The organism is Streptomyces sp. NPDC048604, assembly GCF_043199435.1.
In the GTDB taxonomy this organism is placed as follows: domain Bacteria; phylum Actinomycetota; class Actinomycetes; order Streptomycetales; family Streptomycetaceae; genus Streptomyces.
This window is the reverse complement of sequence record NZ_JBICVX010000002.1, coordinates 285846-398729: the sequence shown is the minus strand read 5'-3', so window position 1 is coordinate 398729 and position 112884 is coordinate 285846. Positions and strand designations below refer to the sequence as shown.

Below are 112884 nucleotides of genomic sequence, written 5' to 3'. Positions count from 1 at the left end.
GGCCGGGACCCGGACGTGATCTTCCTGGCCGAGGCGTTCACCCGGCCCGCCATGATGAAGACCCTGGCCGCGATCGGCTTCCAGCAGTCGTACACGTACTTCACCTGGCGCAACACCAAGGACGAACTCACCGAGTACCTGACCGAGCTGTCCGGCGAGTCGGCCGACTGCATGCGGCCGAACCTGTTCGTGAACACCCCGGACATCCTGCACGCCTACCTCCAGCGCGGCGGCCGCCCCGCGTTCGAGGTGCGGGCGGTGCTCGCGGCGACGCTGTCGCCGACCTGGGGTGTGTACGCGGGCTACGAGCTGTGCGAGAACACCCCGCTGCGGGACGGCAGCGAGGAGTACCTGGACTCGGAGAAGTACGAACTGCGGCTCCGCGACTGGGAGTCGGCGGAGCGCTCGGGCGCCACGATCGCCCCGCTGATCACCGCGCTCAACCGGATCCGGCGGCGCAACCCGGCGCTGCGCCGGCTGCGCGGGCTGACGTTCCACGACACCGACAACGAGGCGGTGCTCGCGTACAGCCGGCGGGCCGGTTCGAACACGGTTCTGGTGGTCGCAAATCTCGACCCCCGCCACACCCAGGAGGCCACGGTCTCGTTGAACATGCCGGAACTCGGCCTGGACTGGCACGAGACCGTTCCGGTGCGCGACGAGCTCACCGGCGACACCTATCACTGGGGCAGGGCCAACTACGTGCGCCTCGAGCCCGGCGTCACGCCCGCGCACGTGCTCACCCTGCGACCGTCCCCGCAGACCGGAGGGTCACCCACATCATGATGATCAACGAACCCGTCCCCGACACCTTCGAGGACACCCCCGCCAAGGACCGCGATCCGGACTGGTTCAAGCGGGCGGTGTTCTACGAGGTGCTGGTCAGGTCCTTCCAGGACAGCAACGGCGACGGCGTCGGCGACCTCAAGGGCATCACCAACAAGCTGGACTACCTGCAATGGCTGGGCGTCGACTGCCTCTGGCTGCCGCCGTTCTTCAAGTCCCCCCTGCGGGACGGCGGGTACGACGTCGCGGACTACACGTCCGTGCTCCCGGAGTTCGGCGACCTCGCCGACTTCGTGGAGTTCGTCGACGCGGCGCACCAGCGCGGGATGCGCGTGATCATCGACTTCGTCATGAACCACACCAGCGACCAGCACCCGTGGTTCCAGGAGTCCCGCAACGATCCCGACGGCCCGTACGGCGACTACTACGTCTGGGCCGACGACGACAAGCAGTTCCAGGACGCCCGGATCATCTTCGTCGACACCGAGTCGTCCAACTGGACCTTCGACCCGGTCCGCAAGCAGTACTACTGGCACCGCTTCTTCTCGCACCAGCCGGACCTCAACTACGAGAACCCGGCCGTGCAGGAGGAGATCATCTCGGCGCTGCGGTTCTGGCTGGACCTGGGCATCGACGGCTTCCGCCTCGACGCGGTGCCGTACCTGTACCAGCAGGAGGGCACCAACTGCGAGAACCTCGCGGAGACCCACACGTTCCTCAAGCGGGTCCGCAAGGAGATCGACGCGCACTACCCGGACACGGTGCTGCTCGCCGAGGCGAACCAGTGGCCGGAGGACGTGGTCGACTACTTCGGCGACTTCCCCTCCGGCGGCGACGAGTGCCACATGGCGTTCCACTTCCCCGTGATGCCGCGGATCTTCATGGCCGTACGGCGCGAATCGCGCCATCCGGTCTCCGAGATCCTGGCCAAGACCCCGGAGATCCCGGCGGGCTGCCAGTGGGGCATCTTCCTGCGCAACCACGACGAGCTGACCCTCGAGATGGTCACCGACGAGGAACGCGACTACATGTACGCGGAGTACGCCAAGGACCCGCGGATGCGGGCCAACATCGGCATCCGCCGCCGGCTCGCCCCGCTCCTGGACAACGACCGCAAGCAGATGGAGCTGTTCACCGCGCTGCTGTTCGCGCTGCCGGGTTCGCCGGTGCTGTACTACGGCGACGAGATCGGCATGGGCGACAACATCTGGCTCGGCGACCGCGACGGGGTGCGCACCCCGATGCAGTGGACCCCGGACCGCAACGCGGGCTTCTCGTCCTGCGATCCGGGCCGGCTGTACCTGCCGACCATCATGGACCCGGTGTACGGCTACCAGGTCACCAACGTCGAGGCGTCGATGGCCTCGCCGTCCTCGCTGCTGCACTGGACGCGGCGGATGATCGAGATCCGCAAGCAGAACCCCGCGTTCGGCCTGGGCTCCTACACGGAACTGCCCTCGTCGAACCCGGCGGTGCTGGCGTTCCTGCGGGAGTACGGCGACGACCTGGTGATGTGCGTGAACAACTTCTCGCGGTTCGCGCAGCCGACGGAACTGGACCTGCGCCGGTTCAACGGCCTGCGCCCGGTGGAGCTGATCGGCGGGGTCACCTTCCCCGCGATCGGCGAGTGGCCGTACCTGCTGACCCTGACGGGCCACGGCTTCTACTGGTTCCGGCTGCGCAAGGACGGCACGCTGCGGGCCGGGTCGGGCGTGCCCTCCCCGGCCGTCTCGACCAAGCGCAACCAACAGAGCTGAACCCGCTGAACCCCGATAACTGACGTCACGTCAGAGACAGTCCGGGGCGGACCGGTTTCCGCCGCGCCGCCCTGGGCAGTCTGACCCCCATACACCGAATCGGGTCCATACGGGCCTTCTTGTCGGGCCCATACGGATCTTCCCCATCCGACACGTCCCGCACAGCCGGACAGCCGTAGCCGCAATCCGGGACACTCTGCGCGTTCACATACGAGCTGCGCCCGGGGAAAGGACGCGACGCAATGCCGGAGACCGCCTCCACCACCCGGGCCCCGGCCGCCCTTCTCCCGTCACTCGCGCCTCTGCTCCACGAATGGCTGCCCCGGCAGCGCTGGTTCGCGGGCAAGGGGCGTGCGGTGAACGGTTTCGCCCTCGACGCGGCGACGGAACTGCTGCCGCTGGACGGACCGGGACCGGGGCTGCTGCATCTGCTGATCCGGGTCGAGCAGCCCGGACTGCCCGCCGGAACGCCCGCGGACTGCTACCAGTTGCTCCTCGGCGTGCGCACCACCGTGCCGCCGCGGCTCGCGCCGACGCTGATCGGCCGGGCCCGCCGCGGCCCGCTCGCAGGCCGCGCCGTGTACGAGGGGCTGCGCGATCCGCGGCTCGCCGGGCTGCTGTACGAACGGCTGCGCACCCCAGGCACCCTGGGGCCGCTGCGGTTCGCCCGGACCGCGCCGCTGCCGCCGGCGCTCGCGCCGCGGATGCTGGACGCGGAACAGTCCAACTCCTCGCTGGTGTTCGGCGACTCGTACATCCTGAAGATCTTCCGGCGGGTCAGCTCCGGAGCCAACCCGGACCTGGAGCTGCCGCTGGCGCTGGCCGGCGCGGGCTGCGCCCGGGTGCCGGCGCCGGTGGCCTGGTTCGAGTCCGGCTCCGCCACGCTCGGGGTGCTGCAGCCCTATCTGCGGGACTCCCGGGACGGCTGGCGGCTCGCCCTGGACGCGCTCGCCGACGGCCGGGAGTTCACCGAGGAGGCGCACGCCCTCGGCCGTGCCACCGCCGAGGTGCACACCGCGCTGGCGACCGCGCTGCCGACCGAGCCGCTGCACCGCGCCCAGACCGAGCTGCTCGCCGAGGCGATGGCCGCCCGGCTCGACGCGGCCGTGCAGGCCGTGCCCGCGCTGCTGCCGTACAAGAAGGGCCTGCGGGAGGTCTTCGCCGACTACGGCCGGCACGCCCCCGCCGAGGCGGACGGCGCCGCCCGGCTCGCCCAGCGGGTCCACGGCGACCTGCACCTCGGACAGACCCTGCGCGGCTCCGACGGGGCCTGGTCGGTCATCGACTTCGAGGGCGAGCCCGCCAAGTCGCTGACCGAGCGCCGCCTTCCGCAGCCGCCGGTCCGCGACGTGGCGGGCATGCTCCGCTCCTTCGACTACGCCGCCCGCACCCACCGCCCGTGGAACGACGGCTGGGCGGCCCGCTGCCGCGCCGCGTACTGCGCGGGCTACGCCGAGGCGTCCGGCCTCGACCCGCGCGAGGACCCGGCGCTGCTGCGGGCGTACGAGACCGACAAGGCGGTGTACGAGGTCGTGTACGAGGCCCGGCACCGCCCCGACTGGCTGCCCGTGCCGATGGCGGCGATCCACCGTTTGGCGGCGGGTTCGTGACGCCGTCGCCCGCGCCCGCGTTCTCCCTTCCGCTCCCCCCGATCCGTTCCCAGGAGGCCACGAAGTGACCGCCCGACCGCCCGCGCGCAAGACGGCCCGGAAGACGACCGACCAGGAGATCCCGACCGTGAGGAAGGCGGACGAGAAGCGGGGGCCGAAGAAGCCGCCCGCGCCTCGGACGGAGAAGCCCGCCGACCCGCCCGCGACCGACGGCAGGGCCGACGCGGGGCGCGGACTGCGTCGCGCCCCCGCACTCGACCCGGGCGAGCGGGGCCGGCTGCTGGCCGGCGAGCACCACGACCCGCACGCGCTGCTCGGGGCGCACCCGGTGCGCGGCGGGGTGCTGTTCCGGGTGCTGCGGCCGTACGCCCGGCAGGTCACGCTGGTGACCAAGGGACGCCGGGTCGAGCTGCACGACGAGGGCGACGGCCTGTTCACCGGCGTGCTGCCGCTGTTGCGCAAGGTCCCCGCGTACGAGCTGCGGGTCCGCTACGACGGCGACGAGGTCGGGTTCGACGACCCGTACCGCTTCCTGCCCGCGCTCGGCGAGTTCGATCTGCACCTGATCGGCGAGGGCCGGCACGAGCAGCTGTGGACGGCGCTCGGCGCGCGCACGATGACCCACGAGGGCGTGGTCGGCACCCGCTTCACGGTCTGGGCGCCGAACGCCCGGGGAGTGCGGCTCGCCACCGACTTCACCTACTGGGACGGCACCGGGTTCCCGATGCGTTCGCTGGGTTCGACCGGCGTGTGGGAGCTGTTCGTGCCCGGGATCGGCGAGGGCACCCTGTACAAGTTCGACATCACCCGCCCCGACGGCAGCCACACCCTGCGCGCCGACCCGATGGCCCGGCGCACGGAGTGCCCGCCGAACACGGCCTCGGTGGTGACCGCCTCGCACCACGAGTGGAGCGACCAGGAGTGGATGGCGCGCCGCGGCGCCCGCCCGCACCACGAGGCCCCGCTCTCGGTGTACGAGGTCCATCTGCCGTCCTGGCGGCCCGGACTGACGTATCGCCAGCTGGCCGAGCAACTGCCCGCGTACGTGCGGGACCTCGGCTTCACGCACGTCGAGTTCATGCCGGTCTCCGAGCACCCCTTCGGCGGCTCCTGGGGCTACCAGGTGACCGGGTTCTACGCGCCGACCGCGCGCATGGGCACCCCGGACGACTTCAAGTTCCTCGTCGACGCGCTGCACCGGGCCGGGATCGGTGTCCTGATGGACTGGGTGCCGGCCCACTTCCCGCGCGACGACTGGGCGCTGGCCGAGTTCGACGGCCGTCCGCTGTACGAGCACGAGGACCCGCGCCGCTCGGCCCATCCCGACTGGGGCACGCTGGAGTTCGACTACGGCCGCACCGAGGTGCGGAACTTCCTCGTCGCCAACGCGGTGTACTGGTGCGAGGAGTTCCACATCGACGGACTGCGCGTGGACGCGGTCGCCTCGATGCTGTACCTCGACTACTCGCGCGAGTACGGCGAGTGGCTGCCCAACGAGCACGGGGGCCGGGAGAACCCGGACGCGGTGCGGTTCCTGCAGGAGATGAACGCCACCGTCTACCGGCGCTGCCCCGGCGTCGTCACCTTCGCCGAGGAGTCCACCGCCTGGGACGGCGTGACCCGGGCGACGGACCACGTCGGGCCGGGCGGCTTCGGCGGGCTCGGCTTCGGCATGAAGTGGAACATGGGCTGGATGCACGACTCCCTCGGCTACATGTCCAAGGACCCGGTGCACCGCAAGTACCACCACAACGAGATGACCTTCTCGATGGTGTACGCGTACAGCGAGAACTACATCCTGCCGATCTCGCACGACGAGGTCGTCCACGGCAAGCAGGCCCTGGTCTCGAAGATGCCCGGCGACTGGTGGCAGCAGCGCGCCAACCACCGCGCCTACCTGGGCTTCATGTGGGCCCACCCCGGCAAGCAACTCCTTTACATGGGACAGGAGTTCGCGCAGGGTTCGGAGTGGTCGGCGGACCACGGCCCGGACTGGTGGCTGCTCGACCCGGCGTACGGGGCGGAGCCCGACCACCGGGGCGTGCGGGACCTGGTCCGCGACCTGAACACGGTGTACGCGGCGACGCCGGCGCTCTGGGAGCGGGACACCGTCCCGGAGGGCTTCTCCTGGGTGGCCGGCGACGCGGCGGAGGACAACGTCTTCGCCTTCCTGCGGTACGACGCGGAGGGCTCGCCGCTGCTGGCCGTCTCCAACTTCTCGCCGGTGGTCCGGCACGACTACCGGCTCGGGGCGCCGGACCAGCCGGCGGCCTGGGCCGAGGTGCTGAACACGGACGCGGCGCGGTACGGCGGCGGGGACGTGGTGGGCACGGACCCGGTGAAGACCGAGTCCGTGCCCTGGCACGGCCGCCCGGCGAGCGTCCGGCTGACGCTGCCGCCGCTCGCGACGGTCTGGCTCAGGCCCGCGTAGGGCTCAGGCCCGCCTGATGACGCCGAGCCGCTGAGTGGCCCGGGTCAGCGCCACGTACAGGTCGTTGGTGCCGTGCGTGGCGCCGGCCCGGATCGCGTCCGGGTCGACGACGAGGACCGTGTCGAACTCCAGGCCCTTGGCCTGAAGGGGGTCGAGCAGCACGACGGGTCGCGTCAGGTCGGGGACGGGCCCGTGGGCGGCGTCCGGGAGGGCCGCGATCAGCTCTGCGTGCAGCTCGGGCGGCGCGATCACGGCGAGCCGACCCTCGCCGGGCAGCTCGGCGGCCACCGCGTCGGCGGCCTCCTTCACCGGGTCCTCCACCGCCCGGTCCCAGGGCGCCACGCCCGTGGAGCGGACCGAGCGCGGCGGCTCGAAGCCCGGGTCGGCCTCGCGCCGCACCTCGGCGGCGACGGCCATGATCTCGGCCGGGGTGCGGTAGTTGACGCCGAGCCGTACATGCTCCCAGCGGTCCTCGACGTACGGGCCGAGGATGTCCTGCCAGGAGCCCACGCCGGCCGGGTCGCCGGTCTGGGCGGGGTCGCCGACCAGGGTCATCGACCGGGTGGGGCTGCGGCGCATCAGCAGCCGCCACATCATCGCGGACAGCTCCTGCGCCTCGTCGACGATGATGTGCCCGAAGGCCCAGGTGCGGTCGACGGCGGCGCGTTCGGCGGCGCTGCGGTGGTCGGCCTCCTCGTGCCGTTCGGCGAAGCGCTCGGCGTCGATGATGTCGTGGGCGGAGAGCACCTCGGAGGCGTCCTTGTCGAGCTCCTCCTTGTCCTCGAACTCGTAGGTCCGGGAGGCGTACGAGACGTCGAGGACGCCCTGCGCGTACTGCACCGCCCGCAGCCGCTCGGCCTGTTCGGCGCGGCGGGCGGCGGAGTCGTCCTCGCCGAGGAGCTCGGCGGCCTCGTCGAGCAGCGGCACGTCGGCGGGGGTCCAGGGGCCGCCGGCCGGCCGCCGGATCACGTCGAGGTCCTGCTCGTCGTCCAGATGGACCGGCTCGGCGAGGTAGTCGGCGAGGAACTCCTGCGGGGTGAGCGGCGGCCAGAGCGTGTCGATCGCGGTGTGCACGTCGGGGTTGGCGGCGATGCCCTTGGCGAGCAGGGCCAGGTCGTCGGGGCCGAGGAAGTTGGGGCCGCCGTAGGGGTCGGCGCCGATCCGGTCGGCGAGCTGCTCGGCGAGCGCGTCGAGGATCCGGAACACGAAGTACGGGCGGGCGAGGTTGTGCGGCAGCAGCGTCTCGCGGGCCTTGTGGCGGGCTTCGAGGGCCATGTCCCAGTCGATGACCAGGTCGCCGTCCTCGTGCGGGACGACCAGGGGCTCGCCGCGCTCGGGGACCTGCTGGCGGTCGCGCAGGGCGCGGGCCAGGGCGTCGGCCATGGCGGCGGAACCCTTGACGGCGGCGGCGCGGGGGGTGTCCGTACCGGTGGCGCGGACGCCGGGGAACAGCTCGCCGGGGGTGGCGAGCAGCACGCCGGTCTCGCCGAGCGACGGCAGGACGTTGCCGATGTAGCCGAGGAAGGCGGGGTTGGGGCCGACGATGAGCACGGCGCGCTTGGCGAGCTGCTCGCGGTGGGCGTAGAGCAGGTACGCGGCGCGGTGCAGGGCGACGGCGGTCTTGCCGGTGCCGGGGCCGCCCTCGACGACGAGGACGCCGCGGTGCGGGGAGCGGATGATGTGGTCCTGCTCGGCCTGGATGGTCTGCACGATGTCGTGCATCCGGCCGGTGCGGGCGGCGTCCAGGGCGGCGAGCAGCACCTCGTCGGCGTCGCGGCTCTCGTGGCCGGTGCGGGTGGCGTCGGCGAGGTCCAGGACCTCGTCGTGCAGCGAGACGACCTCGCGGCCCTGGGTGGTGAGGTGCCTGCGGCGGCTGAGCCCCATGGGCTCGTACCCGGTCGCGAGATAGAACGGCCGGGCGACGTCGGCGCGCCAGTCGACGACGAGCGGGGTGCGCTGCTCGTCGTCCGCGCGCAGGCCGAGGCGGCCGATGTGGTGGTCGCGGCCGTCGCGGAAGACCAGCCGGCCGAAACAGAGCCCGGACTCACCGGCGTTGTACGCGGCGAGCAGCCCCGACTGCTCGGCGACCAGCACATCCCGCTCCCGGCGCGCCTGCATGGTCCCGCCGGGCACCGACCGGAGCGCCTCGGAGACGGCGCGTTCGGCCTGGTCGCGCAGGTCGTCGAGGCGTGCGTAGAGACCGGTGATGAATTGCTGTTCGTTCCGGAATTCCTCGGTTGACAATTCGACTCCCGCCGCGATACAGTGCGTTTACTGAATGGTGAGCATGCACATTTCCGTACACACGCAGAGCCACTCAATATAGCCCGCGAATTACCTCGACTGCAATTCTAGGTCGGGGTATTTTTGTGCGCCATGGGGAGTCGTTCAGCAGCCGTCGAGCTGCTCAGATCATGTGGCGCGGAGTCGATCGACCACCCGGGCGGCACACTGCTGGCCCACCTGGAGCGGGTCGAGTCCCGGCTGGCGTCCTGGGGCGCCCGGGAGTCGTTGCGGCTTGCGGGCCTCTGCCACGCCTTCTACGGCACGGACGGCTTCGCACAGGTCCTGCTGCCGCTGGAGCGGCGCGCGGTCCTGCGGGAGGCGATCGGCGAACAGGCCGAGGAGCTGGTCCACTTCTACGCTAGCTGCGACCGTGAGTTCTCGTACGCGGGCCTCGCCGATCCCTCGGGCCGGTTCCGCAACCGCTTCACCGGCGAGGAGTACGCGCCCTCCGCCCGGCAGCGCGCGGATTTCGCGGAACTCACGGCGGCCAACGAGCTGGACGTGCTCGCCATGAACGCGACGTTCCGGCAGAAGTACAGCGCTCCGCTGCAGCGGCTGTTCGACGGCTGGCACCTGCTGCTCAGCGAGCCGGCCGTCGCGTACACGCGCGCATTCCTGTCGGGCGGACCAGGGCCCGGCCGGCCCTGATCCGCCCGGCGGGCCCCGGTCCGTTCAATCCCACTGTTCGTCGGCGAGGGACTCGACCGGCTGCGGCTTGCCGATGAGGGCCAGGGCGCTGAAGAAGCCGATCTGGCCGATGGCGACCGTCAGGGTGGCCAGCGCCTTCTCGTCGTAGTGCCGCGCCGCCTCGGCGTAGACCTCGTCGGTCACCCGCTCCCGCCCGTGCGGGGCCGGCTGGAAGGTCGCCTCGGCCAGGGCCAGCGCCGCGCGCTCCGCGTCGGTGAAGTACGGGGCGTCCTGCCAGGAGGCGACCGCGGTGATGCGGGTCTCCGACTCGCCGGCCTTCCGCAGGAACGCCGTGTTGAGCATCGTCAGATAGGTGTTGTGGACGATCTGCCCGGCGCGCAGGTGGATCAGGTTGATCGTGGTGCGCGGCACGGACTGGTTGCCCGTGGCCCGGAAGAGCGCGGCGCTGACGTCCTTCAGCTCGGGAACGTAGCGGCCGGGGTCGGACATCCGGGAGATCGAGTGCGTGGTGGTCATGAGGGGCTCCTTCGCGGCTTCCTGTTCGGCGTCTTCACTGCACTGACGGATGCGGGAAGGAAGATGTGACCGGTCCGGAGGAATTGTTTTCCGCGGCCTTCCGCTCACCCCTCCAGGACGTCCCGCAGCTCCTCCAGGAGCTTGCGCTTCGGGCGCGCGCCGACGATCGACCGGACCGGCTCGCCGCCGCGGAAGACCATCAGGGTCGGGGTGGCCATCACGCCGTACTTCAGTGAGACGTCCGGGTTCCGGTCCACGTCGAGCTCGACGATCTTCAGGCGGTCCGCCTCCTCCTGCGCGACGGCCGCGAGCACCGGGGTGAGCTGGCGGCAGGGGCCGCACCAGTCCGCGGTGAACTTCACCAGGACCGGCCGGTCCGCGCCCAGCACCTCCGCCTCGAAGTCCCCGCTCGTCACCTCGGCCACGCCGTACGTCCGTGTCGTCATCGTTCAGCCTCCCAGTTCGCATGCGGGCTCCGGGCCGCCCGGCAACTCGGCCTCGGCCCGCAGCAGTTGTGCCGCCACCTGCTCCCGCGCCTCCTGGAGCCGGTCGATCATTCCGTCGAGCTCGGCGAGCTTGCGCCGGTACACGTCGATCGAGGCCGGGCAGGAGTCGCCCGCCGGATGCCCCGCCTGCAGGCACTCCACGAACGGCCGGGTCTCCTCCAGTTCGAACCCGAAGTCCTGCAGGGCCCGGATCTCCCGGAGCAGCCGCAGGTCCTCCTCGTCGTACTCGCGGTACCCGTTCTCCGTCCGCCGGGCGGGCAGAAGCCCCCGGGACTCGTAGTACCGCAGAGCCCGTGTGGTGGTTCCGGCCCGTTCGGCCAGCTCGCCGATGCGCATGCGTACGAACGTATGCCTTGACCCCGACGTCAAGGCAAGCGCTCCCGGCGCGCGGGCCCCACCGTGGTAGGCAGGGCTCATGAACCACGCCGAACTGCTGGACTTCCTGCGCAGCCACAAGCTCGCCGTCGAGGCGTCCGTCACTTCGGACGGCACACCGCAGGCGGCGGTCGTCGGCTACGCGGTCTCCGACGACCTGGAGCTCGTCTTCGACACGCTGGAGTCGTCGCGCAAGTTCCACAACCTGAGCACCGACCCCCGGATCGCGCTGGTCATCGGCTGGGGCGACACGACCCTCCAGCTGGAGGGCCTCGCCGACTTCCCGCTCGGCCCGGAACGGGACCGGCTGCAGGAGATGTACTTCGCCACCTACCCGGACGGCCGCGACCGCCTCGCCTGGCCGGGCATCACGTTCGTCCGCGTACGGCCGCGCTGGGTGCGGTACAGCGACTTCGCGCAGGAGCCGGCGGCGATCGAGGAGATGACGCTGTAGAGCCGCCCGGTCGGGCCGGGCCGTCGCGTCGGGCGCGGAAACCCGCTGGCCCGGCGGGCGGACGGGGCGCAGACTCGTCCGCATGACTGACACGGACCTCACGACCGGCATGGACGCGTTCCGCGAGGAGGCCGCCGCCTGGGCGGCCGGCGGGTCCGGCGAGGCGGCGCGGGAGCTGGCCGCGCGGCTGGGCGTGCGGACGGTGGTGCTGCTTGAGGGGCGCAGCGACGTCGCGGCGGTGGAGGCGCTGGCCGCGGGCCGGGGCCGGGACCTGGCGGCCGAGGGGGTGTGCGTCCTTGCGATGGGCGGGGCGATGAGCGTGGGCCGCTTCGCGCCGCTGCTCGGGCCGGCCGGACTGGGGCTCCGGCTCGCCGGGCTGTGCGACGAGGCGGAGCGCGGGTACTACGCCCGCGGCTGGGAGCGGGCGGGGGCGGCGGAGCAGGGGTACTTCGTCTGCTCCGCCGACCTGGAGGACGAGCTGATCCGCGCGCTGGGCGCGCCCGGCGTGGCGGAGCTGGTCCGCCGGGAGGGCGACCTGCGGGCCCTGCAGACGTTCCGGCGGCAGCCGGCCCAGCAGGGCCGGGCCCCGGAGCGGCAGCTGCGGCGCTTCCTCGGCACGAAGAAGGGCCGCAAGATCCGGTACGGCCGGGTGCTGGTCGAAGCCGCCCTTGACCAGGGCCGGGTCCCGGCCCCGCTGGACGCCCTGCTGGCCGCGCTCTGAGGACCTTGGAACCGGTGCTCTCCGACGACGAGTCGACCACGTCGGACGGTCCGCACGTGTGACTGCGGAGAAGAACGGCCCCGGTCGCTTCGCGCGACCGGGGCCGTCCCGTGCCCGGGGCCCGGACCCGGCTCAAGGCCCGGGACCCGGGAGCCGTCAGACGGCTGCCGGGGTCTTGCCCCCGCCGTCGCCGACACCTCCCTGGCCGGCGTCGGCGTCACCGACGCCGCCGTCGGCCCGCTGGTCCGGCAGTTCGCCGGCCGCCGGGACGGCGGCGTGGTCGTCGACGAGCGTCGTCTCGTCGAAGGGGACCTTGCCCGCCAGGACCTCGGTCACCCGTGCCCGGTCGATTTCCTTCGTCCACGTACCGACGAGCACCGTCGCGACCGCGTTGCCGGCGAAGTTCGTCAGCGCGCGGGCCTCGCTCATGAAGCGGTCGATGCCGACGATCAGGCCGACGCCGTCGACCAGTTCGGGGCGGTGCGACTGCAGGCCGCCGGCGAGCGTGGCCAGGCCCGCGCCGGTGACGCCGGCCGCGCCCTTGGAGGCGATGATCATGAAGACCAGCAGGGAGACCTGCTCGCCGAGCGACAGCGGGTCGCCCATCGCCTCGGCGACGAAGAGCGAGGCCATCGTCAGGTAGATCGCGGTGCCGTCGAGGTTGAAGGAGTAGCCGGTCGGCACGGTGATGCCGACGACCGGCTTGGAGACGCCCAGGTGCTCCATCTTCGCGATCAGCCGCGGCAGCGCCGACTCGGACGAGGAGGTGGACAGGATCAGCAGGAACTCCCGGCCCAGGTACTTCAGCAGGCTGAGGATGTTCATCCCGGCGACCAGCCGCAGCAGCGCGCCGAGCACCAGGAAGACGAAGACCGCGCAGGTGAGATAGAAGCCGATCATGATGACGGCGAGCGACTTGAGCGCGTCGAGACCGGTCGCGCCGACCACGGCGGCGATCGCGCCGAAGGCGCCGACCGGAGCCACCCACATGATCATGGCGAGAATGCGGAAGACCAGGCGCTGGATGTGCCCGATGCCGCGCAGGATCGGTTCGCCGGTGCGGCCCATGGCCTGCAGCGCGAAGCCGGCGAGCAGGGCGACGAGCAGGGTCTGCAGGACCTCGCCCTCGGTGAAGGCGGAGACGAGGGTGGTCGGGATGACGCCGAGCAGGAAGTCCGCGGTGGACTCGCTGGCGCCGGCGGCCTGCTGCGAGCCGGCCTCCGCGACCTCCTTGGTGAGGTGCAGTCCGGAGCCCGGCTCCAGGAGGTTGCCGACGAGCAGGCCGATCGCGAGGGCGACGGTGGACATCACCAGGAAGTAGCCGAGGGCGAGCCCGCCGACCGCGCCGACCTTGGCGGCCTTGCGGACCGAGCCGACGCCCAGCACGATCGTGCAGAAGATGATCGGCGAGATCATCATCTTGATCAGGTTCACGAACCCGGTGCCCAGCGGCTTGAGCTCGACGGCGACCCCCGGCGCCACGAAGCCGACGACGATGCCGAGCAGTACGGCGCCGATCACGGCGAGATAGAGATAGTGGGTGCGGTCCCGTCTTGCGGCCACGGGGTCCTCCTCTGCTGAAACGGCGTCCACGTCCCGGTGGATCCCCGCGACTATCCATCACCCTGTGACCCAGGTCACCGTTGCGTTCCTTTCGTTCACGCATTTCCCGCGCGGTTTCCGGCCAGGCACACTGAGGCGCATGCGCATACCCGTCCCCCGGCCCCGGAGCCTCGCCGGCCAGCTCTTCGCGATGCAGGTCGTGCTGGTCGCCGCGGTGGTCGCGGGCTGCGCGGTGTTCGCGTATCTGACCGACCGGGCGCAGGCCGAGGAGACGGCGCGCCGGCAGTCGACGGCGACGGCGTCCGCGGTCGCGAAGTCGCCGGCGGTCGTGGCGGCGGCGCGGTCCGAGGATCCGACGGGGCGGCTCCAGCCGTACACGGAGGCGCTGCGGAAGGACGCCGGGGTCACGTTCGTGGTGATCATGGCACCGGACGGGACGCGGTGGACGCACCCGGAGGCGACCGAGATCGGCCGCACGTACCTCGGCCACATCGAGCCGGCGGTCCACGGCCGGATCTTCTCGGAGACGCACCTGGGCGTGCTCGGACCGTCGGTCCGTACGGTCGCCCCGGTGTACGACGGCGGGCGGGTCGTCGCGCTGGTCAGCGCGGGCATCACCATCGAGAAGATCAGCGAGCAGGTACGGGAGCAGGTGACGGCGCTGCTCGGCATGGCCGGCGCGGCGCTGGTGCTCGGCGGCGCCGGCACGTACTGGATCAACGCGCGGCTGCGGCGGCACACGCACGGGATGAACGCGACCGAGCTGAGCCGGATGCACGACTACCACGAGGCCGCGCTGCACGCGGTGAGCGAGGGTCTGGTGATGCTGGACGGGCAGCGGCGGATCGCCCTGATCAACGACGGGGCCCGGGAACTGCTCGGGCTGACGGACGCGGACGTGGTCGGCCGGTCGGCCGCCGAACTGGGGCTGCCGTCCTCGCTGACCGGGGCGCTGCTGTCAGCCGGGCCGCGGGTGGACGAACTGCATCTGACGGCGGACCGGGTGCTGGTCGTCAACACCCGGCCGGTGGTGGGCGGCGAGCGCCGCGGGACCGTGGCGACGCTCCGGGACCGTACTGAACTCCAGGCGCTGTCGGGCGAGTTGGACTCCGAACGGGGCTTCACGCAGGCGCTGCGCTCGCAGGCGCACGAGGCGGCGAACCGGCTGCACACCGTGGTCTCGCTGATCGAACTGGGCCGCGCGGACGAGGCGGTGGAGTTCGCGACGGCGGAACTGGAGCTGGCGCAGGCGCTCACCGACCGGGTGGTCGACGCGGTCGCCGAGCCGGTGCTCGCGGCGTTGCTGCTCGGCAAGGCCGCGCAGGCGAACGAGTCGGGCGTGGAACTGGTGCTGACCGAGGACAGCCGGATCGACGACGGGCTGCTGCCCGGCACGCTGCCGGCGCGCGACCTGGTGACGATCCTGGGCAACCTGATCGACAACGCGGTGGAGGCGGCGAGCGCGGAGGCCCTGGCGTCCCCGGCCGCGCGGGCCCGCGTCACCGTCACCGCGGCGGCCCGCGACGGCGAGCTCCTGGTCCGCGTCGCCGACTCGGGCCCCGGCGTCCCGCCCGACCTCCAGGAGGCCGTCTTCGACCGCGGCTGGTCCACCCGCGGCCCGGGCCGCGGCCTGGGCCTGGCCCTGGTCCGCCAGACGGCCCACCGCCACCGCGGCACGCTCACCCTCACCCCGAACGAGGACGCCGGGGCGACGTTCACGGTCCGCATCCCGCTGGGCGTGGCGGCGGGCGCGGAGGCTTCCGCATGAGCGGGGCCGGGGACGTGATCCGGGTGCTGGTCGTCGAGGACGATCCGGTGGCCGCGGACGCGCATGCGCTGTACGCCGGGCGGGTGCCCGGGTTCGCCGTGGTCGGGGTCGCGCATTCGCGGGCCGCCGCCGTACGGGCGCTGGAGCGGACCGGCGTCGATCTGATCCTGCTCGACCTCTACCTCCCGGACGGGCACGGGCTGCAGCTGCTGCGGGCGCTGCGCGCCGCGGGGCACTCCGCGGACGTCATCGCCGTCACGTCCGCCCGCGACCTCGGGATCGTGCGGGAGGGCGTGTCGCTGGGCGTCGTCCAGTACGTGCTGAAGCCCTTCACCTTCGCCACCCTGCGCGACCGCCTCGCGCGGTACGCGGAGTTCCGCGCCGCAGCCGGCGAGGCGTCCGGGCAGGACGAGGTCGACCGGGCCCTCGCCACCCTCCGCACCCCGCAGCCCGCCGCCCTCCCCAAGGGCCTGAGCGCGCCGACCCTCGAAGCCGTCACGCGCAGCCTGCGCGCCGCGCCCGGCGGGCTGACCGCGGCCGAGGCCGGCGCCGCCGTCGGGATCTCCCGGATCACCGCCCGGCGCTACCTGGAGCACCTGGTCACGGAGGGCCGGGCCGCCCGGGCCCCGCAGTACGGCCAGATCGGCCGCCCCGAACTCCAGTACCGCTGGCTGACCGGCCCCCGGCCCTGACCCCGCGCACCGGTGCGGTTACCCACCGGTTCCCACGTTCCTACAGCTTATGACGTTGGGTGAAGGCACCGTAGCCACAGGTCACTCTCCGCGCCTACGGTGGCGGCGTGCAACCCTCTGTTCCACCCTCCCCGCCGTTCAACGCCCCCGCCGCGCGCCGGCTGCGCGAGGGCCTGGGCATGGCGCCGGGGCATGTCGCGTACGGCCTGCGGGCGCAGTACGGCATGCCCGTCACCCCCGAGACCGTCGTCGCCTGGGAGCGCGGGCAGCTCGCCCCCACCTCCCGTGAGCTGTCGGCCCTCGCCGGCGTGCTCTGGTGCGCCCCCGCCGACCTCCTCGCCGCCGCGACCACGCTCCGGGAACACCGGATGGCGCGCGCCATCCCGCTGGAGGACCTGGCGCGCCGGGTCGCCATGGAGCCGCATGTGTACCGGCGGATGGAGGAGTCCGGCCGCTGGCGCGGCAACGACCGCCAGACCGCGGCACTCGCCGAGACCCTGCAGCTCGACCCGCGCGCCCTGCTTACCGCCACCGGCCGTGACGAGGACCTGGGCCGGGTGCTGCGGGACGCGGCGACGACGCGCTGGCAGGCGTACGTGAAGCCTGCCTCCAAGCTGCTGCCGCTGCCCCGCCCGGCGCTGGAGGGCGCGCTGCAGCGGCTGCACAGCGAGTACCACGCCAGGATGGCCGCGACCAGCAGCTGGGGCGCGTCCGCCGGCAGCGGCGACGAGGGCCGGGCGTACCTGGAGGAGATCGTCGACCACTTCTGGGACGCGGTCGGCTGACCCGCCCGCTATTTCCTGCGGTCGAAGCTGAACAGCTGACCGCGCCGGCCCCGCGCGTCGTCCGCGCAGGCGGCGGTCTCCAGCCGTGACCAGGGCGCGCGCAGGTCGCCCGTAACCGTGACGCACAGCGCGGAGTCGCCGGGCCGGATCCGGTAGCCCTGGACCGGCGTGCCGTACGGTTCCAGGCGGAAGGTTTCCGTACGGCCCCGCTCGCCGCACTCCGAGTCGTGCAGCGGGGCGGCGGCCTTGACCGAGGCGCCGGGCACTCCGGAGCAGCCGGGGCCGAACTCGGGGTGGTGGGTGACCAGCCGCCAGTGGCCGCTGTCCGCGCCGGTGAGCGGCAGCAGCTCGTACCGGGGGACGTCCGCGCCGGCGCATTCGCGCTGGTACACCTGGCCGCTGCGGTCGCCCGCCCTCTCGCCGAGGCAGAGTCCGGACTCCAGCGAGCGGATCAGGACCTGCCCGGCGCCGGGCGTGACCGGCTGCCCCACCACGCGCTGCACGCCGTCCCGGACGAGGGTGACCACGCTGATGACGGCGAGCACGAGCGCCGTGACGGCGACGAGCCCGACGAGCAGCCGGGGTGCGCGGGAACGGCGGGCGGGGGTGAGGGGTGAGGATGCCGTGCGGTCCGCGGGTGCGGGGTCCGGCTGTGCGGGGCTGCTCGCCTCCGCCTCCGCCTCCGTCTCTGCCTCGTCCTCGGACGGGCCGGCGCCGGGCTCCCGGTCGCCGGTCTCGGCCGGTACCGACCGCGTTCCGCCCGCCGCCAGCTCCTTGCGCACCGTCAGCCACGCGTCCCGCTCCCCCGGCGGCGTCCCGCAGGCGCGGACGAAGGCGGTGAGCAGTTCCTCGCGGGGCAGTCCCGCCACACGGCCGAGCATGTTGGCCACCGTCGACCTCGGCAGCACGTCGCCGGCCGCCTCCGCCCGCACGGACAGTTCCCGGTACGTGAGGCCCGACCACTCCTTGAGCTCCTGGAGCAGCGCCAGGAACTCGCCCGGGGTCCGCGCCCCCTGTGGATCGGGAGCTCTCTCCCCCGCGCTCATGCGCCCCTCCCCCTTCATCGCCTGTTACCGCCGAGTTGGGACATGTCCCGGACAGGCGTAAGCCTTGTTGATCGAGCGGTGCGACTCAAGAGTAGGGAGTGGCCATTCCGGTCGGGGGGCCGGACCGCCGCCACAACGAGCGGCCCCGCTCGCCCACGGGGGAGACGAGCGGGGCCGCTTGGCGGCAACTGACGGCCGGCGGCCGGGTCAGAAGACGGACTCCGCCTCCGCCATCCGGTCGGCGGGCACGGTCTTCAGCTGGGTGACCGCCTCCGCGAGCGGCACCATCCGGACGTCCGTGCCACGCAGCGCCGTCATCCGCCCGAAGTCGCCGCGGTGCACCGCCTCGACCGCGTGCCAGCCGAACCGCGTGGCGAGCACCCTGTCGTACGCGGTGGGCGTGCCGCCGCGCTGGACATGGCCCAGGATGACCGGCCGGGCCTCCTTGCCGAGGCGCTTCTCCAGTTCGACGGCAAGCCGGTTGCCGATGCCCTGGAAGCGCTCGTGCCCGTACTTGTCGATCTTGCCCTTCTTGTAGTCCATGGTGCCGTCGGCCGGGTGCGCGCCCTCGGCGACGCAGATGACGGCGAACTTCTTGCCGCGCGAGAAGCGTTCCTCGACCATCTTGACCAGGTCCGCCGGGTCGAACGGCCGCTCCGGCAGGCAGATGCCGTGCGCGCCGCCCGCCATTCCGGACTCCAGGGCGATCCAGCCGGCGTGGCGGCCCATCACCTCCACGACCATGACCCGCTGGTGGGACTCGGCGGTGGTCTTGAGCCGGTCCATGGCCTCGGTGGCGACGGTGACGGCGGTGTCGAACCCGAAGGTGCGGTCGGTGGACGAGATGTCGTTGTCGATGGTCTTGGGGACGCCGACGACGGGCATGCCCGCGTCGGAGAGCATCCGGGCCGCGGTGAGCGTGCCCTCGCCGCCGATCGGGATGAGCGCGTCGAGCCCGTACGCGCGCTGCAGCTCCGCGCGGTTCTCGGCGGCCTCGCTGAGCCGGGCGCGCTCCATGCGGGCGGAGCCGAGGATGGTGCCGCCGCGGGCGAGGATGCCACTGACCGCGTTCAGGTCGAGCGGGCGGTAGTGGCCGTCCAGGAGGCCCTTGAAGCCGTCCTCGAAGCCGATGATCTCGTCGTCGTAGCCGGTGGTCGCCCGGTGCACGACCGAGCGGATCACGGCGTTCAGGCCCGGGCAGTCGCCGCCTGCGGTGAGAACTCCGATGCGCATCGTGCGTCGTCTCCTGCTCCGTCCGGGGCCTGACGGACCCGCGATCGTTCCGGGTGGACCGCTTCCGATTCTCACACGGTCGGACCCCGCGTCGCGTCTCCTACTACTCCGCGCCCCTATCCAGGGCCGAGGGTATTGTCAAGAGGGCATTGCCACCCTTACGTGTGTTTCTGGACGGACAGGAGACGACGGCGTGACGCGCAGCGTGTACGTGACCGGAATCGACCGGGGGGACGGCCGGCAGGTCGTCGAGCTGGGCGTCATGGAACTGCTGACCCGGCAGGTGGACCGGGTGGGGGTGTTCCGTCCGCTGGTGCACCACCGTCCCGACCGGCTCTTCGACCTGCTGCGCGCCCGCTACCGGCTGGCCCAGGACCCGGCGTCGGTGTACGGCATGGACTACCACGAGGCCGCCGCGCTCCAGGCCGAGCGGGGCACCGACGAGCTGGTGTCGACGCTGGTGGAGAAGTACCTGGCGGTGGCCCGGGAGTACGAGGTGGTGCTCGTCCTCGGCACCGACTTCGCCGCCACCCAGCTCCCCGACGAACTGGCCCTGAACGCCCGGCTCGCCAACGAGTTCGGCGCGTCGGTGATCCCGGTGGTCGGCGGCAAGGGGCAGCCGGCCGAGTCGGTGCGGGCCGAGGCGCGCAACGCCTTCCGCGCGTACGACGGACTGGGCTGCGACGTCCTGGCGATGGTGGTCAACCGGGTCGCCGCCGACGACCGCGAGCCGATCGCCGAGCGGCTGGCCGCCCGGCTGCCCGTGCCCTGCTACGTGCTGCCCGACGAGCCCGCCCTGTCCGCGCCGACGCTGGCGCAGATCCGGCACGCGCTCGGCGCGGAGACGGTGCTCGGCGACGACGCGGGCCTGGCCCGCGACGCCCTGGACTTCGTGTTCGGCGGCGCGATGCTGCCGAACTTCCTGCCCGCCCTGAAGCCCGGCTCACTGGTCGTCACACCCGGCGACCGGGCCGACCTGGTGGTCGGCGCGATGGCCGCGCACGCGGCCGGCACCCCGCCGATCGCGGGCGTGCTGCTGACCCTGGGCGAGCGGCCCAGCGACGAGATACTCACCCTGGCCGCCCGCCTCGCGCCCGGCACCCCGGTCCTCTCGGTGGCCGGCACCAGCTTCCCCACCGCGGCCGAACTCTTCTCCCTCGAAGGCAAGTTGAGCGCCGCGACGCCCCGCAAGGCGGAGACCGCGCTGGGCCTGTTCGAGCGGCACGTGCCCACCGCCGATCTGCTCAAGCGGCTCTCGGTGGCCCGCAGCGGCCGGGTCACGCCGATGATGTTCGAGCACGACCTCCTCGAGCAGGCGCGCGCCGACCGCCGCCGGGTGGTCCTGCCGGAGGGCACCGAGGAGCGGGTGCTGCGCGCCGCGGACGTGCTGATCCGCCGCGACGTCTGCGATCTCACGCTGCTCGGCGACGTGGAGATCATCCGGAAGCGGGCCGCGGACCTGGGCGTGGACCTGACCGTGCCGTCGGTGCAGCTGATCGACCCGCAGACCTCTGTGCTGCGCGACGCGTTCGCGGAGAAGTACGCGGCGCTGCGCGCCCACAAGGGCGTCACGGTGGAGCTGGCGTACGACGTGGTCTCCGACGTCAACTACTTCGGCACGCTGATGGTCGAGGAGGGGCTGGCCGACGGCATGGTGTCCGGCTCGGTGCACTCCACGGCCGCGACGATCCGGCCCGCCTTCGAGATCATCAAGACCAAGCCTGGGGGTCCCCCCTCCGGGGGAGCCTCGATCGTCTCCTCCGTGTTCTTCATGTGCCTGGCCGACAAGGTCCTGGTGTACGGCGACTGCGCGGTGAACCCTGACCCGAACGCGGAGCAGCTCGCGGACATCGCCGTGCAGTCGGCGGCCACCGCGGCCCGGTTCGGCGTCGAGCCGCGGATCGCGATGCTCTCGTACTCGACCGGCACCTCCGGCTCCGGCGCGGACGTCGACAAGGTGCGCGAGGCGACCCGGCTGGTGCGGGAGTCGCACCCGGAGCTGCGGATCGAGGGCCCGATCCAGTACGACGCGGCCGTCGAGCCGTCCGTCGCCGCCACCAAGCTGCCGGGGTCGGAGGTGGCCGGCCAGGCGACCGTGCTGATCTTCCCGGACCTCAACACCGGCAACAACACGTACAAGGCGGTGCAGCGTTCGGCCGGGGCCGTGGCCGTCGGACCGGTCCTGCAGGGTCTGCGCAAGCCGGTCAACGACCTGTCGCGCGGCGCGCTCGTCAGCGACATCGTCAACACCGTCGCGATCACCGCCATCCAGTCCCAGGGTCAGGAGCTCTCCGTATGACGCCCCCCACGCCGTCGCGCGTCCTCGTTCTCAACTCCGGCTCGTCGTCGGTGAAGTACCAGCTGCTCGACATGAAGGACGGCGCACGGCTCGCGGTCGGCCTGGTGGAGCGGATCGGGGAGGAGACCTCGCGCCTCGTGCACACGCCGCTGCCGGCCGGCGGGGGGATGAAGCGGGAGAAGACCGCCCCGATCGCCGATCACGCGGCGGCCCTGAAGGCGGTCGCCGAGGAGCTGTCGGCGGACGGCTTGGGCCTGGACTCCCCCGAACTGGCCGCGATCGGCCACCGGGTGGTGCACGGCGGGCTGCGGTTCACCGCGCCGACGGTGATCGACGAGGAGGTGCTGGCCGAGATCGAGCGGCTGGTGCCGGTGGCGCCACTGCACAACCCGGCCAACCTGCTCGGCATCCGCACGGCGACGGCGCTGCGGCCCGACCTGCCTCAGGTGGCGGTGTTCGACACGGCGTTCCACACGACGATGCCCGAGCACGCGGCGCGGTACGCGATCGACCTGGAGACGGCGGACGCGTACCGGATCCGCCGCTACGGCTTCCACGGCACCTCGCACGCGTACGTCTCGCGGGCCGCGGCGGCGCTGCTCGGGAAGGCGCCGGAGGAGGTGAACGTCATCGTGCTGCACCTGGGCAACGGGGCGTCGGCCTCGGCGGTGGCGGGCGGCCGCTGCGTGGACACCTCGATGGGTCTGACGCCCCTGGAGGGGCTGGTGATGGGCACCCGGTCCGGCGACGTGGACCCGGCGGTGACGTTCCATCTGGAGCGCGTGGCGGGGATGTCGACGGACGAGATCGACACCCTGCTCAACAAGAAGAGCGGTCTGGTCGGGCTCTGCGGCGACAACGACATGCGGGAGATCCGGCGGCGGATCGACGAGGGCGACGAGCGGGCGCGGCTGGCCTTCGAGGTCTACGTGCACCGGCTGAAGAAGTACATCGGGGCGTACTACGCGGTACTCGGCCGGGTGGACGCGGTCGTGTTCACGGCCGGAGTGGGTGAGAACGCGGCCCCGGTGCGGGAAGCTGCGATCGCGGGTCTGGAGGAGCTGGGCCTCGCGGTGGACGCCGAGCTGAACGCGGTGCGCTCGGACGAACCGCGGCTGATCTCGCCGGACTACGCGCGGGTGGCGGTGGCCGTGGTGCCGACGGACGAGGAGCTGGAGATCGCCCGACAGACCTACGCGCTGGTAGTCGACTGAGCGGACCCCCGCACCTTTGTGCATTCCACCAGACGGAATATTCCGCGATGAAACAAACCGATAGGATCCGCTCATGCGCCGTTCCAAAATCGTCTGTACGCTGGGCCCCGCCGTCGACTCCTACGAGCAGCTGAAAGCGCTGATCGAGGCCGGCATGAACGTGGCCCGATTCAACATGAGCCACGGGACCCAGGCAGAGCACCAGGAGCGGTACGACCGTCTCCGCAGGGCGGCCGCGGACACCGGCCGCGCCGTGGGTGTGCTCGCCGACCTCCAGGGCCCCAAGATCCGTCTGGAAACCTTCGCCGAGGGGCCGGTCGAACTGGTCCGCGGCGACGAGTTCACCATCACCACCGAGGACGTCCCGGGCGACAAGTCCGTCTGCGGCACCACGTACAAGGGGCTGCCGGGCGACGTCTCCAAGGGCGACCAGGTCCTGATCAACGACGGCAACGTCGAACTGCGGGTCGTCGAGGTCGAGGGCCCCCGGGTGAAGACCATCGTCGTCGAGGGCGGGGTCATCTCCGACCACAAGGGCATCAACCTGCCGGGTGCCGCGGTCAACGTCCCGGCCCTGTCCGAGAAGGACGTCGAGGACCTCCGCTTCGCGCTCCGCATGGGCTGCGACATGGTCGCCCTCTCCTTCGTCCGGGACGCCGAGGACGTCAAGGACGTCCACCAGGTGATGGACGACGAGGGCCGCCGGGTCCCGGTCATCGCCAAGGTGGAGAAGCCGCAGGCCGTCGAGAACATGGCGGACGTCGTCGCGGCCTTCGACGCGGTCATGGTGGCCCGCGGCGACCTCGCGGTCGAGTACCCGCTGGAGAAGGTCCCGATGGTGCAGAAGCGCCTCGTGGAGATGTGCCGCCGCAACGCCAAGCCGGTCATCGTCGCCACCCAGATGATGGAGTCGATGATCACCAACTCCCGCCCGACCCGCGCCGAGGCGAGCGACGTCGCCAACGCGATCCTGGACGGCGCTGACGCGGTCATGCTCTCCGCCGAGTCCTCGGTGGGCGCGTATCCGATCGAGACCGTGAAGACGATGTCGAAGATCGTCGCCGCGGCCGAGGAGGAGCTGCTCTCCAAGGGCCTGCAGCCGCTGGTCCCGGGCAAGAAGCCGCGTACCCAGGGCGGCTCCGTCGCCCGCGCGGCCTGCGAGATCGCGGACTTCCTCGACGGCAAGGCGCTGATCGCCTTCACCAAGTCCGGCGACACCGCCCGCCGGCTCTCCCGCTATCGCACCGTCCAGCCGATCCTGGCCTTCACCACGGACGAGACCACCCGCAACCAGCTCACCCTGAGCTGGGGCGTGGAGTCCTTCCTCGCGCCGTTCGTGGAGACCACCGACGCCATGGTCGAACTCGTCGACGCCGCGCTGCTGAAGCTCCAGCGGTACAACGAGGGCGACACCATGGTCATCACCGCCGGTTCGCCCCCCGGCGTCCCCGGCACCACCAACATGGTCCGGGTGCACCACCTGGGCGGCGGTCAGCGCGACTGACCCGCGCGTGACATGACGAGGGCCCCCGTCCGGATCGGACGGGGGCCCTCGTTCTGTGCGGCTCCCGGAAGGGTCTGTACGGGGGTCAGCTCGGCTCGATCGTGTTGCGCAGACCGGGCACCTTGAGCGTGCCGCCGAACTGGCCGGCCTGGATGACCTCCACGTTCGTGAAGAACGCGAACGGGACGTCGAGCGGCGGTGGGGTCTTCGGGTTGAACGTGACCGGGATCAGACCGAAGAGGTTGCCCTTCAGCTGCTCCGTGTACATGGTCACGGTGCCGTTGCTCATGGTCGACGTCGAGCCCTTGTCGGAGCGGACGTGACCCGTCAGGCCGTCGGAGTGGACGGTCTTCTGGTGCAGGTCCTTGATGTCCACGCCGTTGCTGGCGGTGAACTTCAGGACCTTCTTGATCTTGCCGCTGCCGGTCTTCACCTCGACGATGCCGTGGTACTTCAGGCCCTTGAGCGTGAGCAGGCTGCTCTCGAGGATCCACGGCTCGTCCGGCAGGAGCGCCATGCCCTCCTCGAGCTCCGCCGCCGCGAGCGCCTTCGGGTCGGGCGTCGGGCAGGGGAACCGGGGCTTGGCGTCGTCCGGTATGTCCGTGTCCTTCTTGGCGTCCAGGCCCTTGGCGTCCTCGCCGAGCTCCTCGACGGTCGCGCCGGCCTTGTCGGCGGCCTCCCGGATGGCGTCCTTGGTGCGGTCGCCCGTCCCGTCCAGGGTCGGCTTGGCGGTCGGCTGCGCCGTGGGCTTCGCGGTCGGCTCGGCGGTCGGCGGCGTGGTCGGCTGCGTGGTGGGCCCGGTGGACGCGGTCGGCGTCGGCGTGGCCGTGGGCTCGTCGGGCCCGTCGAAGAAGTCCTTGATCTTCTCGCCGACGCCCAGCGGGTCCAGCGGGTTGACCGTCTTCGTCGGGGTCGGCGTGGGCGTGGGCGTGGCGGACGGCTTGGCGGCGTCCGTGGTGGACTTCTGCGCGGTGTCGGCGCTCGCGGACGGGCTGGCGCCCGGCGTGGGCTCCTTGGTCTCGCCGTCCGTGCCCGCGGTGCCGTCCGTGCCGCCGTCCTCGCCGGGCGAGGCGCTCGCGTCCGGCTTCGGCGACTCGGTCGCCTCGGGGCTCTTGGACTCCTCGGGCTCGACCGGCTCGTCCGAGCGGGTCACGCAGGGACCGGGCGCGAAGGGGATGTCCTTCTCGTCGGCGAGCGCCAGCTTGGGCGTGAGGCCCATGCCCACGAGGACCGCGGTCGGCATGGCCGCCAGGGCCATCGCCTTGCCCGCGGGCACCTGGAGCTTGGTCAGCAGCGACTTGCGCGGTGCCGCGTGACGCGGCCCCCTTCTTGCCAGAGTGGCGTCGCCCCCAGCCGTCTCCGACTGTGTTTCGTCACCCCGCACTGTTCCTCCCGCCGTTGGCGTCGATCGTGGTCTCGGTCGCGTGCTCGTTCGGGGCCTGCTCCTGGCCTTCGCGCTGCTCGGGCAGCGCCAGCGGCTTGATCATGGTGACCTCGGCCACCGGGGCCGGCTCCGCCGCCGGCTCGGGCGCGGTGTCCGCGTCCCTGCCCGCCGCGTCGACCGGGGCGCCGGGGGCCCAGGCGGCGGAGAGACCGCCGCCGATCAGCGCGCAGATCAGTCCGAGGCCGAAGCCGCCGAGGTTGGCGACCGGGATGGACACGAGCGCCAGCACGATGGCGGCGATGCCCGCGAAGACGCGGACCACTGACTGGAACCACATCGTCAGGCCGAGGGTGACCAGCAGCACGCCGATGATCAGCGAGCCGGCGCCGGCCGTGGTGGCCATGGCGATCGTCATGTTGCCGAGCCGCATGTCCGCGTACGGCAGGTAGGCGATCGGCAGACCGCCGATCATGGTGAACAGCCCGCCCCAGAACGGCCGGTTGCCCCGCCACGCCTGAAAGCGCAGCCGCCAGTAGGTGAATCCGCGGGAACCAATGGACTCGGCGCTCATGGAAAACAGCTCCCTGGAAGCGGTGTTGCTGAGAAGTTCGAGTGGTGCCGCACTGCGGCGGCTGATCCGGAACGGGCGGGGCCGTCTGCACGACCCCGCCCACCGGCCGAGTACTACTACTCGGTGAAGCACTCCTTGGTGCCCTTGTGCAGCTTCAGGCTGAGGTCCGGGAGGCGGAAGGTGCCGGCGGTGGTCGCCCACGCCTTCTGCTCCACGTTGTCCAGCTTGGCCGTCTTGGCACGCTGCGAGAAGCCGTACGGGTTGGCCTGGGTGCCCGGCTGAATGCCCGGGTCCTTCAGGGAGCCCGCGGCCACGCCGATGTCGATGTTGCCGAACTCGGCGTCCGCCTTCAGCGACGAGACGTCCAGGTAGATGTCCTTGGCGTAGACCCGCTTGTTCGGGTCCTTCGCGCCCTCGGTACCGGCGCGCAGCTCGAGGCTGACGTTGCCGATGAACGGGACGTTCGGGGTCACCACGGACTGGCACATGTTGGTGATCCAGGCCTCGGAGAAGCCCGAGACACCGACCGGCTCCGCGAACGGCTTGCCCTCGAGGGTCTTGCCGCTGGCGATGCTGCCGTACTGGACGAAGTCGTTGCCGACGAGGCTGTCGGCCTTAACCTTGAACTCCTGGCCGGAGATGCTGAAGGACGCGGCGAGCGCGCCCTGAGCCAGGCCGACGCCGATCGCGGCCGTCGCGGCCACGCTCGGCACCATGACGACGGCGAACCGCTTCCATCTGGTCCCGCCACGAACCTGGGACTTCATGAGAATTCCTCCTTCTCGGACGTACATCTCCGGATGGGCCCAGGGCCCGTCCTGGGATGGGAGAAGTGCTACGTCCTCGGGAAGGAGAGCGCCGTAACTTCAGGCGCGACGCGCGTCCGAATCACCGGCGATCACCCCCGAGCGACAACCACTGGCCACGCCTTGCGCGCAACCGCTGGACAGGCCCTGCCGGCAAGAGCAGGAACCCCCCTGTCCACGACCCACGGCGCCGCCGTCGGTCCACTCGGTGGGGACCCTCTCCGCGATCCCGGTTGGGTGCCGGGCTGGTGTGGAGAGGACCGAGCGTGGCCGATCGTGGTCCATTCCGGCCCGGGGCACAAGAGGGTTCGTTACTCGCTAGTAACGGCTGGATAACCACGCCACGACAGCACGCCGTCGGGCGGGTACACAGGGTGCCGTCAAGTCGCCCGACAAAGGAGAGGAACTCCGGAACAATCCGGACAGAAATCAGGGTTCGATTTACTACGAGTAACAGCGGCCGCGATTACCAAGTTTTGGTAAAGCGCGGCCGTGTCACATCGCTCTGTCGCCAAATCGACGGGGGCGAAGGGTCAGAACAGGACCCGGGCGAGCGCCTGTCGGGCCGCCGTCACCCGCGGATCGTCGGCGCCGATGACCTCGAAGAGTTCGAGCAGCCGCAGCCGGGCCGCGTCCCGGTCCTCGCCGGCGGTGACGCGCACGGCGTCCACCAGGCGCCCGAAGGCGTCCTGCACATGGCCGCCCACCAGATCGAGGTCGGCGGCGGCGATCTGCGCCGTCACGTCCTTGGGGTTGTCCGCGGCGTTCTTGCGCACCTGCTGGGGGTCCAGCCCCTGGACGCGGGCGAGCAGTTCGGCCTGCGCGAGGCCCAGCTTGGCCTCCGGGTTGCCCGGGTCGTCGGCCAGCACGTTCCGGTACGCCTGGATCGCGCCGCCCAGGTCGCCCGAGTCCAGCGCGGAGACGGCGGCCGAGAGCAGCGCGTCGTACGGACCGGCCGGAACCTCGGCGACATCGCCCTCGCCGGCCTCCCCGTCCACGACGAGCCCGGTCAGACCGAAGCGCTCCTCGCCGACCTGGATCAGCTGGTCGAGGGTGGCGCGGATCTGCGCCTCGGGCGCGGCGCCCTGGAAGAGCGGCAGCGCCTGACCGGCGACCACCGCGAAAACGGCCGGAATCCCCTGGATCCCGAACTGCTGCATCAGCATCTGGTTGGCGTCGACGTCCACCTTGGCGAGGACGAAGCGCCCGTTGTATGCGATCGCGAGGCGCTCGAGCAGGGGGCCGAGCTGCTTGCAGGGCTCGCACCACTCGGCCCAGAAGTCGATGACGACCGGGACCTCGGAGGAGCGCTGCAGGACGTCGCGCTCGAAGCCCGCCTCGTCGACGTCGATCACCAGGGCGGAGGGGGCGACGGCTCCGCCGCCGCCGCTGCGCGCCGACTCGGCCCGCGCCTGCTCCGCCTTGACCTTGGCCTCGCCGGCCGCCTTCACCGCGGCGAGGTCGACGACGCCGTTCATGGACATGTTCCTAGGCTGCATGGGTACATCCTCCCCCTTCCGCGCGCGTAACCGGAAAGCCATGGCCATTCAGTTGTCGTGCTGTACATGCGTGCGCACCGGGTCCCCACCCGGTGCTGTGGTTGTCGCGGGGGCCGCTCAGCCCTTTCGCTACGGGTCGTAGCGTAATGCCACGGCGGGGGGTACGGGAAGGAGCGGGGGGTGAACCGCCTCACACTCCACGACCGGGGCCGGTCAACCTACTGGCGGGTATGGTCGCCTGCATGTGTCGCCGCACCACCTCCCGCAGCCGTACCGGACGCCCTCGCTCCGCCGAGGCCGATCTGGCGATCCTGGACGCGACACGGGCGGCGCTGGTCGAGCTGGGCTGGTCCAAGCTCACGATGGGCGACGTGGCGACGCGGGCCGGCGTCGCCAAGACCACCCTGTACCGGCGCTGGGCCAACAAGAACGAACTCGTCGTCGACGCCGTCGCCGTCCTCTTCGATGAACTCGAACTGCCCGACCTGGGTTCCCTGCAGGCCGACATCGAGAACGTGGTCGTCCAGTTCGCCGCCCTCCTGGAGCGGCCGGAGACCAAGACCGCGCTGATGGCGGTGGTCGCCGAGTCCACCCGCGACGAACCGCTGCGCGAACGCATCCGCACCTCGATCGTCGACCGCCAGAAGCGGCTGGTCCTGGAGGGCCGCCAGCGCGCCCAGGAACGCGGCGAACTGCCCGTCGACCGCGAGCCGGCGGCGGTCGCGGCCACCGACGCGCTGATCTTCGACGTGGTGGCGGGCGCGGTGGTGCACCGGGCGCTGGTGAGCGCGGAACCGGTGGACGGGGACTGGGTGAAGCGGCTCTCGGCCCTGCTGCTGGGCGGGCTGAGCGCGGCGGCGGAGCGGTAGGAGACGGAGCGACGAAAGGGAGGGGCGGTACGGGCATCAGGCCCGTACCGCCCCTCCTTCGCTGCGCAGGCTCTAGAAGCCCGGGGGCTCGGTGTAGACGCCCCACTCGTCCCGCAGCGCGTCGCAGATCTCGCCGAGCGTGGCCTCGGCGCGGACCGCGTCCAGCATCGGGCCGATCATGTTGGAGCCGTCCCGCGCGGCCGCGAGCATCGCGTCGAGCGAGGCGCGCACCTCGGCGTCGTCGCGGCGACCCTTGCGCTCGCCGAGGACGCGGACCTGCTCCCACTCGACCTCGTGGCTGACCCGCAGGATCTCCAGGTCGCCGGTGACCGAGCCGTGGTGCACGTTGACGCCGACGACCCGCTTCTCGCCCTTCTCCAGGGCCTGCTGGTAGCGGAAGGCGGACTCGGCGATCTCGCCGGTGAACCAGCCGTCCTCGATGCCCCGCAGGATGCCGGAGGTGATCGGACCGATCGGGTGCTGCCCGTCCGGGTGGGCGCGCCGTCCGCGCTCCTTGATCTGCTCGAAGATCTTCTCGGCGTCGGCCTCGATCCGGTCGGTGAGCTGCTCGACGTACCACGAACCGCCCAGCGGGTCCGCGACGTTGGCGACGCCGGTCTCCTCCATCAGCACCTGCTGGGTGCGCAGCGCGATCTCGGCGGCCTGCGCGCTGGGGAGCGCGAGGGTCTCGTCGAGGGCGTTGGTGTGGAGGGAGTTGGTGCCGCCGAGGACGGCGGACAGGGCCTCCACGGCGGTCCGCACGACGTTGTTGTACGGCTGCTGGGCGGTGAGCGAGACGCCGGCGGTCTGGGTGTGGAAGCGCAGCCACTGGGCCTTGTCGGTCTTGGCCCCGTACACGTCCCGCATCCAGCGCGCCCAGATCCGGCGCGCGGCGCGGAACTTGGCGATCTCCTCGAAGAAGTCGAGGTGCGCGTCGAAGAAGAAGGAGAGACCCGGCGCGAACACGTCGACGTCGAGCCCGCGGGACAGGCCCAGCTCCACGTACCCGAAGCCGTCGGCGAGGGTGTACGCGAGCTCCTGCGCGGCCGTGGCCCCGGCCTCGCGGATGTGGTAGCCGGACACGGAGAGCGGCTTGTAGGCGGGAATCCCGGCAGCGCAGTGCTCCATCAGGTCACCGATGAGGCGGAGGTGCGGCTCGGGCTGGAAGAGCCACTCCTTCTGCGCGATGTACTCCTTGAAGATGTCCGTCTGCAGGGTGCCGTTGAGGACGGCGGGGTCGACGCCCTGCCGCTCGGCGGCGACGAGGTACATGCAGAAGACCGGCACGGCGGGCCCGGAGATGGTCATGGAGGTGGTGACATCCCCGAGCGGAATGTCCTTGAACAGCACCTCCATGTCGGCGGCGGAGTCGATGGCGACACCGCAGTGGCCGACCTCTCCGAGCGCCTTCGGGTCGTCGGAGTCGCGGCCCATGAGCGTGGGCATGTCGAAGGCGACCGAGAGCCCGCCGCCGCCGGCGGCCAGGATCATCTTGTACCGCTCGTTGGTCTGCTCGGCGTTGCCGAAGCCGGCGAACTGGCGGATGGTCCAGGTCCGGCCGCGGTAGCCGGTGGCGTGCAGACCCCGGGTGAAGGGGTACTCGCCCGGCCAGCCGATCCGCTCGAACCCCTCGTACGTGTCGCCGGGCCGGGGCCCGTAGACCGGCTCGACCGGGTCCCCGGAGAGCGTGGTGAAGTCCGCGTCTCGCTTGCGGGCCTTGTCGTAACGGGCCTGCCAGCGTCGGCGGCCTTCCTCGATGGCGTCAGCGTCCATGCTTCGAATTTACTAGGACGTCCTAGTAAATGTCGATGGCAAACCCCCGTGCGAATCCGCACGGGGGTTCGGACCGGCCCGCCGGTCAGGCCTTGACCGGCTCCGGCTGCACGCCGCTGACCAGCGGAAGCGTGTCACGGACGACCTTGCGCTCGACGAAGAACGCGGCGAACGGGATCGTCCCGGACAGCAGCACCCACAGCAGCCGTCCGAAGGACCACTTGGCCTTGGAGCCCAGGTCGAAGGCGAAGACGAGATAGATGATGTACAGCACGCCATGGGCCTGGGAGACCATGAAGGTCACGTCCTCGCCCGTGTCGAAGCCGTACTTGAAGACCATGCACGTGCAGAGCACGAGGAGCATGACGGCGGTCACGTACGCCATGACGCGGTAGCGGGTCAGCACGCTGGATTTCATGGCTTCGAGGGTAACGGCACGTACCGGGCGATCTTCGCGCGGGTCAGGACTCGTCGAAGTCGTGCGCCGCGACCCGGAGGGGCCGCAGCAGGGCGAAGATCTCGCCGCACTCCTCGGCGTCGTACGCGCCGAGGCCGAAGTCCATCCCCATCAGGTCCCGCGTCGCCGCCTCGACGACCTCGCGCCCCTTCTCGGTGATCGACGCCAGCGTGCCGCGTCCGTCGTTGGGGTTGGGCCGCTTGTCGACGAGCCCGGACTTCACGAGCCGGTCCACGGTGTTGGTCACCGACGTGGGATGCACCATGAGCCGCTCCCCGATCTTCGACATCGGCAGCTCGCCGGCCTTGGAGAAGGTGAGCAGCACCAGCGCCTCGTACCGCGCGAAGGTCAGCCCGTACGGCTTCACCACGGCGTCGACCTCGGCGAGCAGGATCTGATGCGCCCGCATGATCGACGTGATCGCGGCCATCGAGGGCACCGGCCCCCACCGCTTCTGCCAGAGCTCGTCGGCTCGGGCGATGGGGTCGAACGGGAGACTGAGCGGCTTCGGCACGCCCAAGACCTTACCGACTGGTCATATGGCGGTCAGCACCGTCTCGGCCCTCGGTACGAAGGCTCGAGCCTTGATACTTCGCTCGCATCCTCCGGTCGTAGGAGGCAGCCGTCTCCAGCCCCGCGCTCGCACGGCGCTCGTCCAGGCGCTCAGGGTCGTGCACGGGCAGGAGGTGCATGCCTGCGCCCTCGCCCGTGTACTGCGTGCCGTAGAGCTGGGGCTGGTCGAAGGCCACCAGGACGCGATCGGTGAGACAGGCGAGGTGCCGAGCGGGGGCGTCATGAGCGTCCACCGCAATCTGCAGCAGTTCCAGAGCCTCAAGCTGAAACTCGGGGTCGCGGTCGGCGTGCTGCACAAGGAGCCAGGCGTCGTCGGCGCCCTGCTCACCCACCAGCGCGACGCCGGGCCAGCCGTGCTCGGCGACGATCGCCTTGAGCCACATGGTGTTCTCGGCGTCGACCTCGAACAGATCGCCCGGCCGGCCGGTCCGGAGCAGCTCGTTGCGCGCCCGCCGGTCGGCCTCGGCGCGGCGTCGGAGGTCTGCGGCGAGGTCCGGTACGTCACAGGAGGCGACAGTGTCCTCAGGTTCCCGGTACGTCGTGATCTCCGATCGTGAGGACCGGCATGGGGGCACGGTCGAGTCTGTGGTGGACGAACCCGTCGCCCGCCCCGAGGCGGGTGAATCCGGCCTTTTCCAGAACTCTGCCCGAGGCGGGGTTGTCGGGACGGTGCTTCGCGCCGAGGGAGTCGAGGCCGACGGCCGTGAAAGCGAAGGCCACGAGCTGCCGTACGGCCTCGGTCGCGTGGCCGCGTCCCCAGTTGTCGTCACGGAAGACGTAACCCAGCCGCCCGTGAGCCCCGGGGCGGCGGCCGAGCTTGACCACGCCGAGCAGGTCCCCGCCGTCGTCCACCCCGAGGATGTACTGCACGACCGGGTCGGCTGCCGCCCACTCCCCCGCCTGCCGCACATACCGATCGGCCTCCGGCGGGGTCATCTCGGGCCGCATCAGATGCGTGACCGCTGCGCCGCTGTAGATACGGCGGACGGCCGGGGCGTCGGCCCGGGTCAGGGCACGGAGCGCGGTCACGAGGTGCCCTTCGCGGGGGTGAGGACCGAGGCGAGGGCCTGCACCGTGGGTCGGTCCTCCGGGGACGGGGACAGACATGCGGCGATCGCGTCCTCGAACTCGGGGAACGGCCACGGCCGGGTGTCCCGCACCGCGAGGGTGGCGCCTTTCGCGACTGCCCGCAGCTTGTCGAGCCGGTCCGCGTCGTTCTCGTAGGCGACGGGCCGATGCCCGGTCCAGCACCAGTACAAGGACGCCCCCAGACCCCAGACATCCGCGGGCGGCTCGGCCTGGATGTGCGTGTCTTTGGTGGTGGACAGAACGGCGTCCGCGATCTCGGGCGCCGTGGTGTGGGTGAGTGCGCCCCGGTACGGCAGCCGCGGCACGTTGCCGGGACCGCAGGCCAAGGCGTAGTCGACGACCACCGCGCCGCCGGTGTTCGTGATCAGCGTATTGGTGGGCTGGACGTCGGCGTGCGCCCATCCGGCGGCATGCATCCGTGCCAGCTGTGCGGCCCAGGTCCGGGCGACGCCCAGAAGCCACGAGCGGACCGCTGGCCGGTCGCCTTCGGGACCACGGGCGAGGGCGAACGCCCGCCACGTCGGAGCACCGTCTACCCAGCGGACCGCGAGCCACCGGCCGCCTTCGCAGGAACCGGCTGCGACCCGGTAGCCGGGGTTGAGCACGCCCGCCTCGGTGAGGCGGGCGAGGTGCTCGTCCTCCTGGGCCATCTCCGCGGCCTTGTCGCGTGAGGCGGCGTCGCCGGGGTCGTTCGCCTTCAGCGCGACAGCGCCCCGGGAGCCCTGGATCTTCCAGGCCCGCGAACCGCGCCGGTCGCTCAGGAGCCGGGCAGTGACGGCCTCGCCGACGTGGACCCTGAGGAGTTCGACGGCTTCACCAGGGGGAGGAAGCGCTTCGCCCATGTGCGGATCTCCGTCCAGTCGTGAGGGATGTGCTGAAACACGTCGCGGCCGTCCTCCTCGGCCACGGCGAGCGCGGCGGCAAGGTCGGGCGTCGCGCGGAGGAACTCCGGGTCGCGTCGGGGGACGGCGGCTCGCACGGGGATGAACGACACCGGGGAGACCGGGATGCGTTCACCACTCCGTGTGCGCTCCTCCTCCCCCGCACAGAACTTGCCGAACATGACCCCGACGGGCCCGTACAGGTGCTTGAGAACCCAGTGTGGCCACGCCATGAGTTCGCGGATGCGGATGCCGGGGACTTCGCCCAGGATGACGACGTTCTCGCACCGGAGGGACCCGCGAGGCCGATGAATCGAGCGGCGTAGGCGTTCGGCCGCGTGGACCCCTGCGTGGAACAACTCCGCCTCGACGGCGTCCGCTTCGCCGGCGGTCCGGTAGACGGTCCAGGAGGTCAGGCCCTGCCGGAGGGAGGGGGCCAGGTAAGGGCAGTGCACCGTCATCTGCTGCAGATATCCGGCGACGTCGATGGACCGCGGCCTGGTGACGCCGGCCTCGACGAGGTGGAGCGCCCCGGCAGTCGGCCGGGACGCTCCGCCGGTGCGCGTGAGCTTCACCGACTGCCCGGTACGGCGTCGTCGCCGTCCCCGCTGGTGGGAGAGCAGTCCCACTCGGCCACGACCTTCCCGGTGTCGCGATATCGGGCGAACCCGACTGTGTCGAGGACGCCTGCGGCGTCGGTGAACCAGATCTCCGGCAGCGGCCCGTACGTCTCCTCGTACGTGGCCACCCAGGCGATCGGACCGGCCCCCTTCACCTCGCGGTGGCCCAGGACGGCCCCGGCGTGGTCGGTACTGAACGCCGCGTACTCGGCGGTGTCGAGCAAGTGGTGCCAGGCGGCGTCCACGGCCGGCGAGAACATCTCGGCCGGGGATTCACCGTTCTCGAATCGCTGCCCGGCGATGGCCAGGAAGCGGCCGAGTTCGCGGCGCTCGATGGTGGTGTGGGACATGGTGGTGCTCCTCTCCGAGTGGCGAGTCACCAGTCAACGGCCGTGAGACGGCGGCCGACAGGAAGAGTTGCCGTCGGATTGCCTGCGTCCGGCCGGAAAACTTTGCCCGCCCATGACTCGGCGGCTGTTCGCGCCGTACGGCCCGGGCTACGTTCTGCCGCATGGCAGCGAACGTCATCCTCAAGCACCGGATGCACGAACTCGGGCTCACTCAGGACGAATTGGCGTCTCGGATGAACGTCGCGATCGAAGAGCTCTGCGGCAGGCCGGGCGACGTGTCCGCACGTACGGTGCGGAATCTGCTCAGCGGGAGCACTCGCAGGCCCATCGGTCGCACCTGCGCCGCGCTGGAAGCGGTGTTCGGACGCCCCGTCGCGGCTTTAGGGTTCGATCCACCTCGTACCGCCGCACCAGCGGAGGACCCAGTGCACCGACGAACCTTTCTTGTCGCGGCGACCGGCTCCGCCGTCGCCGCTGCCGCCCCGGTACGACGTTCGCGCCTGGGACAGTCCGATGCGGACCGGTTCCACCGGGAGTACACCGGACTGCTGCACGACGACTCCCGGCTCGGCGGAGCGGCACGGATCGAGAGCCGCGCCGTCGAGCTCGCGGTCCAGGTGCAGTCCTCGCTCACCGACGCCGGCGCCTCGGAACACGTTCGACGCCAGATGTACCGACTGGCCTCCGAGATCACGTGCCTGGCGGCGTTCGCCGCCATCGACTCGAGCGCTCCCCGGCGCGCACGCGCCCACCTGGACAAGGCCCTGACCCTCGCGGGCCTCGCGCGCGACAGCGAGACCATGTACCGGGTCTGGGACCATCTGATGCTCTCCTTCAGCCAGCGGGAGGATCACGCCGAGGCGGCGGCCGGCGCGGAGGTGATGAAGCGATCGTCCGTCGCCCGGCGTGACCCGCTGTACGCGTCGCTGGGGCATATGCGCCATGCCAACGCCCTGGCCAGGCTGCGTCTGCCCAGCGAGTCGCTGCGGGCCGTGAACCTCGCGGAGAAGTCCTTCGAGCGGGCCCGGGGCGAGCAGCCGTCGGCGTGGATCGCGTTCTACGACGTGGCCGAGTTCGACGCGCTGTCGTCCTACCTGTGGACGGCGCTCGGGCAGCACGAGCGGGCAGAGTTCTGTCTTCACCGCACTCTCGCCGCGCTCCCCGGCGACAAGGTCCGCAACAAGGCGCTGTACACGGCGCATCTTTCGCTCTGCCAGGCGAGGCAGGGGGAGGTGGAGCTGGCCTGCGCGACCGGAAGGCGCGCCGCCGCGATGTCGGCTTCCGCGCCCGGGTCGCAGCGCACGGCGAACACGCTCGCCAGAACCCGCCAGGTGGTCGCGGCCACGGGCACGAACGCGCCCGAGGTCGTGAGCTGGATCGAGGAGTCACGCCGATGGATCTGAAGTGGTACACGCACGCCGACGCGCAGGACGTTCGCTCCTTGCTCCTGGACATACATGACGAGGTGTACGCGGACGATCCCGACCCGTTCCACTCGCGCGAACGGTTCTCGTACTTCGTCGACCTGTGGTCGGGGCGTGAGGACTGGTCGTGCGTCTCGGGGTGGGAGTACGGCGGGCCGGTCGGTTACGCGTACGGGTCGGCGTTCAAACCGGGCGGCTGGTGGAAGGGCACGGCGCGGCCCGGGGATGTGAGAGGCCGGATCTTCGCCCTGTCCGAGCTGATGGTGGTGCCCGAGTGGCAGGGCACCGGGCGGGCGCGGCAGATCCACGACGCGTTGGTCCGGTCCCTCGACGTCGACTTCGTGACGCTGCTCGTCGACTCCGGCCACCCCAGGGTGCAGGCGCTGTACGAGAAGTGGGGGTACGAGAAGCGGGACGAGGCCAGGCCCTCGGACGACTCCCCCGTGTACGCGGTGATGGTCCGTACGGTGCTGAACTGACGACCGGAGGGCTCAGCGTGCCGCGGCGGTGAGGGGGTAGTCCGGGAGGGTTATGTCGCCGGCCTTGGCGAACTGGGCGGCGAGGATGTTGCGCATGGGCCAGCGGGTCATCTGGCGCATGGAGAGGTCGCGCAGGCGGATGCCGAGCCGGCCCGAGGGGGCGTAGCCCGCGGCGCCGCCCGGGGGGAGTTCCTGGGCCTGGGTCACGTAGGGACGCATCACCTCGTCGTAGCGGCGGAAGGCGACGTGGTGGTCGCCTGCGGCGGCGGCGAGTTCGCCGGCCAGGACGTAGGCGCCGACCAGGGCCAGGCTGGTGCCCAGGCCGGTGAGCGGGGTCGCGCAGTATCCGGCGTCGCCCAGCAGTGCCACGCGGCCGCGCGACCAGCGGTCGAGGCGGACCTGGCCCATGGAGTCGAGGAAGAAGTCGGGGGCGGTGCGCATCGCCCGCAGCAGGCGCGGGGTCTCCCAGCCGGCTCCCGCGAACCGCCGGGCGACGAGTTCCTTCTGGGCGGCGATGTCGTGGCGGTCGTACGCGAGGGGCGGCGAGCGGAAGCTGAGGCCGGCCTTGATCTCGCCGGGGGCGCGGCCCGGTCTTGCCGAGGCGACCAGGCCGCCGGGAGCGTTGTGCATCAGGTACCAGCCGTCGAGGTCCAGGTCGGCCTCGGCGGTGAACCAGGTGGTGTAGAGGCCGAGCGGGTGGACGAACTCCCGCTCCGGGCCGAAGGCCAGCCCGCGCACCACGGAGTGCGGCCCGTCGGCGCCGACGACCAGATCGAACCGGCGGGGCGCGGCCCGCTCGAAGGTGACGGTGACCCCGTCCGCGTGCTGCTCGACCGCGGTGATGGTGTCGTCGAAGACGTACTCCGTGTCCGGCAGCGTGGCCTCGTACAGCATGCGCGCGAGGTCGCCGCGGAGGATCTCGATCTCGGAGACGATCCCCTCGCCGCCGAACGCGTCGGCGGGCAGCCGGGCGGTGGTGCGGCCGGAGGCGTCGACGAGGGCGAGGCCGCGCTGGTCCACGCTCTCCGCCCTGGCCCGGTCCATCAGGCCCATTCGCTCGATCACCGTGCGGCCGGCGCCACGCAGATCCACCGTCTGCCCGCCCGGCCGGGGGGCGGGCGCGCGCTCCACGATCGTGACCGTGAAGCCGGCCTTGCGTAGCCAGTACGCCAGGGCGGGGCCCGCTACGCCGGCACCGCAGATGAGTATCTCGTTGGTCTGCATGGAGCCGAATGTACGGCGTACGCGTTGCTCTATGCAAGGGCGTAAATCGCTGCCTGGTAACGGGTATTGGGGCCTTGTGCACTAGTACGCAGAGCGTGAGCGCGGGGTCGGCCGCCACCGCCTCCGCCCCCTCGCACGCTAGGATGACGACCATCCAGGTGCACTAGTGCGGAGGGTGTCGGTGAGCGGACAGGCGGGGGCGCGCTACGGCCAGATCGTCGGGGAGTTGCGGCGGCGGATCGAGACGGGTGAGCTGGCGCCGGGCGATCGGGTGCCCTCGACGCGGGAGATCACCCGGCAGTGGGGGGTCGCGATGGCGACCGCGACCAAGGTGCTGACCGAGCTGCGCCGCGAGGGCCTGGTCCGCGCCGTTCCCGGTGTGGGGACGGTGGTGGAGACGCCGAGTCGGCCGGTGCGCGGCGCCCGTCCCGCAGCCGTCCCGCGCACGGGCGGACTGTCCGGCGCGGGTCCCGCCGGGCTCACGCTCGGGCGGATCGTCGCCGCCGCGGTCGTCGTCGCCGACGAGGAGGGGCTGGCCGCGGTCTCGATGCGCCGGGTGGCCGCCGAGCTCGGGGTGGCGACCATGTCGCTGTACCGGCATGTGGCCGACAAGGACGACCTGCTGACGCGGATGATGGACGTGGTCATCGGGGCGGATCCGCTGCCCGCCGACCCGCCGGCGGGCTGGCGGGACACGGTCGAGTTGGCGGCCCGGCGGCTCTGGGGCCTGTTCCGCCGCCACGCGTGGCTGGCGCCGGCGATGTCGATGACCCGCCCGCAGGTGATCGCCTCGGCGCTGCCGTACAGCGAGTGGATCCTCTCCGCGCTGCACGCGCACGGACTCGATCTGCACACCGCCTTCACCGCGCACCTGACGCTGCTCAACTACGCCCGCGGCATGGCCGTCAACCTGGAGTCGGAGCGGGAGGCGGAGGCGCACAGCGGTCTCGACGGCGAGGAGTGGATGGACGCCCAGGAGCCCGCGCTCCTGGCGGTTCTGGCGTCGGGACGGTTCCCCTCGGTCTCCCGTCTCACCGAGGCCGGTTACGACTTCGACCTCGACGCCCTCTTCGAGTTCGGGCTCCAGCGCCTCCTCGACGGGCTCGCCCCGCTCCTCGACGAGCCCTCCGCCGGCTGAGGCACTCCGCCGCGGCCGGTGTCGCGTCGCACCCGGGCGTCGACCGGGCGGTATGTGACGATGACCCGGTTCGACCCGATCTTGACTCGTCTCGTCTCTGGGGGCCGGATGCCCGGACGTACCGCCGTCGCCGCCCTGGCCCTGGCCACCGCGCTGCTGCTCGCCGTCGCCGGCTGCGGCGAGCCCGACGCCCCCGAGCAGCGGGGCCCGGTCGGGCCGCCGGTCGCCAAGACGGGCTCGGCCGCGCAGCCCGGCGGCGGCTCGCCGTTCTGGGTGGACCCGGACAGCGAGGCGGCGCGCCAGGTGAAGCGGTACCGGGCGCAGGGCCGTACCGAGGACGCGAGGGTGCTGCGGCGGATCTCGGAGCGCCCGGTCGCCGACTGGCCGGCCCATGACGACCCCGTACCGGACATCGCCAAGGTCGTACGGGGCGCGAAGGCCGCCGGACGCACCGCGGTGCTCGTCGCGTACAACATCCCGCACCGCGACTGCGGCATGTACTCGGCGGGCGGCGCCCCGGACGCCGCCGCGTACCGGGAGTGGATCGACGCCTTCGCAGACGCGCTCGGCGACGCCCCCGCGCTGGTGGTCCTGGAGCCGGACGCCGTGCCGCACCTCGTGGACGGCTGCACCCCGGCCCAGTACCAGGACGAGCGCTACGCACTGCTCTCCGGCGCCGTCGAGCGGCTGAAGCGCCAGCCGAACACCCGGGTCTACCTGGACGCGGGCAACCCGGCGTGGATCAAGGACGCGGGCCGACTGGTCGAGCCGCTGCGCCGGGCGGGCGTGGCCCAGGCCGACGGCTTCGCGCTCAACGTCTCCAACTTCCAGACGAACGACGCCGTCCAGGGCTTCGGCGCCGAGCTGTCGGGGCGGCTCGGCGGCGCGCACTACACCGTCGACACCAGCCGCAACGGCCAGGGTCCGCTGCCCGGCGAGGGGGACGAGGCGTGGTGCAATCCGCCGGGCCGGGCGCTCGGCACGCCGCCGACCGTCCGGACCGGCGATCCGCTGGTGGACGCGTACCTGTGGATCAAGCGGCCCGGCGAGTCGGACGGCACCTGCCGGGGCGGCCCGGCCGCTGGCACCTGGTGGCCGGAGTACGCCCTGGGCCTGGCCCGCCGCGCGAGGACCTGACGCGCCGAGGCCCATGCATGAAGCGCTGACGCCGGAAAGAGCCGGTCAGTCCACGCGTACCCATTTCGCCTGCGACGGCGTCCCCTCCGCGTCCGTGACGAAGAGCATGTACCAGCCGGGCGGCACCAGCGTCCGGTCCAGGGGGGCCTCCACCGTGACCGAGTGCCCGGACTTCGTCAGGGCGAGGGCCACCGAGCGCTGCTCGACGTCCGTGGTGTGGGTGACCGCGCTGGGCCGCATCAGCCGGGCCGCGGTGATCCGGGCGGCGTCGGCGGTGCGGAAGGTGGCCCGGCCGTTCTGGTCGAGCTCCTGGGGACCGTCGCCGAGCGCCGGGCGCCGTCCGCCGCCGTGCAGGTACGGCGGGGTAAAAATCTCCACCCGCTGCTCGAAGGTGCCGAGCTTGGTGTTGTCGGCGTCGTCGAAGAGCGGGTCGGAGCCGAAGGTGGCGACCCGGCCGTCGGGCAGCAGCAGCGCCTCGGCGTGGTAGTTGCGGCCGACGGTGGGGTCGGCGGCGGCCCGCAGGGCGTTGTCCTTCGGCACGTAGAACTGGGCCTTGAGGATGTCGCTGCCGTTGCGGCCCCGGTACTGCTCGGAGCCGCCGGTGGTGAAGACGGTGTCGTCGGGCAGCAGGACGCTGCTGAGGTAGCGGGTGCCCTGCGGCAGCGCGGGGCCGTCGGCGAAGGCCGCGCCCGGCTTCGACAGGTCGATGATCGAGGTGCGGGCGGTGGACAGCGGCGACTCGCCGACCCCGCCGCCGCCGAGGACCATGAACTTCTGCGCCTGGACGGGCGGCAGCACCAGGGAGGCGGAGGTCTCCAGCTGGTCGGCGTCGGTGAGCCCCCGGAGCGTGGTGAAGGTGTTGGTCTTCAGGTCCCACAGCCCCGGCGCGCGGCCCTTGGTCGCCGGTCCGTAGCCGGCGTTGGAGCCGGTGTAGAGGAGCTTGCCGCCCTGGGTGAGGAAGAGCGCGGGGTAGGTCGGGAAGTAGCGGAAGGGGGCCTTGGCCCACTTCTTCGTCCTCGGGTCGTAGATCTCGTTGTCGCCGGGGACGACGTCGCCGATGTCGTCGAGCCCGGAGACGGCGAGCACCCGGCCGTCCTGGAGGGTGACCAGCGTCGGGTACCAGCGGGCTTCCTTCATCGGGGCGACGGGGACGTACCGCTCGGCCCTCGGGTCGAACTCGTAGGCCGCCTTGATGCCCTGGAAGTCCTGCTTCTCGGTGGTGAGCTTCTGGGCGAGGCCGTAGACGTTGTCGGCGTCCTTGCCCTTGAGGCCGACGACCTCGTACTGCGCGGCCTCGGTCGTCAGGCCCTGCGGGCCGGCCTCGCGCGCCTCCACGAAGACCCGCGCCTCGGCGGCGGTGACCTTGGTCTTCCAGGGCTTCACCCGGCCGCTCTCGAAGAACGAGATCTCGAACCTGCGCTTGGCCTTGGGCACGGTGACGTCGAACTTGGAGACGTACTCGACGCCCGACCCCGAGCGGAAGACGGTGCCCTTCTTCAGGGTGACGGCCTTGTCGGGGCTCTCGTTCTTGACCCGCATGCGGCCGCCGGCCTTCTTCACCTCGCCGTCGAGGATCTCGTAGCGCGCGGTGCCGCCGGCGACCAGCAGCCGGCCGTCGGGCAGCTGGGAGTGGCCCGCGCAGAAGAAGTCCTCGGGGGTGGGGATCTTCTTGAAGGTGTTCCTCGCCGGGTCCCACAGGATGGTCTCGAAGGTGCCGGAGTCGAACCTCTTCTGGTCGTTGCCGGACCCGGCGATCAGCAGCACCTTGCCGGTGTGCAGCAGGGCGGCGTGGATGGCGTTGACCCGGAAGCCCGGGGGCACGTCGAGCCCCTGCCAGGAGCCGTACTTCGCCTTGTAGCCGGGCTGGGCGATCTTGTAGGCGTGGTACTTCTCGGTGGCGAAGGAGACCGCGGCGGGAGCGTTGAGCCCGGCGAGGAGCAGTACCGCCCCGCCGCCGAGCAACTGTTTCTTGAGCCTGTCCGACGGCCGGTAGGCCATGTCTCAGTTCCCTCCGGTGGTCGTGGGCGCGGTGGCAGGGCCCGCCGGCGCGGCCGGGGCTCCGGCGCCGGGCAGGCCGAGGCCCTCCCGGACGTCGGCGCGGGCGCGGGCCCGGCTTCGGGCGCGGGCCTCGGCGCGCAGCCGCAGGGAGCGGCGCCGGCGGACGCTGCTCCAGGTCCAGACGGCGACCGGTGCGAGCGAGATGACCAGGGCGAGGACGGCCCAGGTGCGCATCGCCGCGTGGGTGTGGCCGTAGTGGACGGAGGCGAGCAGTGAGGCGACGAGGACGGCCGCCCAGTACAGGTGGATGCGGAAGGTGGACAGCCGGTCCGGGCTGGACTCGCCGCCCTTGGGGGTGACGACGAAACGCCCCCGGGTGCGCAGCAGCGCCGAGCCGAGCGACGTGAGGTAGATCGGTGCGGACAGCGCGGACATGATCATCCCGGCGAGGCCGCCGGAGCCCTGGGGTTCGTGCGGGGACACGTTGTGCCGCCGGTTCCACACGTAGAGGCCGATCTGCAGGGCGACGGCGTCGCTGTAGATCATCAGCCAGACGGTGGAGGAGACCTGGGTGCCGGAGGCGCCCAGCCAGAGGAACAGGACGCAGCTGAGGATGCCGAGGAACCAGTTGACGGCCGTCATCGGGTAGTAGACGAGCATCAGCGAGTAGTTGAGCAGCCGGCCCGGCGGGACCCGGAAGGGCGCCTTCCAGTACTGCTTGAAGAGGGTTTCGTAGGTGCCCCGGGACCAGCGGAGCTGCTGGGTGAAGAAGTCGGTCCACGAGGCCGGCCCCTCGCCGACGGCGAGCACGTCGGGGGTGTAGACGGAGCGCCAGTACCGGCCGGTGCGGGGGTTCTTGCGGCGGTGCAGTTCGAAGCCGGTGGCCATGTCCTCGGTGAGGGAGTCGTACAGTCCGCCGATCTGCTGGAGGGCGGCGATCCGGACGACGTTGTTGGTGCCGACGAACATGGGCGCGTGGTACCGGTTCCCGGCGCGCTGGATCAGCGCGTGGAAGAGGAACTGCTGGGACTCGGCGGCCTTGGTGACGGGGGCGGTGTAGTTGCCGTACACCTGCGGGCCGACGACGAAGGCGACGTCCGGGTCGCGGAAGTAGCCGAGCATCCGCTCCAGGAAACCGGGGAGCGGGACGTGGTCGGTGTCGACGGAGGCGAAGTACTCGTAGTGGTTCCCGTGCATCGCGAGCCAGGCGTTGTAGTTGCCGTGCTTGGTGCGGGCCTTGTGGACGCCCTTCTCGCGGTTCCACTCCGGGACGCCGGCGCGGGTGAAGTGGCGGACGCCGAGTTCGGCGCAGAGCGCCTTGGCCCTGGCGTCGTCGCCCTCGTCGAGCAGCCAGACGTCCAGCGGGCCGTCGTGCGCGATCCGTACGGCGCCCTCCAGGGTGGCCCGGACCATGCCGAGCGGCTCCTTGCCGGGCACGTACGTCGTCAGGAAGGCGACCCGGGTCCCCTGCTGCGGGCGTACCGGCACGGGGTCGCGGGCGACCATCGTGGCGTGGGCGACCGAGGTGACGTTGATCAGCATGAAGAGGCAGATCAGACCGATCGACACGAGCATCACCGTGTCGAGGGCGACGAGCCAGCGGGCCCCGCCCTCGCGGACGGTCCAGTGGCCGGGCCAGACGAGGTACACCAGCAGCAGCGCGGAGAGGACCGGCGCGAGGCTCATCAGGAGGACGGCTCGTATTCGGTGCGGCTCCTTCGACAGCAGGCTCCGGTACTGCACCCGGTAGCCCGGGCCGGCCGGCGGCTCGGTCAGCGGCCCGGCCAGCCGGCTGTAGGTGTCGTAGTCGTAGCCTTGCGGCCGCACGGTGCCTCCAGCTGTCGAGTGGGTCGACCGATACGCCAACGAAAGTGGAGATTTCGTGACGTGTCGACTGGAGGCGTCCGAGCGAGGGGTTTCACAGCGCGGAGGTTTGAGCGCGGCGCCGGAGCAGAGGGTCGCAGGGGTTTGAGCGCGGCGCTGGAGCAGAGAGTTCGACGCCGCGTCCGAAGCCGGACGCGGCGAGGTGAGGGCGCCTCAGGTCTGCGCGGCGCCGCGCCGGCGCAGCGTGTAGCGCACCGCCTTCTGGGCGACCGGCCCGAGCTCCTCCAGCGCGGTCATCAGCGTGCCGAGCTGTTCGAGGGCGCCGAGGGCGGCCTCGGCTCCGGCCTTGTCCACGCCCTCGTACAGCTCGAGGCCGACGAAGGAGGCGGCGACCGCGCGGGCGAGCCCGGCGGGGTCGGTGAAGGGGCCGATCGGGCTGTCGCCGAGGACCCGGACGAGCACCCTCTCGATTTCGGCGATCCAGAGTTCCAGCCCCGCCGCGGTGGCCGGGGCGAGCCGGGGGTGCGTCTGGGCGCCGGCGAGCAGCTGGCCCAGCACGGCGACATGGCCGGCGGCCTGCTCCTCGGCGTGGATCTGCCGGCCGACGGCGAGCAGTTCGGTGAGGCTGCGGACCTCCTGGAGCCGGTCGCGGTAGCGGGCGACGCGCTGCTCGGAGCCGTACCGGCAGGCGGCGGCGAGGAGTTCGTCGACGGAGCCGAAGTGGTAGAAGACCAGGGCCTGGTTGACCCCGGCGGCCGCGGCGACGGACCGCGCCGACGTCTTGGCGATGCCCTGCTCGGTCAGCGTCTTCAACGCCCCTTCGAGCAGTTTCTCCTTGGTCTCGCGGCTCACACCCGCACCTCCTCGCGCACGGGGCGCAGCCCGGCGCGCACCCCGTGGGAGCGTACGTCGTGGTACGCGGCGGTGAACGAGCCCTCGTAGCCGAACAGCGGCCCGGCGTACCGGTTGACGACCCGCACGCGGATCCGGAACCGGCCGGCGGCCTCGTCGTACGACTCTCTCACCTCGGCCTCGCCGCCGATGAGTTCGGGCACCCGGACGTCCAGCGGGCCCTCGCGGAAGCGGTGTTCGCCGGAGCGGATGAGCAGCGAGCCGTCCGGCTCGGCGGACAGGTGCAGATCGCTGGCGAGGTGCTGGTGGGTGCCGAGGTAGTCGAGCACACAGTCGCGTTCGGGGCTGTGGATCATCGTGGCGTCGAAGCGGCGCGGCCCGCCGGGCAGTGCGAAGGTGCGCACGAAGGTGACGGTCTCGCGGCCGTACGAGTCGGCGTACGGCACGTTCTCGATGGTGAAGGGGACGTTCCGGCCGGTGCGCGGCACGAGGATGTTGCGCACCCCGCCGAGCGCGAGGAACGGCTTGACGAAGGCGGGGCCGTGCCAGATCCGGTCCATGACGCCCCGGCCGGTGCAGGCCTCGCCGCTGTCGAGGCCGACGGAGAAGCGGCGCTGGAGCTGCGGGTGCAGCCGGCCGAACTCGGCGTCGCCCATGGCGGTCCGGAAGATCGAGGTCATCGGTGCTCCAGGGTGGCGAGCAGCCGCGGCGCGGCCGTCTTGGGCGGCGGGGTCCGCAGGCAGCGCCGGGCGGCGGGCGTGCGGGAGGAGGGCGGTACGAGGACGGCGGCGGCGAGCCCGGGGAGCAGCGCCCAGGGGTGGACGGCGGCGCAGAGCACGACGGCCAGGGCGCGCACGGCGAGTTCGAGCTGCCAGTACGTACGGGACCGCTCGGGCGTGATCCCGTCCTCGCACCAGAGCCGCAGCCGGTCGAAGGACCAGGCGGTCGCCCAGCCCATCAGCGGCCGGAACAGCAGCCGGTCGGCCGCGGCCCCGAACCGTCCCCACCGGGGCCGGTAGTCGTACCCGGTGAGAAACCGGACCCCGCCGTCCCCCGGCACGTACCGCCAGTACCCGCTGCCCTCCGCGAGCAGCGAGAGCGGATGCGGCGAGGCGAACCGCAGCGCGGACACCCGGTCGCCGCCGGCCCGGTGGCGCTCCCCCGCGGAGACACCGGTGCCGGCGACGGCCAGGAAGGGCAGGACTCGGGTGGCGTAGCGGAACCGCTGCGGCTCGTCGGCGACGCGCGGCAGGTAGTCGATCTCGGTGAACCGCAGATCCCACCGCTGGTGCTCGGCCGGCTCCTGGGTCCGCTCCCAGAGCGTCTCCATGCCGGCGCGGATGTGCGTCTCGATATAGAGCCCCATGGCCCTCTTCCCCCTTGTCCCGCCTGGCCCCAGCCCACTTGAGCGACTGCTCAAAGCGACTGCTCAACGGGAAGGTAGCCGACTTTGAGCACTCGCTCAACCGCAGGGCACGAAAAAGCCCCCGGTCCAGCAGGACCGGGGGCTCTTTCGGATCGCGCAGCGGGCGTCAGCCGTCGGCGAGGTGTCGTTCGACCGTGTCGACCTTGGAGGTCAGGCCGTCGGTGACACCCGGACGGATGTCGGCCTTGAGGACGACGGAGACGCGCGGGGCGCGGGCCTCGACGGCCGCGACGGCGCGCTTGACGACGTCCATGACCTCGTCCCACTCCCCCTCGACCGAGGTGAACATCGCGTCCGTGCGGTTCGGCAGGCCGGACTCGCGGACCACGCGGACGGCGTCGGCGACGTACTCGCCGACGTCCTCGCCCACGCCGAGCGGCGTGACGGAGAAGGCGACGATCATGCCTCGACCACGCTCTCCTTGCGGGCGCGGGAGGCGATCACGGCGTTCTCGGCCTCACGCTTCAGCTTGCGGTCGGCGAAGAAGCCGCCGAACGGCACCACGGAGAGGACGAAGTACAGCGCGGCGGTCTTGAAGCTCCACTTGGTGCGGTTCCAGGCGTCCAGCCAGAACAGCACGTACAGGATGAAGAGAATGCCGTGGATCGCGCCCATCACCGGCACCGCGTTGAACTCGGTGGTGCGCTTGAGCACCGAGCAGACCAGCAGCAGCAGGAACGAGACGGCCTCGGGCGCGGAGACGAGCCGGAGACGGTGGAGGGAGGAGGCGGTCTTGATGTCCACGGGGGCACCTTCGTTTGATCTTGTGAATGGATGCACAAGGGCCCGTTCATTGTGACAGCCGACTTTGCCCTTCCTTTAGCCGGGGCCCGCACCCGGGGACGCCCCCGGGACTTCTCGGGGTCGGGATCGTTCCGGGGGCCCTGTTCGGATGTCCGAGTCGCCCAGTACCGTCCTCCCGTGGCTACGTTCCGACTCCAAGGCAGCAAAGTGCTCGCCATCGACATGACAGGCGACGCCGTCAAGGCGAAGAACGGCTCGATGGTCGCCTACGACGGCCAGATGGCGTTCAAGAAGATGTCCGGCGGCGGCGAGGGCCTGCGCGGCATGGTGACCCGCCGGCTGACCGGCGAGCAGATGGAGGTCATGGAGGTGCGGGGCCAGGGCACGTGCTGGTTCGCGGACCGGGCCTCCGAGATCAGCCTGGTGAACCTGCACGGCGACAAGCTGTGGGTCGAGGCCAGCAACCTGCTCTGCACCGACGCCGGACTGCGCACCGGCACCTCGTTCACCGGCCTGCGCGGCGGCGCGACCGGCAACGGGCTCTTCACCACCACCGTGGAGGGCACCGGCCAGGCCGCGATCATGTCCGACGGCCCGGCCGTCGTGCTCCGCGTGTCCCGCGACTACCCGCTCTCGGTGGACCCGGGCGCGTACGTGGCGCACCAGGGCAACCTCCAGCAGAGCTTCCAGTCCGGCGTGACCTTCCGCACGTTCCTCGGCGAGGGCGGCGGCGAGGCCTTCCAGATCCGCTTCGAGGGCGACGGTCTCGTGTACGTGCAGCCCAGCGAGCGGAACACGATCGGGGGCGACGTCTGATGCCGTTCCGCGAGGTCAACTCGAAGATGGTCGAGGCCACCCTCGTCCCCGGACAGCGCATGTTCAGCCAGCGCGGGGCGATGCTGGCCTACCGGGGCGAGGTCGCTTTCACGCCGAACATCAGCGGCGGCCAGGGCGGCGTGATGTCGATGATCGGCCGCCGGGTGGCGGGCGAGGCGACGCCGCTGATGACCGTGGAGGGCAGCGGCACCGTGATGTTCGGGCACGGCGGCCACCACATCCAGGTGGTCCGGCTGACCGGCGACACCCTGTACGTGGAGGCCGACCGACTGCTCGCCTTCGACGGCGCGCTGCAGCAGGGCACGATGTTCATGGGGTCGCAGGGCGGCGTGATGGGCATGGTGCGCGGCCAGGTCACCGGCCAGGGCCTGTTCACCACGACCCTCAAGGGCCACGGCGAGGTCGCCGTGATGGCCCACGGCGGCGTGATCGAGCTGCCGATCACCCCGAACCGTCCGGTCCACGTGGACCCGCAGGCGTACGTCGCCCACTCCGGCGACGTGCGCAACAAGCTCTCCACCGCGCTCGGCTGGCGCGACATGGTGGGCCGCGGCTCCGGCGAGGCGTTCCAGCTGGAACTGAGCGGCAGCGGCACGGTGTACGTCCAGGCCTCGGAGGAGAAGCTGTGAGCGCCCCCGTCATCTTCGACCCGCACACCCTGCCCGTCGACGACAACGTCAACGCGTACACCTTCTGCGTGGAGCTCAAGGGCTCCCAGTGGTTCCTGCAGAAGGGCAAGATGATCGCCTACTACGGGCGGATCGAGTTCAACGGCATCGGCCACGGCCGGCTCGACCGGCTGGTGCGGACGTCGTTCCACTCGCCGCTGCACGCCGGCGACTGGGTGGTGGCCGAGGGCCAGGGCAAGATGCTGCTCGCGGACCGCGCCTTCGACGTGAACTCGTTCGACCTGGACAACGGCAATCTGACGATCCGGTCGGGGAACCTGCTGGCCTACCAGCCCACCCTGGCGCTGAAGCAGTCGATCGTGCCCGGGTTCGTGACGCTCATCGGGACCGGCAAGTTCGTCGCCGCCTCGAACGGGCCGGTGGTGTTCATGGAGCCGCCGCTGCGGGTGGATCCGCAGGCGCTGGTCGGCTGGGCGGACTGCCCCTCGCCCTGCCACCACTACGACCACGGCTACATGACCGGCGTGATGGGCGGCGTACGGGCGCTGACCGGGCTCGGCGGGGTCTCCGGCGAGGAGCACCAGTTCGAGTTCGTGGGTGCGGGTACGGTGCTCCTGCAGTCGACCGAGACACTGTTGCCGGAGCAGGCGACGGGCCACACACCGAACCAGCCGGGAGTTCCCGGACAGCACGGTTCCGGCCATTCTCCGCAGGGCGCACCGGGGGGCGTACCGCGCCTTCCCGGACAGCTGGGGGACCTCCAGCGTCGCTTCGGGCTGTGAGCGGTAGTCTGCGGAGTGTGACGCCCCTCGAACGTTTTCGAACGTGCGCGCCGGGAGCGGGGGCCCGGGTGCCCGGCGTCACACTCCGACAGTTCGTCCAGTATTCAACTTCTTAGGTAGAATCCATACATGGAGACCGAGACGGCCGTCCGCTGGCTCACCGACGCGGAACAGTGTGCCTGGCGCACGTACCTGGACGTCAACAGAATGCTGACGTACCAGATGGAGAAGGATCTGCAGCCCTTCGGGCTGACCAACAACGACTACGAGATCCTGGTCAATCTCTCCGAGGCGCCCGACCACCGCCTGCGCATGAGCGACCTCGCCGGCGCCACCCTGCAGTCGAAGAGCCGGCTCTCGCACCAGATCACCCGCATGGAGAACGCGGGACTGGTCCGCCGGGAGAACTGCGAGTCGGACCGGCGCGGGCTGTACGCCGTGCTCACCGACCAGGGCATGGAGACCATGCGCAAGGTCGCCCCGCACCACGTGGAGTCGGTGCGCAAGCACTTCATCGACCTGCTGACCTCCGCGGCGCTGACGGACCTGCACGAGTCCCTCAAGCCCGTCGCCGAACAGCTGCGCGGAGTCCGCGGCAAGCCGTAGCCCCGCGGCCGCGGCCGACACGTACGAAGAGCCCCTGTGCCGGTGCACAGGGGCTCTTCGTGTGTCCGTACGGGCCGTCAGTTGCCCGTCAGGCCCGCCACCAGCTCGTCCGCCGCCGCGTACGGGTCCAGCTCGCCGGCCACGATCCGCTGCGCCAGCGCGTCGAGGCGGCGGTCGCCGTGCAGGTCGCCGATCCGCTCCCGCAGCGCGGTGACCGCGATCGTCTCGACCTCGGTGGCCGCCCGGCGGGCCCGCCGCTCGGTGAGCACGCCGTGCTCCTCCATCCAGGCGCGGTGCTTCTCCAGCGCCTCGACCAGCTCGTCCACGCCCTCGGCGCGGGCCGCGACCGTCTTGACGATCGGCGGGCGCCAGTCGCCCAGACCGCGCGCCTCGCCGAGGCCCAGCATGTGGTTCAGCTCCCGGGCCGTCGCGTCCGCGCCGTCCCGGTCCGCCTTGTTGACCACGTACACGTCGCCGATCTCCAGGATGCCCGCCTTCGCGGCCTGGATGCCGTCGCCCATGCCCGGGGCCAGCAGGACCACGCTGGTGTCGGCCTGGGAGGCGATCTCCACCTCCGACTGGCCGACGCCGACGGTCTCCACCAGGATCACGTCGCAGCCCGCCGCGTCGAGGACGCGGATGGCCTGCGGCGCCGCCCAGGCGAGCCCGCCGAGGTGGCCGCGGGTCGCCATGGAGCGGATGTAGACCCCGGGGTCGGAGGCGTGCTCCGACATCCGGACCCGGTCGCCGAGCAGCGCGCCGCCGCTGAACGGGGACGACGGGTCGACGGCGAGGACGCCGACCCGCCTGCCCGCCTTGCGGTACGCGGTGACCAGCGCCGACGTCGACGTGGACTTGCCGACGCCGGGCGAGCCGGTCAGGCCGACCACGTACGCGCCGCCGGTGAGCGGCGCCAGCGTGGCCATCACCTCGCGCAGCTGCGGGGACGCCCCCTCCACGAGCGAGATCAGCCGGGCCACGGCGCGCGGCCGGCCCTCCCGTGCCTGGGCGACCAGTGCGGGGACGTCCACCATGTGCTCGCTGCTCCTTACGTGACAGGCGTGAGGGTTACTTGCCCGGGACGCGGACGATCAGCGCGTCGCCCTGACCGCCGCCGCCGCACAGCGCGGCCGCGCCGACGCCGCCGCCGCGACGCTTGAGCTCCAGCGCCAGGTGCAGCACCACACGGGCGCCGGACATGCCGATCGGGTGACCCAACGCGATGGCGCCGCCGTTGACGTTCACCTTTTCCGGGGTGACGCCGAGGTCCTTCATGGACTGGACGGCGACGGCCGCGAAGGCCTCGTTGATCTCGATGAGGTCGAGGTCCTCGACGCCCAGGCCCTCCTTCTTCAGGGCGTGCTGGATCGCGTTGGACGGCTGCGACTGCAGCGAGTTGTCCGGGCCCGCGACGTTGCCGTGGGCGCCGATCTCGGCGATCCACTCCAGGCCCAGCTCCTCGGCCTTCGCCTTGCTCATCACGACGACCGCGGCAGCGCCGTCGGAGATCTGCGAGGAGGTGCCGGCGGTGATGGTGCCGTCCTTGGCGAACGCCGGGCGCAGCTTGCCGAGCGACTCGGCGGTGGTCTCGGCGCGAACGCCCTCGTCATTCGAGAAGACGACCGGCTCGCCCTTGCGCTGCGGGATCTCGATCGGGGTGATCTCGGCCTCGAAGATGCCGTTCTTCTGCGCGGCGGCGGCGCGCTGGTGCGACAGCGCGGCGATCTCGTCCTGCTCGGGGCGGAGGATGCCGAGGCGGGTGTTGTGCTTCTCGGTGGACTCGCCCATGGCGACGTTCTCGAAGGCGTCGGTCAGACCGTCGTACGCCATCGCGTCGAGCATCTCGATCGCGCCGTACTTGTAGCCCTCGCGGGACTTCGGCAGCAGGTGCGGCGCGTTGGTCATGGACTCCTGGCCGCCGGCCACCACGATGTCGAACTCGCCGGCGCGGATCAGCTGGTCGGCCAGCGCGATGGCGTCCAGGCCGGAGAGACACACCTTGTTGATGGTGAGCGCCGGGACGTTCATCGGGATGCCCGCCTTGACGGCGGCCTGGCGGGCCGGGATCTGGCCGGCGCCGGCCTGCAGCACCTGGCCCATGATCACGTACTGGACCTGGTCGCCGCCGATGCCGGCGCGGTCGAGGGCGGCCTTGATGGCGAAGCCGCCGAGGTCCGCGCCCGAGAAGGACTTGAGGGAGCCGAGCAGGCGTCCCATGGGCGTGCGGGCGCCCGCGACGATCACTGACGTGGTACCGGTCGTTCCAGACATGAGGCACAGCCCCTTGGGATGAGAGGTGAACGAGGGTTTACCGCCACAGTACTGAGCGGTACCGGGCACGGTCACCGGCGAGCCGGTGTGACGGCGCGCACGTTGCGTAACCAGTGCTCAGGCGCTGCACTGGAGAAATGCTGACGCGTATCGACCACATCGGGATCGCCTGCTTCGACCTCGACAAGACTGTCGAGTTCTACCGTGCCACGTACGGTTTCGAGGTCTTCCACACGGAGGTCAACGAGGAGCAGGGCGTCCGCGAGGCCATGCTCAAGATCAATGAGACCTCCGACGGCGGCGCCTCGTACCTCCAGCTCCTGGAGCCCACCCGCGAGGACTCCACCGTCGCGAAGTGGCTGGCCAAGAACGGCGAGGGCGTGCACCACATCGCCTTCGGCACGGCCGACGTGGACGGGGCCGCCGCGGACATCCGGGGCAAGGGCGTACGGGTCCTCTACGACGAGCCGCGCATCGGCTCGATGGGGTCCCGGATCACCTTCCTGCACCCCAAGGACTGCCACGGCGTCCTCACGGAACTCGTCACCTCGGCCGAGCCCGGCTCGGCGGAGCACTGACCTCCGGATTCCTGGCCCGGTAGAGTGGGCGGCTCCGGGCCGGGGCCGGTCGGGGCCGCGCGCAGTGCGCGGCCGTCGAAGTCGGGGTATCCGATCTGCCACCATTCCCGGGGGGCGGCCGTTCGCCGGCGAACACCGCTCCTGAGACATCGCGACCAGGGTTGGGGTATCCCCTGCTCGAAGAGCTCGGGGAAGGATGGGACCGCGCAGTGCGGGGCTACGAACGCCAGGAGAGCCACCGGGCTGAAGACGACCATCTCTCGCGGTTCGAAGCCGAGATGGAGCGGCTGAAGACCGAGCGGGAGAAGGCCGTCCAGCATGCCGAGGACCTCGGGTACCAGGTCGAGGTGCTGCGCGCCAAGCTGCACGAGGCGCGCCGCACCATCGCGTCCCGGCCCTCCTCGTACGACAGCGCCGACCTCGGCTACCAGGCCGAGCAGATGCTGCGGACCGCCCAGATGCAGGCCGACCAGCTGCGCGTCGACGCCGAGCGGGAGCTGCGCGAGGCCCGCGCCCAGACCCAGCGCATCCTCCAGGAGCACGCCGAGCACCAGGCCCGGCTCCAGGCCGAACTGCACGCCGAGGCCGTGCAGCGCCGGCAGCGGCTCGACCAGGAGCTGAACGAGCGCCGGCAGACCGTCGAGGCGCACGTCAACGAGAACGTCGCCTGGGCCGAGCAGCTGCGCGCCCGCACCGAGTCCCAGGCCCGCCGGCTGATGGAGGAGTCCCGCGCCGAGGCCGAGCAGTCGCTCGGCGCCGCCCGCGCGGAGGCCGCCCGGCTCGCCGAGGAGGCCCGCCACCGGCTCACCACCGACGCGGAGAGCGCGCGGGCCGAGGCCGAGGCGCTGCTGCTGCGCGCCCGCAAGGACGCCGAACGGCTGCTCAACGCCGCCTCCACGCAGGCCCAGGAGGCCACCAGCCACGCCGAGCAGCTGCGCTCGTCCACCACCGTGGAGACCGACGCCGCCCGCCAGCAGGCCACCGAACTGTCCCGTACGGCGGAGACGCGGCTGCAGGAGGCCGAGGTACGGCTGCGCGAGGCGCGCGTCGAGGCCGAGCAGACCGTCTCCGAGGCGAAGGACGCGGCGGCCAAGCAGCTGGCGTCCGCCGAGTCCACCAACGAGCAGCGCACCCGTACGGCCAAGGCGGAGATCGCCCGGCTGGTCGGCGAGGCCACCAAGGAGGCGGAGGCCCTCAAGGCCGAGGCCGAGGAGAAGCTCCGCGAGGCGACCGCCGAGGCCGACAAGGTCGTCGCGGAGGCGGCGGAGAACGCCCGTACGACCGCCGCCGAGGACTCCGCCGCCCAGCTCGCCAAGGCCGCCCGCAACGCCGAGGAGGTGCTCACCAAGGCGTCCGAGGACGCCCGGGAGACCACCCGCAAGGCGTCCGAGGAGGCGGAGCGGATCCGCCGCGAGGCCGAGTCCGAGGCGGACCGGCTGCGCGCCCAGGCCGAGGAGCAGGCCGACGAGCTGCTCGGCTCGGCGAAGGACGACACCAAGGATTACCGCGCCAAGACGGTCGAGCTGCAGGAGGAGGCGCGCCGGCTGCGCGGCGAGGCCGAGCAGCTGCGGGCCGAGGCGATCGCCGAGGGCGAGAAGATCCGCGGCGAGGCCCGGCGCGAGGGCGTGCAGCAGATCGAGGAGTCGGCGAAGACCGCCGAGGAGCTGCTGACCAAGGCGAAGGCGGACGCGGACGAGCTGCGCACCGGCGCGGCCGCGGAGAGCGAGCGGGTCAAGACCGAGGCGGTCGAGCGCGCCCAGACGCTGCGCACCCAGGCCGAGGAGACCCTGGAGCGCACCCGCGCCGAGGCGGACCGGCTGCGCGCCGAGGCCGAGGAGCAGGCCGAGTCGGTGAAGGCGGCGGCCGAGCGGGACGCGGCCGGCACGCGCGAGGAGGCCGCACGGGCCGCCGCGGCGCGGCGCGCCGAGGCGGCGGACGAGCTGACCCGGCTGCACTCCGAGGCCGAGACCCGCGTGGAGAACGCCGAGCGGGAGCTGAGCGAGGCCCGCACGGAGAGCGAGCGGATCCGCCGTGAGGCGGCCGAGGAGACCGAACGGCAGCGCGCCGAGGCGGCGGAGCGCATCGGCACGCTGCAGGCGCAGGCCGAGCAGGAGGCCGAACGGCTGCGCACCGAGGCCGCCTCGGACGCCTCGGCCTCGCGCGCCGAGGCCGAGAACGCCGCGGTGCGGCTGCGGACGGAGGCGTCCGCGGAGGCGGAGCGGCTCAAGTCCGAGGCGCAGGAGACCGCGGACCGGGTGCGCGCCGAGGCGGGCTCCGCGGCCGAGCGGGTCGCGGCGGAGGCCGCGGAGGCGCTGTCCGCGGCGCAGGAGGAGGCCAACCGGCGGCGCCGGGAGGCCGAGGAGACGCTGACGTCGGCCCGTACCGAGGCGGACGGCGAGCGGGCCCAGGCCCGGGAGCAGAGCGAGGAGTTGCTGGCCTCCGCCCGCAAGCGGGTGGAGGAGGCGCAGACCGAGGCGCACCGGCTGGTCGAGGAGGCCGACGCGCGGGCGACCGAGACCGTCGGCGCCGCCGAGCAGACCGCGCAGGAGGTGCGGGACTCGGTCTCCGGGCTGCGCGAGCAGGCCGAGGAGGAGATCTCCGGGCTGCGCAGCGCCGCCGAGCACGCCGCGGAGCGCACGAAGACCGAGGCGCAGGAGGAGGCGGACCGGGTCCGCTCCGACGCGTACGCGGAGCGGGAGCGGGCCACCGAGGACGCGAACCGGGTCCGGGAGCGCGCCTCGGAGGAGGCGGAGGCCGCGAAGTCGCTGGCCGAGCGGACGGTCGCGGACGCGATCGCCGAGGCGGACCGGCTGAAGACGGAGACCGCTGAGTACGCCCAGCGGATCCGCACCGAGGCGTCGGAGTCGCTGGCGCAGGCCGAGCAGGACGCGGCGCGCACCCGGGCGGAGGCCCGGGAGGACGCCAACCGGATCCGGTCGGAGGCGAGCGAGCTGCTGTCGGCGGCGCGGGCCGAGGGCGAGCAGCTCGCCGACGAGGCGCGGCAGGCCGCGGACCAGCGGCGCGCGGACGCGGCGGAGCAGGCGGACCGGCTGGTCGGCGAGGCGACGGCGGAGGCCGAGCGGATCCTCGCGGAGGCGGCGGAGCTCCAGTCCACGACGGAGCAGGACGCGCAGCGGCTGCGGGCCGAGGCCGAGCAGGTCAAGCGGGACGGCGAGGCGCACGCCGAGGCGCTGCGGGTGGCCGCGCTGGCCGATGCGGAGCAGGTCCTCGACGAGGCCCGGCAGACGGCGGACAAGCGGCGCGCGGACGCCGCCGAGCAGGCCGACCAGCTCGTCGCCGAGGCGACGGGCGAGGCCGAGCGGATGGCCGTGGAGGCCGCGGACGAGGCGGAGCGGCTGCGGGCCGAAGCCGCCGAGACGGTGGGCCAGGCGCAGCAGGCGGCGGAGCGGATCCGCGTCGAGGCGGAGCGGGTGAAGGCGGACGCGGAGGCGGCCGCCGAGCAGCTGCGTTCCGAGGCGCGGGCGGAGGCGGACCGTACGCTCGACGAGGCCCGGGAGGCCGGCGCCAAGAAGCGTTCGGACGCGGCCGAGCAGGCGGACCAGCTCATGGCGAAGGCCCAGGAGGAGGCGCTGCGCGCCACCACCGAGGCGGAGACGCAGGCGGACACGATGGTCGGCGCGGCCCGCAAGGAGGCCGACCGGATCGTCGGGGAGGCGACCGTCGAGGGCAACTCGCTGGTGGAGAAGGCCCGTGCGGACGCGGACGAGCTGCTGGTCGGGGCGCGCAGCGACGCGACGGCCATAAGGGAGCGCGGCGAGGAGCTGCGGGTCCGGGTCGAGGGCGAGATCGAGGAGCTGCACGAGCGGGCGCGGCGCGAGACGGCCGAGCAGATGAAGACGGCCGGCGAGCGCGTCGACAAGCTGGTCAAGGCGGCGACCGAGCAGCGCGAGGACGCGGACAGGAAGGCCAAGGACCTGGTCTCCGACGCGACTTCGGAGGCGAGCAAGGTCCGGATCGCCGCGGTCAGGAAGGCCGAGGCGCTGCTCAAGGAGGCCGAGCAGAAGAAGGCCTCGCTCGTCGCCGAGGCGGAGCGGATCAAGGCGGAGGCGGAGCGCGAGTCGGAGAAGATGATCTCCGAGGGGCAGCGCGAGCTGGATGTGCTGGTGCGCCGGCGCGAGGACATCCAGGCCGAGATCTCCCGTGTCCAGGACGTGTTGGAGGCGTTGGAGTCTTTCGAGGCTCCGTCCACGGGTTCGAAGGATGGAGTCAAGGCGGGCGCCTCCGCGGGAGCCACACGTTCGAGTGGCAAGCCCTCCGAGGGCTAGCCACTCAAAAGGCTGGACATTCTCCAGATCAAACGGGCATACGCTCGATGACACGCCGCTTCGACCCCTAGGATTCCCCCTAACACCTCACCGGTCTCATTCGACAGGAACCCCATGAGCGACACTTCCTCCCCCTTCGGCTTCGAGCTCGTGCGGCGTGGTTACGACCGCGGTCAGGTGGACGACCGCATTACCAAGCTCGTCGCCGACCGTGACAGTGCTCTGGCCCGGATCACCTCTCTCGAGAAGCGCATCGAGGAGCTGCACCTCGAGACGCAGAACGCCCAGGCGCAGGTCACCGACGCCGAGCCGTCCTACGCCGGCCTCGGCGCCCGCGTCGAGAAGATCCTCCGTCTCGCCGAGGAGGAGGCGAAGGACCTGCGCGAGGAGGCCCGTCGCGCCGCCGAGCAGCACCGCGAGCTCGCCGAGTCGGCCGCCCAGCAGGTGCGCAACGACGCCGAGTCGTTCGCTTCCGAGCGCAAGGCGAAGGCCGAGGACGAGGGCGTCCGGATCGTCGAGAAGGCGCAGGGCGAGGCCAACAACCTGCGCGCCGAGGCGCAGAAGGACGCGCAGTCCAAGCGCGAGGAGGCGGACGCCCTCTTCGAGGAGACCCGCGCCAAGGCCGCCCAGGCCGCCGCGGACTTCGAGACCAACCTGGCCAAGCGCCGCGAGCAGTCCGAGCGCGACCTGGCGTCCCGTCAGGCCAAGGCCGAGAAGCGCCTCGCGGAGATCGAGCACCGCGCCGAGCAGCTGCGCCTGGAGGCCGAGAAGCTGCGTACGGACGCGGAGCGCCGCGCCCGCCAGACGGTGGAGACCGCGCAGCGTCAGGCCGAGGACATCGTGGCCGACGCCAACGCCAAGGCGGACCGGATCCGCAGCGAATCCGAGCGCGAGCTCGCCGCGCTGACGAACCGCCGCGACTCCATCAACGCCCAGCTGACCAACGTCCGCGAGATGCTGGCCACGCTGACCGGCGCGGCGGTGGCCGCGGCCGGTTCCCCGGCGGACGACGAGCCGGTGACCCGCGGCGTCCCGGCGCAGCAGTCCCGGTAACCCCGCGCCTGCGGAACAGATCGGCGAGGAACCCTCCGTCACTGCGGTGGCGGGGGGTTTTTCGCGCCCTTAGTTTGGTACGCATGATCGAGCTCGAGGGGCTGACGAAGCGGTTCGGGGCGAAGACGGCGGTCGACGATCTCTCCTTCCGGGTGCGGCCCGGCATGATCACCGGGTTCCTGGGGCCGAACGGTGCGGGCAAGTCGACGACGATGCGGATGGTGCTCGATCTGGACAACCCGACGAGCGGGACGGTCCGGATCGACGGGCGGCACTACCGGGAGCTCGAGGAGCCGCTGAAGTACATCGGGGCGCTCCTTGACGCGAAGGCGATGCACGGCGGGCGCAACGCGTACAACAACCTGCTCTGTCTGGCCCAGGCGAACCGGATCCCGGCGAGCCGGGTCGGCGAGGTGCTCGATCTGGTGGGTCTGACGGCGGTGGCGCGGAAGAAGGTGAAAGGTTTCTCGCTGGGCATGGGTCAGCGGCTGGGAATCGCCTCTGCACTGCTCGGCGATCCGGAGATCCTGATGTTCGACGAACCGGTCAATGGTCTGGACCCCGAGGGAATTCACTGGATCCGCAATCTGATGAAGGCGCTGGCCGCGGAAGGCCGGACGATCTTCGTTTCCAGCCATCTGATGAGTGAAATGGCGCTGACCGCGGATCACTTGATCGTGATCGGGCAGGGGCGGCTGCTTGCGGACACCTCGATGGCGGATTTCATTCGGCAGAATTCCCGGAGTTACGTACGGCTGCGCTCTCCACAGCACGAGCGGCTGATCGAGGTGCTGCGGGAGAACGGCTTCCAGCCGGTGGTGGCCGGCGGCGGCACGCTCGAGGTGGACGGGACGACCACGGAGAAGCTCGGCGAGCTGGCGGCGGCGCACCATCTGGTGCTGCACGAGCTGAGCGCCCAGCAGGCCTCCCTGGAGGAGGCGTTCATGCAGATGACGGCGGCGGCGGTGGAGTACCACGCGCACGGCACGGTCGCGCACGGCGGCGGAGACCAGCCGCCCGCGGCGCCGGGTCCGCACTGGGGCCAGAACTACAAGGGGGCCTGAACGATGGCATCGGTACCCGCGGTCCTGCAGTCCGAGTGGACCAAGATCCGTACGGTCTCCTCGACGATCTGGACGCTGGCGAGCGCGCTCGTGGTGACGGTGGCGATGGGCGCGGCGCTGTCCGCGCTGCTCAACTCGACCTTCGACGACCTCTCGGTCGCCGAGCAGGCGACCTTCGACCCGACGTTCGTGAGCTTCTCCGGGATGGTCCTCGGGCAGCTGGCGATGGTGGTGTTCGGGGTGCTGGTGGTGGGCACGGAGTACTCCTCCGGCATGATCCGCACCTCGCTGGCCGCGGTGCCGCAGCGGGCCACGTTCATGTTCAGCAAGGTCGCCGTGGCGGCGCTGCTCGCCCTGGTCGTGGGCATGGCGACGAGCTTCCTGACCTTCTTCCTGGGCCAGGCCCTGCTGGGCGAGCACCGGACCACGATCGGCGCGGACAACGTGCTGCGGGCCGTGATCGGCGGCGGCCTGTACATGGGGCTGATCGCGGCGTTCTCGATGGGCGTGGCGATGATGCTCCGCTCGTCGATGCTGTCGCTGGGCATCCTGGTGCCGTTCTTCTTCCTGGTCTCCCAGATCCTGTCCGCGGTGCCGAAGGCCAAGGAGGTGGCCCGGTACTTCCCGGACCAGGCCGGCTCCAAGATCATGCAGGTGCTGCCGAACGCACTGGACCAGGAGGAGGCCCCGTACGGCCCCTGGGCCGGCCTCGGCATCATGGTGCTCTGGGTGGCGGCGGCGCTGGCCGGGGGCTGGCTGGTGCTGCGCAAGCGGGACGCGTAGGCGCGACGCGTAGCCCTCAGGCCCCGGTGGTGGAGCCGGGGCGGACGATCATGAGGACGACGACGACCGCCCACAGCAGGTTGAAGATCCCGGTGGTCATGTGGAGCCGCTTGACGAGCCCGGAGCGGCGGTCGGCGCCGGCGTCCCGGTCGTCGAGGAGCCGCTCCTGCCCGGGGAGGATCACGGCCAGGAGCAGGACGGCGGCGGCGATCGTGAGGACGATCGAGGCGAGCAGCCAGGCGTCGGTGAGGACGCCCATCTGCCCGGCCGTGGCGATCCCGAAGACGGGCACGGCGACCCCGACGTACGTGTAGCCGCGGCAGATCCGGTGCAGGATCCCGGCCGTCCCGTCACCGCCGCCGGCCGGGGCGGCCGCGCCGTACCGCGGGAACATCGAGGCGGCGACGGCGACCGGGCCGATGGCGAGGATCGCGGCGAGGACGTGGAGCGAGAGCAGCAGCTTGGTCACGGGGGGTCCCTTGCGTCACGGATAGATTGGCTGCCAATCCAAATGGGCCACCCAGAGACCTATCACGCGGACCCTCCGCTTGGGTAGGCTGCCTGACCATGAAGACGGATGCGGTACGCGGGCATCTCGACGGACTGCTGCTGTCCGTCCTGGAAGCGGGCCCGCTGCACGGCTACGCGATCATCACCGCGGTGCACGAGCGCAGCGACGGCGTGCTCGAGCTGCGCAAGGGCACCATCTACCCGGCTCTCAACCGCCTGGAGCGGCTGGGGCTGCTGCGCAGCACCTGGCAGTCGGAGGGCGAGCGCAAGCGGCGCTGCTACGAGCTCACCGACGCCGGCCGCCGCGGCCTGGACGAGGAGCGCACCACCTGGCGCGCCTTCACGGCGGCGATCGGCGCGGTCCTGGAGCCGCCGCGCGCCCCGGGCCACGCGACATGAGGCCGGCCGGGAACGCCCTCCTGGACGCCCACCTGGCCGAACTGGCGTCCGCCCTGCACGGCCCGGCGAGGGCCAAGGCCCGGCTCCTCGGCGAACTGCGCGAGGGCCTGGAGGACGCGGTCCGGGACCAGTCCCCGGGCACGGCCCGGGACGAGGCGACCCGGGCGGCGATCCGGGACTTCGGCACGCCGTCGGAACTCGCCCCCGGCTTCCAGCGCGAGCTGACGGTCGCCCAGGCCCGCCGGACCGCCCGCGCGGTGCTGCTGCTGGTCCCGCTGCTGTTCCTGTGCCGGTACGCGGCCGAGCTCGCCGCCGGGCACGCGGCACGGCTGGTCTTCGTCCCACTGGCGGGCGTGGCGGCGCTCACGGCCCTGGCCGCCGCGGTCCTGCTGGCCGCCACCGGACCGCTCTCCCGCCATGTGCCCGTACCCGACCGGCTGCCGCTCCTGGTCGCCTGGACGGGCACCACGGCGGCCACGGCCCTGGCCCTGAGCGCCCTGGCCCTCACCCTGGCCGCCGCCCTCACGGCGAACTGGCCCCTGGCCGCGGCCGCCGCGGGACTCATGGCCGTCTGCCACGCCCATCTGGCCGCCGCCTCCCGGGCCTGCCGCCGCTGCGCACACCTCCCCACGGGTCCGTGACGGACCGCTTCCGCTTTTCCGGCTCCATGGAACCGTCCAGGCGGCGATAGGCTCCTCACTCGTACGGGGGCCTTGGGCCGAGGGCCACTGCCCCGACACCGACCTGAGCTGTCGATGGGGCTGGAGAATGATCGAGGCAGTCGGCCTGACCAAGCGCTACGGCGCCAAGACCGCCGTGGACGACCTGTCCTTCCAGGTACGGCCCGGCGCCGTCACCGGCTTCCTGGGGCCCAACGGCTCCGGCAAGTCGACGACCATGCGCATGATCCTCGGGCTCGACGCGCCCACCGCCGGGCGGGTCACCATCGGCGGCCACCCCTACCGGGAGCTGCCCAACGCGCCCCGGCAGGTCGGGGCGCTGCTCGACGCCAAGGCCGTGCACGGCGGGCGCAGCGCGCGGAACCACCTGCTGTCGCTGGCCCAGCTGGCCGGGATCCCGCCGCAGCGGGTCGACGAGGTGCTCGGCGTCGTCGGCCTGCAGGACGTGGCGCGGCAGCGGTCCAAGGGCTACTCGCTGGGCATGGGCCAGCGGCTCGGCATCGCGGCCGCGCTGCTCGGCGACCCGCAGGTGCTGCTCTTCGACGAGCCGGTCAACGGGCTCGACCCGGAGGGCATCCTCTGGGTGCGGAACCTGATGAAGAAGCTGGCCGCCGAGGGGCGGACGGTGTTCGTGTCCAGTCACCTCATGAGCGAGATGGCGCTGACCGCCGACCATCTGATCGTGATCGGCCGCGGCCGGCTGCTCGCCGACATGAGCGTGCCGGAGTTCATCGCCGCCAACTCCGCCGACTTCGCCCGCGTCCGCACCCCGCAGGACGCCCCGGAGCAGCGCGAGAAGCTGGCCGCCGCGCTCGCCGAGGCGGGCGGCCGGGTGCTCTCCGAGCGGGACGGCGCGCTGCGGGTGACCGGGCTGCCGCTGCCCCGGATCAGCGACCTCGCGCACGAGGCGGACGTACGGCTGTGGGAGCTGTCGCCGCACCAGGCGTCACTGGAGGAGGCGTACATGCGGCTGACGCAGAGCGCCGTCGACTACCGCTCCACCGAGGACCAGCTCGCCGGGCTCCAGCCGCCGCAGCCGGCGTACGGCCACACCGCCGCGCCGGACCCGGTGGTCCCCGACGTGCCGGTGGAGGGCTGGTACGCCCCGCCGCCGCCCGGAGCGCAGCCGTACCCGACCGAGACCCCGACCCACCAGGACCGGCAGCAGCCGGCCGAGCGGCCCGAGGACGCCCGATGACCACTCCCCCGGCGCAGCAGGCCAGCTCGCACGCCCCCGGCTCGTACGCGCCCGACGCGTACGCCCCCGACGCGTACGTCTCCCCCATCCCGGTCCGCCGGGCCCATCTCGGCGACGCGCTCGCCTCGGAGTGGACCAAGATCCGCTCCGTGCGCTCCACCCTGTGGACGCTCGGCGTGCTGGTGCTGCTGATGGTCTCGATCGGCCTCGGCGTCGCCGTTCTGGTCGCGGCCAGCGGTGTGGGCTCCGAGAGCGACCCCGCCCTCGGGCTGGGCTTCTTCGGCATCCTGCCGGGATCGATCTGCGTGATCACCCTCGGCGTGCTGACCATCGCCTCCGAGTACGGCACCGGCATGATCCGCACCACGCTGACCGCCTGCCCCAGCCGCGGCCGGGTGCTGGCCGCCAAGTCGATCGTCTTCTTCCTGCTGGTCTTCGCCATCACCACCGTGACCGCGACGCTGGTCGCCCTCGCCCAGTACGCGATGGTGGGCGGGCCCGTGCCGAGCGCCGGAGCGTGGCTGCGCGCCTCCGTCGGGGTCGGGCTCTACGTCGCCCTGCTCGGGCTGCTCTCGCTGGCGGTCGGCGCGATCATCCGGCACTCGGCCGGCGCGATCACGATCATGATCGGGGTGCTGCTGCTGCCGCTGGTGGCGGGGCTGTTCATGTTCACGGAGTCCCTGAGGGGCCTTCAGGAGGCGCTGTTCATGTACGCCGTGCCCTCGCAGATGATCGCGCTGTACGCCGACGTCCCGCCGTTCGGCGCCGGCGGGCCGTCCGGCTGGGAGCCGGTGCTGATCCTGTTCGGCGTCACCGGCCTCGCCCTCGGCGCCGCGTACGCGGCGATGCGCGCACAGGACGTCTGACGCCGTCGACGTCGCTGACGTCGCTCCGGCGAAGGGCTCAGTGGCGCGGTGCGTTACGGGACCGCTGCACCCGTGAGGTGCGGCGGTCCTTCGCGTTCCAGCACGCCTTGTGCCAGTGCCGCCGGTCGTCCACTCCCCCGTACTCCGGCCAGGCCACCACGTGCGGCGCGCCCGCCGGGATCTCCTGGTCGCAGCCGGGGCAGCGGTAGCGCTTGCCCGGGGAGCTCGCGCCGGCCACGAGCCGCACGTACCACTCCTCGCCCTGCCACGTCTCGGTGCGCTGCGCGCCGCCGTAGCGGTCCCCCGGCTCGTCCTGCGGGGCCGCCGGGTTATCGCCGCCTCGGGAGCGGTTGCGACGCGGGGACACGGGACACCTCACAGGGCCGGGGACGGCGGACGGTTCCCTCCAGCGTACGGGCCGCCGTGCGCCGCTCCGGCCCACCCGGACGGCGGTGTTACCGGAAAATCGCAACAACTTGCCGCCCGCCCGTTGCCTTTGGCACGTGTCAGACGTTGATGCGTAGAGGGGGAGTACCGCGTCGGCCGCAAGGAGGCAGAAGCGATGCGCGTGGGTACGTTTGTCCTGGCCGCCCAGTTCCCCGGCCAGGGGCCGGGGGAGGCACTGCACCGGGCGGTGCGGACGGCCGAACTCGTGGAGGAGTCCGGGCTCGACTCGGTCTGGCTGGCGGAGCACCACTTCGTGCCGTACGGCGTGTGCCCGTCCGCGGTCACGCTGGCCGCGCTGATGCTGGGGCGCACGCGCCGGATCCGGGTCGGCACGGCGGTGAGCGTGCTGCCGACGGCCCATCCGGTGGCGCTCGGCGAGCAGGCGGCGCTGCTGCATCTCACCTCCGGCGGGCGGTTCACCCTTGGCGTGGGCCGGGGCGGGCCGTGGGTGGACCTGGAGGTCTTCGGCGCCGGTCTCGAGGCGTACGACCAGGGCTTCCCGGAGTCGCTGGACCTGCTGCTGCGCTGGCTGGGCGAGCCGCGGGTCGGGGCGGACGGCGAGCGGTACGCGTTCCGCGAGGTCGCGGTGGTGCCGCGGGCGGACGAGCTGGTCGGCGGCGAGGAGGGCCCGGAGGTCGTGGTCGCCTGCACCTCGCAGAACAGTGTGCGGCTGGCCGCGGAGCGCGGGCTGCCGATGCTGCTCGGGATGCACTGCGGGGACGAGGAGAAGGCGGAGATGGTCGCCGCCTGGCGGCGGTGCGCGCGGGAGGCCGGCCGGAGCGCCGAGGAGATCGAGCGGATCGGGCGCGGCCATGTCTCGGCGGGCGTGATGCAGCTCGCCGACCGCACCGCGGACGCGGCGGAGGCGCTGGTCAAGGCGATGCCCGGCTGGCTGAAGCAGGGGCTCGACGCGCATGTGACGGTGGATGGCCGGTTCCGCTCGATGCGGGACCCGGTGGCGTACACGGAGCTGCTGTGCGGACTGCACCCGGTGGGCACCCCGCGGCTCGCCGCCGACCGGCTGGCGGCCACCGCCGAGCGCACCGGGATCACCCGCTTCGCCCTGCTCGCGGAGGGCACGGGCGACCTCGCGGCCACGGAGGAGAACGTCCGGAGGATGGGCGCGGAGGTCCTGCCCCTGCTGAGCTGAGGCGGTCCGCCGGCCGACAGGGGCGGCGGCGGGCGCCGGCGGCCGACGGCCGCCGCTCCCGCACCGGAAGGATCTCCCCCGTCAGGGACCTCCTCCGCTGCGGAAGCGGCGGCACAAGACATCAGCGGTCGCGGGCCATCAGCAGTCGCGCAGTTCGGGCGACTGGTTGAGCAGCTGTCCGCGGACGGAGGTGAAGCGGGCCAGCCGCTCGTCCACCGAGGCGGCCAGCGGGAAGACCGCCACACGGTGGCAGTTCTGGAAGGCGAGACGCACGCCGAAGTGCCGCTGCAGCGCACCACGGATCGCGTCGCTCGCCAGCGCGCGCAGCAGCTGGCCGCGCGCCTGCTCGTCCGGCGGCGGCGTCTGGTTGTCGGCGAACTCTCCGCCGTCCACCTTCAGCTGGGCCACCAGGGAGCTGATCATCTCCCACGCGTACGGCAGGGAGGTCCGGACGCAGTCGACGAAGTCGGCTTCGTCGACCTCGCCTCGCTCGGCCTGTTCCAACAGCGCCGGTGAGACGTCGAGCGACATGTGTTCTCCTCTCGCGACCCCGTGTCGCGGGGTCTTCCGGGCAGGGATCGGAGGACGACCGTCCACAACGCAGCGTGCACGGACGACGACCTCCTGCTAACACGGTAAGCGTGCAGTCCGGACCGCACCAGGAGATTGGGAACACAACCGGCCAATAACGAACGGGAGTTTAGGCGCGAATCGCGCCGAGGAGCGACGGCGTTGTAGCGTTGCGCACCATGCGTCTCGTCATTGCCCGTTGTTCCGTGGACTACGCGGGCCGGCTCACCGCCCATCTGCCCTCCGCACCCCGCCTGATCCTGGTGAAGGCGGACGGCAGCGTCTCCATCCACGCGGACGACCGCGCGTACAAACCGCTCAACTGGATGTCCCCGCCGTGCACCCTCAAGGAGGGTGTCGACGGCGAAGAAGGCGTCTGGACCGTGGTGAACAAAGCGGGCGAGAAACTGATCATCACGATGGAGGAGATCATGCACGACTCCTCCCACGAACTCGGCGTCGACCCCGGCCTCATCAAGGACGGCGTGGAAGCACACCTGCAGGAGCTGCTCGCCGACCGCATCGAGACGCTGGGCGAGGGCTACACGCTGATCCGCCGCGAGTACCCGACCGCGATCGGCCCGGTGGACATCCTGTGCCGGGACGCCGACGGCGCGACGGTCGCGGTGGAGATCAAGCGGCGCGGCGAGATCGACGGCGTCGAGCAGCTGACCCGCTACCTGGAGCTGCTGAACCGCGACCCGCACCTCGCGCCGGTGAAGGGTGTCTTCGCCGCGCAGGAGATCAAGCCCCAGGCCCGGGTCCTCGCGACGGACCGCGGCATCGACTGCGTGGTCCTGGACTACGACGCCCTGCGCGGCATCGAGGACGACAAGCTGCGGCTGTTCTGAGCGCTTCGAGCGCTTCCGACGTGTGACGGCCCCTGTCCGGCGAGAGCCGGGCGGGGGCCGTCGTGCGTTCCGTCGTGCGCGGGGCGGCGTCAGAGGCCGGTGGGGCTGCCCGCGGCACCGCCGGTGGGGTCGGTCGGGTCCGGGTTCGTCGGGTCCGGATTCGTGGGGTCCGGGTTCGTCGGATCCGGGTTCGTGGGGTCCGGGTTCGTCGGGTCCGGGTCGGTCGGATCGGGGTTCGTGGGGTCCGGGTCGGTCGGATCCGGATCCGTCGGGTCCGTGGGCGTCGGCTTGGTCGTCCCCGGCTTCGTCGGGCTGGTCGGCTTCGTGCTCGTGCCGCCCGTACCGGACGGAGGCCTGGTGGAGGTGCCGCCGGACGTCGTGGAGTCCGTCGGGTCGGTGTCGTCGGAGCCGGTGGGGGAACCGCTCTCGCCCGGAGTGGCCTCGCCGGAGGGATCCGGGGTGCCGTCGGGGGCGTCGGTCTCGCCCTCGGCGGGCGTCTCGGTGTCGTAGCCGTCGTCGTAGCCGTCGTCGCCGGTGGTCTGGTCGGAGGTGACCCGGTTCGAGCCGGGGTCCTCGTCGCCGGAGGTCGCGCCGAGGGTGACCACGGTCCCCAGTACGGCGACGAGCAGCGCGCCCGCGCCCGCGGCGATCAGGTTGCGGCGGGCGCCGAGCAGGCCGCGGCGGCCGGGGCCGGAGGCCGGTTCGGACGCGGCGGTGCCGGCCAGGGCCACCGTCGGCCCGTCGTCGGGGAAGTCGGGGAAGTGCTGGACGGTCGGGAACGGCGCGCGTTCCTTCACCAGGGCCGCCGTCGTGTCGACGGCCGGCGCGGCCGGCTCCTCGTGCAGGTCGCCGGGCAGGTCCAGCGGGCTGCCGCCGCGGTCCGCGACCAGGGCCAGCGCCCGGCGCCCGGCGACGGTGCCGCGCTTGTCGGCGAGCGCGCCGCGCAGTGCGATGGAGGCCTCCAGCTCGGCGCGGGCCCGCTCCAGGTTGCCCGCGCACAGCGCGAGCACGCCCAGCTCGTGGTGGAAGTAGGCCTCCTCGGCGACCTCCCCGGCCCGCCGGGCGGCCTCCTGGCCGGCCCGCAGGGCGCGCTCCCAGGCCCCCCAGTGCAGCCCGGAGGCGAACACCGGCGCGGCGCTGCGCGCGAGCAGGACGGCGGCGCTGACGTGCCCGGCCTCCTGGCTGGGCTGCAGCGCGACCAGCGCGCAGATCAGCGCGTCCGACTCGGCGGCGGCGCGTTCGGGGGTGACGGAGGGGTGGCCGGACCACCAGGCGTAGTGCTGGGCGACGGTGTGCGCGTGGCCGACGGTGTCCTCGGCGTAGCCGGAGGCGACGAGCTGGGTGAGGACGCCGGGGGCGAGGCGGTAGCGGGCGCCGACGGGGCTGAGCAGTCCGCAGCCGGTGAGCTCGCCGAGCGCGGCGTCGGCGTGGGTGTCGCCGACGAGGGCGGGCAGGTGCGCGGGGTGCGGGACCTCGCCGCCGAGGGCGACGGCGAACCGCAGGGTGTCCTGGGCGGACCGGCCGAGCCGGGAGGCGAGCAGGGCGGCCGGCGCGGCGCCCTCGCCGATGGTGGGCAGCGGGACGTCGGAGCGGTCGGCCGCCCCGGGTATGCCGGAGACGCGGACCCGGGTGCCGTCCTCGGCGGGCCGGCCGGGGCCGCCGAAGGCCTCGTCGAGCGCGCCGAAGGCGTCGAACTCGTCGAAGGCCTCGTTCTGCTCGGGCCCGGCGCGCAGCTTGTCGCGCTGCCGCAGCAGCGCCCCGGCCTGTACGAAGCGCAGCGGCAGCCCCTCGGACTCGAACCAGAGGTCGCCGGCCCAGTTGGCCTCGTCGTCGCTGAGGGTGCGGCCGACGGCCGCCTCCAGGAGCTCCACGGCGGCGGCGCGGCCGAGGCCGGCGAGGGCGACCTCCTCGACGTGGGCGTCGGCGGACGGCGCGGCGACGTCGGGCGCGGCGGCGAGCAGGTAGGCGCACTCGGGGGTGGCGGCGAGCAGCTCGTCGAGGGCGGCGCCGCCGAGTTCGAGGTCGTCGACGACGACGATCGCGCCGATCTCGCGGACGAGGTCGGTCAGGGCGGCGCGGTCGGGGCGGTGCGCGGGCAGGTGCATGACCGTGCCGAGCAGGTCGTACAGCAGCTCGGTGGCGGTGCGGTGGTGGCCCGAGAGGCGGACGACGCCGTCGGGGGCAAGGGTCGCGCAGTCGGCGGCGACCTCGTCGAGGAGCCGGCTGCGGCCGGAGCCGGCCGGTCCGGTGACGCGGGCGCTGCGGCCCCGGGAGAGCAGCTGGACGAGCCGCTCGCGCTCCTCCTGGCGTTCCAGGAGCGGGGGGCGGGGTACGGCGGGGCCGGGCGGCACGGGCGGGGCGGTGGCGCGGGCCCGGTCGGCGCGCTCCTCGGGGGTGCGGCGGCGCGGCGGCTGCGGCCGGTCTCCGGGCGGGCAGGCCTCGATCTCGCTGCCGTCGACCGGGTTGACGGTGAGCAGCAGGTCGCCGACGACGAGCTTGGCGGTGCGGGCGACGGGGGGCGCGGACTGGCCGAACTCGGACGTCAGCGGGTCCCGCTGGCTCCGCCGGGCGCTGCCCGCGCCCACGCGGTCGCCGTCCTTGTCGTAGTCGTCCGGTCCCCGGTGTATCGGGTCCATGGTGATGCCCCCAAAAAGAGCCTGCGCGCCGTGCCCCTCCCGGCCGCTCTGCACGCTCGCTGACGCTTCGGGTCCGGTGCCCGCCTGGTGGGTCTGTCAATCGGCGGGCGACCGAACCCTAGACCGACGGACCGCCTTCCGTCACGGGCGGGGTGCCACCCCGCCCGTGACGTCACGGTCTCGTGATGATTGAGCGGGTCGCCTGTTTCACACAGGTGCTTCACACGCGGGCCGCACGGGCGTCGCCTCGGACCTGGCGCCCGGGACGGGTCGCTTCGAACCTGTCGCCCGGTACGGATCGCTTCAGACGCGCGGCAGCGACTCCGCGGCCAGCCCGCCCTCGATGGCGAGGATGCGGTGCAGCCGGGTGGCCACGAGCAGCCGCTGCATCTGGGGCGGGACGCCCCGCAGCACGAGCCGGCGGCCGCAGCGGCCGGCCCGACGGTGCGCGCCCATGATGACCCCGAGCCCGGTGGCGTCCCAGGAGTCGAGACCGGTCAGGTCGAGGACCAGGTCGCCGGCTCCGTCGTCGACGGCCGAGTGGAGGACCGTACGGGCGTCCGCCGCGCTGCGGACGTCGAGGCGGCCCCCGACGACCAGCTCGGCATGGTCGCCCCTGATGTGCATATGCGCTCCCCGAGAGTGCTTCGTCTATGCAACAACTGACTGCCGGACCGGCAGAAGCGTTGCGCCTTGTAAGCGAACCGAGACCGAATTCACCCGTGGGGGTGATGGCGGGTCAGTACGTGTAGAAGCCCTGCCCGCTCTTGCGGCCGATGTCACCCGCGTCCACCATCCGGCGCATCAGCTCCGGCGGGGCGAACTTCTCGTCCTGGGACTCGGTGTAGATGTTGCTCGTGGCGTTGACGAGGATGTCGACGCCGGTGAGGTCGGCGGTGGCCAGCGGGCCCATGGCGTGACCGAAGCCCAGCTTGCAGGCGAGGTCGATGTCCTCGGCGGTCGCCACGCCGGATTCGTACAGCTTGGCGGCCTCGACGACCAGCGCGGAGATCAGGCGGGTGGTCACGAAGCCGGCCACGTCGCGGTTGACGACGATGCAGGTCTTGCCGACGGACTCGGCGAACTCCCGCGCGCCGGCGAGGGCTTCGTCGCTGGTCTTGTGGCCGCGGACCAGCTCGACGAGCTGCATCATCGGGACCGGCGAGAAGAAGTGCACGCCCACGACGGACTCCGGGCGCTCCGTCACCGCGGCGATCTTGGTGATCGGGATGGCGGAGGTGTTGGAGGCGAGGACCGCGCCGTCCTTGGCGATCTTGTCGAGGGAGCGGAAGATCTCGTGCTTGACCTCGAGCTTCTCGAAGACCGCCTCGACGACGACATCGGCGTCGGCGACCGCGTCGAGATCGGTGGTCGGGGTGATCCGGGCGAGGGCGGCCTCGGCGGCCTCCGCGTCCAGCTTCCCCTTGGCGACGAACTTGTCGTACGACGCCTTGATGCCGTCGGTGCCCCGGGTGAGAGCCGCGTCGGTGACGTCGCGCAGCACGACGTCCCAGCCCGCCTGGGCGGAGACCTGCGCGATTCCGGACCCCATGAGTCCGGCGCCGATGACGGCGAGCTTCCTGGCCACGTGTTCTCCCCTTAACGACTGTTCACCGATGACTCTCCGGCGGAGATTAGCGGCCTGGGGGCTTCGTGTGACCCGGAAGTAATACGCGTCACGCCCGGTTTGACGGACGTCACACTGACGACACCCCGTGGGAGGTATCTACGCTGGGGCCATGGTCAATCTGACGCGCATCTACACCCGCACCGGCGACCAGGGCACCACCGCCCTGGGGGACATGAGCCGCACCGCGAAGACCGATCTGCGGATCGCCGCCTACGCGGACGCCAACGAGGCCAACGCCGTCATCGGCACGGCCATCGCGCTCGGGGGGCTCGACGAGGAGGTCGTGAAGGTCCTCACGCGTGTGCAGAACGACCTGTTCGACGTGGGCGCGGATCTGTCGACGCCGGTGGTGGAGGACCCGAAGTACCCGCCGCTGCGGGTGGAGCAGAGCTACGTGGACAAGCTGGAGGCGGACTGCGACCGCTTCCTGGAGCGCCTGGACAAGCTGCGCTCCTTCATCCTGCCCGGCGGCACGCCCGGCGCGGCGCTGCTGCACCAGGCGTGCACGGTGGTCCGCCGCGCGGAGCGGTCCACGTGGGCGGCGGTCGAGGTGCACGGGGAGACCATGAACACCCTGACCGCCACCTACCTGAACCGCCTCTCAGACCTTCTCTTCATCCTGGCCAGGACGGCCAACCGGGAGGTCGGCGACGTCCTGTGGGTCCCGGGCGGGGAGCGCTGAGGGCTGGTCCTGCTGCTCCGGCTCCGGGGCCTTCTTGGGCCAGAGGGTGTAGCTGAGGGCGATCAGGCCGTGGATGCCGACGGCGCGCCAGGCGCCGTACATCCAGCTCTTCAGCGAAGACGTGTCGCCGTCGTCGCCCACGTACCACATGGCGGCCAGCAGCAGGACGGTGGCGACCGCGCCGCCGATCAGCGTGCCGAGCCAGATCCGGCCCTCGTGGCGGGCGCGGGCCATGCCGTACGGCGGTGCCTTCGGCGGCGGCGGGCCGCCGGCGAGGCGGTGTGCGGCGTGGCCGTCGAGCCACGTCACGGTGCGGTGGCCGTGGCCCACGGTGTAGCCGATGTACAGCGCGGCCAGTCCGTGCTTCCAGTCCGGCGCGGCTCCGTTCTTGAGGTCGATCGCCGTCACGACGAGCAGCAGGACCTCCAGCAGCGGCTCGCACAGCAGCAGGGCCATGCCCAGGCGCGGCAACTTCAGCAGGTAGCGGGTCGCCAGCCCGGCGGCCAGCAGCACCCAGAACCCGACCTCGCAGATCACGATCAGCCAGACGATCACGGCGGAACTCCTTTCCCGGTTCCTTCTCAGCGTTCCGTGCCGTCGGGCCGGATTCGTCGTCGCACGTGACGAACTGCGCCTACATCCTTCGACGGAGTCGCGGCGCGCCGGGGATCGCCCCGTACGGCGACGTCAGGGCCGGGCGGAGCGTGTTGGATGGGCATGTGAGACTCCCCCGCCCCCACCGCGTCGACCTGCTCATCGCCGCCTGCGGCCTCGCCTGCGGGCTGCTGCTGTGGGGCTTCGGCATCGTCATGAAGAACGACGCACTGGTCGAGGGGCGCTGGGCGGTTCTGGTCCCGCTCCTGGTGATGACCGCGACGGAGACGGTGCGCCGCACTTTGCCGCGCACCGCGCTGGCCGTCGGCACCCTCGCCGTCGTGGCGAACGAGTTCACCCACGGCAGCGTCGCGACCATCCTGATGTTCACGGACGTGGTCTACGCCGCCGTGGTGTACGGGCCGCCCGCCTCGGCCCGCCGCATCCCGTACTCGACCGGGCTGATCACGGTCGGCATCACCATCGGCTTCCTGGTGTGGTGGCAGAACGCCGTCGCCCTGCTGATCGGCGTGGCCAGCGGCATCGTCTGCTTCCTGCCGGCCCTCACCGGCGCGGTCGTGCGCAACCACCGGCAGGCCGCCGAGGCGGCCCGGCTGCGCGCCGAGCAGACCGCGCTGCTCGCCGAGATGGACCGCAGCCAGGCGGTGGTCGCCGAGCGGGCGCGGATGGCCCGGGAACTGCACGACATGGTCGCCAACCATCTCTCCGCGATCGCCATCCACTCCACCGCCGCGCTCTCCCTGGACGACGCGGCGACCACCCGGCAGGCGCTGACGGTCATCCGGGAGAACAGCGTCGAGGGCCTGGCGGAGATGCGCCGGCTGATCGGGCTGCTGCGCGACAGCAGCGGCGATGCCGAGCCTGCCGCCGCGCCGACCCTGGCGGGCCTGGACGCGCTGCTCGCGCAGGCCAGGACGAACGGGGAGTCCAGCGGGCTGACGTTCACCCTGGACGACGTGCGGGACGCCGACGGCCCCGCGCTGCCCGCGCCGGTGGAGCTGGCCGCGTACCGGATCGTGCAGGAGTCGCTGACGAACGCGCTCAAGCACGCACCGGCCGGGCCGGTCGCGGTGACCCTGGCGCGGGACGAGCAGACCTTGCGGGTGCTGGTCACCAGCCCGTTCGGGGACCGGCCGGGGCCGCGCGCGCCGGGCTCCGGTGCGGGGCTCGTGGGGATGCGGGAGCGCGTCGCGCTGCTGGGCGGGGAGTTCGAGGCCGGGCCGGTCACCACGGCCGACGGTCGGAAGATCTGGCAGGTGCGGGCGGAACTGCCCGCGAAGGAGAGGACGTCGGACGGATGACGATCCGGGTGCTGGTCGCCGAGGACCAGAGCGCGGTACGGGCGGGGCTGGTGCTGATCCTGGGCAGCGCGCCGGACATCGAGGTGGTCGGGGAGGCGGCGGACGGCGAGCAGGCGGTGGCGCTGGCCCGCGAACTACGGCCGGATCTGGTCCTCATGGACGTGCAGATGCCGCGGATGGACGGCGTGACGGCCACCCGGCACGTGGTCGCGGAGGCGCTGGCCGATGTGCTGGTGCTGACCACCTTCGACCTGGACGAGTACGTCTTCGGGGCGCTGCGTGCCGGCGCGTCGGGCTTCCTGCTGAAGAACACCGAGGCGCGCGACCTGATCGAGGCGGTGCGCACGGTGGCCGGCGGCGAGGGGCTGATCGCGCCCGCGGTGACCCGCCGGCTGATCGCGGAGTTCGCCGCGCCCACGCCCGTACGCGCGCCGGACGCGCCGGATCCGTCGGTGCTCGACGTGCTGACGCGGCGGGAGCGGGAGGTGCTGTCGTGTCTGGGGCAGGGGTTGTCGAACGCGCAGATCGCGGGGCGGCTGGGGATGGCGGAGGCGACGGTGAAGACGCACGTCAGCAAGGTTCTGGGGAAGCTGGAACTGCGCAGCAGGGTCCAAGCGGCGGTGCTGGCCCAGGAGTTGGGCGTCTGACGGATTACTGAACCTCCCCCTCCATCCTTGGTCTGGACCTCTTGACGATTGGTCCAGACCTTCCTACGCTCTCGGCGCGCGCAAGTACTACGGACCACCCCCACCCCTGTCCGTTCCGCGAACTTGAGGAGCACCGTTGAGCACTCAAGCACCGACGCGCAGAACAGGTCTCAGACACCGGGCCGCCGCCGGTCTGACCGCCCTGATCCTGCCCCTGGCCGCGATGGTCGGCCTCGCCTCCCCCGCGGAGGCCGCCACCTCCGCCACCGCCACCTACACCAAGGTCCAGGACTGGGGCTCCGGCTTCGAGGGCAAGTGGACGGTGAAGAACACCGGCACCACCACGCTCTCCTCCTGGACCGTCGAGTGGGACTACCCCTCCGGCACCTCCGTCACCTCCGCCTGGGACGCCACCGTCACCAGCTCCGGCAACCACTGGACCGCCAAGAACGTCGGCTGGAACGGCACCCTCGCCCCCGGCGCCTCCATCTCCTTCGGCTTCAACGGCGCCGGCTCCGGCGCGCCCTCCGGCTGCAAGGTCAACGGCGGCTCCTGCGACGGCGGTTCGCAGCCCGGCGACAACCCGCCGTCCGCCCCCGGCACGCCCGTGGCCTCCGACATCACCAACACCTCGGTCAAGCTGACCTGGACCGCCGCCACCGACGACAACGGCATCAAGAACTACGACGTACTGCGCGGCGGCACCAAGATCGCCACGGTCACCGGCCTGACGTACACCAACACCGGACTGACCGCCGGCACCGACTACAGCTACACGGTCGTCGCCCGCGACACCATCGACCAGACCGGCCCGGCCAGCGGCGCCGCCTCCGTCCGCACCACCGGCGGCGACGACCCGCCGCCGCCCGGCAACACGGTGAAGCTGGGCTACTTCACCAACTGGGGCGTCTACGGCCGCAATTACCACGTGAAGAACCTGGTCACCTCGGGCTCCGCGGCCAAGATCACGCACATCAACTACGCCTTCGGCAACGTCCAGGGCGGCCGCTGCACCATCGGCGACTCGTACGCCGACTACGACAAGGCCTACACCGCCGACCAGTCCGTCGACGGCGTCGCCGACACCTGGGACCAGCCGCTGCGCGGCAACTTCAACCAGCTGCGCAAGCTGAAGAAGGCCTACCCGCACATCAAGATCCTCTGGTCCTTCGGCGGCTGGACCTGGTCCGGCGGCTTCGGCCAGGCCGTGCAGAACCCGGCGGCCTTCGCGCAGTCCTGCTACGACCTGGTGGAGGACCCGCGCTGGGCCGACGTCTTCGACGGCATCGACCTGGACTGGGAGTACCCGAACGCCTGCGGTCTGAGCTGCGACACCAGCGGCCCGGCGGCGTTCAAGAACATGATGTCGGCGATGCGCGCCAAGTTCGGCGGCAGCGCCCTGGTCACCGCGGCCGTCACGGCCGACGCCTCGTCCGGCGGAAAGATCGACGCTGCCGACTACGCGGGCGCCGCGCCGTACATGAACTGGTTCAACGTGATGACGTACGACTTCTTCGGCGCCTGGGCGGCGCAGGGCCCGACGGCCCCGCACTCCCCGCTCACCTCGTACCCCGGCATCCCGCAGGCGGGCTTCAACTCCGCCGAGGCGATCGCCAAGTTCAAGGCGAAGGGCGTCCCGGCGAACAAGCTGCTGCTCGGCATCGGCTTCTACGGCCGCGGCTGGACCGGCGTCACCCAGGCCGCGCCCGGCGGCACGGCGACCGGACCGGCGGCCGGCACGTACGAGCAGGGCATCGAGGACTACAAGGTCCTCAGGAACAGCTGCCCGGCCACCGGCACCGTCGCCGGCACCGCCTACGCCAAGTGCGGCAGCAACTGGTGGAGCTACGACACCCCGGCCACGGTCACGTCCAAGATGGGCTGGGCGAAGAACCAGGGCCTGGGCGGCGCGTTCTTCTGGGAGTTCAGCGGCGACACCGGCAACGGCGAGCTGGTGAGCGCGATCAGCTCGGGGCTGAACTAGTCCCCGGCGCGGCGGGGGCGGCGCAGCACGCCGTCCCCGTCGTAGGCCACCTCGTGCCGCACGACCCGGCAGTCGTCGCCGAGCACCGCCACGGACGCCAGGCAGTCGTCCGGCACGTCGACGTCGTACAGCCGCACCGGCGGGTGCGGCTGTGCGCGTCCCGCCCAGGACAGCAGGGCGGCGGGCGCGTCGGGGGCGCTCACCGTGAGCGTCGCCGGGTCGACGCTCAGTCCGTCCCCGGTCGCCTTGAGCACCGCTTCCTTGCGGGTCCAGTACCGGGTGAAGCCCCTGGCCCGCTCCCCCTGCGGCAGCCGGTCGTACGCGGCCCGCTCCTCGGCCGACAGCACGGTCAGCGGCGGATCGCCGACCCGGCCGGTCTCCTCGACGTCCACGCCGACCGGACCGGCGTACGTGAGCGCCGCGGCCACCCGGTCGCCTGCGTGGGACAGCGACAGGTGCAACGGGGAGTCCGGCAGCACCGGCTTGCCGTGCCCGCCGGAGGTACACGTCCGGCAGACGGCGGCGAAGGTCGGCTCCGTCGGATCGAGGCCCAGCTGGGCGCCGACCAGCTCGCGCAGCAGGGCGTGCGCGGTCAGATACAGTCCGCGCGGCTCGTCGCGCAGGAAGGCCTCGTACCGGGCCCGCTCCCCCGCGTCCAGCAGCTTCAGCAGGGCCGGCGCGGCGGACGCGCGCACGGAAACGGCCCGGGCGGTCCACACATGGCACTCACCGGGCCGTACGACTTCTTCCGGGGGAAGCGTCACGCGACGTTGACCCTCTGCCCCGGCGGAGCCGCCTCCAGCCAGGCCAGGAAACCGGTCAGCGCGTCCTCGCTCATCGCCAGCTCCAGGCGGGTCCCCTGATGGAGGCAGCCGAGCACGACGGCGTCGGACAGCAGCGCCAGCTCCTCCTCGCCCTCCGGCATCCGGCGGGCCAGCACCTCGATCGAGGATCGCTCCAGGACACGGCGTGGCCTGGGCGCGTACGAGAAGACGCGGAACCAGGCGATGCGGTCGCCGCTGTAGCGGGCGACGCCGTACACCCAGCCCTTGCCGGTCAGATCCGGCTCGTCGGGGACGTTCCAGCGCAGCGAGCAGTCGAAGGTGCCGCCGGACCGCTGGATCAGCCGCCGGCGCAGACCGAACACGAAGAGCCCGATCACCACCAGAGCGACGACCAGGCCGCTCAACAGCAGAGCGAGGAACATCTCCACCGACCTCCTCGCAACGTCCCGTAAGCGAACACCGTCATCTGCATCTGCATCGCCTCAGCCGCGGTACGGTCTGGAAGATTCCAGCCGTACCGCGGCTGAGGGCACAACTCTGGCGCGGTCCGCTAGCGGACCGCCACCGCGCGCAGTCGGACCTCGGCGCGCCGCTCAGCGACGGCGTCCTCCTCCGTCTTCGCGCGCTCCAGCGCGCGCTCGGCGCGCTGGGCGTCGATCTCGTCGGCCAGCTCGGCGATCTCCGCGAGCAGAGACAGCTTGTCATCGGCGAACGAGACGAATCCGCCGTGCACGGCGGCGACGACGGTCGCGCCCTCACTCGTACGGATGGTCACCGGGCCCGACTCCAGCACACCCAGAAGCGGCTGGTGGCCGGGCATGACGCCGATGTCGCCGGAGGTGGTACGCGCGATGACCAGGGTGGCCTCGCCGGACCAGACACTCCGGTCCGCGGCGACCAGCTCGACGTGCAGCTCAGCAGCCAAGGGTGGCTCCTCGGGTCACCACCCGGCGGTCGCCGGGTGTTGGGTCAAAGTCTAGTCGGGCGTCCCGCGCCATGGCGCAGAAGCCCGCACCCCCGGGTCTGCCGGGGGTCCGGGGGTTGTCCCCCGGGAGATACAGCTGATGGGGCGTGGGTGAGGGGGCGGGGCGAACCCGCCCCCTCATGAGCACGGGGCTCAGGAGACGCCGAGCTCCTTGGCGTTCTTCTTCAGGTCCTCGAGACCACCGCACATGAAGAAGGCCTGCTCCGGGAAGTGGTCGAACTCGCCGTCGCAGATCGCGTTGAACGCCGCGATCGACTCGTCCAGCGGAACGTCCGAACCGTCCACACCGGTGAACTGCTTCGCCGCGTGGGTGTTCTGCGACAGGAAGCGCTCGACACGACGCGCGCGGTGCACGACGAGCTTGTCCTCCTCGCTGAGCTCGTCGATGCCGAGGATCGCGATGATGTCCTGGAGGTCCTTGTACTTCTGGAGGATCCCCTTGACGCGCATGGCGGCCTCGTAGTGGTCCTGCGCGATGTAGCGCGGGTCCAGGATCCGGGACGTGGAGTCCAGCGGGTCCACGGCCGGGTAGATGCCCTTCTCGGAGATCGGACGGGAGAGAACCGTCGTCGCGTCGAGGTGGGCGAAGGTGGTCGCCGGCGCCGGGTCGGTGAGGTCGTCGGCGGGGACGTAGATCGCCTGCATCGAGGTGATCGAGTGACCACGGGTCGAGGTGATGCGCTCCTGGAGGAGGCCCATCTCGTCGGCCAGGTTCGGCTGGTAACCCACCGCGGACGGCATGCGGCCGAGCAGCGTGGAGACCTCGGAACCGGCCTGGGTGAAGCGGAAGATGTTGTCGATGAAGAACAGCACGTCCTGCTTCTGCACATCGCGGAAGTACTCCGCCATGGTCAGACCGGCCAGGGCCACGCGCAGACGGGTGCCCGGGGGCTCGTCCATCTGGCCGAAGACCAGCGCGGTCTTGTCGAGAACGCCGGCCTCCTCCATCTCGACCATGAGGTCGTTGCCCTCACGGGTACGCTCGCCGACGCCCGCGAAGACCGACACACCCTCGTGCAGCTTCGCCACACGCACGATCATTTCCTGGATCAGAACGGTCTTGCCGACACCGGCGCCACCGAACAGACCGATCTTTCCACCCTTGACGTACGGGGTGAGAAGGTCGACGACCTTCAGGCCGGTCTCGAACATCTCGGTCTTGGACTCGAGCTGGTCGAAGGCCGGGGCCGTGCGGTGGATGCCCCAGCGCTCGGCGTTCGCGACCGTGGACGGGTCCTCGTTGAGGACCTCGCCCAGGGTGTTGAACACCTTGCCCTTGGTGACATCGCCGACCGGGACGGTGATGGCCGAACCCGTGTCGGTCACCGGGGCCTGGCGGACCAGACCGTCGGTGGGCTGCATCGAGATGGTGCGGACCAGGCCGTCACCGAGGTGCTGCGCGACCTCGAGGGTCAGCGTCTTGGTGCCCTCGCCGGCGGAGTCCGGCACCTCGACGTTCAGCGCGTTGTAGATCTCCGGCATCGCGTCGACGGGGAACTCCACGTCGACGACCGGGCCGATGACCCGGGCGACGCGGCCCGTGGCGGCGGCCGTCTCAACAGTGGTCGTCATTACTTGTCACTCCCCGCGGTCGCGTCGGCCAGGGCTGCGGTGCCACCGACGATCTCGCTGATTTCCTGGGTGATTTCGGCCTGGCGGGCCGCGTTGGCAAGTCGGGTGAGGCTGGTGATCAGCTCACCCGCGTTGTCGGTCGCCGACTTCATCGCGCGCCGCGTGGCGGCGTGCTTCGAGGCCGAGGACTGAAGCAGCGCGTTGTAGATCCGGCTCTCGACGTAGCGCGGCAGCAGGGCGTCGAGGACGTCCTCCGCCGACGGCTCGAAGTCGTACAGCGGACGGAGCGTGTTCGGCTCGCCCGCCTCCTTCGCCACCTCGTCGAGGCTGAGGGGCAGCAGCCGGGCCTCGACCGCCGTCTGCGTCATCATCGAGACGAACTCGGTGTAGACGATGTGGAGCTCGTCCACGCCGCCCTCCGCCGTGTCCTTCTCGATCGCCTGGATCAGCGGTTCGCCGATCTTCTTGGCGTCCGCGTACGTCGGCTCGTCCGTGAAGCCGGACCACGAGTCGGCCAGCTTGCGCTCACGGAAGCTGAAGTGCGCGACACCACGGCGGCCGACGACGTACACGTCGACCTCGCGGCCCTCGCCCTCCAGCTTACGGATGAGCCTTTCCGCCGCCTTGATGACGTTGGAGTTGAAGGCGCCGGCCAGACCGCGGTCGCTCGTGAGGAGCAGTACCGCGGCACGGGTCGGGTTCTCCGCCTCGGTGGTCAGGGCGTGCTTGTCGGTCGCACCCGTCGCCACCGCGGTGACCGCGCGCGTGAGCTCGGTCGCGTACGGAGTCGACGCCTGCACCTTGCGCTGCGCCTTGACGACACGCGAGGCGGCGATCATCTCCATCGCCTTGGTGATCTTCTTCGTCGCGGTGACGGATTTGATGCGACGCTTGTAGACCCGGAGCTGCGCTCCCATGAGTCAGGTCCCTTCCGTCGTCACTTCGAGACGTTGACGGTGGCGTCCGCGCCGAGCAGCTTGCCGTCAGACGTCTCGAACTGCTTCTTGAACTCCGCGATCGCGTCGGCGACGGCCGTCAGCGTGTCGTCCGACATCTTGCCGCCCTCGCGGATGGAGGTCATCAGGCCCGAGTGGCTCTGACGCAGGTACGCCAGCAGCTCGGCCTCGAAGCGGCGGATGTCGGCGACCGGGACGTCGTCCATCTTGCCGGTCGTGCCGGCCCAGATGGAGACGACCTGGTTCTCGGTCGGCATCGGCTGGTACTGAGCCTGCTTGAGCAGCTCGACCATGCGCTGACCGCGCTCCAGCTGCGCCTTCGACGCGGCGTCCAGGTCGGAACCGAAGGCCGCGAAGGCCTCCAGCTCACGGAACTGGGCCAGGTCCACACGGAGGCGGCCGGAGATCTGCTTCATCGCCTTGTGCTGGGCGGAACCACCCACACGGGAGACGGAGATACCGACGTTCAGGGCCGGACGCTGACCGGCGTTGAACAGGTCGGACTCCAGGAAGCACTGGCCGTCGGTGATGGAGATGACGTTGGTCGGGATGAACGCCGAGACGTCGTTGGCCTTGGTCTCGACGATCGGCAGACCGGTCATCGAGCCCGCGCCCAGGTCGTCCGAGAGCTTCGCGCAACGCTCGAGCAGACGGGAGTGCAGGTAGAAGACGTCACCCGGGTAGGCCTCACGGCCCGGCGGGCGGCGCAGCAGCAGCGACACGGCGCGGTAGGCGTCGGCCTGCTTCGACAGGTCGTCGAAGACGATCAGGACGTGCTTGCCCTGGTACATCCAGTGCTGACCGATGGCCGAACCGGTGTACGGCGCCAGGTACTTGAAGCCGGCCGGGTCGGACGCCGGGGCGGCGACGATCGTCGTGTACTCGAGCGCGCCGGCCTCTTCGAGGGCGGCACGCACGGACGCGATGGTGGAGCCCTTCTGGCCCACGGCGACGTAGATGCAGCGGACCTGCTTGTTCACGTCACCCGAGCGCCAGTTGTCGCGCTGGTTGATGATCGTGTCGACGGCCAGGGCGGTCTTGCCGGTCTGGCGGTCGCCGATGATCAGCTGACGCTGGCCGCGGCCGACCGGGGTCATGGCGTCGACGGCCTTGTAGCCGGTCTCCATCGGCTCGTGGACCGACTTGCGCTGCATGACGCCCGGCGCCTGCAGCTCGAGGGCGCGGCGACCCTCGACCGCGATCTCGCCGAGACCGTCGATCGGGTTGCCGAGCGGGTCGACGACGCGACCCAGGTAGCCCTCGCCGACACCGACCGAGAGGACCTCGCCGGTGCGCTGGACCGTCTGGCCCTCCTCGATGCCGCTGAACTCGCCGAGGACGATCGCACCGATCTCGCGCTCTTCCAGGTTCAGCGCGAGGCCGAGGGTGCCGTCCTCGAACTTCAGCAGCTCGTTCGCCATGGCGGAGGGAAGACCCTCCACCTTCGCGATGCCGTCGCCGGCCAGGCTGACCGTGCCGACCTCCTCGCGCGAGGCCGCGTCCGGCTGGTACGACTGGACGAAGGTGTCCAGCGCGTCCCGGATCTCCTCCGGCCGGATCGTGAGCTCCGCCATCTGGGTTCCCTGCTCTCCTTGTTGGGCCCGAAGTTTTCTTGGGGGTCTGGGGGCCGACCCCCAGGAATCTTCTGCAATGTGCACGGCCCAACCGGGCCGCTGGTGATGCTTGTTGAGTTGGTACCGCAGCCGTCAGCCGGCCAGTCGACGGGTCGCCTCGGCGAGGCGCTCCGCGATGGTGCCGTCGATGACCTCGTCGCCGACCCGCACCGTGATCCCGCCGAGGACCTCGGGGTCCACGTCCAGGTTCAGATGCATCTGGCGGCCGTACAGCTTGGCCAGTACCGCGCCGAGGCGCTGCTTCTGCTGGTCGGACAGCGGCACCGCCGAGGTGACGACCGCGACCATCCGGTCCCGGCGCGCTGCGGCGAGCTTGGAGAGGGACTCGAGTCCCTGTTCCAGGCTACGTCCACGCGGCTGGGTCACCAGTCGCACGATCAGTCGCTCGGAGGTGGGCTTCGCCTTGCCGCCGAGCAGGCTGCGCAGCAGCTCGCCCTTGGCGGCAGCGGTCGCGGCCTTGTCCGTCAGCGCGGAGCGGAGCTCCGTGCTGGAGGTGACGATCCGGCCGAACCGGAACAGCTCGTCCTCGACGTCGTCCAGGTCACCGGCCTGCTGCGCAGCGGTGAGGTCGGCGACGTTCGCCAGCTCCTCCGTCGCGTCGACCAGGTCGCGCGACCGGGACCAGCGGGAACGGACCATGCCCGAGACCAGGTCGACGGTCTCGCCGCCCACCTGGCCGGTGAGCAGTCGCTGCGCGAGCGCGGCCTTGGCCTCACCCGGCTGGGCGGGGTCGGTCAGGACCCGACGCAGCGACACCTCACGGTTGAGCAGCGCGGTGACGGCGGCCAGCTCGTCGGCGAGCGTCGTCGCGTTCACGGACGTGTTGTCCGTCAGTGCGTCGAGCGCCTCGCGGGCGGCGGCCAGTGCTTCACGGCTCGCTCCGTTCATCGGACGGCCTCGGCCTTCTCCTCGAGCTCGTCGAGGAACCGGTCGATCGTGCGGCTCTGACGGGCGTGGTCCTCCAGGGACTCGCCGACCAGCTTGGCAGCCAGATCCGTGGCGAGCTTGCCGACGTCCTGGCGCAGGGCCGCGGACGCCGCCTTGCGGTCGGCCTCGATCTGGGCGTGGCCGGCCGCGATGATCTCTTCACGCTGCCGCTGGCCTTCCGCCTTCATCTCGTGGATGAGAGCGGTGCCCTGCTCCGTCGCCTCCTGGCGAAGACGCGCGGCCTCGTGGCGGGCCTCGGCGAGCTGGGCCTTGTACTGGGCCAGCACGCTCTCGGCCTCGATCTGGGCCGACTCGGCCTTCTCGATGCCGCCCTCGATGGCCTCGCGGCGCTCGTCCAGAACCTTGTTGATGGTCGGGAGGAGCTTCTTGGCGAGGAAGCCGAAGACGATGACGAAGGCGATCAGGCCGATGACGAGCTCGTCAAGATGCGGGAGGAGAGGAGGCTGGGCCTCTCCCTCCTGCGCAAGAAGCAGAGCGTTCACATCAGTGCCTTCCGTAAAAAAGGTTCGGGCTGTCAGTGCGGCTTACTGGTAGACGAAGCCCATGACGATGCCGATGAGGGCGAGCGCCTCACAGAAGGCGAAGCCCATGATCTGGTTGGTACGGATCAGGCCGGCGGCCTCGGGCTGACGGGCCAGGGCCTGGGTGCCGTTACCGAAGATGATGCCGACGCCGACGCCGGGGCCGATGGCGGCGAGGCCGTAGCCGATCGACGCGACGTTGCCGACGACGTTCTCCTTGGCGCCCTGGGCGAGGTTGACCATCTCGAGAGCAGCGGACATGCCGTTACTTCCTTCTCTTTCAATGACCCGGTGGGGGTTGGCCACCGGACGACTGCTGGTTTCGGGGGTGGAGCTGCTGGGCCGGGGCCGGCTCAGTGGTGCTCGGCGAGCGCGCCCTGGATGTAGCTGCAGGACAGGAGGACGAAGACGTACGCCTGAACCGCCTGGATGAAGAGCTCGAAGGCGGTCATGATGATGACCATCACGAACGAGGCGCCGGCGTAGACGAAGCCGATGCCGTTCAGGAGGTAGTACGTGGCCAGCGAGAACATCACGATGAGCAGGTGACCGGCGAACATGTTCGCGAACAGTCGGACCGCGTGCGTGAAGGGGCGGATCAGCATGTTCGAGAGGAACTCGAGCACCACGATCAGCGGCAGGATCGCGCCGAGCGACTTGTCGTAGCCGGTGATGTTCTTCCAGCCGCCGACGAAGCCGTGCTTCTTGAAGGTCAGCGAGACCCACATGACGTACACGATCAGCGCGAGACCGGCCGGGAAGGCGATCAGCGAGGTGACCGGGAACTGCGCCAGCGGGATGATGGACCAGAGGTTCATGATCCACACGAAGAAGAACAGCGACACCATGAAGGGGACGTACTTCTCGCCGTCCTTCTTGCCGATGATGTCGTAGACGATGCCGCGGCGCACGAAGTCGTAGCCGGCCTCGCCGACCATCTGCAGCTTGCCCGGGACGACCTTGGGCTTGTTGAACGCGGCCCAGAAGAACCCGATCACCACGATGGAGCCCAGGACGGCGAGCAGCATCGGCTTGGTGATCTCGATGCCGGCCACCGTGCCGATGGGCTCGTACATGAACGTGTGCAGGCCCGGCGCCGGGAAGCCACATCCAGAGAAGATGTGGCAATCCGGGTCGAAGGCAAGCGTCTGGTCAGCACTCACCGCGGGCTCCTTCAGCGTGGCGCATAGGTACGGCAACCTCGTTGTGTCGGCGCGGCGCGCAGCCGCGGGTCGGCACTGGACTGGTCTTACGGATAAGGGGGCGGCGGTTCGGCGTCGAGCCTCGCGCTGGGACAGGCGTCAGCTCGGATGCCCGCGCCCGCAGTGCCGCAGTTGGCACCGGACGATAGCAGGAAGCCGAACAACGCTTTATCCCGGCCCTACTCCTCACGTCTTGGGCCCCGAGTTCTTGGGGTCGACGTAGAGGATTTTGGCCTTCATGTAGGCCCGGGCCTGCGCGGCGATCCAGACGATGGTGACCGCGAGCAGGGTGAAGGCGAAGGCCTTGAAGTCGAACCAGGTGGTGTTCTTGAGCAGCGCCATGACGACGAAGAGCAGCAGGATCTGCGTCGTGTAGAGCAGCAGACCCATGGCCTGGAACAGGTGCGGAAGCGACTTGGCCGTCCGCTGGAGCACCAAGAGCCCGATTCCCATGAAGGCGAGGACGACCACGGTCGCGAGGACGGCGCCGATAGCTCCCTTGCCGCCGGCGACCAGTCCGCTGATAACGGTGCCGACAGCGCCGGTGACAGCGGCCGGAACGGCGGCCGACAGAAGGATGCGTGCGTCGTTGGACGGCATGGCGGTGTCTCCGCTTGCTGGTGGGGGCGATGGTGTCGTCAGGGACGAGCGTAAGCCCGGTCCGAGGTGAGTCTCGGAGGCCAACGAACCGTCGCACTACGGTCCTTCGGCACTGTCGCCGGGTCTCGTGAACGGTATCACAAACTATTTGATGAGGTCTTTACCCAGCCCTGTGCCGACTGTCACACATGAGAGTCAACGCGCGCGTGTGTGCAGGGCGGTGAGGCACTTCGTCTGGTAATGGGCGCTTACGCGCCCTTCGTCAACTCGGCGTTCCGGCCTTACGCCGATCCGTGAAGCGCGAACGGTGACCGATGGCGGTCGCTCCATTGACACCGCTGACCCCGGCGGCCACGGGAACCCGCTCCTCGGCGTCCTCCTCGGGCGCCTCCGCGGAGGCGGCGGCCGGCGCCGGCCCCTCGGTGCGGACGCGGCGGCGGTAGCGGGGCGGTACGAACGACTCCGCCCAGCGCGGGGCCCGCGGCGTGAAGCGGGGCAGCAGAAGCAGCACCAGGCCGATGAAGCTGAGCGCGACGACGACCAGCACGATCCACATGGACGTCGAGTGCACCGAGTACGCGAGCGTGCCGAAGGCGATCAGCGCGGACCAGAAGTACATGATCAGCACGGCCCGGCTGTGCGAGTGGCCGATCTCCAGGAGCCGGTGGTGCAGGTGTCCGCGGTCCGCGGCGAACGGCGACTGGCCGTTCCAGGTGCGGCGCACGATCGCCAGGACCAGGTCGGCCATCGGGATCGCGATGATCGTCAGCGGCAGCACCAGCGGGATGAAGACGGGCAGCGCCGCGTGGGTGGCCTGCCGGGTCGAACCCTCGAAGATCTTCAGCGCGTCCGGGTCGACCTGGCCGGTGATCGAGATCGCGGAGGCGGCCAGGATCAGGCCGATCAGCATCGAGCCGGAGTCGCCCATGAAGATCCGCGCCGGGTGCATGTTGTGCGGCAGAAAGCCCAGGCACATGCCCATGAGGATGGCGGCGAACAGCGTCGCGGGGGCGGCGGCCTCGATCGTGTAGCCGTACCAGATCCGGTACGCGTACAGGAAGAACGCGGCGGCGGCGATGCAGACCATGCCGGCGGCGAGGCCGTCCAGGCCGTCCACGAAGTTCACCGCGTTGATGGTGAGCACCACCAGGGCGACGGTGAGCAGGGTGCCCTGCCACTGCGTGAGGGCGACCGTGCCGATGCCGGGGATCGGCAGCCACAGGATCGTCAGACCCTGCATGACCATGACGCCCGCGGAGATCATCTGCGCGCCCAGCTTGATCAGGGCGTCCAGCTCGAACTTGTCGTCCAGGACGCCGATCAGCCAGATCAGGGCGGCGCCGGAGAGCAGCGCGCGGGGCTCGTTGGAGAGCTCGAAGACGCTGGACAGGTTCGACAGGTGGCTGGCGACCAGCAGGCCCGCGCACAGGCCGAAGAACATGGCGATGCCACCGAGCCGCGGAGTCGGTTCTCGGTGTACGTCGCGGGCACGGATCTCCGGCATCGCCCCGGTCGCGATGGCGAACTTACGCACCGGACCGGTCAGCAGATAGGTCACCGCGGCCGTGACACAGAGCGTCAGCAGGTAATCACGCACGGGCTGCCCCACAGGAATCGCTGGCCATCTCAGCCCCACACACTAGCCGTGCCGCCCATGTGGTTGAGGACATCCGGTCGGCCAGAACGGTTCCCTTACCCCTCCGGGACGCCTCCCAAGACGGCCGACTACCGGCCATACGGGGGAAATCGCCCGGCAAGTTCGCGTACTTCCTCACGTACCCGAGCCGTACGTTCCGGATCTTCTTCCAGCGCCAGGGCGAACAGCATCGCGATCCGGGCCATCTCCGCGGGACCCATGCCCTGCGTGGTGACGGCGGCGGTGCCGAGCCGGATGCCGCGGCCGTCGCCGTACGGCAGGGCGCAGGTGTCGAGGACGAGACCGGCGGCGGCGAGCCGGCCGCGGGCGGTGGGGCCGTCGACGCCGAGCGGGGCGGGGTCGGCGGTGATCAGGTGGGTGTCGGTGCCGCCGGTGGTGACGGCGAAGCCCTCCGCCGCCAGCGCGGCGGCGAGGACCCTGGCGTGTTCCACCACCTGATGGGCGTACGCGGTGAACGCCGGCGTTGCCGCCTCGCCGAAGGCGACGGCCTTGGCGGCGATGGTGTGCATCTGGGCACCGCCCTGCGTGAACGGGAACACCGCCCGGTCGATCCGCTCGGCGAGCTCGGAGCCGCACAGGATCAGACCGCCGCGGGGGCCGCGGAGCACCTTGTGCGTGGTGGCGCACACCACGTCGGCGTACGGCACGGGGCTCGGCGCCGCTCCCCCGGCGACCAGGCCCATGGGGTGGGCGGCGTCGGCGATCAGGTACGCCCCGACCTCGTCGGCGATCTCGCGGAAGGCCGCGTAGTCGATGTTGCGCGGGTAGGAGATCGAGCCGCAGACGATCGCCTTCGGGCGGCGGGCCTTGGCCAGCGCGCGGATCTGCTCGTAGTCGACGAGACCGCTGTCGGGTTCGACGCCGTAGGGCACGAAGTCGAACCAGCGGCCGGAGAAGTTCGCGGGCGAACCGTGGGTGAGGTGGCCGCCGTAGGGCAGGCCCATGGCGAGAACGGTGTCCCCGGGGCGCAGCAGGGCGGCGTAGGCGGCCAGCACGGCGGAGGAACCGGAGTGGGGCTGCACGTTGGCGTGTTCGGCACCGAAGAGGGCCTTGGCGCGGTCCACGGCGATCCGCTCGGCGGCGTCGACGTACTCGCAGCCGCCGTGGTGGCGGGCGCCCGGGTAGCCCTCGGCGTACTTGTTGGCCAGCGGGGAGCCGAGGGCGGCGAGGACGGCGGGCGAGGTGAAGTTCTCGGCGGCGATCAGCTGGAGGGAGTCCAGCTGTCGGCGCACCTCCCCGAGCATCACGTCGGCGATCTCCGGGTCCTGCTGACGCAGACCGTCGAGATCCGGCCCGTACGACGGAACACGGACGTCTTCGGGAAGAGCGGTGACCGGCATCTGCGGCTCCGGGCGTGAGCGGGACGTCAGCTCCGACGAGAGCGGGGCCTCAGCTCCAATGTAGGCACGTACGGACCGGTATGCCCGATGTTCGCCGACTTTTCTCCGCCGTACGGGCCGCAGCCCTCAGCGTTCGGCCGAGACGCCCGTCACCGTTCCCGACGCGCCCCTCGCACGGCTCAGCGTTTGGCCGAGACGCCCGTCAGGGCGGTCACCACCGGGTCCAGGGCGTCGTTGATCTCCTCGCCGACCGAGCGGAAGAACGTGATGGGGGCGCCGTACGGGTCGTTGACCTCGTCGGCCTCGACGCTGGGGGCCAGGAGCCACCCGCGTAGAGCGGCGGCGGCACGGACCAGGGCGCGGGCCCGCTCGGCCATGCCGTCGCTCAGGGGATCGGGGAGGGTGGCCGGGTCTATGGCGCGGACCAGGCGGGTGAACTCCTTGAGCGTGAAGGTGCGCAGGCCCGCCGAGTGACCCATGGAGATGACCTGCGCCCGGTGGTCGCGGGTCGCGGTCAGGACCAGGTCCGCGCGGATGACGTGCTCGTCGAGGAGCTCGCGGCCCACGAAGCCGCTGGCGTCCGCGCCGAAGTCGGCGAGGACCAGTTCCGCGTTGGCCTCCATCGGGGCGCCCTCGTGCCCCCAGGTGCCCGCACTCTCCACGATCAGGCCACCGCCGCGCGGGTCGCCCAGACGGTCGCACAGGGCATGCCGGGTCAGCCGCTCGGTGATCGGCGAGCGGCAGACGTTGCCGGTGCTGACGTGGAGGATGCGGAAGGGTGTGCCGTCGTCGGGTCCCGCTATGCCACGCCCCTCAGGGACGGTCAACTGGCCACCTCGAGGTCGGGCACGACCTTGCGGAGCTCCTCCGCGTCGAGCGCCCCGGCCCGCAGCAGCACCGGGACCTTGCCGGTGACGTCGACGATCGACGACGGCACGATGCCGGGCGTCGGGCCGCCGTCCAGGTACACGGAGACGGAGTCGCCGAGCATCTCCTGGGCCGCGTCACAGGTCTCCGGCGACGGGTGCCCGGTCAGGTTCGCCGAGGACACCGCCATCGGGCCGACCTCCGTGAGCAACTCGATCGCGACCGGGTGCAGCGGCATGCGGATCGCGACGGTGCCACTGGTGTCGCCGAGGTCCCACTGGAGCGACGGCTGGTGCCGTGCGACCAGCGTCAGCGCGCCCGGCCAGAACGCGTCGACGAGCTCCCACGCCTGCTCGGAGAAGTCCGTCACGAGCCCGTGCAGCGTGTTCGGGGAGCCGATGAGCACGGGGGTGGGCATGTTGCGGCCACGCCCCTTCGCCGCGAGCAGGTCCGCGACGGCCTCGGAGCTGAAGGCGTCCGCGCCGATCCCGTACACGGTGTCGGTCGGCAGCACGACCAGCTCGCCTCTGCGGACGGCGCTCGCGGCCTCGCGCAGGCCCGTCGCGCGGTCGGTCGCCTCGTTGCAGTCGTATCGCCGTGCCATCAGTCGCGGGCCCCTTCGTACACGTGCTTGGTCATGGCATCGCCTTGCGTGCGGTCGCGAAGCGCGGCCGGTTGTTCAGGTCGGGGTGGTCGGCGGCGTCGACCCAGCCGGCCTCCTCGTTGAAGATCCACGGCACCTGGCCGCCCTGGGTGTCGGCGTGCTCGACGACGACCAGCCCCCCGGGGCGCAGCAGTCGGTGCGCGGTGCGTTCCAGACCCCGGATGAAGTCCAGCCCGTCCTCGCCGGAGAAGAGTGCCATCTCCGGGTCGTGGTCGCGCGCTTCGGGCGCGACGTACTCCCATTCGGTGAGCGGGATGTACGGCGGGTTGGAGATGACCAGGTCGACCTGGCCGTCCAGCTCCGGAAGCGAGGCGAGTGCGTCGCCCTCGTGCAGGGCGACGCGGGAGCCCTCGACGTTCTTGCGGGTCCACAGCAGCGCGTCGTCGGACAGTTCCACGGCGTGCACGCGCGAGCGCGGCACCTCCTGCGCGAGCGCGAGCGCGATGGCGCCCGAGCCGGTGCACAGGTCGACGATCAGCGGTTCGACGACGTCCATGGCGCGTACGGCGTCTATGGCCCAGCCGACGACGGACTCGGTCTCCGGGCGGGGTACGAACACGCCGGGCCCGACCTGCAGCTCCAGGTACCGGAAGAACGCCCGCCCGGTGATGTGCTGCAGCGGTTCGCGGGCCTCGCGGCGGGCGATCGTCTCCCAGTACCGGGCGTCGAAGTCGGCGTCCTTGACCGTGTGCAGCTCCCCGCGCCTGACCCCGTGCACGAACGCGGCGAGCTCCTCCGCGTCGAAGCGCGGGGAGGGCACACCGGCGGCGGCCAGCCGCTGGGTGGCCTGGGCCACCTCGGCGAGCAGCAGACTGCGGGGGCCTGGGGTTCGCTCCCCAGAAGGTGACTGCACGCTGGTCCTCCGGTGGTAGAGCAGAACTCAGGCTGCGGCGAGCTTGGCGGCCGAGTCGGCGTCGACGCAGGCCTGGATGACGGCGTCGAGTTCGCCGTCGAGCACCTGGTCCAAGTTGTACGCCTTGAAGCCGACGCGGTGGTCCGAGATGCGGTTCTCCGGGTAGTTGTACGTCCGGATCTTCTCGGAGCGGTCCACGGTGCGCACCTGGCTGCGGCGCGCGTCCGCGGCCTCGGCCTCGGCCTTCTCCTGCGCCGCGGCGAGCAGCCGGGAGCGGAGGATGCGCATGGCCTGCTCCTTGTTCTGGAGCTGGCTCTTCTCGTTCTGGCAGGAGGCGACGATGCCGGTCGGCAGGTGGGTGATGCGGACCGCGGAGTCGGTGGTGTTGACGGACTGGCCGCCGGGACCGGAGGAGCGGTACACGTCGATGCGCAGGTCGTTGGCGTGGATCTCGACGTCGATCTCCTCGGCCTCCGGGGTCACCAGGACACCGGCGGCGGAGGTGTGGATGCGGCCCTGCGACTCGGTGGCCGGCACGCGCTGCACGCGGTGCACGCCGCCCTCGTACTTCAGGCGGGCCCAGACGCCCTGGCCGGGCTCGGTCGCGCCGTTGCCGCCCTTGGTCTTCACGGCGACCTGGACGTCCTTGTAGCCGCCGAGCTCGGACTCGGTGGAGTCGATGATCTCGGTCTTCCAGCCGATCCGCTCCGCGTAGCGCAGGTACATGCGCAGGAGGTCGCCGGCGAACAGGGCGGACTCGTCGCCGCCCGCGCCGGCCTTGATCTCGAGGATGACGTCCTTGTCGTCGCTGGGGTCGCGCGGGACCAGGAGCAGCCGCAGCTTGTCGGTCAGCTCCTCGCGCTGCTTCTCCAGCACCTTGACCTCGGCGGCGAAGTCGGGGTCGTCGTGCGCCAGCTCGCGGGCGGTCTCGATGTCGTCACCGGTCTGCTTCCAGGAGCGGTAGGTGCCGACGATCGGGGTCAGCTCGGCGTAGCGCTTGTTCAGCTTGCGCGCATTGGCCTGATCAGCGTGCACCGAAGGGTCGGCGAGCTTCTTCTCCAGGTCGGCGTGCTCGCCGACCAGTTCCTCGACCGCCTCGAACATCGGGGGCTCCTGGGTTTCGTGAATTGCTGCGGGACGGCAAAGCGCCGGTCCCGGCCGCCCCGCGCCGGGGCAGCCGTGGACCGGCGCAGTGGCTCGCTACTTCTTGGCGGAGCCGGCAGCCTTGCCGAAGCGGGCCTCGAAGCGGGCCACGCGGCCACCGGTGTCGAGGATCTTCTGCTTGCCCGTGTAGAACGGGTGGCACTCGGAGCAGACCTCGGCACGGATGGTGCCCTCGGAGAGGGTGCTACGGGTGGTGAACGACGCGCCGCAGGTGCAGCTGACCTGGGTCTCGACGTACTCGGGGTGGATGTCGCGCTTCAAGGTGTCTCCTAGTTTCGGGAGGGCACCGGGTCGCAGGGGCGGGATGCACATGCGTGAACCGGGGCCGACGTACCAGTCTGCCAGGACCGGCCGCATCTCCCAAAACCGGGGGGTGGCCGAAACTATTCCGCCTTGACGACGCCGTCGGCCTGTCCCTTCGCGGCGTCCTTCGTGGCGGCGGCGGGGATCGGCAGATCGGCCTTGAGGGCCGTCCAGACCTGCTGTCCGGCGGCCTTGAGCGGGACGACGCGGTTGGGGTCGGCGGCGTCGTACGCGACCGGCAGGGTGACCATCTGGACGTCCTCGGCGCCGAGGCCGCTCAGGCCCCTGGCGAAGCCCGTGAGCTCCTTGACGGAGTCGAGCTCGGAGTCCGGGGTGATGGCCTTGGTGGCGGCGTCGGCGAGGTCGAGCAGCTTCTTCGGGTCGGTGAAGACGCCGACGTCCTTGACCTGGCCGATGAAGGCCTTGATGAAGGCCTGCTGGAGCTGGATGCGGCCGAGGTCGCTGCCGTCGCCGACGCTCTTGCGGGTGCGGACGAGGCCGAGGGACTGCTCGCCGTCGAGGGTGTGCGTGCCCGGTTCGAGGTCGAGGTGGCTCTTGGAGTCCTTGATGGCCTTGGTGGTGGTGATCTCGACACCGCCGAGCTCGTCGATGAGCTTCTTGAAGCCGGTGAAGTCGACCTCGATGTAGTGGTCCATGCGGATCCCGGACATCGACTCGACGGTCTTGACGGCGCAGGCCGGGCCGCCGACCTCGTAGGCGGTGTTGAACATCGCCCGCTCCTCGCCGGCGACGCGCCTGCCCTTCCCGTCGGTGCAGTCGGGGCGTTCGACGAGGGTGTCGCGCGGGACGGAGACCACGGAGGCCTTCCTGTGGCCCTCGTAGACGTGCACGACCATCGCGGTGTCGGAGCGGGCGGCGCCCTCGTCGCGGCCGTACGCGCCGTTGGCGCCGGAGCGGGAGTCGGAGCCGAGGACGAGGATGTCCATCGAGCCGTTGTCGACGTTCTCCGGGCGGTCCTTGCCGAGCTGGGCGTTGATGTCGACGCCCTTGAGGTTGCCGTTGAGCTTGAAGTAGACGTACCCGAGGCCGGAGCCGCCGACCAGGACGAGCAGGGCGGCGCCCCAGGCCGCGGCGGTCGCCGCGCGGCGGCCCTTGGCGGGCGGCTTGCGGCGGCTGCCGGAGCCGCGTATTCGGCCGCTCTTGCTCTGCTCGGTCATCGTCGCTTCCTCGGGACAGGAGTCGTGCGCGTCACCTTCTGTGACGGCGAACCGCCCGAAAGGGTTGCATGTGTCCCTGTGAGGTTTCGATGAGCGACGGTGCGCACAGCACTGCGCCCACCGTGCGGGGCACGGTGGGCGCAGTGGTCTTTCCGCAGGTCACGAGCCGATTACGGGACCGAGAGCGGCCCCGTCCGCTGGTGACCGGGATCTCCGTGAGGAGCAGGGTCTAGCCGAACAGGTTGTACGACTTCCAGCCGGTGCCGACCTTGACGCGGTTGGACGTCAGGAACGGCGTCGTGGGCGAGCCGGAGCTCCGGTACGCCCAGAGGTAACCGCTCGAGTCGCGGACCATGAAGTCGGCGTGGCCGTCACCGGTGATGTCGCCGGTGGTGACGTACGCGGTGAAGTTCCAGCCGGAACCGACCTGGACGCGGGCCGAGAAGGGCCAGCCCGGGTTGCCGGTGCCCTTGTAGACCCACAGCCGGGCCGCGCTGTCGCGGGCCAGCAGGTCCGGACGGCCGTCGCCGGTGAAGTCGCCCTTGCCGTAGACCTGGTAGCTGCCCCAGCCGACGCCGATCTTGACCTTGGCGCCGAAGGTGCCGTTGCCGCGGCCCGGCCACAGGTAGAGCGTGCCGGTGGAGTCGGCGGCCGTCAGGTCGGGGTGACCGTCGGCGGTCAGGTCGCCGGCGACCGCGAGGTTGCGGTAGCCGGACCAGCCGGTGCCGACGCGCTTCTCGACGTAGTCGGCGACCGTGGCGTCGTACATGTAGACCCAGAGCTCGCCGTTGGCCTTCCGGTACAGGAAGTCCTGGGCGTCGTCCCGGTTCAGGTCCGTCTGGCGGACCAGGTTGGCGTCGCTCCAGTCGCCCCAGCTCTGCGGGTTGGTGAGCGAGCTGCCGGTGGACTGGTAGCCCATGCCCTCACCGTCCGACTTGCGGGCGAACAGGTCGGCCTTGTCGTCGTACGTCAGGTTCGCGTCGTCGATCCGGTGGTTGATCGGACCGGCGTACGCGGCCGTCTTCGCGAAGACGCTGCGGGCGCCGGTGGCGACGCAGTCCTTCACGCCCCACGACACGACACCCGCGATGCGGCCGCCCACGACGAGCGGACCGCCCGAGTCGCCGTTGCACGGCGAGACGGTGCCGGCGTCCTGGCCGGAGGCCGCGTTGCCCGCGCAGAGCATGGCCCCGGCGGTGTAGTCCGTGCCGTAGTAGTTGCTGCACGTCGCGTCCGAGTTGACCGGGATGGTCGCCTTCTTCAGCGTCGGCGAGATGTCCTCGTTGAGCGAGGTCGTACGGCCCCAGCCGTACACGGTGCCGGGCTGGCCGGCCGTGTAGGTGGCGCCGTACTGGGCCGGCTGCAGCGGCTTGTACGGCAGCGGCGCGCCGAGGGTGAGCACGGCGACGTCGCCCTTGAGGGTGGTGCCCGAGTAGCCCGGGTTCCGCCACTGGCGCCAGACGCCGACGGCCTGGCCCTCGGTGCCGTCGTAGAGCTTGGCGGTGCCGCCGACGACGGTGCCGTTCTGGTTCCAGTTGTAGCCGTCCACGCAGTGGGCGGCCGTCAGGACCTTGGCGGGGGAGACGAGCGTGCCGCCGCAGAAGAAGCCGATGTCGTCCAGCTCGTCGGCGGTGCCGCGGTCGTCGTAGTAGTACAGCTGCACCATCCACGGGGCTTCCGTGATGGTGGCGTCGACGCCGCCGATGATCTTCGGGTCGATCGTCGACGGGGCCGAGGCGGACGGCGCGTCCGTCGTCGGGGTCTTCGAGGCGCCCGACGCGGCGCCCTCCTTCTTCGCCTCGGTCTCCAGGACGGCGTTCGCGCCGTCCACCCGGGCCTTGAGCTCGGCCTTGGAGGCCGGGACGGGCCGCTCGACGCCCGTGCGCCGCGGCTGCTCCTCGGCCTGGGCCGGAACGGCCGTCAGGACCGCGCCGCCCAGCGCGAGTGCGGCAGCGGCCGCGGGAAGGGCCGTGCGGACCCTTCTGTGAGCAGAAGTCACGCAGTTCTCCTATCGATGTGCCGCACACGTCAGGAGAGAAGGTTCGAGTCACCCCACTGCGCCGGACCGCGTCCGGGCATGACGGATCAATGCCTCATGGGCACATCCGGAAATGTGTTCCCCCCCACGTGCGACCGGCCGATCGTACAACGTGAAACCGCCCCCGTCACCGAAGTGACGGGGGCGGTTGCACGTACCGCTGACGAGGCGTCAGTCGTTGCTGCCGCCCGGCGTCGTCTTCTGGATCTGCAGCAGGAACTCGGCGTTCGACTTCGTCTGCTTCATCTTGTCGAGCAGCAGCTCGATGGCCTGCTGCTGGTCGAGCGCGTGCAGCACGCGACGGAGCTTCCAGGTGATGGCGAGCTCGTCACTGCCGAGGAGGATCTCCTCCTTGCGCGTACCCGAGGCGTCGACGTCGACGGCCGGGAAGATGCGCTTGTCGGCGAGCTTCCGGTCGAGCTTGAGCTCCATGTTGCCGGTGCCCTTGAACTCCTCGAAGATCACCTCGTCCATGCGCGAGCCGGTGTCGACCAGCGCGGTGGCCAGGATGGTCAGCGAGCCGCCGTCCTCGATGTTGCGCGCGGCGCCGAAGAAGCGCTTCGGCGGGTACAGCGCGGTCGAGTCGACACCACCGGACAGGATGCGGCCGGAGGCCGGCGCCGCGAGGTTGTACGCGCGGCCCAGACGGGTGATCGAGTCGAGCAGGACGACCACGTCGTGACCCAGCTCCACGAGGCGCTTGGCGCGCTCGATGGCCAGCTCGGCGACCGTGGTGTGGTCCTCGGCCGGGCGGTCGAAGGTCGAGGAGATGACCTCGCCCTTCACCGACCGCTGCATGTCGGTGACCTCTTCCGGACGCTCGTCGACGAGGACGACCATCAGGTGGCACTCGGGGTTGTTGTGGGTGATCGCGTTGGCGATCGCCTGCATGATCATGGTCTTGCCGGTCTTCGGCGGGGCCACGATCAGGCCTCGCTGGCCCTTGCCGATCGGCGACACGAGGTCGATGATCCGCGTGGTCAGCACGCCCGGGTCGCTCTCCAGACGGAGCCGGTCCTGCGGGTAGAGCGGGGTCAGCTTGTTGAACTCGGGGCGGCCGCGGCCGGAGTCCGGCGCCATGCCGTTGACCGAGTCCAGGCGGACCAGCGCGTTGAACTTCTCGCGGCGCTCGCCCTCCTTCGGCTGCCGCACGGCGCCCGTCAGGTGGTCGCCCTTGCGCAGACCGCTCTTGCGGACCTGGGCGAGGGAGACGTAGACGTCGTTCGGGCCGGGCAGGTAGCCGGAGGTCCGGATGAAGGCGTAGTTGTCGAGGATGTCCAGGATGCCCGCGACGGGGATCAGGACGTCGTCCTCGGAGACCTGCGGCTCGCCGGCCGCGAACTCGTCACGGCCACGACGGCCACGACGGTCGCGGTACCGGCCGCGACGGCCCCGACGACCGCCCTCGTCGTCGAAGTCGTCCTGCGGGCCGCCCTGCGGCCCCTGCTGACCGCCCTGACGCTGCTGGCGCTGGCCGCCCTGGCCGCCGCCCTGCTGCTCGTCGCCCTTGCCGCGCTCGCGGCGGTCGCGCTGACGGTCGCGGCGGTCACGACGGCCACGGCCCTCGGCGCCCTCGACGGCCGCCTCGGCCTTGGCCTCGGACTGCGTCTCCGTACGGACCTCGGCCTTGGCCTCGGCCTTCGGCTCGGCGCCCTCGGGGCTGCCGGCCGGCGCGGTGGCGCGGCGACGGCGGCGCTCGCCCGCGGGCTGCTCGTCGGCGGACTCCGCGGCGACGGCGGCCTTGGACGGCTGGCCCGGGATGTCGATCTGCTGCTGAGCGGCCTTCTCGGCGGCCGGCTCGGCGGCGGCCTCGTCGGCCGTACGGGTCTTGGCGGCGGTGCGGCGCTTCGGCTTGGTCTCCGCGGCCTCGGCGGCCTTGGCGGGAGCCTGGCCGCCTCCGGCCTGCGCCTCCTTGATGACCTCGATCAGCTGGCTCTTGCGCATCCGCGCGGTGCCCCTGATGCCGAGGCCGGACGCGACCTGCTGCAGCTCGGCCAGGACCATGCCCTCGAGGCCGGTGCCGGAGCGGCGGCGCCGTGCGGTGGTGCCGGAGGCAGCACCTGCGGCGGGCGCGGCGTTGTCGACAGAGCTGTCGGCAGTCACGCCCATCAGATCGGTGGTGTCGCTCACGAAGGGTCCTTCCCTGGAGCGGACGTCGGCCATCTGGCTCGGCGACCGGTTGTGCTGTCCGGCAGGGTCCTGGCTTGTGGACCGTGTCCGGGGCGGTGGTCCCGCCGGGTAACGGCGGAAAGAGAAACGTGCTGTAGATCCGGCCCGAGTCCCCTGCTCGGCCCTCACCGGGGAAGAGCGAGGGGTGTCGTGCCGGTTCCGGAGCGTGCTCGCAACTGCTCAGGCAGGCTGCTCAGGCAGTTGGGGAGGCTCCCGGAAGAGAGGGTGGTCCCTGATGGGGACACTCCGCACCGCGCCACAAAGACGTCGGGTGCAGACTTGAGGTTAACACTACCGGCTCCAACAAACATTCCCCCTCTCCCTCACCGGCAATCTCGGGTTCCGCAAAAGCGCCGGTCGGAGCGGCCGCCCGAGGGCCGCTCACGACGCGGAGGCGGAAGCTACGGAGCGAGTGGCAGGACGCTCGCTCCCGAGGTGTCGAGGGCGAGCCGGTTCGCCGCCCAGCCCTCCCCCGCGAGTCCTTCGACCTTGTCGGCCGTACCGGCGTCGGCCAGTGCGAGCACCGTGGGTCCGGCGCCGGAGATGACGGCGGGCACGCCGTCGGCGCGCAGCCGGTTCACCAGTGCGATGCTCTCCGGCATGGCGGGCGCGCGGTACTCCTGGTGCAGCCGGTCCTCGGTGGCGGCGAGCAGCAGTTCGGGACGGCGGGTGAGCGCCTCGACGAGGAGGGCGGCACGTCCGGCGTTGGCTGCGGCGTCCACGTGCGGGACGGTGCGCGGAAGCAGGCCGCGGGCGGTCTCGGTCAGTACGGGGTTCCCCGGCACGAAAACCACCGGAACGATGGAACCGGCGGGCTCCATCCTGATCGCCCGCGCGGCGCCGGACTCGGTCCAGGCGAGCGTGAAGCCGCCGAGCAGACAGGCGGCGACGTTGTCGGGGTGTCCCTCGATCTCGGTGGCGAGTTCGAGCAGCGCGGCGTCGTCGAGCCGGGCGTCCCCGCCTATGGTCACGGCGCGGGCGGCGACGATGCCGGCGCAGATGGCGGCGGAGGAGGAGCCGAGGCCGCGGCCGTGCGGGATGCGGTTGGCGCAGACGACCTCGAGGCCGCGGGGCTGCCCGCCGAGCAGGTCGAACGCCGTGCGCAGGGAGCGTACGAGCAGGTGGCTCTCGTCGCGCGGGAGCGTCTCTGCGCCCTCTCCGGCGATGTCGATGTGCAGACCGGAATCGGCGACCCGGACGACGACGTCGTCGTAGAGCCCCAGCGACAGGCCGAGGGCGTCGAAGCCCGGCCCGAGATTGGCGCTGGTGGCGGGGACGCGCACCCGGACGGCGGCGGCGCGGAACGCGGGACCGGCCATCGCTCGATGACTCTCCTTGACTTGCGGCTACGGGGTGTTCAAGAGAAGTACCGTGAAACCCGGGGCCGTGCCGGGTGGGGGCGACGACGGCGAAGACACCGCGCATGAGCAGCGGGGCGGGTTCGGTACAGCCTATCGAAGGAAGGTTCTGTGGCGACATAGGGCGCACAGGAGGCGCACGATGCGTGTCGCGAGCCATCCTGTGCGCCTATGTACGTTCCTGGTCGGGTTTCCTGGGCGGGTTCGGAAACCTGTCAGACACCGGACCAGGAGCGGGATTTGCGCCGCCCAGGGCCCACGGCCCGGCGCAAACCCCGCCGGCGGCTTTACGCCAGTCCGAGACGCTGCGCGGCCGTGGCCGCGTCGACCGGGACGGTGACCGGCTGCGGAGCGCCGGCGACGGCCCAGTCCGGGTCCTTCAGACCGTTGCCGGTGACCGTGCAGACGATCCGCTGGCCCGGGTCGACCTTGCCCTGCTCGGCGGCCTTCAGCAGACCGGCCACGGACGCGGCCGAGGCGGGCTCCACGAAGACGCCCTCCTGGGAGGCCAACAGGCGGTAGGCGCGCAGGATCTCACGGTCCGTCACCTCGTCGATGAGCCCGCCGGACTCGTCGCGCGCGGCGATCGCGTAGTCCCAGGAGGCCGGGTTGCCGATGCGGATCGCGGTGGCGATGGTCGACGGGTCCTTGACGACCTCGCCACGCACCAGCGGCGCCGAGCCGGAGGCCTGGAAGCCCCACATGCGCGGGGTGCGGGCGGCGAGGCCGTCGGCCGCGTACTCCCGGTACCCGCGCCAGTAGGCGGTGATGTTGCCCGCGTTGCCGACCGGCAGGACGTGGATGTCGGGGGCGTCGCCCAGCATGTCCACGATCTCGAACGCGGCGGTCTTCTGGCCCTCGATGCGCACGGGGTTGACGGAATTCACCAGCGCGACCGGGTAGTTGTCGGACAGCGCGCGGGCGAGGTCGAGGCAGTCGTCGAAGTTGCCGTCGACCTGGAGGATCTTCGCGCCGTGCACGAGGGCCTGGCCCATCTTGCCGAGCGCGATCTTGCCCTGCGGCACGAGCACCGCGGACACCATGCCGGCGCGCACCGCGTACGCGGCGGCGGACGCGGAGGTGTTGCCGGTGGAGGCGCAGATGACCGCCTGCGCGCCCTCCTCCTTGGCCTTGGAGATGGCCATGGTCATGCCGCGGTCCTTGAACGAACCGGTGGGGTTGGCGCCCTCGACCTTGAGGTGCACCTCGCAGCCCGTGCGCTCGGAGAGGACCTGCGCGGGAACGAGCGGCGTGCCGCCCTCACGGAGCGTGACGACCGGCGTGGTGTCCGTGACCGGAAGGCGGTCCCGGTACTCCTCGATGATGCCGCGCCACTGGTGGGTGCCCTTGGTGGTCATGGGTCCTTACTCCCCTTCAACACGCATGATGCTGGCGACACCGCGCACGGTGTCGAGCTTGCGCAGCGCCTCCACCGTCCCGGAGAGGGCGGCGTCGGGCGCGCGGTGGGTGACGACGACGAGGGACGCCTCACCGTCCTTGCCCTGCTGGCGCACCGTATCGATGGATACGCCGTGCTCGGCGAAGACCGTCGCGACCTGGGCGAGAACGCCCGGCTTGTCGGCCACGTCGAGGCTGATGTGGTACCGCGTCACGACATCGCCCATGGGGCTCACGGGCAGCTGCGTGTACGCGGACTCGCCGGGGCCCGTCGCCTCGTTGAGACGGTTGCGGCAGACGGCGACGAGGTCGCCGAGTACGGCCGAGGCGGTCGGCGCACCGCCGGCGCCGGGGCCGTAGAACATGAGCCGCCCGGCCGCCTCCGCCTCGACGAAGACGGCGTTGTACGCCTCGCGGACGGACGCCAGCGGGTGGCTGAGCGGGATCATCGCCGGGTGCACGCGCGCGGTGACGGACTCGCCGTCCGCGGCCCGCTCGCAGATCGCGAGCAGCTTGATGGTGCAGCCCATGCGCTTGGCGGAGGCGAAGTCGGCGGCGGTGACCTCGGTCATGCCCTCGCGGTACACGTCGTCGAGCCGGACCCGGGTGTGGAAGGCGATGCCGGCCAGGATGGCGGCCTTGGCGGCCGCGTCGTAGCCCTCGACGTCGGCGGTCGGGTCGGCCTCGGCGTAGCCGAGCGCGGTGGCCTCGTCCAGGGCCTCCTGGTAGCCGGCGCCGGTGGTGTCCATCGCGTCGAGGATGAAGTTGGTGGTCCCGTTGACGATGCCCATCACGCGGTTGATCTTGTCGCCGGCGAGGGACTCGCGCAGCGGCCGGATCAGCGGGATGGCGCCGGCGACGGCGGCCTCGTAGTAGAGGTCCTTGCCGTGCTCGTCGGCGGCCGCGTACAGCCCCGCGCCGTCCTGGGCGAGCAGCGCCTTGTTCGCGGACACGACGGAGGCGCCGTGCTCGAAGGCGGTCTTGATGAGGGTGCGGGCCGGTTCGACCCCGCCGATGACCTCGACGACGACGTCGATGTCGCCCCGTTTCACCAGGGCGGTCGCATCAGTGGTGATGAGCTCCGCGGGGACGCCCGCGCGGACCTTGTCGGGACGGCGCACGGCCACGCCGGCGAGCTCGACCGGAGCGCCGATGCGCGCCGCGAGGTCGTCGGCGTGCGTCGTCATGATGCGCGCCACCTCTGAGCCGACCACACCACAGCCCAGCAGCGCCACCTTCAGCGGACGCGTACGCATCATCCGACCTCGTTTCTCGTACTTCTTCGTATCTCTACGGTGAGGACCAGTCTCACTCACCGGACGGAGCTTTCTGCGCCCCGTCCGGATCCTGAGACATCTATTTCATTACCCGACATCGAGACGCAGGAGATCCTCCTCCGTCTCGCGCCGGACGATCACCCGGGCCTCGCCGTCGCGGACGGCGACGACCGGCGGGCGAAGCGCGTGGTTGTAGTTGTTGGCCATGGAGCGGCAGTACGCCCCGGTCGCGGGCACGGCGAGCAGGTCGCCGGGGGCGACGTCGGCCGGCAGGAAGGCGTCCCGTACGACGATGTCGCCGCTCTCGCAGTGCTTGCCGACGACGCGGGAGAGCATGGGCTCGGCGTCGGAGGTGCGGGAGGCGATCGAGACGGAGTACTCGGCGTCGTACAGCGCGGTGCGGATGTTGTCCGACATGCCGCCGTCGACGGAGACATACGTCCGCAGCCCTTCGAGAGGCTTGACGGTGCCGACCTCGTAGAGGGTGAAGGCGGTGGGCCCGACGATGGCGCGGCCCGGCTCGACGGAGATCCGCGGAGTGGCGAGCCCGGCGGCCTCGCACTCCCTGCTGACGATCTCGTTGAGCGCCTTGGCGATGTGATGGGGCTCGCGCGGGTCGTCGGCGGAGGTGTACGCGATACCGAGACCGCCGCCGAGGTCGATCTCGGGCAGCTCGACGCCGTGCTCGTCGCGGACCTCGGCGAGCAGCTGGACGACGCGGCGCGCGGACACCTCGAAGCCGGCCATGTCGAAGATCTGCGACCCGATGTGGGAGTGGATCCCGATGAGCTCCAGCCCGTCGAGCCGCAGGGCCCGGCGCACCGCCTCGGCGGCCTGGCCGCCGGCGAGGGCGATGCCGAACTTCTGGTCCTCGTGGGCGGTGGCGATGAACTCGTGGGTGTGCGCCTCGACGCCGACGGTCACCCGGATCTGCACGCGCTGCCGCTTGCCGAGGGAGTGGGCGATGTGGGCGACGCGCACGATCTCCTGGAAGGAGTCGAGCACGATCCGACCGACTCCGACGGAGACGGCGCGGTGGATCTCCTCCTCGGACTTGTTGTTGCCGTGGAAGGCGATGCGCTCGGCGGGCATGCCGGCGGAGAGCGCGGTGGCGAGCTCGCCGCCGGAACAGACGTCGAGATTCAGCCCTTCCTCGTGCAGCCACCGGACGACGGCCCGGGAGAGGAACGCCTTGCCGGCGTAGAAGACGTCGGCGTCGCTGCCGAAGGCGTCGACCCAGGCGCGGCACCGGGCCCGGAAGTCGGCCTCGTCGAGGATGTACGCGGGGGTGCCGACCTGCTCGGCGAGCTGGGCGACGCCGATCCCGCCCACGCTGATCTGCCCGTCCTCGTCACGGCGGACGGTGCGGGCCCAGACCTTGGGGTCGAGCTGGTTGAGGTCGGCCGGCGGGCCTGCGTAGTGCCCCTCGGGGAGGACGTCGGCGTGGCGGGGCCCGGCGGGGTGGGCGGAACGGCTCATGGCTGCATCTTTCAGATCTGATCGGGAGCGCTGATGCCGAGCAGGGCGAGGCCACCGGCGAGCACCGTCCCGGCGGCTTCGGCGAGCGCGAGCCGGGACCGGTGGGCGGCCGAGGGTTTCTCGTCGCCGAGGGGCAGGACCGTGTGCTGGAACGCGAGCAGCGCGTCGGCGGTGGCCTCCAGGTGCCGGGCGACCCGATCGGGGGCGCCGAGACGGGCGGCGGAGGCGAGGACGGCGGGGTGGTCGCGGAGCAGGCCGGTCAGCGCGGGAGCGTCGACGGTCTGCAGCGGCTCGCTCGCGAAGCCCAGCTGCCCGGCGTTGCGGAGCAGGGCGCGGGTACGGGTGTACGCGTACCGGACCCGGAAGAGGGGATTGCCCTCGTGCTGGTGGAGCAGCTCGTCGGTGAGCTTGGCATGGTCGTGCGCGGCGGCGGACAGCAGCCCCCAGCGGGCGGCGTCGACGCCGAACCGGCGGTACAGCTCGGCGGCGCCGTCGGGCACGGGCAGGGGCGCGATGGTCGTGGGCAGGTGCGGCCGGGAGTGCTGGGCCTCGATCCGCACCCCGAGCAGGGCCCACTCGTCGTCGGCGGCGTCCTCGCTGGCGGTACGGAGGCGCACGCCCTGGAAGAGCAGGAGCCGCCGGACGGCGTCGGCGGTTACGGCGGCGCGGACGTCGGAGCGGTAGCAGGGCTGGGCGATCTCGCCGGTGTCGGGACGGCGCCCGTAGTCGAGCCCGTCCCGCAGGATGGCCCGTACGAGGTCCTGCTGTACGTCGTGGCGCAAGGTGAAGTTGAGGAACCCGGGCCCGGTGATGTCGACGCGGTCGAGAGCGGGATGCGGCAGCAGCCGCTCGATGAGCACCTCGGCGACGTGGCGTGGCGTCGCGCCGGCGGCACGGGCGAGGCTCAGCGCGACGTTGCTGGCGTAGTCCCCGCACCCGCCGGGCCGGGGCCGCTCGACACGTACGAGCTCGGGCACCTCGACGGACAGCACACCCTCGTCGACCGCACGGCGCACGGCGTGCTGCACGGTGAGGGAGAGGTCCGCGGGGGTCACGGGACAAGCGTATGGGAGGAGGGGGGTGGAAATGCGAACGGGTTTCGCCATGCGGGCAGCGGGCGGGTCGGGACGGCTGCGGGACAGAAACTCATGCGCCGAAGACCGGAGCCGGTGACCTCACGCCGGGGAGTCCCGGTGGCATGCCGGACCCCGGAGCCGGCGACCTCACTGCCGGGGAGTACCGCTCCGCCCGGCCCCGTGTCTGCTGCCGTCGACGGACGGCGGTCCCTCCGGTTCCTGCGACGCCCGGCGCCCGCCGTGGACGAGCCGGCGCACGACGCGCACGAGCTCGGCCGGCTCGAAGGGCTTGGCGAGAAACGCGTCGACGCCGGCAGCGAGCCCGCCCTCGACCTCGTACGGGGTGCAGGCGCTGATGATGGCGACGGGCACCCCACTGGTCTGCGGATCGTCGCGCAGCCGCGCGGCGGTGCGCAGCCCGTCGAGTCGCGGCATGACGACATCGAGAGTGACGACATCAGGACAGACCTGATGCACGACATCCAGACACTCGGCACCATCGGCCGCGGTCACGACCTCGAACCCCTCGAGCTCGAGATTGACCCTGATCAACTGACGGATCACCCGGTTGTCATCGACAACGAGCACTCGCCCGGACACGCCTGACACAACTCGAGAGTAGGCGTCCGGTCACGGCTGCGTCCCGGTTTTCCCCACTTCCGACCCGTGCGGGGGAACGCGCCCCCCGGTCACCCCCCGGAAATACCTGTTCACAGCCACCCCTCGGAGCCTGGTAGGGTTCTACCCGTCGCCGCAAGCAGCGGCAACGCCCCCGTAGCTCAGGGGATAGAGCAACGGCCTCCGGAGCCGTGTGCGCAGGTTCGAATCCTGCCGGGGGCACTTCGCAGGAAGTGCCCAAAGACCCCGCCGTCAGCGTCAGCGCTGAGGACGGGGTCTTGTTGCATGTGCGGGTGTGTGTCGCGGCGAGCGGCGATGTGTCGCGGGCCGTGGACTCTTCGTGGACCTTCCCTCGACGATCCCAGTGGTTGCACGGAGGCATCCGCTCGTCAGGCGGAACTCAACCGAGGGGGCCACTCCTTGTGTCTGAAGACCCCGGCGCCGGCGTCGGTCAGGTGGCGGGGCGTTCGCCGGACGGGTCGGCGATCATGATGCGGATGTGCGAGGGGGCGTACTTGCGGGACTTGGCGACCATCTTCGTCAGGTCGAACTTGTCGCGCTGGACGGCGACCTGGAGCGGGGCCGGCAGGGCCGGGTGCTGGGGGGTGCCGGTGCCCGGGGGTATGGAGGCCCCGGGGCGGTGGCGGGCGCCGATCAGGGCGTGGGGGTTGTTCGGCGGGGTGGCCACGACGAGTTCCGTGATGTCCGTCCAGGGCAGCAGCACCTGGCCGAACCGGACGCCCGACGGGTCGAACTGGAAGGCCGTACGCCGCGTCTCGAACCAGGAGACGATGAAGGGCATCGCCGCGACGATCACGACGCCGCCCTTCATGTCGAGCGCCCAGCCGAGCAGGACGGCGAGGGCGACGACGCCGATGAGGGCGCCCCACAGTCCGGCGAGGTCCTTCGGGGAGAACGGGTGGGTGACCCGGTAGCGCTCCCAGCGTCCACGTCGGCCGGTCGCGGTGGGGACGGTGGTGCGGTTGCGCGGGTCGGTCATGGCGGGAGTTCCCTTCGTACGGGTCGGACTTCGCGGCGCCGCCGCTTCGGGCGGCGGGCGGCCGCGCCCCGTGTCGGGATGCGGGGCATGGCTTCCGGTCGGCGGAGAACCTGGACGACATGGGGTCCGGGCGCGACTGACACACTGTCCCGTGACGCTCTGCAAGGGCGATGAAATCTCGATGATGCGGATGCCACGGACAACGGGGAGCTGGGGACATGTCCGGTGAGGCGCAGGGGCTGCGCATCGACCTGCTCGGCCCGCTGAGGGCCGGCCGCGACGCCGGACCGCTCGACCTCGGTCCCGTACGGCGCCAGGCGCTGCTCGCCGCGCTCGTGCTGCGCGCGGGGACGGTGGTCTCGCACGAGCAACTGCTCGGCGACGTCTGGGGAACCGAGCCGCCGGGGACCGGGCGCCGGGTCCTGCCGAGCTACGTCTACGCGCTGCGCAAGGCGCTGGACCCGGCCGGCGCCGGTCCCGCGCGGTCGGTGATCCGTGGTGAGCGTTCCGGGTACAGCTTCCTCACCGGTACGGCGTGGACGGACGTGGCACACCTCAAGGAGCTCGCTGCCGCCGCCCGGGGCGCGCAGGCATCCGGGGCGCTCGCCGAACTCCTCGAGGTCTGCGATCGGGGACTGGCCCTGTTCCGCGGCGAGCCGCTGTCCGGCCTGCCCGGACCGCTCGCCGGCGCCGAACGGCACCGACTCGCCCAGCAGCGGCGCTCGTTGCACCGCCAGCGGGCGGAGGCCCTGATCGGCCTCGGCCGGTACGCGGACGCCCTGGACGGCCTCGCGGGGGCCGGGCCCCAGCCCGACGACGAGGCGTTCGCCGCGCTGCACATGCGGGCGCTGTACGGCAGCGGACGGCAGGCCGAGGCGCTCGCCGTCTTCCAGCGGACGCGGACCCATCTCGTCGAGGAGCTCGGCGTGGAGCCCGGGGAGGAACTGCAGCGCGTGCACCGGGGCGTACTGCGTCAGGACACCGACCTGCTGCTCGGCCCGGTCCCCGCACCGCCCACGGAGCCGCCCGCCCCCGACGCCCCCCGGCCGCGCGTCGACCTCCCCGGCGACACCGCCGGGCTCGTCGGCCGCGAGCGGGAACTCGCCCTGCTCACCTCCCGGGTGCCCACCGACGCCGTGTCGGTGGTGACCGTGGACGGCACGGCCGGCGTCGGCAAGACCGCGCTGGTGGTACGGGCGGCCTGGCGGCTTCACGAGCGGTACCCGGACGGCTGCCTGTTCATCGATCTGCACGCGCACGCGGCCGCCCACGAGCGCGTCGGCCCGCAGCGGGCCCTGTACCGGCTGCTGCGCGCGCTCACCTGCTCCGACGACGACCTGCCCGACGAACTCGACGAGCTGGTCGCCGCCTGGCGCGCGGCCACCAGCGCGCTGCGGCTGCTCGTCGTCGTCGACGACGCGCCCGGCACGGCGGAGGTCCGCCCCCTGCTGCCCGCCGGTCCGGGCAGCACGCTCATCGTGGCGAGCCGCCGGCACCTGCCGGGCCTCGACGCCGACGTACGGCTCACCGTGGAGCCCCTCGGGACGGACTCCGCGGTCGGCCTGCTGCGGCAGCTCCTCGGCCCCGCGCGGGCGGACCGCGAACCCGAGGCCGCGCGCGAACTCGCCCGGCGCTGCGGCGGACTGCCGCTGGCGCTGCGGATCGCCGGCGCCCGGCTGCAGCACCGCGCTTCCTGGACGACGGCCCATCTGGTGGGCCGGATGTCGCACGACGAGAGCAGTCTGCGCGAACTGAGCGCCGGGGACCGCAGTGTGGAGGCCGCCTTCCGCCAGTCGTACGACCAGCTCGCCCCCGAACTGCAGCGCTGTTTCCGGGCGACGGGCCTGTCCCCGACGGTCGAGTTCGACGGGCTCACGCCGGCCGCGATGCTCGGCTGCTCCCGCGGCCACGCCGAGCACCTCCTGGAGCAGCTCGTCGACGCGAGCCTGCTGCGGCAGCCGAAGCCCGGCCGCTACCGGCTCCACGATCTCGTACGGGTCCACGCCGGCCAGCTCGCGGCGGCCCTGCCCGAGCAGGCCGCCGCGGACCGCGCCGCCGTCCTCCACCTGTACACGGCCGCGGGCCGGATCGCCGCCGAGTGGGGACCGGACGGTTTCCCGACCGGCCCCGACGTCACCGATGCGCCGTTCGCCGACTGGAGCGACGCCGAGGCGTGGCTGAACGCCGCGGGAGCCGGTCTGGTCGACGTCGTGGCGTACGCCGCCGCCGCGGGCATGCACGACCACGCCTGCTGGATCGCCGAGGGCCTGTCCGACCACCTGCTCCGGCAGGGCCGCCACCACGAATGCCGTGCCGCCCTGGAGCTGGCGCTCGGCTGCGCGGACACGGCCGACGACCGGCGGATGGCGCCCTCGCTCCGCAACTACCTGGGCATGGCCGCCGTCCATCAGGGGCGGTTCCAGCAGGCGTACGCCTGGTTCACCGACGCGCTGCGGCTCGCGGACCGCCAGGGCGACGCGCGGGACCGGGCCCGGGCGATCGCCGGCCTCGGCGTCGCCGAGTGGCCCCTGGGCCGCACCGACGAGGCCGTCGGCCGGCTCCAGGAGGCGACACGGCTGGCGGCGCGGCTCGGCGACGACTGGCTGGGCATGGTGTCGGCCAGCAACCTGGGCGCGCTGCACGGTCTGCACGGGCGGCACGAACAGGCGCTCGGGCACTACGCCGACGCGCTCGCGTACGCCGAGAAGACCGGACGGCCCGGCGTGATCGGCAAGGCCCTGTGCTTCGCGGCCGACGCCCAGGTGGCCCTCGGCCGTCCCGAGGAGGCCACGGAACTCCTGCACCGGGCGGCCGAACTGGCCCGGGAGGCCGACGACCTCACACTGCTCATACTCAGCCTGTCCTCGCTCGGCCTCGCGGAGGACAGCCGCGGCGATGCCGCACGGTCCCTCTCCTTCCACCAGGAGTCGGTGTCCCTGCTCACCGGACGCACCAGCACCTGGCTGCAGATGCTGGTACGCACGCGGCTCGGCGCCGCGTACGCCGCGGCGGGCCGCCGCACCGAGGCCCACCAGGAGTACCGCACCGCCCTCTCCCTGCCCGGCGCCGAGGACCACCCGCGCGAACACGCGGCGGCGCTGCTGGGGTTGCGGGACTGAAGGACTCAGCCGGGCGCACCGGTACGGTGATCGTCGGCGAGGCCGACGACGGGGAGGAGCGCGGCACGATGGCAGAGACTTCGGTGTCCTGGCAGGCGGCACGGAAGGCCGAGCGGCTGTGGATCGAAGGGGTCACGCTGCTGCGCCAGGAGCGGACCGCGGAGGCCGCCGGGCGGTTCCAGCAGGCCGTGGAGTTGGACCCGACCGCCGCCGACGCGTGGCTGGGACTGCATGCCACCGGGCAGCGAGAGGCGGAGGCGCTGGCGGCGATGCAGTGGCACCATCGCTCGTTCGGAGCGCTGCGCACCAGGAACACGATGATGCTCCAGTCCCACTTCGGCATCGGCGACTACGTCAACTTCCGCCTGGAGAGCGCGCGGGATCTGTGGCTCGCGGGCCTGGCCGCGCTGCTCGACGAAGGCCGCGTGGAGGAGGCTGGGCCGCCGCTCATGACCGCGCAACTCGACTGCGACGAGACGCGGTTCCTCTGCGCGCGGTACGCGTTTCTGAAGGGGGACTGGCCGCTCGTCCTCCAGTACGCGCGGAACATCACCGCGAGCTTCCTCCACGAGGAGGCGCAGCTGTATGTCGCGACCGCACTCAACGAGCAGGAGGTCTTCCACGAGGCCCTCAGCACGCTCGCTCCGCTCCCCCACCACATCGACAAGGGCGGACACTTCGACGCGGAGGTGGCCTACGAGCGCGGAGCGGCGTGCGAGGGGCTGGGGCGGGACGAGGAGGCGCTGCGGCAGTACCAGTACGCCTTCCGCTGCAACCCCCACCACGCGGATGTCGCGGAGCGGGCGCAGGCGCGGGTGTCCACGCCGCCCGCCGCGCCGCCGACATCGGCTCCCGCTCCTGCTCCGGCTCCTGCTCCCGCGGGCGTCCCGCCACGGCCGGCGCAGCCGCCGCAGCCCGCCGCCCCACCGGCCGACGCCGCCGACACCACCGCGTCGGACGGCCGGGAGGCGCTGCTCGCCGAGGCCATGGGCATGCTCGACGGGATGGTCGGCCTCGACGCCGTGAAGCGGCAACTGCGCACGATGATCGCCCAGTTACGCATGGCCGCGGTCCGGGGAGCGCAGGGACTGCCCTCGACCGCCGGCCCCCAGCACTTCGTCTTCGCGGGCCCGCCCGGCACCGGCAAGACGACCGTCGCCCGCATCATCGGCAAGGTCTTCGCGGGGCTCGGCCTGCTGGAGGGCGGACAGGTCGTCGAGACGCAGCGGGTCGACCTCGTCGGCCAGCACCTCGGCGAGACGGCCCTCAAGACCAGCCGGGTCATCGACTCCGCCCTCGACGGCGTGCTGTTCATCGACGAGGCGTACGGGCTGTACAACACCGGCTACAACGGCGGCGACGCCTTCGGGAAGGAAGCACTGCAGGTGCTCCTCAAGCGCGCCGAGGACGACCGGGACCGGCTCGTCGTGATCCTGGCCGGATACCCGGACGAGATGTCCGACCTACTGGCGACGAACCCCGGCCTCGCGTCCCGCTTCACCACGCGGGTGGACTTCCCCTCGTACTCCCCGGCGGAGCTGCACGAGATCGCCCGCAGGATTCTGGACAAGCAGGGCGACACGCTGGACGAGGACGCCGCCACCGCGCTCGCCGCCTGCTTCCGCCGAGCGGCCGAGGAGGACCTGGTGGGGCGGCTCGGCAACGGGCGGTTCGCCCGCGAGCTGTGCCGCAAGGCGGCCGCGCTGCGCGATCTGCGGGTGTTCGAGGTCCACGGCGGCTCCGGCACCCCGAGCCGCGAAGAGCTCACCGCGGTCCGCGTCGCGGACCTCACGCCGGCCTTCGAGGAGTTGCGTGCGGGTGTCGCCGACGACTGACGGTCGAGAGCCGGCGGTGGCGGAACTGGACGGGGCCTCGTCGCGTCGTCCCACCCGACGGTGAAGGGGGCAGCGGTGGGACGGAAGGGATGGTCCGCCCACGGGCGCGGCAGCTCGTGGTGGGGGCGTGGCCTGACCGGTGCAGGGCTGGTCGCGGCCTGCCTGCTCGCCGGGCACGGGTTCGTGCCGCAGGCGGGGGTGCGGGTGGGGAGTCTGGTGGAGACGTTCCTGCCGTGGGTGGGGCTCGTCGTTCCCGTGCTCGTGGTGGTCGCGGCGCTCGTGCGGTCGTGGGCCGTGCTCGTCGCGGCGGTCGTGCCGGGGGTCGTGTGGGCGGTGATGTTCGGGCCGCTGCTTGTTCCGGAGAGCGGTGGGGCGGGCGATCTTGTCGTCGCGCAGCACAACGTGAGCGACGAGAACGCGGATCCCGACGGGACGGCGCGGGCCCTGCGGGACGCCGGTCCGGATCTTGTCGCACTTGAGGAGCTGACGCCTGCGGCGCTGCCCCGCTACTCGGCGGCGCTGGCGCGGACGTACCCGCATGACGCCGTGGACGGCTCCGTCGGGCTGTGGTCGCGGTATCCGCTGCGGGACGTGCGGCCGGTGGACCTCCGGCCCGACGGGCTCGACGACCCCGGCTGGCGGCGTGGGCTGCGGGCGACGGCGGCCACGCCGCACGGGGACGTCGCGGTGTACGTCGTCCACCTGCCGTCCGTGCGGATCGGGGCGGGCGGCTTCCGGTCCGAGTGGCGCGACGACAGCGCGCGGAAGCTCGGGCGGGTCCTCGCGGCGGAGCCGCTGGAGCGCGTCGTCCTCGCCGGCGACCTGAACAGCACCCTCGACGACCGTGCCCTGTCGCCCGTGACGGACCGGCTCGCCGGCCCCCGCTCCGGCCTCGCCTTCAGCTGGCCGGCGTCCCTGCCGCTGGCCCGCATCGACCAGGTGCTGGTCCGCGGGGGCGCGGTCGGCGCGGTCCGTGCCCTCCCGGCGACCGGGAGCGATCACCTGCCCGTCCTCGCGCACCTCTCATTCCAGCAGGTGCGTTCCGGTTGACGGTCCTGACAAGATGCCCCGCATGGGCGCACACACGAACGACGAATCGATCCTCTACGTCACCGACCTCGGGTACGAGGCGCGGGGGCGGCGGTACTGCGACGAGGACATCTGGCTGAGCGGGCGGCTGCGCGAGTGGTTCGACCTCGCGCTCTGCCACCCGCGGGACGCCGCCGCGCTGATGGGGCGGTTCGACGCGGTCGTGGTGCGCAACAGCGGGCCGGTGATCCACTACCGCGAGGTGTACGAGGAGTTCCGGGAGGCCGCGCGGGCCGGCGGGGTGCGGCTGTTCAACCCGTTGACCGGGAAGGGCGACATGAGCGGGAAGGAGTATCTGTTCTCGCTCTTCGGTGAGGGGTACCCCGTCATCCCCAGCGTGGGGCGGCGCGAGGACTTCGGCCTTCTGCCGGACGCCGACGAGTACGTCGTGAAGCCGGTGCTCGGGGCCGACTCCGTCGGGCTGCGGTTCGTGGAGCGGGGCGGGCTCGACGGTGTGGACCCCGCCGGGATGCTGGTCCAGCCGCGGATCCCGTTCACGTACGAGGTGTCCTTCTATTTTGTCGGGCGGAACTTCCAGTACGCGCTGTACGCGCCGCACCCCGAGGCGCGCTGGGTGCTCGAGACGTACGAACCGACCGCCGCGGACCTGGAGTTCGCGCAGCGGTTCGTGGACTGGAACGACCTCCCGTACGGCATCCAGCGCGTCGACGCCTGCCGCGCGCCGGACGGCGAGCTGCTGCTCGTGGAGCTGGAGGACCTCAACCCGTATCTGTCCCTCGACCGGGTGGGCGAGCGGGAGCGGGAGGGGTTCGTGACGGCGATGGCCGCCTCGCTGCGGGAGGTGCTGGGCTCGCCGCGCGTCAGGTGAGCG

General features: G+C 71.7%; 106 protein-coding genes and 1 tRNA gene (2 of these 107 running past the window's edge). 42 read left to right on the top strand and 65 right to left on the bottom strand.

What is annotated here, in order from left to right:
• The 4 genes from ACGFMM_RS05700 to glgB form a co-directional block, all read left to right on the top strand.
• Nucleotides 1-786 carry the final stretch of an alpha-1,4-glucan--maltose-1-phosphate maltosyltransferase gene (locus ACGFMM_RS05700; RefSeq protein WP_393643762.1) on the top strand. It extends 1203 nt beyond the left edge of the window, so only the last 786 of its 1989 coding nucleotides appear in the window; its start codon lies off the left edge, out of view; it ends in the stop codon at nucleotides 784-786.
• The gene (gene treS / locus ACGFMM_RS05695) at nucleotides 783-2543 is read left to right on the top strand and encodes a maltose alpha-D-glucosyltransferase (protein WP_393643447.1); all 1761 of its coding nucleotides are present in this window, start codon (nucleotides 783-785) and stop codon (nucleotides 2541-2543) included. The genes ACGFMM_RS05700 and treS overlap by 4 nt, the downstream gene beginning before the upstream one ends.
• A 242-nt stretch (nucleotides 2544-2785) precedes the next feature.
• On the top strand, nucleotides 2786-4153 hold the full coding sequence (locus tag ACGFMM_RS05690) for a maltokinase (RefSeq protein WP_393643446.1): 1368 nt from the start codon (nucleotides 2786-2788) through the stop codon (nucleotides 4151-4153).
• A gap of 64 nt (nucleotides 4154-4217) precedes the next feature.
• Nucleotides 4218-6584, top strand: coding sequence for a 1,4-alpha-glucan branching enzyme (gene glgB, locus ACGFMM_RS05685; protein ID WP_393643444.1), 2367 nt, complete (start codon nucleotides 4218-4220; stop codon nucleotides 6582-6584).
• A 3-nt stretch (nucleotides 6585-6587) separates the two neighbouring features.
• On the opposite strand, the gene ACGFMM_RS05680 is transcribed toward glgB, so the two are convergent.
• Nucleotides 6588-8828, bottom strand: coding sequence for a HelD family protein (locus tag ACGFMM_RS05680; protein WP_393643443.1), 2241 nt, complete (start codon nucleotides 8826-8828; stop codon nucleotides 6588-6590).
• Between the two features lie 132 nt (nucleotides 8829-8960).
• Here ACGFMM_RS05680 and ACGFMM_RS05675 point away from each other — a divergent pair, with 132 nt between their 5' ends.
• Entirely contained in the window at nucleotides 8961-9518 is a 558-nt protein-coding gene (locus ACGFMM_RS05675; RefSeq protein ID WP_393643441.1) for a DUF6817 domain-containing protein, read from the top strand.
• Nucleotides 9519-9542: 24 nt separating this feature from the next.
• On the opposite strand, the gene ACGFMM_RS05670 is transcribed toward ACGFMM_RS05675, so the two are convergent.
• The 3 genes from ACGFMM_RS05670 to ACGFMM_RS05660 all read right to left on the bottom strand — a co-directional run bounded on the left by ACGFMM_RS05670 (nucleotide 9543) and on the right by ACGFMM_RS05660 (nucleotide 10876).
• Nucleotides 9543-10034: a carboxymuconolactone decarboxylase family protein gene (locus tag ACGFMM_RS05670; protein ID WP_393643439.1), complete on the bottom strand. Its 492-nt coding sequence runs from the start codon at nucleotides 10032-10034 to the stop codon at nucleotides 9543-9545.
• A 104-nt stretch (nucleotides 10035-10138) separates the two neighbouring features.
• Entirely contained in the window at nucleotides 10139-10480 is a 342-nt protein-coding gene (trxA, locus tag ACGFMM_RS05665; RefSeq protein WP_393643438.1) for a thioredoxin, read from the bottom strand.
• A gap of 3 nt (nucleotides 10481-10483) precedes the next feature.
• Nucleotides 10484-10876 (bottom strand): MerR family transcriptional regulator, encoded by a 393-nt coding sequence (locus tag ACGFMM_RS05660; protein ID WP_393643437.1) that lies wholly within the window; start codon nucleotides 10874-10876, stop codon nucleotides 10484-10486.
• A 79-nt stretch (nucleotides 10877-10955) separates the two neighbouring features.
• Between ACGFMM_RS05660 and ACGFMM_RS05655 the strand changes: the two genes are divergently transcribed.
• Nucleotides 10956-11369: a pyridoxamine 5'-phosphate oxidase family protein gene (locus ACGFMM_RS05655; protein WP_393643436.1), complete on the top strand. Its 414-nt coding sequence runs from the start codon at nucleotides 10956-10958 to the stop codon at nucleotides 11367-11369.
• 82 nt (nucleotides 11370-11451) lie between these two features.
• Nucleotides 11452-12090 (top strand): TOPRIM nucleotidyl transferase/hydrolase domain-containing protein, encoded by a 639-nt coding sequence (locus ACGFMM_RS05650; protein ID WP_393643434.1) that lies wholly within the window; start codon nucleotides 11452-11454, stop codon nucleotides 12088-12090.
• A gap of 156 nt (nucleotides 12091-12246) precedes the next feature.
• Here the strand turns inward: ACGFMM_RS05650 and ACGFMM_RS05645 are convergent, their stop codons facing one another.
• On the bottom strand, nucleotides 12247-13653 hold the full coding sequence (locus ACGFMM_RS05645) for a cation:dicarboxylate symporter family transporter (RefSeq protein ID WP_393643433.1): 1407 nt from the start codon (nucleotides 13651-13653) through the stop codon (nucleotides 12247-12249).
• Nucleotides 13654-13792: 139 nt separating this feature from the next.
• Here ACGFMM_RS05645 and ACGFMM_RS05640 point away from each other — a divergent pair, with 139 nt between their 5' ends.
• From ACGFMM_RS05640 to ACGFMM_RS05630, 3 genes are all read left to right on the top strand, one after another.
• A complete protein-coding gene (locus tag ACGFMM_RS05640) occupies nucleotides 13793-15421 on the top strand; it encodes an ATP-binding protein (RefSeq protein WP_393643431.1) in 1629 nt (542 codons plus the stop codon).
• Nucleotides 15418-16113, top strand: a complete 696-nt coding sequence (locus ACGFMM_RS05635) for a response regulator (protein ID WP_393643429.1) — start codon at nucleotides 15418-15420, stop codon at nucleotides 16111-16113. The genes ACGFMM_RS05640 and ACGFMM_RS05635 overlap by 4 nt, the downstream gene beginning before the upstream one ends.
• Before the next feature lie 179 nt (nucleotides 16114-16292).
• On the top strand, nucleotides 16293-16898 hold the full coding sequence (locus tag ACGFMM_RS05630; RefSeq protein ID WP_393643760.1) for an XRE family transcriptional regulator: 606 nt from the start codon (nucleotides 16293-16295) through the stop codon (nucleotides 16896-16898).
• A gap of 8 nt (nucleotides 16899-16906) precedes the next feature.
• Here the strand turns inward: ACGFMM_RS05630 and ACGFMM_RS05625 are convergent, their stop codons facing one another.
• Nucleotides 16907-17944: a helix-turn-helix domain-containing protein gene (locus ACGFMM_RS05625; RefSeq protein WP_393643427.1), complete on the bottom strand. Its 1038-nt coding sequence runs from the start codon at nucleotides 17942-17944 to the stop codon at nucleotides 16907-16909.
• 207 nt (nucleotides 17945-18151) lie between these two features.
• Complete coding sequence (locus ACGFMM_RS05620) at nucleotides 18152-19177, bottom strand: 6-phosphofructokinase (RefSeq protein ID WP_393643425.1); 1026 nt, start codon at nucleotides 19175-19177, stop codon at nucleotides 18152-18154.
• A gap of 193 nt (nucleotides 19178-19370) precedes the next feature.
• Here ACGFMM_RS05620 and pta point away from each other — a divergent pair, with 193 nt between their 5' ends.
• From pta to pyk, 3 genes are all read left to right on the top strand, one after another.
• Nucleotides 19371-21476 carry a phosphate acetyltransferase gene (gene pta / locus ACGFMM_RS05615; RefSeq protein ID WP_393643424.1) on the top strand — a complete coding sequence of 702 codons (2106 nt, stop codon included), beginning with the start codon at nucleotides 19371-19373 and terminating at the stop codon, nucleotides 21474-21476.
• Nucleotides 21473-22690 carry an acetate kinase gene (locus tag ACGFMM_RS05610; protein ID WP_393643422.1) on the top strand — a complete coding sequence of 406 codons (1218 nt, stop codon included), beginning with the start codon at nucleotides 21473-21475 and terminating at the stop codon, nucleotides 22688-22690. Before pta ends, ACGFMM_RS05610 begins: the two co-directional genes overlap by 4 nt.
• A 73-nt stretch (nucleotides 22691-22763) precedes the next feature.
• Nucleotides 22764-24194 (top strand): pyruvate kinase, encoded by a 1431-nt coding sequence (gene pyk / locus ACGFMM_RS05605; protein WP_393643420.1) that lies wholly within the window; start codon nucleotides 22764-22766, stop codon nucleotides 24192-24194.
• An 85-nt stretch (nucleotides 24195-24279) separates the two neighbouring features.
• On the opposite strand, the gene ACGFMM_RS05600 is transcribed toward pyk, so the two are convergent.
• The 4 genes from ACGFMM_RS05600 to ACGFMM_RS05585 form a co-directional block, all read right to left on the bottom strand.
• Nucleotides 24280-25578, bottom strand: a complete 1299-nt coding sequence (locus tag ACGFMM_RS05600) for a hypothetical protein (RefSeq protein ID WP_393643419.1) — start codon at nucleotides 25576-25578, stop codon at nucleotides 24280-24282.
• Complete coding sequence (locus tag ACGFMM_RS05595) at nucleotides 25568-26149, bottom strand: DUF6114 domain-containing protein (RefSeq protein ID WP_393643417.1); 582 nt, start codon at nucleotides 26147-26149, stop codon at nucleotides 25568-25570. The genes ACGFMM_RS05600 and ACGFMM_RS05595 overlap by 11 nt, the downstream gene beginning before the upstream one ends.
• A 116-nt stretch (nucleotides 26150-26265) precedes the next feature.
• On the bottom strand, nucleotides 26266-26916 hold the full coding sequence (locus ACGFMM_RS05590; protein WP_393643415.1) for a DUF6230 family protein: 651 nt from the start codon (nucleotides 26914-26916) through the stop codon (nucleotides 26266-26268).
• 572 nt (nucleotides 26917-27488) lie between these two features.
• Nucleotides 27489-28454 carry a tetratricopeptide repeat protein gene (locus ACGFMM_RS05585; protein ID WP_393643414.1) on the bottom strand — a complete coding sequence of 322 codons (966 nt, stop codon included), beginning with the start codon at nucleotides 28452-28454 and terminating at the stop codon, nucleotides 27489-27491.
• A 242-nt stretch (nucleotides 28455-28696) separates the two neighbouring features.
• Between ACGFMM_RS05585 and ACGFMM_RS05580 the strand changes: the two genes are divergently transcribed.
• A complete protein-coding gene (locus ACGFMM_RS05580; RefSeq protein ID WP_393643412.1) occupies nucleotides 28697-29323 on the top strand; it encodes a TetR/AcrR family transcriptional regulator in 627 nt (208 codons plus the stop codon).
• A gap of 72 nt (nucleotides 29324-29395) precedes the next feature.
• Here ACGFMM_RS05580 and ACGFMM_RS05575 read toward each other — a convergent pair whose 3' ends face one another.
• The 8 genes from ACGFMM_RS05575 to ACGFMM_RS05540 form a co-directional block, all read right to left on the bottom strand.
• Complete coding sequence (locus ACGFMM_RS05575) at nucleotides 29396-31096, bottom strand: methylmalonyl-CoA mutase (protein ID WP_393643410.1); 1701 nt, start codon at nucleotides 31094-31096, stop codon at nucleotides 29396-29398.
• 85 nt (nucleotides 31097-31181) lie between these two features.
• Nucleotides 31182-31514 (bottom strand): DUF3817 domain-containing protein, encoded by a 333-nt coding sequence (locus tag ACGFMM_RS05570; RefSeq protein ID WP_393643408.1) that lies wholly within the window; start codon nucleotides 31512-31514, stop codon nucleotides 31182-31184.
• Between the two features lie 43 nt (nucleotides 31515-31557).
• The gene (locus ACGFMM_RS05565) at nucleotides 31558-32067 is read right to left on the bottom strand and encodes a MarR family winged helix-turn-helix transcriptional regulator (RefSeq protein WP_393643406.1); all 510 of its coding nucleotides are present in this window, start codon (nucleotides 32065-32067) and stop codon (nucleotides 31558-31560) included.
• A 10-nt stretch (nucleotides 32068-32077) separates the two neighbouring features.
• Entirely contained in the window at nucleotides 32078-32701 is a 624-nt protein-coding gene (locus ACGFMM_RS05560) for a DUF6624 domain-containing protein (RefSeq protein ID WP_393643405.1), read from the bottom strand.
• Nucleotides 32649-33155: a GNAT family N-acetyltransferase gene (locus ACGFMM_RS05555; protein WP_393643403.1), complete on the bottom strand. Its 507-nt coding sequence runs from the start codon at nucleotides 33153-33155 to the stop codon at nucleotides 32649-32651. The genes ACGFMM_RS05560 and ACGFMM_RS05555 overlap by 53 nt, the downstream gene beginning before the upstream one ends.
• The gene (locus ACGFMM_RS05550) at nucleotides 33152-34057 is read right to left on the bottom strand and encodes a hypothetical protein (RefSeq protein WP_393643401.1); all 906 of its coding nucleotides are present in this window, start codon (nucleotides 34055-34057) and stop codon (nucleotides 33152-33154) included. The genes ACGFMM_RS05555 and ACGFMM_RS05550 overlap by 4 nt, the downstream gene beginning before the upstream one ends.
• Complete coding sequence (locus ACGFMM_RS05545) at nucleotides 33973-34557, bottom strand: hypothetical protein (RefSeq protein WP_393643399.1); 585 nt, start codon at nucleotides 34555-34557, stop codon at nucleotides 33973-33975. Before ACGFMM_RS05545 ends, ACGFMM_RS05550 begins: the two co-directional genes overlap by 85 nt.
• Before the next feature lie 110 nt (nucleotides 34558-34667).
• Nucleotides 34668-35066: a hypothetical protein gene (locus ACGFMM_RS05540; RefSeq protein ID WP_393643398.1), complete on the bottom strand. Its 399-nt coding sequence runs from the start codon at nucleotides 35064-35066 to the stop codon at nucleotides 34668-34670.
• Between the two features lie 425 nt (nucleotides 35067-35491).
• Here ACGFMM_RS05540 and ACGFMM_RS05535 point away from each other — a divergent pair, with 425 nt between their 5' ends.
• Entirely contained in the window at nucleotides 35492-36469 is a 978-nt protein-coding gene (locus tag ACGFMM_RS05535) for an XRE family transcriptional regulator (RefSeq protein ID WP_393643396.1), read from the top strand.
• The gene (locus ACGFMM_RS05530) at nucleotides 36460-36969 is read left to right on the top strand and encodes a GNAT family N-acetyltransferase (protein WP_393643394.1); all 510 of its coding nucleotides are present in this window, start codon (nucleotides 36460-36462) and stop codon (nucleotides 36967-36969) included. Before ACGFMM_RS05535 ends, ACGFMM_RS05530 begins: the two co-directional genes overlap by 10 nt.
• 12 nt (nucleotides 36970-36981) lie before the next feature.
• Here the strand turns inward: ACGFMM_RS05530 and ACGFMM_RS05525 are convergent, their stop codons facing one another.
• Complete coding sequence (locus ACGFMM_RS05525; protein ID WP_393643392.1) at nucleotides 36982-38193, bottom strand: FAD-dependent monooxygenase; 1212 nt, start codon at nucleotides 38191-38193, stop codon at nucleotides 36982-36984.
• Nucleotides 38194-38374: 181 nt separating this feature from the next.
• On the opposite strand from ACGFMM_RS05525, the gene ACGFMM_RS05520 reads away from it, so the two are divergent.
• Both ACGFMM_RS05520 and ACGFMM_RS05515 read left to right on the top strand, forming a co-directional pair.
• Nucleotides 38375-39331 carry a TetR/AcrR family transcriptional regulator C-terminal domain-containing protein gene (locus tag ACGFMM_RS05520; protein WP_393643390.1) on the top strand — a complete coding sequence of 319 codons (957 nt, stop codon included), beginning with the start codon at nucleotides 38375-38377 and terminating at the stop codon, nucleotides 39329-39331.
• Between the two features lie 108 nt (nucleotides 39332-39439).
• Nucleotides 39440-40468 (top strand): glycoside hydrolase family 6 protein, encoded by a 1029-nt coding sequence (locus ACGFMM_RS05515; RefSeq protein WP_393643388.1) that lies wholly within the window; start codon nucleotides 39440-39442, stop codon nucleotides 40466-40468.
• A gap of 45 nt (nucleotides 40469-40513) precedes the next feature.
• Here the strand turns inward: ACGFMM_RS05515 and ACGFMM_RS05510 are convergent, their stop codons facing one another.
• The 7 genes from ACGFMM_RS05510 to ACGFMM_RS05480 all read right to left on the bottom strand — a co-directional run bounded on the left by ACGFMM_RS05510 (nucleotide 40514) and on the right by ACGFMM_RS05480 (nucleotide 47312).
• Nucleotides 40514-42466 carry a galactose oxidase-like domain-containing protein gene (locus ACGFMM_RS05510; protein ID WP_393643386.1) on the bottom strand — a complete coding sequence of 651 codons (1953 nt, stop codon included), beginning with the start codon at nucleotides 42464-42466 and terminating at the stop codon, nucleotides 40514-40516.
• A 3-nt stretch (nucleotides 42467-42469) separates the two neighbouring features.
• Nucleotides 42470-44293: a glycosyltransferase family 2 protein gene (locus tag ACGFMM_RS05505; RefSeq protein WP_393643384.1), complete on the bottom strand. Its 1824-nt coding sequence runs from the start codon at nucleotides 44291-44293 to the stop codon at nucleotides 42470-42472.
• A 210-nt stretch (nucleotides 44294-44503) separates the two neighbouring features.
• Entirely contained in the window at nucleotides 44504-45142 is a 639-nt protein-coding gene (locus tag ACGFMM_RS05500; RefSeq protein ID WP_393643382.1) for a TetR/AcrR family transcriptional regulator, read from the bottom strand.
• Nucleotides 45139-45822, bottom strand: coding sequence for a DUF4166 domain-containing protein (locus ACGFMM_RS05495; RefSeq protein WP_393643381.1), 684 nt, complete (start codon nucleotides 45820-45822; stop codon nucleotides 45139-45141). The genes ACGFMM_RS05500 and ACGFMM_RS05495 overlap by 4 nt, the downstream gene beginning before the upstream one ends.
• Nucleotides 45819-46508, bottom strand: coding sequence for a hypothetical protein (locus ACGFMM_RS05490; RefSeq protein WP_393643379.1), 690 nt, complete (start codon nucleotides 46506-46508; stop codon nucleotides 45819-45821). Before ACGFMM_RS05490 ends, ACGFMM_RS05495 begins: the two co-directional genes overlap by 4 nt.
• A gap of 166 nt (nucleotides 46509-46674) precedes the next feature.
• Nucleotides 46675-46971, bottom strand: a complete 297-nt coding sequence (locus tag ACGFMM_RS05485) for an MTH1187 family thiamine-binding protein (protein WP_393643377.1) — start codon at nucleotides 46969-46971, stop codon at nucleotides 46675-46677.
• Nucleotides 46968-47312: a DUF3817 domain-containing protein gene (locus ACGFMM_RS05480; protein ID WP_393643375.1), complete on the bottom strand. Its 345-nt coding sequence runs from the start codon at nucleotides 47310-47312 to the stop codon at nucleotides 46968-46970. Before ACGFMM_RS05480 ends, ACGFMM_RS05485 begins: the two co-directional genes overlap by 4 nt.
• Before the next feature lie 177 nt (nucleotides 47313-47489).
• Here ACGFMM_RS05480 and ACGFMM_RS05475 point away from each other — a divergent pair, with 177 nt between their 5' ends.
• From ACGFMM_RS05475 to ACGFMM_RS05460, 4 genes are all read left to right on the top strand, one after another.
• Nucleotides 47490-48128, top strand: a complete 639-nt coding sequence (locus ACGFMM_RS05475; RefSeq protein ID WP_393643374.1) for an AIM24 family protein — start codon at nucleotides 47490-47492, stop codon at nucleotides 48126-48128.
• Entirely contained in the window at nucleotides 48128-48778 is a 651-nt protein-coding gene (locus ACGFMM_RS05470; protein WP_393643372.1) for an AIM24 family protein, read from the top strand. The genes ACGFMM_RS05475 and ACGFMM_RS05470 overlap by 1 nt, the downstream gene beginning before the upstream one ends.
• Nucleotides 48775-49560 (top strand): AIM24 family protein, encoded by a 786-nt coding sequence (locus ACGFMM_RS05465; protein WP_393643370.1) that lies wholly within the window; start codon nucleotides 48775-48777, stop codon nucleotides 49558-49560. The genes ACGFMM_RS05470 and ACGFMM_RS05465 overlap by 4 nt, the downstream gene beginning before the upstream one ends.
• Before the next feature lie 129 nt (nucleotides 49561-49689).
• Nucleotides 49690-50166: a MarR family winged helix-turn-helix transcriptional regulator gene (locus ACGFMM_RS05460; protein WP_393643369.1), complete on the top strand. Its 477-nt coding sequence runs from the start codon at nucleotides 49690-49692 to the stop codon at nucleotides 50164-50166.
• 77 nt (nucleotides 50167-50243) lie between these two features.
• On the opposite strand, the gene meaB is transcribed toward ACGFMM_RS05460, so the two are convergent.
• Both meaB and ACGFMM_RS05450 read right to left on the bottom strand, forming a co-directional pair.
• Nucleotides 50244-51200, bottom strand: a complete 957-nt coding sequence (meaB, locus tag ACGFMM_RS05455) for a methylmalonyl Co-A mutase-associated GTPase MeaB (RefSeq protein ID WP_393643367.1) — start codon at nucleotides 51198-51200, stop codon at nucleotides 50244-50246.
• Nucleotides 51201-51234: 34 nt separating this feature from the next.
• Nucleotides 51235-52437 carry an acetyl-CoA C-acetyltransferase gene (locus tag ACGFMM_RS05450; RefSeq protein ID WP_393643365.1) on the bottom strand — a complete coding sequence of 401 codons (1203 nt, stop codon included), beginning with the start codon at nucleotides 52435-52437 and terminating at the stop codon, nucleotides 51235-51237.
• A 137-nt stretch (nucleotides 52438-52574) separates the two neighbouring features.
• Here ACGFMM_RS05450 and mce point away from each other — a divergent pair, with 137 nt between their 5' ends.
• From mce to ACGFMM_RS05425, 5 genes are all read left to right on the top strand, one after another.
• Nucleotides 52575-53015, top strand: coding sequence for a methylmalonyl-CoA epimerase (gene mce / locus ACGFMM_RS05445; protein ID WP_393643363.1), 441 nt, complete (start codon nucleotides 52575-52577; stop codon nucleotides 53013-53015).
• A 209-nt stretch (nucleotides 53016-53224) separates the two neighbouring features.
• Nucleotides 53225-57301, top strand: a complete 4077-nt coding sequence (scy, locus tag ACGFMM_RS05440) for a polarized growth protein Scy (RefSeq protein ID WP_393643361.1) — start codon at nucleotides 53225-53227, stop codon at nucleotides 57299-57301.
• 114 nt (nucleotides 57302-57415) lie between these two features.
• On the top strand, nucleotides 57416-58354 hold the full coding sequence (locus ACGFMM_RS05435) for a cellulose-binding protein (RefSeq protein ID WP_393643360.1): 939 nt from the start codon (nucleotides 57416-57418) through the stop codon (nucleotides 58352-58354).
• A gap of 83 nt (nucleotides 58355-58437) precedes the next feature.
• Nucleotides 58438-59418, top strand: a complete 981-nt coding sequence (locus ACGFMM_RS05430) for an ABC transporter ATP-binding protein (RefSeq protein ID WP_393643358.1) — start codon at nucleotides 58438-58440, stop codon at nucleotides 59416-59418.
• Between the two features lie 3 nt (nucleotides 59419-59421).
• Nucleotides 59422-60201 carry an ABC transporter permease gene (locus tag ACGFMM_RS05425; RefSeq protein WP_393643356.1) on the top strand — a complete coding sequence of 260 codons (780 nt, stop codon included), beginning with the start codon at nucleotides 59422-59424 and terminating at the stop codon, nucleotides 60199-60201.
• Between the two features lie 16 nt (nucleotides 60202-60217).
• Here ACGFMM_RS05425 and ACGFMM_RS05420 read toward each other — a convergent pair whose 3' ends face one another.
• Nucleotides 60218-60670 (bottom strand): hypothetical protein, encoded by a 453-nt coding sequence (locus ACGFMM_RS05420; protein ID WP_393643354.1) that lies wholly within the window; start codon nucleotides 60668-60670, stop codon nucleotides 60218-60220.
• 98 nt (nucleotides 60671-60768) lie between these two features.
• Here ACGFMM_RS05420 and ACGFMM_RS05415 point away from each other — a divergent pair, with 98 nt between their 5' ends.
• The 4 genes from ACGFMM_RS05415 to ACGFMM_RS05400 all read left to right on the top strand — a co-directional run bounded on the left by ACGFMM_RS05415 (nucleotide 60769) and on the right by ACGFMM_RS05400 (nucleotide 63854).
• Nucleotides 60769-61110 carry a helix-turn-helix transcriptional regulator gene (locus ACGFMM_RS05415; protein ID WP_393643352.1) on the top strand — a complete coding sequence of 114 codons (342 nt, stop codon included), beginning with the start codon at nucleotides 60769-60771 and terminating at the stop codon, nucleotides 61108-61110.
• The gene (locus tag ACGFMM_RS05410; RefSeq protein ID WP_393643351.1) at nucleotides 61107-61751 is read left to right on the top strand and encodes a permease prefix domain 1-containing protein; all 645 of its coding nucleotides are present in this window, start codon (nucleotides 61107-61109) and stop codon (nucleotides 61749-61751) included. The genes ACGFMM_RS05415 and ACGFMM_RS05410 overlap by 4 nt, the downstream gene beginning before the upstream one ends.
• 127 nt (nucleotides 61752-61878) lie before the next feature.
• Complete coding sequence (locus ACGFMM_RS05405) at nucleotides 61879-62988, top strand: ABC transporter ATP-binding protein (RefSeq protein WP_393643349.1); 1110 nt, start codon at nucleotides 61879-61881, stop codon at nucleotides 62986-62988.
• Nucleotides 62985-63854, top strand: a complete 870-nt coding sequence (locus ACGFMM_RS05400) for an ABC transporter permease (RefSeq protein ID WP_393643347.1) — start codon at nucleotides 62985-62987, stop codon at nucleotides 63852-63854. The genes ACGFMM_RS05405 and ACGFMM_RS05400 overlap by 4 nt, the downstream gene beginning before the upstream one ends.
• Nucleotides 63855-63891: 37 nt before the next feature.
• Here the strand turns inward: ACGFMM_RS05400 and ACGFMM_RS05395 are convergent, their stop codons facing one another.
• Nucleotides 63892-64221, bottom strand: a complete 330-nt coding sequence (locus tag ACGFMM_RS05395) for an ATP/GTP-binding protein (protein ID WP_393643345.1) — start codon at nucleotides 64219-64221, stop codon at nucleotides 63892-63894.
• Nucleotides 64222-64416: 195 nt separating this feature from the next.
• Here ACGFMM_RS05395 and ACGFMM_RS05390 point away from each other — a divergent pair, with 195 nt between their 5' ends.
• Nucleotides 64417-65451 (top strand): LLM class flavin-dependent oxidoreductase, encoded by a 1035-nt coding sequence (locus ACGFMM_RS05390; protein WP_393643343.1) that lies wholly within the window; start codon nucleotides 64417-64419, stop codon nucleotides 65449-65451.
• Between the two features lie 138 nt (nucleotides 65452-65589).
• Here ACGFMM_RS05390 and ACGFMM_RS05385 read toward each other — a convergent pair whose 3' ends face one another.
• Nucleotides 65590-65982 (bottom strand): SCO5389 family protein, encoded by a 393-nt coding sequence (locus ACGFMM_RS05385; protein WP_393643341.1) that lies wholly within the window; start codon nucleotides 65980-65982, stop codon nucleotides 65590-65592.
• A 218-nt stretch (nucleotides 65983-66200) separates the two neighbouring features.
• Here ACGFMM_RS05385 and nucS point away from each other — a divergent pair, with 218 nt between their 5' ends.
• Nucleotides 66201-66872, top strand: a complete 672-nt coding sequence (nucS, locus tag ACGFMM_RS05380; RefSeq protein ID WP_393643339.1) for an endonuclease NucS — start codon at nucleotides 66201-66203, stop codon at nucleotides 66870-66872.
• A gap of 89 nt (nucleotides 66873-66961) precedes the next feature.
• Here the strand turns inward: nucS and ACGFMM_RS05375 are convergent, their stop codons facing one another.
• From ACGFMM_RS05375 to ACGFMM_RS05365, 3 genes are all read right to left on the bottom strand, one after another.
• On the bottom strand, nucleotides 66962-69508 hold the full coding sequence (locus ACGFMM_RS05375) for an ATP-binding protein (RefSeq protein WP_393643337.1): 2547 nt from the start codon (nucleotides 69506-69508) through the stop codon (nucleotides 66962-66964).
• 303 nt (nucleotides 69509-69811) lie between these two features.
• Nucleotides 69812-70135 carry an STAS domain-containing protein gene (locus ACGFMM_RS05370; protein WP_351550205.1) on the bottom strand — a complete coding sequence of 108 codons (324 nt, stop codon included), beginning with the start codon at nucleotides 70133-70135 and terminating at the stop codon, nucleotides 69812-69814.
• 112 nt (nucleotides 70136-70247) lie between these two features.
• Nucleotides 70248-71096, bottom strand: coding sequence for a 3-hydroxyacyl-CoA dehydrogenase family protein (locus ACGFMM_RS05365; RefSeq protein ID WP_393643335.1), 849 nt, complete (start codon nucleotides 71094-71096; stop codon nucleotides 70248-70250).
• 151 nt (nucleotides 71097-71247) lie between these two features.
• Here ACGFMM_RS05365 and ACGFMM_RS05360 point away from each other — a divergent pair, with 151 nt between their 5' ends.
• Nucleotides 71248-71820 (top strand): cob(I)yrinic acid a,c-diamide adenosyltransferase, encoded by a 573-nt coding sequence (locus ACGFMM_RS05360; protein WP_393643333.1) that lies wholly within the window; start codon nucleotides 71248-71250, stop codon nucleotides 71818-71820.
• Here the strand turns inward: ACGFMM_RS05360 and ACGFMM_RS05355 are convergent.
• A complete protein-coding gene (locus ACGFMM_RS05355; RefSeq protein WP_393643332.1) occupies nucleotides 71740-72375 on the bottom strand; it encodes a hypothetical protein in 636 nt (211 codons plus the stop codon). The genes ACGFMM_RS05360 and ACGFMM_RS05355 overlap by 81 nt on opposite strands.
• Nucleotides 72376-72539: 164 nt before the next feature.
• On the opposite strand from ACGFMM_RS05355, the gene ACGFMM_RS05350 reads away from it, so the two are divergent.
• The 3 genes from ACGFMM_RS05350 to ACGFMM_RS05340 all read left to right on the top strand — a co-directional run bounded on the left by ACGFMM_RS05350 (nucleotide 72540) and on the right by ACGFMM_RS05340 (nucleotide 76367).
• Nucleotides 72540-73736, top strand: coding sequence for a sensor histidine kinase (locus ACGFMM_RS05350; RefSeq protein WP_393643330.1), 1197 nt, complete (start codon nucleotides 72540-72542; stop codon nucleotides 73734-73736).
• A complete protein-coding gene (locus tag ACGFMM_RS05345) occupies nucleotides 73733-74383 on the top strand; it encodes a response regulator (protein ID WP_393643328.1) in 651 nt (216 codons plus the stop codon). Before ACGFMM_RS05350 ends, ACGFMM_RS05345 begins: the two co-directional genes overlap by 4 nt.
• Before the next feature lie 136 nt (nucleotides 74384-74519).
• Complete coding sequence (locus ACGFMM_RS05340; RefSeq protein WP_393643326.1) at nucleotides 74520-76367, top strand: glycosyl hydrolase family 18 protein; 1848 nt, start codon at nucleotides 74520-74522, stop codon at nucleotides 76365-76367.
• Here ACGFMM_RS05340 and ACGFMM_RS05335 read toward each other — a convergent pair.
• The 27 genes from ACGFMM_RS05335 to ACGFMM_RS05205 form a co-directional block, all read right to left on the bottom strand.
• On the bottom strand, nucleotides 76364-77131 hold the full coding sequence (locus tag ACGFMM_RS05335) for a 4'-phosphopantetheinyl transferase family protein (RefSeq protein ID WP_393643325.1): 768 nt from the start codon (nucleotides 77129-77131) through the stop codon (nucleotides 76364-76366). The two genes, ACGFMM_RS05340 and ACGFMM_RS05335, sit on opposite strands and share 4 nt — an antisense overlap.
• Nucleotides 77128-77574: a DUF2550 domain-containing protein gene (locus ACGFMM_RS05330; protein WP_393643323.1), complete on the bottom strand. Its 447-nt coding sequence runs from the start codon at nucleotides 77572-77574 to the stop codon at nucleotides 77128-77130. Before ACGFMM_RS05330 ends, ACGFMM_RS05335 begins: the two co-directional genes overlap by 4 nt.
• 128 nt (nucleotides 77575-77702) lie before the next feature.
• Nucleotides 77703-78077, bottom strand: a complete 375-nt coding sequence (locus ACGFMM_RS05325) for a F0F1 ATP synthase subunit epsilon (RefSeq protein WP_393643321.1) — start codon at nucleotides 78075-78077, stop codon at nucleotides 77703-77705.
• 192 nt (nucleotides 78078-78269) lie between these two features.
• Nucleotides 78270-79709 (bottom strand): F0F1 ATP synthase subunit beta, encoded by a 1440-nt coding sequence (gene atpD, locus ACGFMM_RS05320; RefSeq protein WP_393643319.1) that lies wholly within the window; start codon nucleotides 79707-79709, stop codon nucleotides 78270-78272.
• Nucleotides 79709-80626 (bottom strand): F0F1 ATP synthase subunit gamma, encoded by a 918-nt coding sequence (locus ACGFMM_RS05315; protein WP_393643317.1) that lies wholly within the window; start codon nucleotides 80624-80626, stop codon nucleotides 79709-79711. The genes atpD and ACGFMM_RS05315 overlap by 1 nt, the downstream gene beginning before the upstream one ends.
• 20 nt (nucleotides 80627-80646) lie before the next feature.
• Nucleotides 80647-82239 (bottom strand): F0F1 ATP synthase subunit alpha, encoded by a 1593-nt coding sequence (gene atpA, locus ACGFMM_RS05310; RefSeq protein ID WP_393643315.1) that lies wholly within the window; start codon nucleotides 82237-82239, stop codon nucleotides 80647-80649.
• Nucleotides 82240-82371: 132 nt separating this feature from the next.
• Complete coding sequence (locus tag ACGFMM_RS05305; protein ID WP_393643313.1) at nucleotides 82372-83187, bottom strand: F0F1 ATP synthase subunit delta; 816 nt, start codon at nucleotides 83185-83187, stop codon at nucleotides 82372-82374.
• Entirely contained in the window at nucleotides 83184-83729 is a 546-nt protein-coding gene (locus tag ACGFMM_RS05300; protein WP_393643311.1) for a F0F1 ATP synthase subunit B, read from the bottom strand. The genes ACGFMM_RS05305 and ACGFMM_RS05300 overlap by 4 nt, the downstream gene beginning before the upstream one ends.
• 42 nt (nucleotides 83730-83771) lie before the next feature.
• Nucleotides 83772-84029 (bottom strand): ATP synthase F0 subunit C, encoded by a 258-nt coding sequence (atpE, locus tag ACGFMM_RS05295; RefSeq protein WP_393643309.1) that lies wholly within the window; start codon nucleotides 84027-84029, stop codon nucleotides 83772-83774.
• A gap of 92 nt (nucleotides 84030-84121) precedes the next feature.
• A complete protein-coding gene (gene atpB / locus ACGFMM_RS05290; protein ID WP_393643307.1) occupies nucleotides 84122-84931 on the bottom strand; it encodes a F0F1 ATP synthase subunit A in 810 nt (269 codons plus the stop codon).
• 225 nt (nucleotides 84932-85156) lie between these two features.
• Entirely contained in the window at nucleotides 85157-85570 is a 414-nt protein-coding gene (locus tag ACGFMM_RS05285; RefSeq protein ID WP_393643305.1) for a hypothetical protein, read from the bottom strand.
• Nucleotides 85571-85832: 262 nt separating this feature from the next.
• Nucleotides 85833-87179, bottom strand: a complete 1347-nt coding sequence (locus ACGFMM_RS05280) for an MraY family glycosyltransferase (RefSeq protein ID WP_393643304.1) — start codon at nucleotides 87177-87179, stop codon at nucleotides 85833-85835.
• 116 nt (nucleotides 87180-87295) lie between these two features.
• Entirely contained in the window at nucleotides 87296-88567 is a 1272-nt protein-coding gene (gene glyA, locus ACGFMM_RS05275; protein WP_393643302.1) for a serine hydroxymethyltransferase, read from the bottom strand.
• Nucleotides 88568-88746: 179 nt separating this feature from the next.
• Complete coding sequence (locus tag ACGFMM_RS05270; protein ID WP_393643300.1) at nucleotides 88747-89394, bottom strand: protein-tyrosine-phosphatase; 648 nt, start codon at nucleotides 89392-89394, stop codon at nucleotides 88747-88749.
• A complete protein-coding gene (locus ACGFMM_RS05265) occupies nucleotides 89391-90038 on the bottom strand; it encodes an L-threonylcarbamoyladenylate synthase (RefSeq protein WP_393643298.1) in 648 nt (215 codons plus the stop codon). Before ACGFMM_RS05265 ends, ACGFMM_RS05270 begins: the two co-directional genes overlap by 4 nt.
• Before the next feature lie 31 nt (nucleotides 90039-90069).
• Nucleotides 90070-90951 carry a peptide chain release factor N(5)-glutamine methyltransferase gene (prmC, locus tag ACGFMM_RS05260; protein ID WP_393643297.1) on the bottom strand — a complete coding sequence of 294 codons (882 nt, stop codon included), beginning with the start codon at nucleotides 90949-90951 and terminating at the stop codon, nucleotides 90070-90072.
• 27 nt (nucleotides 90952-90978) lie between these two features.
• A complete protein-coding gene (gene prfA / locus ACGFMM_RS05255; RefSeq protein ID WP_393643295.1) occupies nucleotides 90979-92055 on the bottom strand; it encodes a peptide chain release factor 1 in 1077 nt (358 codons plus the stop codon).
• A gap of 96 nt (nucleotides 92056-92151) precedes the next feature.
• A complete protein-coding gene (gene rpmE / locus ACGFMM_RS05250; RefSeq protein WP_393643294.1) occupies nucleotides 92152-92376 on the bottom strand; it encodes a 50S ribosomal protein L31 in 225 nt (74 codons plus the stop codon).
• A gap of 122 nt (nucleotides 92377-92498) precedes the next feature.
• Nucleotides 92499-93596 (bottom strand): LCP family protein, encoded by a 1098-nt coding sequence (locus ACGFMM_RS05245; protein WP_393643292.1) that lies wholly within the window; start codon nucleotides 93594-93596, stop codon nucleotides 92499-92501.
• A 229-nt stretch (nucleotides 93597-93825) separates the two neighbouring features.
• Nucleotides 93826-95595 carry a trypsin-like serine protease gene (locus tag ACGFMM_RS05240; RefSeq protein ID WP_393643290.1) on the bottom strand — a complete coding sequence of 590 codons (1770 nt, stop codon included), beginning with the start codon at nucleotides 95593-95595 and terminating at the stop codon, nucleotides 93826-93828.
• A 210-nt stretch (nucleotides 95596-95805) separates the two neighbouring features.
• Nucleotides 95806-97764 (bottom strand): transcription termination factor Rho, encoded by a 1959-nt coding sequence (gene rho, locus ACGFMM_RS05235; protein WP_393643288.1) that lies wholly within the window; start codon nucleotides 97762-97764, stop codon nucleotides 95806-95808.
• Between the two features lie 440 nt (nucleotides 97765-98204).
• A complete protein-coding gene (gene thrB / locus ACGFMM_RS05230; protein ID WP_393643286.1) occupies nucleotides 98205-99122 on the bottom strand; it encodes a homoserine kinase in 918 nt (305 codons plus the stop codon).
• Nucleotides 99123-99448: 326 nt separating this feature from the next.
• Nucleotides 99449-100519: a threonine synthase gene (gene thrC, locus ACGFMM_RS05225; RefSeq protein ID WP_393643284.1), complete on the bottom strand. Its 1071-nt coding sequence runs from the start codon at nucleotides 100517-100519 to the stop codon at nucleotides 99449-99451.
• Between the two features lie 6 nt (nucleotides 100520-100525).
• Complete coding sequence (locus ACGFMM_RS05220; RefSeq protein ID WP_393643282.1) at nucleotides 100526-101818, bottom strand: homoserine dehydrogenase; 1293 nt, start codon at nucleotides 101816-101818, stop codon at nucleotides 100526-100528.
• Nucleotides 101819-101923: 105 nt separating this feature from the next.
• Nucleotides 101924-103315: a diaminopimelate decarboxylase gene (gene lysA / locus ACGFMM_RS05215; protein WP_393643281.1), complete on the bottom strand. Its 1392-nt coding sequence runs from the start codon at nucleotides 103313-103315 to the stop codon at nucleotides 101924-101926.
• A gap of 11 nt (nucleotides 103316-103326) precedes the next feature.
• Complete coding sequence (gene nrtL / locus ACGFMM_RS05210; RefSeq protein ID WP_393643279.1) at nucleotides 103327-104370, bottom strand: ArgS-related anticodon-binding protein NrtL; 1044 nt, start codon at nucleotides 104368-104370, stop codon at nucleotides 103327-103329.
• Nucleotides 104371-104538: 168 nt separating this feature from the next.
• Nucleotides 104539-104991 (bottom strand): response regulator, encoded by a 453-nt coding sequence (locus ACGFMM_RS05205; protein ID WP_393643758.1) that lies wholly within the window; start codon nucleotides 104989-104991, stop codon nucleotides 104539-104541.
• 168 nt (nucleotides 104992-105159) lie between these two features.
• Between ACGFMM_RS05205 and ACGFMM_RS05200 the strand changes: the two genes are divergently transcribed.
• Nucleotides 105160-105231: transfer RNA gene (locus ACGFMM_RS05200), tRNA-Arg, on the top strand.
• A 229-nt stretch (nucleotides 105232-105460) separates the two neighbouring features.
• On the opposite strand, the gene ACGFMM_RS05195 is transcribed toward ACGFMM_RS05200, so the two are convergent.
• A complete protein-coding gene (locus ACGFMM_RS05195; RefSeq protein WP_393643277.1) occupies nucleotides 105461-106009 on the bottom strand; it encodes a hypothetical protein in 549 nt (182 codons plus the stop codon).
• 218 nt (nucleotides 106010-106227) lie between these two features.
• Between ACGFMM_RS05195 and ACGFMM_RS05190 the strand changes: the two genes are divergently transcribed.
• The 4 genes from ACGFMM_RS05190 (at nucleotide 106228) to ACGFMM_RS05175 (ending at nucleotide 112881) form a co-directional block, all read left to right on the top strand.
• Nucleotides 106228-109128 (top strand): BTAD domain-containing putative transcriptional regulator, encoded by a 2901-nt coding sequence (locus ACGFMM_RS05190; RefSeq protein WP_393643275.1) that lies wholly within the window; start codon nucleotides 106228-106230, stop codon nucleotides 109126-109128.
• A gap of 68 nt (nucleotides 109129-109196) precedes the next feature.
• Nucleotides 109197-110963, top strand: coding sequence for an AAA family ATPase (locus ACGFMM_RS05185; protein WP_393643273.1), 1767 nt, complete (start codon nucleotides 109197-109199; stop codon nucleotides 110961-110963).
• Between the two features lie 75 nt (nucleotides 110964-111038).
• Nucleotides 111039-112013, top strand: coding sequence for an endonuclease/exonuclease/phosphatase family protein (locus ACGFMM_RS05180; protein WP_393643271.1), 975 nt, complete (start codon nucleotides 111039-111041; stop codon nucleotides 112011-112013).
• Nucleotides 112014-112035: 22 nt separating this feature from the next.
• The gene (locus tag ACGFMM_RS05175; RefSeq protein ID WP_393643269.1) at nucleotides 112036-112881 is read left to right on the top strand and encodes a hypothetical protein; all 846 of its coding nucleotides are present in this window, start codon (nucleotides 112036-112038) and stop codon (nucleotides 112879-112881) included.
• On the opposite strand, the gene ACGFMM_RS05170 is transcribed toward ACGFMM_RS05175, so the two are convergent.
• A protein-coding gene (locus ACGFMM_RS05170) for a thioesterase II family protein (RefSeq protein WP_393643757.1) crosses the window boundary here: on the bottom strand, nucleotides 112874-112884 show its end. Its footprint extends 733 nt past the window's final position; 11 of the gene's 744 nt are visible here — the last part of the coding sequence; its start codon lies off the right edge, out of view — the gene reads right to left on this strand; its stop codon occupies nucleotides 112874-112876. The genes ACGFMM_RS05175 and ACGFMM_RS05170 overlap by 8 nt on opposite strands.

Coding starts and splice junctions, on each gene's coding strand:
- treS (WP_393643447.1), top strand. CDS start 783: ATGATGATCAACGAACCCGTCCCCGACACCTTCGAGGACACCCCCGCC.
- ACGFMM_RS05690 (WP_393643446.1), top strand. CDS start 2,786: ATGCCGGAGACCGCCTCCACCACCCGGGCCCCGGCCGCCCTTCTCCCG.
- ACGFMM_RS05675 (WP_393643441.1), top strand. CDS start 8,961: ATGGGGAGTCGTTCAGCAGCCGTCGAGCTGCTCAGATCATGTGGCGCG.
- ACGFMM_RS05670 (WP_393643439.1), bottom strand. CDS start 10,034: ATGACCACCACGCACTCGATCTCCCGGATGTCCGACCCCGGCCGCTAC.
- trxA (WP_393643438.1), bottom strand. CDS start 10,480: ATGACGACACGGACGTACGGCGTGGCCGAGGTGACGAGCGGGGACTTC.
- ACGFMM_RS05660 (WP_393643437.1), bottom strand. CDS start 10,876: ATGCGCATCGGCGAGCTGGCCGAACGGGCCGGAACCACCACACGGGCT.
- ACGFMM_RS05655 (WP_393643436.1), top strand. CDS start 10,956: ATGAACCACGCCGAACTGCTGGACTTCCTGCGCAGCCACAAGCTCGCC.
- ACGFMM_RS05650 (WP_393643434.1), top strand. CDS start 11,452: ATGACTGACACGGACCTCACGACCGGCATGGACGCGTTCCGCGAGGAG.
- ACGFMM_RS05640 (WP_393643431.1), top strand. CDS start 13,793: ATGCGCATACCCGTCCCCCGGCCCCGGAGCCTCGCCGGCCAGCTCTTC.
- ACGFMM_RS05635 (WP_393643429.1), top strand. CDS start 15,418: ATGAGCGGGGCCGGGGACGTGATCCGGGTGCTGGTCGTCGAGGACGAT.
- ACGFMM_RS05630 (WP_393643760.1), top strand. CDS start 16,293: ATGGCGCCGGGGCATGTCGCGTACGGCCTGCGGGCGCAGTACGGCATG.
- ACGFMM_RS05625 (WP_393643427.1), bottom strand. CDS start 17,944: ATGAGCGCGGGGGAGAGAGCTCCCGATCCACAGGGGGCGCGGACCCCG.
- ACGFMM_RS05620 (WP_393643425.1), bottom strand. CDS start 19,177: ATGCGCATCGGAGTTCTCACCGCAGGCGGCGACTGCCCGGGCCTGAAC.
- ACGFMM_RS05610 (WP_393643422.1), top strand. CDS start 21,473: ATGACGCCCCCCACGCCGTCGCGCGTCCTCGTTCTCAACTCCGGCTCG.
- pyk (WP_393643420.1), top strand. CDS start 22,764: ATGCGCCGTTCCAAAATCGTCTGTACGCTGGGCCCCGCCGTCGACTCC.
- ACGFMM_RS05595 (WP_393643417.1), bottom strand. CDS start 26,149: ATGAGCGCCGAGTCCATTGGTTCCCGCGGATTCACCTACTGGCGGCTG.
- ACGFMM_RS05590 (WP_393643415.1), bottom strand. CDS start 26,916: ATGAAGTCCCAGGTTCGTGGCGGGACCAGATGGAAGCGGTTCGCCGTC.
- ACGFMM_RS05585 (WP_393643414.1), bottom strand. CDS start 28,454: ATGCAGCCTAGGAACATGTCCATGAACGGCGTCGTCGACCTCGCCGCG.
- ACGFMM_RS05580 (WP_393643412.1), top strand. CDS start 28,697: ATGTGTCGCCGCACCACCTCCCGCAGCCGTACCGGACGCCCTCGCTCC.
- ACGFMM_RS05575 (WP_393643410.1), bottom strand. CDS start 31,096: ATGGACGCTGACGCCATCGAGGAAGGCCGCCGACGCTGGCAGGCCCGT.
- ACGFMM_RS05570 (WP_393643408.1), bottom strand. CDS start 31,514: ATGAAATCCAGCGTGCTGACCCGCTACCGCGTCATGGCGTACGTGACC.
- ACGFMM_RS05550 (WP_393643401.1), bottom strand. CDS start 34,057: ATGGGCGAAGCGCTTCCTCCCCCTGGTGAAGCCGTCGAACTCCTCAGG.
- ACGFMM_RS05545 (WP_393643399.1), bottom strand. CDS start 34,557: ATGACGGTGCACTGCCCTTACCTGGCCCCCTCCCTCCGGCAGGGCCTG.
- ACGFMM_RS05540 (WP_393643398.1), bottom strand. CDS start 35,066: ATGTCCCACACCACCATCGAGCGCCGCGAACTCGGCCGCTTCCTGGCC.
- ACGFMM_RS05530 (WP_393643394.1), top strand. CDS start 36,460: ATGGATCTGAAGTGGTACACGCACGCCGACGCGCAGGACGTTCGCTCC.
- ACGFMM_RS05525 (WP_393643392.1), bottom strand. CDS start 38,193: ATGCAGACCAACGAGATACTCATCTGCGGTGCCGGCGTAGCGGGCCCC.
- ACGFMM_RS05515 (WP_393643388.1), top strand. CDS start 39,440: ATGCCCGGACGTACCGCCGTCGCCGCCCTGGCCCTGGCCACCGCGCTG.
- ACGFMM_RS05510 (WP_393643386.1), bottom strand. CDS start 42,466: ATGGCCTACCGGCCGTCGGACAGGCTCAAGAAACAGTTGCTCGGCGGC.
- ACGFMM_RS05495 (WP_393643381.1), bottom strand. CDS start 45,822: ATGACCTCGATCTTCCGGACCGCCATGGGCGACGCCGAGTTCGGCCGG.
- ACGFMM_RS05490 (WP_393643379.1), bottom strand. CDS start 46,508: ATGGGGCTCTATATCGAGACGCACATCCGCGCCGGCATGGAGACGCTC.
- ACGFMM_RS05485 (WP_393643377.1), bottom strand. CDS start 46,971: ATGATCGTCGCCTTCTCCGTCACGCCGCTCGGCGTGGGCGAGGACGTC.
- ACGFMM_RS05470 (WP_393643372.1), top strand. CDS start 48,128: ATGCCGTTCCGCGAGGTCAACTCGAAGATGGTCGAGGCCACCCTCGTC.
- ACGFMM_RS05460 (WP_393643369.1), top strand. CDS start 49,690: ATGGAGACCGAGACGGCCGTCCGCTGGCTCACCGACGCGGAACAGTGT.
- meaB (WP_393643367.1), bottom strand. CDS start 51,200: ATGGTGGACGTCCCCGCACTGGTCGCCCAGGCACGGGAGGGCCGGCCG.
- ACGFMM_RS05450 (WP_393643365.1), bottom strand. CDS start 52,437: ATGTCTGGAACGACCGGTACCACGTCAGTGATCGTCGCGGGCGCCCGC.
- mce (WP_393643363.1), top strand. CDS start 52,575: ATGCTGACGCGTATCGACCACATCGGGATCGCCTGCTTCGACCTCGAC.
- ACGFMM_RS05435 (WP_393643360.1), top strand. CDS start 57,416: ATGAGCGACACTTCCTCCCCCTTCGGCTTCGAGCTCGTGCGGCGTGGT.
- ACGFMM_RS05430 (WP_393643358.1), top strand. CDS start 58,438: ATGATCGAGCTCGAGGGGCTGACGAAGCGGTTCGGGGCGAAGACGGCG.
- ACGFMM_RS05425 (WP_393643356.1), top strand. CDS start 59,422: ATGGCATCGGTACCCGCGGTCCTGCAGTCCGAGTGGACCAAGATCCGT.
- ACGFMM_RS05415 (WP_393643352.1), top strand. CDS start 60,769: ATGAAGACGGATGCGGTACGCGGGCATCTCGACGGACTGCTGCTGTCC.
- ACGFMM_RS05410 (WP_393643351.1), top strand. CDS start 61,107: ATGAGGCCGGCCGGGAACGCCCTCCTGGACGCCCACCTGGCCGAACTG.
- ACGFMM_RS05405 (WP_393643349.1), top strand. CDS start 61,879: ATGATCGAGGCAGTCGGCCTGACCAAGCGCTACGGCGCCAAGACCGCC.
- ACGFMM_RS05400 (WP_393643347.1), top strand. CDS start 62,985: ATGACCACTCCCCCGGCGCAGCAGGCCAGCTCGCACGCCCCCGGCTCG.
- ACGFMM_RS05390 (WP_393643343.1), top strand. CDS start 64,417: ATGCGCGTGGGTACGTTTGTCCTGGCCGCCCAGTTCCCCGGCCAGGGG.
- ACGFMM_RS05385 (WP_393643341.1), bottom strand. CDS start 65,982: ATGTCGCTCGACGTCTCACCGGCGCTGTTGGAACAGGCCGAGCGAGGC.
- nucS (WP_393643339.1), top strand. CDS start 66,201: ATGCGTCTCGTCATTGCCCGTTGTTCCGTGGACTACGCGGGCCGGCTC.
- ACGFMM_RS05375 (WP_393643337.1), bottom strand. CDS start 69,508: ATGGACCCGATACACCGGGGACCGGACGACTACGACAAGGACGGCGAC.
- ACGFMM_RS05370 (WP_351550205.1), bottom strand. CDS start 70,135: ATGCACATCAGGGGCGACCATGCCGAGCTGGTCGTCGGGGGCCGCCTC.
- ACGFMM_RS05360 (WP_393643333.1), top strand. CDS start 71,248: ATGGTCAATCTGACGCGCATCTACACCCGCACCGGCGACCAGGGCACC.
- ACGFMM_RS05345 (WP_393643328.1), top strand. CDS start 73,733: ATGACGATCCGGGTGCTGGTCGCCGAGGACCAGAGCGCGGTACGGGCG.
- ACGFMM_RS05330 (WP_393643323.1), bottom strand. CDS start 77,574: ATGTTCCTCGCTCTGCTGTTGAGCGGCCTGGTCGTCGCTCTGGTGGTG.
- atpD (WP_393643319.1), bottom strand. CDS start 79,709: ATGACGACCACTGTTGAGACGGCCGCCGCCACGGGCCGCGTCGCCCGG.
- ACGFMM_RS05315 (WP_393643317.1), bottom strand. CDS start 80,626: ATGGGAGCGCAGCTCCGGGTCTACAAGCGTCGCATCAAATCCGTCACC.
- atpA (WP_393643315.1), bottom strand. CDS start 82,239: ATGGCGGAGCTCACGATCCGGCCGGAGGAGATCCGGGACGCGCTGGAC.
- ACGFMM_RS05305 (WP_393643313.1), bottom strand. CDS start 83,187: ATGAACGGAGCGAGCCGTGAAGCACTGGCCGCCGCCCGCGAGGCGCTC.
- atpE (WP_393643309.1), bottom strand. CDS start 84,029: ATGTCCGCTGCTCTCGAGATGGTCAACCTCGCCCAGGGCGCCAAGGAG.
- ACGFMM_RS05285 (WP_393643305.1), bottom strand. CDS start 85,570: ATGCCGTCCAACGACGCACGCATCCTTCTGTCGGCCGCCGTTCCGGCC.
- glyA (WP_393643302.1), bottom strand. CDS start 88,567: ATGCCGGTCACCGCTCTTCCCGAAGACGTCCGTGTTCCGTCGTACGGG.
- ACGFMM_RS05265 (WP_393643298.1), bottom strand. CDS start 90,038: ATGGCACGGCGATACGACTGCAACGAGGCGACCGACCGCGCGACGGGC.
- prfA (WP_393643295.1), bottom strand. CDS start 92,055: ATGTTCGAGGCGGTCGAGGAACTGGTCGGCGAGCACGCCGACCTGGAG.
- ACGFMM_RS05245 (WP_393643292.1), bottom strand. CDS start 93,596: ATGACCGAGCAGAGCAAGAGCGGCCGAATACGCGGCTCCGGCAGCCGC.
- thrB (WP_393643286.1), bottom strand. CDS start 99,122: ATGGCCGGTCCCGCGTTCCGCGCCGCCGCCGTCCGGGTGCGCGTCCCC.
- thrC (WP_393643284.1), bottom strand. CDS start 100,519: ATGACCACCAAGGGCACCCACCAGTGGCGCGGCATCATCGAGGAGTAC.
- ACGFMM_RS05220 (WP_393643282.1), bottom strand. CDS start 101,818: ATGATGCGTACGCGTCCGCTGAAGGTGGCGCTGCTGGGCTGTGGTGTG.
- lysA (WP_393643281.1), bottom strand. CDS start 103,315: ATGAGCCGTTCCGCCCACCCCGCCGGGCCCCGCCACGCCGACGTCCTC.
- ACGFMM_RS05195 (WP_393643277.1), bottom strand. CDS start 106,009: ATGACCGACCCGCGCAACCGCACCACCGTCCCCACCGCGACCGGCCGA.
- ACGFMM_RS05190 (WP_393643275.1), top strand. CDS start 106,228: ATGTCCGGTGAGGCGCAGGGGCTGCGCATCGACCTGCTCGGCCCGCTG.
- ACGFMM_RS05185 (WP_393643273.1), top strand. CDS start 109,197: ATGGCAGAGACTTCGGTGTCCTGGCAGGCGGCACGGAAGGCCGAGCGG.
- ACGFMM_RS05175 (WP_393643269.1), top strand. CDS start 112,036: ATGGGCGCACACACGAACGACGAATCGATCCTCTACGTCACCGACCTC.